The organism is Kribbella sancticallisti (assembly GCF_039530625.1).
Taxonomy (GTDB): domain Bacteria; phylum Actinomycetota; class Actinomycetes; order Propionibacteriales; family Kribbellaceae; genus Kribbella; species Kribbella sancticallisti.
The window spans coordinates 1-115,343 of record NZ_BAAAOS010000022.1; the positions used below are offsets into that span (position 1 = coordinate 1).

The 115,343-nt window shown below is 67.9% G+C and carries 99 protein-coding genes and 4 pseudogenes (1 of these 103 running past the window's edge); 60 read left to right on the forward strand and 43 right to left on the reverse strand.

Annotated features, from left to right (window positions below; genetic code table 11):
* Together ABD255_RS19465 and ABD255_RS19470 are read right to left on the reverse strand one after the other, a co-directional pair.
* Positions 1–1,458: UvrD-helicase domain-containing protein (locus ABD255_RS19465; protein WP_344215875.1), on the reverse strand; the 1,458-nt coding region annotated here is incomplete at its 3' end.
* Positions 1,458–4,640: a PD-(D/E)XK nuclease family protein gene (locus ABD255_RS19470; protein ID WP_344215877.1), complete on the reverse strand. Its 3,183-nt coding sequence runs from the start codon at positions 4,638–4,640 to the stop codon at positions 1,458–1,460. The genes ABD255_RS19465 and ABD255_RS19470, both read right to left, overlap by 1 nt.
* A 145-nt stretch (positions 4,641–4,785) precedes the next feature.
* Between ABD255_RS19470 and ABD255_RS19475 the strand changes: the two genes are divergently transcribed.
* From ABD255_RS19475 to ABD255_RS19510, 8 genes are all read left to right on the forward strand, one after another.
* Positions 4,786–5,019: a hypothetical protein gene (locus ABD255_RS19475; RefSeq protein ID WP_344215879.1), complete on the forward strand. Its 234-nt coding sequence runs from the start codon at positions 4,786–4,788 to the stop codon at positions 5,017–5,019.
* 7 nt (positions 5,020–5,026) lie between these two features.
* Positions 5,027–5,425, forward strand: coding sequence for a VOC family protein (locus tag ABD255_RS19480; RefSeq protein ID WP_344215881.1), 399 nt, complete (start codon positions 5,027–5,029; stop codon positions 5,423–5,425).
* 114 nt (positions 5,426–5,539) lie between these two features.
* A complete protein-coding gene (locus ABD255_RS19485; RefSeq protein ID WP_344215883.1) occupies positions 5,540–8,290 on the forward strand; it encodes an FtsK/SpoIIIE domain-containing protein in 2,751 nt (916 codons plus the stop codon).
* Positions 8,287–8,967, forward strand: a complete 681-nt coding sequence (locus tag ABD255_RS19490) for a hypothetical protein (RefSeq protein WP_344215885.1) — start codon at positions 8,287–8,289, stop codon at positions 8,965–8,967. Before ABD255_RS19485 ends, ABD255_RS19490 begins: the two co-directional genes overlap by 4 nt.
* 25 nt (positions 8,968–8,992) lie before the next feature.
* The gene (locus tag ABD255_RS19495) at positions 8,993–9,253 is read left to right on the forward strand and encodes a hypothetical protein (RefSeq protein ID WP_012922179.1); all 261 of its coding nucleotides are present in this window, start codon (positions 8,993–8,995) and stop codon (positions 9,251–9,253) included.
* A gap of 4 nt (positions 9,254–9,257) precedes the next feature.
* The gene (locus tag ABD255_RS19500; protein ID WP_344215887.1) at positions 9,258–10,157 is read left to right on the forward strand and encodes a hypothetical protein; all 900 of its coding nucleotides are present in this window, start codon (positions 9,258–9,260) and stop codon (positions 10,155–10,157) included.
* Between the two features lie 135 nt (positions 10,158–10,292).
* Positions 10,293–10,445 (forward strand): hypothetical protein, encoded by a 153-nt coding sequence (locus tag ABD255_RS19505; RefSeq protein ID WP_344215889.1) that lies wholly within the window; start codon positions 10,293–10,295, stop codon positions 10,443–10,445.
* Positions 10,445–10,921, forward strand: a complete 477-nt coding sequence (locus ABD255_RS19510; RefSeq protein WP_344215891.1) for a hypothetical protein — start codon at positions 10,445–10,447, stop codon at positions 10,919–10,921. The genes ABD255_RS19505 and ABD255_RS19510 overlap by 1 nt, the downstream gene beginning before the upstream one ends.
* 276 nt (positions 10,922–11,197) lie before the next feature.
* Here the strand turns inward: ABD255_RS19510 and ABD255_RS19515 are convergent, their stop codons facing one another.
* Positions 11,198–11,680, reverse strand: a complete 483-nt coding sequence (locus ABD255_RS19515) for a hypothetical protein (RefSeq protein WP_344215893.1) — start codon at positions 11,678–11,680, stop codon at positions 11,198–11,200.
* Positions 11,673–11,840, reverse strand: coding sequence for an RNA polymerase sigma factor (locus tag ABD255_RS19520; protein ID WP_344215894.1), 168 nt, complete (start codon positions 11,838–11,840; stop codon positions 11,673–11,675). The genes ABD255_RS19515 and ABD255_RS19520 overlap by 8 nt, the downstream gene beginning before the upstream one ends.
* 576 nt (positions 11,841–12,416) lie before the next feature.
* Between ABD255_RS19520 and ABD255_RS19525 the strand changes: the two genes are divergently transcribed.
* Entirely contained in the window at positions 12,417–12,644 is a 228-nt protein-coding gene (locus ABD255_RS19525; protein ID WP_344215896.1) for a hypothetical protein, read from the forward strand.
* Positions 12,641–12,994, forward strand: a complete 354-nt coding sequence (locus tag ABD255_RS19530) for a hypothetical protein (RefSeq protein WP_344215898.1) — start codon at positions 12,641–12,643, stop codon at positions 12,992–12,994. Before ABD255_RS19525 ends, ABD255_RS19530 begins: the two co-directional genes overlap by 4 nt.
* A 246-nt stretch (positions 12,995–13,240) precedes the next feature.
* Here ABD255_RS19530 and ABD255_RS19535 read toward each other — a convergent pair whose 3' ends face one another.
* On the reverse strand, positions 13,241–13,573 hold the full coding sequence (locus ABD255_RS19535) for a hypothetical protein (protein ID WP_344215900.1): 333 nt from the start codon (positions 13,571–13,573) through the stop codon (positions 13,241–13,243).
* Between the two features lie 172 nt (positions 13,574–13,745).
* Here ABD255_RS19535 and ABD255_RS19540 point away from each other — a divergent pair, with 172 nt between their 5' ends.
* Entirely contained in the window at positions 13,746–14,735 is a 990-nt protein-coding gene (locus ABD255_RS19540; protein ID WP_344215902.1) for an NAD-dependent epimerase/dehydratase family protein, read from the forward strand.
* Positions 14,736–14,754: 19 nt separating this feature from the next.
* On the forward strand, positions 14,755–15,246 hold the full coding sequence (locus tag ABD255_RS19545; RefSeq protein WP_344215903.1) for a metallophosphoesterase family protein: 492 nt from the start codon (positions 14,755–14,757) through the stop codon (positions 15,244–15,246).
* Here the strand turns inward: ABD255_RS19545 and ABD255_RS19550 are convergent.
* Positions 15,243–15,398 carry a hypothetical protein gene (locus ABD255_RS19550; protein WP_344215905.1) on the reverse strand — a complete coding sequence of 52 codons (156 nt, stop codon included), beginning with the start codon at positions 15,396–15,398 and terminating at the stop codon, positions 15,243–15,245. The genes ABD255_RS19545 and ABD255_RS19550 overlap by 4 nt on opposite strands.
* 17 nt (positions 15,399–15,415) lie before the next feature.
* Between ABD255_RS19550 and ABD255_RS19555 the strand changes: the two genes are divergently transcribed.
* The 3 genes from ABD255_RS19555 (at position 15,416) to pyrE (ending at position 18,036) form a co-directional block, all read left to right on the forward strand.
* Positions 15,416–16,075, forward strand: coding sequence for a hypothetical protein (locus ABD255_RS19555; protein WP_344215907.1), 660 nt, complete (start codon positions 15,416–15,418; stop codon positions 16,073–16,075).
* Between the two features lie 175 nt (positions 16,076–16,250).
* Positions 16,251–17,483, forward strand: coding sequence for an exonuclease domain-containing protein (locus ABD255_RS19560; protein ID WP_344215908.1), 1,233 nt, complete (start codon positions 16,251–16,253; stop codon positions 17,481–17,483).
* Between the two features lie 22 nt (positions 17,484–17,505).
* Positions 17,506–18,036 (forward strand): orotate phosphoribosyltransferase, encoded by a 531-nt coding sequence (gene pyrE / locus ABD255_RS19565; RefSeq protein WP_344215909.1) that lies wholly within the window; start codon positions 17,506–17,508, stop codon positions 18,034–18,036.
* A 74-nt stretch (positions 18,037–18,110) separates the two neighbouring features.
* Here pyrE and ABD255_RS19570 read toward each other — a convergent pair.
* The 3 genes and pseudogenes from ABD255_RS19570 to ABD255_RS19580 form a co-directional block, all read right to left on the reverse strand.
* Positions 18,111–18,857: pseudogene (locus tag ABD255_RS19570) on the reverse strand (DUF429 domain-containing protein); the annotation flags it as partial.
* A gap of 28 nt (positions 18,858–18,885) precedes the next feature.
* Positions 18,886–19,155, reverse strand: a complete 270-nt coding sequence (locus tag ABD255_RS19575; RefSeq protein WP_344215911.1) for a hypothetical protein — start codon at positions 19,153–19,155, stop codon at positions 18,886–18,888.
* Positions 19,156–19,246: 91 nt separating this feature from the next.
* Positions 19,247–19,765 (reverse strand): FBP domain-containing protein, encoded by a 519-nt coding sequence (locus ABD255_RS19580; protein ID WP_344215913.1) that lies wholly within the window; start codon positions 19,763–19,765, stop codon positions 19,247–19,249.
* Between the two features lie 196 nt (positions 19,766–19,961).
* On the opposite strand from ABD255_RS19580, the gene ABD255_RS19585 reads away from it, so the two are divergent.
* Together ABD255_RS19585 and ABD255_RS19590 are read left to right on the forward strand one after the other, a co-directional pair.
* Positions 19,962–20,513 (forward strand): YceI family protein, encoded by a 552-nt coding sequence (locus ABD255_RS19585; RefSeq protein WP_344215915.1) that lies wholly within the window; start codon positions 19,962–19,964, stop codon positions 20,511–20,513.
* Positions 20,514–20,786: 273 nt separating this feature from the next.
* Complete coding sequence (locus tag ABD255_RS19590; protein WP_344215917.1) at positions 20,787–21,290, forward strand: hypothetical protein; 504 nt, start codon at positions 20,787–20,789, stop codon at positions 21,288–21,290.
* 264 nt (positions 21,291–21,554) lie between these two features.
* Here ABD255_RS19590 and ABD255_RS19595 read toward each other — a convergent pair whose 3' ends face one another.
* Positions 21,555–22,124 (reverse strand): hypothetical protein, encoded by a 570-nt coding sequence (locus ABD255_RS19595; RefSeq protein ID WP_344215919.1) that lies wholly within the window; start codon positions 22,122–22,124, stop codon positions 21,555–21,557.
* A gap of 260 nt (positions 22,125–22,384) precedes the next feature.
* Here ABD255_RS19595 and ABD255_RS19600 point away from each other — a divergent pair, with 260 nt between their 5' ends.
* From ABD255_RS19600 to pgm, 3 genes are all read left to right on the forward strand, one after another.
* Positions 22,385–22,744: an MmcQ/YjbR family DNA-binding protein gene (locus tag ABD255_RS19600; RefSeq protein WP_344215921.1), complete on the forward strand. Its 360-nt coding sequence runs from the start codon at positions 22,385–22,387 to the stop codon at positions 22,742–22,744.
* A gap of 102 nt (positions 22,745–22,846) precedes the next feature.
* A complete protein-coding gene (locus ABD255_RS19605) occupies positions 22,847–24,376 on the forward strand; it encodes a fused MFS/spermidine synthase (protein ID WP_344215923.1) in 1,530 nt (509 codons plus the stop codon).
* Positions 24,377–24,429: 53 nt separating this feature from the next.
* Positions 24,430–26,055, forward strand: coding sequence for a phosphoglucomutase (alpha-D-glucose-1,6-bisphosphate-dependent) (gene pgm / locus ABD255_RS19610; RefSeq protein WP_344215925.1), 1,626 nt, complete (start codon positions 24,430–24,432; stop codon positions 26,053–26,055).
* On the opposite strand, the gene ABD255_RS19615 is transcribed toward pgm, so the two are convergent.
* Together ABD255_RS19615 and ABD255_RS19620 are read right to left on the reverse strand one after the other, a co-directional pair.
* The gene (locus tag ABD255_RS19615) at positions 26,052–26,432 is read right to left on the reverse strand and encodes a DUF3037 domain-containing protein (RefSeq protein WP_344215927.1); all 381 of its coding nucleotides are present in this window, start codon (positions 26,430–26,432) and stop codon (positions 26,052–26,054) included. The two genes, pgm and ABD255_RS19615, sit on opposite strands and share 4 nt — an antisense overlap.
* Entirely contained in the window at positions 26,429–27,166 is a 738-nt protein-coding gene (locus tag ABD255_RS19620) for a HipA family kinase (RefSeq protein ID WP_344215929.1), read from the reverse strand. Before ABD255_RS19620 ends, ABD255_RS19615 begins: the two co-directional genes overlap by 4 nt.
* Positions 27,167–27,249: 83 nt before the next feature.
* On the opposite strand from ABD255_RS19620, the gene ABD255_RS19625 reads away from it, so the two are divergent.
* Positions 27,250–28,305, forward strand: coding sequence for a carboxylate-amine ligase (locus ABD255_RS19625; protein ID WP_344215931.1), 1,056 nt, complete (start codon positions 27,250–27,252; stop codon positions 28,303–28,305).
* A gap of 72 nt (positions 28,306–28,377) precedes the next feature.
* On the opposite strand, the gene ABD255_RS19630 is transcribed toward ABD255_RS19625, so the two are convergent.
* The 4 genes from ABD255_RS19630 to ABD255_RS19645 form a co-directional block, all read right to left on the reverse strand.
* Positions 28,378–30,168, reverse strand: coding sequence for a glycerophosphodiester phosphodiesterase family protein (locus ABD255_RS19630; RefSeq protein WP_344215933.1), 1,791 nt, complete (start codon positions 30,166–30,168; stop codon positions 28,378–28,380).
* Between the two features lie 120 nt (positions 30,169–30,288).
* A complete protein-coding gene (locus ABD255_RS19635; RefSeq protein WP_344215935.1) occupies positions 30,289–33,069 on the reverse strand; it encodes an ABC transporter permease in 2,781 nt (926 codons plus the stop codon).
* Complete coding sequence (locus tag ABD255_RS19640) at positions 33,066–33,815, reverse strand: ABC transporter ATP-binding protein (RefSeq protein WP_344215937.1); 750 nt, start codon at positions 33,813–33,815, stop codon at positions 33,066–33,068. Before ABD255_RS19640 ends, ABD255_RS19635 begins: the two co-directional genes overlap by 4 nt.
* A 109-nt stretch (positions 33,816–33,924) precedes the next feature.
* Positions 33,925–34,902: a hypothetical protein gene (locus ABD255_RS19645; protein WP_344215939.1), complete on the reverse strand. Its 978-nt coding sequence runs from the start codon at positions 34,900–34,902 to the stop codon at positions 33,925–33,927.
* Between the two features lie 147 nt (positions 34,903–35,049).
* Between ABD255_RS19645 and ABD255_RS19650 the strand changes: the two genes are divergently transcribed.
* On the forward strand, positions 35,050–38,412 hold the full coding sequence (locus ABD255_RS19650; RefSeq protein ID WP_344215941.1) for a S8 family serine peptidase: 3,363 nt from the start codon (positions 35,050–35,052) through the stop codon (positions 38,410–38,412).
* Between the two features lie 247 nt (positions 38,413–38,659).
* Here the strand turns inward: ABD255_RS19650 and ABD255_RS19655 are convergent, their stop codons facing one another.
* The gene (locus ABD255_RS19655) at positions 38,660–39,265 is read right to left on the reverse strand and encodes a hypothetical protein (RefSeq protein WP_344215943.1); all 606 of its coding nucleotides are present in this window, start codon (positions 39,263–39,265) and stop codon (positions 38,660–38,662) included.
* A gap of 111 nt (positions 39,266–39,376) precedes the next feature.
* Between ABD255_RS19655 and ABD255_RS19660 the strand changes: the two genes are divergently transcribed.
* From ABD255_RS19660 to ABD255_RS19735, 16 genes are all read left to right on the forward strand, one after another.
* A complete protein-coding gene (locus ABD255_RS19660) occupies positions 39,377–39,769 on the forward strand; it encodes a hypothetical protein (protein ID WP_344215945.1) in 393 nt (130 codons plus the stop codon).
* 94 nt (positions 39,770–39,863) lie between these two features.
* A complete protein-coding gene (locus ABD255_RS19665; protein WP_344215947.1) occupies positions 39,864–40,982 on the forward strand; it encodes a GNAT family N-acetyltransferase in 1,119 nt (372 codons plus the stop codon).
* Positions 40,954–41,904, forward strand: coding sequence for a potassium channel family protein (locus ABD255_RS19670; protein ID WP_344216105.1), 951 nt, complete (start codon positions 40,954–40,956; stop codon positions 41,902–41,904). Before ABD255_RS19665 ends, ABD255_RS19670 begins: the two co-directional genes overlap by 29 nt.
* A gap of 165 nt (positions 41,905–42,069) precedes the next feature.
* Positions 42,070–43,077 carry a LacI family DNA-binding transcriptional regulator gene (locus ABD255_RS19675; RefSeq protein ID WP_344215949.1) on the forward strand — a complete coding sequence of 336 codons (1,008 nt, stop codon included), beginning with the start codon at positions 42,070–42,072 and terminating at the stop codon, positions 43,075–43,077.
* Entirely contained in the window at positions 43,074–44,003 is a 930-nt protein-coding gene (locus tag ABD255_RS19680) for a carbohydrate ABC transporter permease (protein ID WP_344215951.1), read from the forward strand. Before ABD255_RS19675 ends, ABD255_RS19680 begins: the two co-directional genes overlap by 4 nt.
* Positions 44,000–44,833: a carbohydrate ABC transporter permease gene (locus tag ABD255_RS19685; RefSeq protein ID WP_344215953.1), complete on the forward strand. Its 834-nt coding sequence runs from the start codon at positions 44,000–44,002 to the stop codon at positions 44,831–44,833. Before ABD255_RS19680 ends, ABD255_RS19685 begins: the two co-directional genes overlap by 4 nt.
* Before the next feature lie 23 nt (positions 44,834–44,856).
* Positions 44,857–46,140, forward strand: a complete 1,284-nt coding sequence (locus ABD255_RS19690; protein WP_344215955.1) for an ABC transporter substrate-binding protein — start codon at positions 44,857–44,859, stop codon at positions 46,138–46,140.
* Positions 46,140–47,288, forward strand: a complete 1,149-nt coding sequence (locus ABD255_RS19695) for an ADP-ribosylglycohydrolase family protein (RefSeq protein WP_344215957.1) — start codon at positions 46,140–46,142, stop codon at positions 47,286–47,288. The genes ABD255_RS19690 and ABD255_RS19695 overlap by 1 nt, the downstream gene beginning before the upstream one ends.
* Positions 47,285–48,673, forward strand: coding sequence for an ADP-ribosylglycohydrolase family protein (locus ABD255_RS19700; RefSeq protein WP_344215959.1), 1,389 nt, complete (start codon positions 47,285–47,287; stop codon positions 48,671–48,673). Before ABD255_RS19695 ends, ABD255_RS19700 begins: the two co-directional genes overlap by 4 nt.
* Positions 48,666–49,562, forward strand: coding sequence for a ribokinase (locus ABD255_RS19705; protein WP_344215961.1), 897 nt, complete (start codon positions 48,666–48,668; stop codon positions 49,560–49,562). Before ABD255_RS19700 ends, ABD255_RS19705 begins: the two co-directional genes overlap by 8 nt.
* Positions 49,559–51,550 (forward strand): SUMF1/EgtB/PvdO family nonheme iron enzyme, encoded by a 1,992-nt coding sequence (locus tag ABD255_RS19710; RefSeq protein WP_344215963.1) that lies wholly within the window; start codon positions 49,559–49,561, stop codon positions 51,548–51,550. The genes ABD255_RS19705 and ABD255_RS19710 overlap by 4 nt, the downstream gene beginning before the upstream one ends.
* 16 nt (positions 51,551–51,566) lie before the next feature.
* Positions 51,567–52,754, forward strand: a complete 1,188-nt coding sequence (locus ABD255_RS19715) for a CaiB/BaiF CoA transferase family protein (protein WP_344215965.1) — start codon at positions 51,567–51,569, stop codon at positions 52,752–52,754.
* Positions 52,755–53,576: an HpcH/HpaI aldolase/citrate lyase family protein gene (locus ABD255_RS19720; protein ID WP_344215967.1), complete on the forward strand. Its 822-nt coding sequence runs from the start codon at positions 52,755–52,757 to the stop codon at positions 53,574–53,576.
* 163 nt (positions 53,577–53,739) lie between these two features.
* Positions 53,740–54,987, forward strand: coding sequence for an RNA polymerase sigma factor (locus ABD255_RS19725; RefSeq protein WP_344215969.1), 1,248 nt, complete (start codon positions 53,740–53,742; stop codon positions 54,985–54,987).
* Positions 54,988–55,045: 58 nt separating this feature from the next.
* A complete protein-coding gene (locus tag ABD255_RS19730) occupies positions 55,046–56,374 on the forward strand; it encodes an acyl-CoA dehydrogenase family protein (protein WP_344215972.1) in 1,329 nt (442 codons plus the stop codon).
* Entirely contained in the window at positions 56,374–57,585 is a 1,212-nt protein-coding gene (locus ABD255_RS19735; protein WP_344215974.1) for an acyl-CoA dehydrogenase family protein, read from the forward strand. Before ABD255_RS19730 ends, ABD255_RS19735 begins: the two co-directional genes overlap by 1 nt.
* A 39-nt stretch (positions 57,586–57,624) precedes the next feature.
* Here the strand turns inward: ABD255_RS19735 and ABD255_RS19740 are convergent, their stop codons facing one another.
* The gene (locus ABD255_RS19740; RefSeq protein ID WP_344215976.1) at positions 57,625–58,836 is read right to left on the reverse strand and encodes a tyrosine-type recombinase/integrase; all 1,212 of its coding nucleotides are present in this window, start codon (positions 58,834–58,836) and stop codon (positions 57,625–57,627) included.
* A 258-nt stretch (positions 58,837–59,094) separates the two neighbouring features.
* Between ABD255_RS19740 and ABD255_RS19745 the strand changes: the two genes are divergently transcribed.
* The 3 genes from ABD255_RS19745 (at position 59,095) to ABD255_RS19755 (ending at position 60,980) form a co-directional block, all read left to right on the forward strand.
* Positions 59,095–59,598, forward strand: coding sequence for a hypothetical protein (locus ABD255_RS19745; protein WP_344215978.1), 504 nt, complete (start codon positions 59,095–59,097; stop codon positions 59,596–59,598).
* Positions 59,599–59,847: 249 nt separating this feature from the next.
* Entirely contained in the window at positions 59,848–60,018 is a 171-nt protein-coding gene (locus tag ABD255_RS19750; RefSeq protein WP_344215980.1) for a hypothetical protein, read from the forward strand.
* Between the two features lie 428 nt (positions 60,019–60,446).
* Positions 60,447–60,980, forward strand: a complete 534-nt coding sequence (locus tag ABD255_RS19755; RefSeq protein WP_344215982.1) for a hypothetical protein — start codon at positions 60,447–60,449, stop codon at positions 60,978–60,980.
* Between the two features lie 141 nt (positions 60,981–61,121).
* Here the strand turns inward: ABD255_RS19755 and ABD255_RS19760 are convergent, their stop codons facing one another.
* Entirely contained in the window at positions 61,122–62,096 is a 975-nt protein-coding gene (locus ABD255_RS19760) for a CPBP family intramembrane glutamic endopeptidase (RefSeq protein ID WP_344215984.1), read from the reverse strand.
* Positions 62,097–62,192: 96 nt separating this feature from the next.
* Between ABD255_RS19760 and ABD255_RS19765 the strand changes: the two genes are divergently transcribed.
* From ABD255_RS19765 to ABD255_RS19775, 3 genes are all read left to right on the forward strand, one after another.
* Positions 62,193–64,250, forward strand: a complete 2,058-nt coding sequence (locus tag ABD255_RS19765; RefSeq protein ID WP_344215986.1) for a histidine kinase — start codon at positions 62,193–62,195, stop codon at positions 64,248–64,250.
* Positions 64,250–64,906: a response regulator gene (locus tag ABD255_RS19770; RefSeq protein ID WP_344215988.1), complete on the forward strand. Its 657-nt coding sequence runs from the start codon at positions 64,250–64,252 to the stop codon at positions 64,904–64,906. Before ABD255_RS19765 ends, ABD255_RS19770 begins: the two co-directional genes overlap by 1 nt.
* 114 nt (positions 64,907–65,020) lie before the next feature.
* Positions 65,021–65,545, forward strand: a complete 525-nt coding sequence (locus ABD255_RS19775; RefSeq protein WP_344215990.1) for a glycosyltransferase — start codon at positions 65,021–65,023, stop codon at positions 65,543–65,545.
* A gap of 184 nt (positions 65,546–65,729) precedes the next feature.
* On the opposite strand, the gene ABD255_RS19780 is transcribed toward ABD255_RS19775, so the two are convergent.
* The 8 genes from ABD255_RS19780 to ABD255_RS19815 form a co-directional block, all read right to left on the reverse strand.
* Complete coding sequence (locus ABD255_RS19780) at positions 65,730–69,815, reverse strand: TIGR02680 family protein (RefSeq protein ID WP_344215993.1); 4,086 nt, start codon at positions 69,813–69,815, stop codon at positions 65,730–65,732.
* Positions 69,812–71,053: a TIGR02678 family protein gene (locus ABD255_RS19785; RefSeq protein WP_344215995.1), complete on the reverse strand. Its 1,242-nt coding sequence runs from the start codon at positions 71,051–71,053 to the stop codon at positions 69,812–69,814. Before ABD255_RS19785 ends, ABD255_RS19780 begins: the two co-directional genes overlap by 4 nt.
* Positions 71,050–72,585 (reverse strand): TIGR02677 family protein, encoded by a 1,536-nt coding sequence (locus ABD255_RS19790; RefSeq protein ID WP_344215997.1) that lies wholly within the window; start codon positions 72,583–72,585, stop codon positions 71,050–71,052. The genes ABD255_RS19785 and ABD255_RS19790 overlap by 4 nt, the downstream gene beginning before the upstream one ends.
* 41 nt (positions 72,586–72,626) lie before the next feature.
* On the reverse strand, positions 72,627–73,748 hold the full coding sequence (locus ABD255_RS19795) for a TIGR02679 family protein (RefSeq protein ID WP_344215999.1): 1,122 nt from the start codon (positions 73,746–73,748) through the stop codon (positions 72,627–72,629).
* Between the two features lie 268 nt (positions 73,749–74,016).
* Entirely contained in the window at positions 74,017–74,346 is a 330-nt protein-coding gene (locus tag ABD255_RS19800) for a hypothetical protein (protein WP_344216001.1), read from the reverse strand.
* An 812-nt stretch (positions 74,347–75,158) separates the two neighbouring features.
* Complete coding sequence (locus tag ABD255_RS19805; RefSeq protein ID WP_344216003.1) at positions 75,159–77,378, reverse strand: caspase, EACC1-associated type; 2,220 nt, start codon at positions 77,376–77,378, stop codon at positions 75,159–75,161.
* Positions 77,378–77,728: an effector-associated constant component EACC1 gene (locus ABD255_RS19810; protein WP_344216005.1), complete on the reverse strand. Its 351-nt coding sequence runs from the start codon at positions 77,726–77,728 to the stop codon at positions 77,378–77,380. The genes ABD255_RS19805 and ABD255_RS19810 overlap by 1 nt, the downstream gene beginning before the upstream one ends.
* A 350-nt stretch (positions 77,729–78,078) precedes the next feature.
* Positions 78,079–78,228, reverse strand: a complete 150-nt coding sequence (locus ABD255_RS19815) for a hypothetical protein (RefSeq protein ID WP_344216007.1) — start codon at positions 78,226–78,228, stop codon at positions 78,079–78,081.
* Positions 78,229–79,841: 1,613 nt separating this feature from the next.
* On the opposite strand from ABD255_RS19815, the pseudogene ABD255_RS43760 reads away from it, so the two are divergent.
* A pseudogene (locus ABD255_RS43760) lies at positions 79,842–80,210 on the forward strand (hypothetical protein); the annotation flags it as partial.
* 137 nt (positions 80,211–80,347) lie between these two features.
* Here the strand turns inward: ABD255_RS43760 and ABD255_RS19820 are convergent.
* Both ABD255_RS19820 and ABD255_RS19825 read right to left on the reverse strand, forming a co-directional pair.
* Positions 80,348–81,031: a class I SAM-dependent methyltransferase gene (locus ABD255_RS19820; RefSeq protein WP_344216009.1), complete on the reverse strand. Its 684-nt coding sequence runs from the start codon at positions 81,029–81,031 to the stop codon at positions 80,348–80,350.
* Between the two features lie 143 nt (positions 81,032–81,174).
* Complete coding sequence (locus ABD255_RS19825; RefSeq protein WP_344216011.1) at positions 81,175–81,552, reverse strand: VOC family protein; 378 nt, start codon at positions 81,550–81,552, stop codon at positions 81,175–81,177.
* A gap of 927 nt (positions 81,553–82,479) precedes the next feature.
* Between ABD255_RS19825 and menC the strand changes: the two genes are divergently transcribed.
* Positions 82,480–83,589 (forward strand): o-succinylbenzoate synthase, encoded by a 1,110-nt coding sequence (gene menC, locus ABD255_RS19830; protein WP_344216013.1) that lies wholly within the window; start codon positions 82,480–82,482, stop codon positions 83,587–83,589.
* A gap of 63 nt (positions 83,590–83,652) precedes the next feature.
* Positions 83,653–85,353, forward strand: coding sequence for a PucR family transcriptional regulator (locus tag ABD255_RS19835; RefSeq protein ID WP_344216015.1), 1,701 nt, complete (start codon positions 83,653–83,655; stop codon positions 85,351–85,353).
* A gap of 5 nt (positions 85,354–85,358) precedes the next feature.
* On the opposite strand, the gene ABD255_RS19840 is transcribed toward ABD255_RS19835, so the two are convergent.
* Together ABD255_RS19840 and ABD255_RS19845 are read right to left on the reverse strand one after the other, a co-directional pair.
* On the reverse strand, positions 85,359–86,267 hold the full coding sequence (locus ABD255_RS19840; RefSeq protein WP_344216017.1) for a GNAT family N-acetyltransferase: 909 nt from the start codon (positions 86,265–86,267) through the stop codon (positions 85,359–85,361).
* A gap of 114 nt (positions 86,268–86,381) precedes the next feature.
* Entirely contained in the window at positions 86,382–87,827 is a 1,446-nt protein-coding gene (locus ABD255_RS19845; protein ID WP_344216107.1) for a serine hydrolase domain-containing protein, read from the reverse strand.
* 147 nt (positions 87,828–87,974) lie between these two features.
* Here ABD255_RS19845 and ABD255_RS19850 point away from each other — a divergent pair, with 147 nt between their 5' ends.
* From ABD255_RS19850 to ABD255_RS19875, 6 genes are read left to right on the forward strand one after another with little or no spacing between them, the layout of a single operon-like run.
* Positions 87,975–89,579 (forward strand): ABC transporter substrate-binding protein, encoded by a 1,605-nt coding sequence (locus ABD255_RS19850; protein ID WP_344216019.1) that lies wholly within the window; start codon positions 87,975–87,977, stop codon positions 89,577–89,579.
* A gap of 46 nt (positions 89,580–89,625) precedes the next feature.
* Complete coding sequence (locus tag ABD255_RS19855; protein ID WP_344216021.1) at positions 89,626–90,585, forward strand: ABC transporter permease; 960 nt, start codon at positions 89,626–89,628, stop codon at positions 90,583–90,585.
* Positions 90,585–91,457, forward strand: a complete 873-nt coding sequence (locus ABD255_RS19860) for an ABC transporter permease (protein ID WP_344216023.1) — start codon at positions 90,585–90,587, stop codon at positions 91,455–91,457. Before ABD255_RS19855 ends, ABD255_RS19860 begins: the two co-directional genes overlap by 1 nt.
* The gene (locus ABD255_RS19865) at positions 91,454–93,319 is read left to right on the forward strand and encodes an ABC transporter ATP-binding protein (RefSeq protein WP_344216025.1); all 1,866 of its coding nucleotides are present in this window, start codon (positions 91,454–91,456) and stop codon (positions 93,317–93,319) included. The genes ABD255_RS19860 and ABD255_RS19865 overlap by 4 nt, the downstream gene beginning before the upstream one ends.
* On the forward strand, positions 93,225–94,583 hold the full coding sequence (locus ABD255_RS19870; RefSeq protein WP_344216027.1) for an NAD(P)/FAD-dependent oxidoreductase: 1,359 nt from the start codon (positions 93,225–93,227) through the stop codon (positions 94,581–94,583). Before ABD255_RS19865 ends, ABD255_RS19870 begins: the two co-directional genes overlap by 95 nt.
* 60 nt (positions 94,584–94,643) lie before the next feature.
* Positions 94,644–96,236, forward strand: coding sequence for an N-acyl-D-amino-acid deacylase family protein (locus ABD255_RS19875; protein WP_344216029.1), 1,593 nt, complete (start codon positions 94,644–94,646; stop codon positions 96,234–96,236).
* Between the two features lie 39 nt (positions 96,237–96,275).
* Here ABD255_RS19875 and ABD255_RS19880 read toward each other — a convergent pair whose 3' ends face one another.
* From ABD255_RS19880 to ABD255_RS19900, 5 genes are all read right to left on the reverse strand, one after another.
* Positions 96,276–97,946 carry a CocE/NonD family hydrolase gene (locus ABD255_RS19880; RefSeq protein WP_344216031.1) on the reverse strand — a complete coding sequence of 557 codons (1,671 nt, stop codon included), beginning with the start codon at positions 97,944–97,946 and terminating at the stop codon, positions 96,276–96,278.
* A 68-nt stretch (positions 97,947–98,014) separates the two neighbouring features.
* Positions 98,015–99,163, reverse strand: a complete 1,149-nt coding sequence (locus ABD255_RS19885; protein WP_344216033.1) for a M20 family metallopeptidase — start codon at positions 99,161–99,163, stop codon at positions 98,015–98,017.
* Complete coding sequence (locus tag ABD255_RS19890; RefSeq protein ID WP_344216035.1) at positions 99,160–100,110, reverse strand: alpha/beta fold hydrolase; 951 nt, start codon at positions 100,108–100,110, stop codon at positions 99,160–99,162. Before ABD255_RS19890 ends, ABD255_RS19885 begins: the two co-directional genes overlap by 4 nt.
* A 5-nt stretch (positions 100,111–100,115) precedes the next feature.
* The gene (locus ABD255_RS19895; RefSeq protein WP_344216037.1) at positions 100,116–100,655 is read right to left on the reverse strand and encodes a DUF3995 domain-containing protein; all 540 of its coding nucleotides are present in this window, start codon (positions 100,653–100,655) and stop codon (positions 100,116–100,118) included.
* 11 nt (positions 100,656–100,666) lie between these two features.
* Positions 100,667–101,794, reverse strand: a complete 1,128-nt coding sequence (locus tag ABD255_RS19900; RefSeq protein WP_344216039.1) for a dipeptidase — start codon at positions 101,792–101,794, stop codon at positions 100,667–100,669.
* A gap of 214 nt (positions 101,795–102,008) precedes the next feature.
* On the opposite strand from ABD255_RS19900, the gene ABD255_RS19905 reads away from it, so the two are divergent.
* Entirely contained in the window at positions 102,009–102,356 is a 348-nt protein-coding gene (locus ABD255_RS19905) for an NUDIX hydrolase (RefSeq protein ID WP_344216041.1), read from the forward strand.
* Positions 102,357–102,476: 120 nt separating this feature from the next.
* Here the strand turns inward: ABD255_RS19905 and ABD255_RS19910 are convergent, their stop codons facing one another.
* The 4 genes from ABD255_RS19910 to ABD255_RS19925 all read right to left on the reverse strand — a co-directional run bounded on the left by ABD255_RS19910 (position 102,477) and on the right by ABD255_RS19925 (position 106,784).
* Positions 102,477–102,992 (reverse strand): GNAT family N-acetyltransferase, encoded by a 516-nt coding sequence (locus ABD255_RS19910; RefSeq protein WP_344216043.1) that lies wholly within the window; start codon positions 102,990–102,992, stop codon positions 102,477–102,479.
* Between the two features lie 64 nt (positions 102,993–103,056).
* Positions 103,057–103,725: a Type 1 glutamine amidotransferase-like domain-containing protein gene (locus ABD255_RS19915; RefSeq protein ID WP_344216045.1), complete on the reverse strand. Its 669-nt coding sequence runs from the start codon at positions 103,723–103,725 to the stop codon at positions 103,057–103,059.
* 543 nt (positions 103,726–104,268) lie between these two features.
* A complete protein-coding gene (locus ABD255_RS19920) occupies positions 104,269–104,589 on the reverse strand; it encodes a hypothetical protein (protein ID WP_344216047.1) in 321 nt (106 codons plus the stop codon).
* A 2,042-nt stretch (positions 104,590–106,631) separates the two neighbouring features.
* On the reverse strand, positions 106,632–106,784 hold the full coding sequence (locus ABD255_RS19925; protein ID WP_344216049.1) for a hypothetical protein: 153 nt from the start codon (positions 106,782–106,784) through the stop codon (positions 106,632–106,634).
* A gap of 117 nt (positions 106,785–106,901) precedes the next feature.
* On the opposite strand from ABD255_RS19925, the gene ABD255_RS19930 reads away from it, so the two are divergent.
* On the forward strand, positions 106,902–107,147 hold the full coding sequence (locus tag ABD255_RS19930) for a hypothetical protein (RefSeq protein WP_344216051.1): 246 nt from the start codon (positions 106,902–106,904) through the stop codon (positions 107,145–107,147).
* A gap of 89 nt (positions 107,148–107,236) precedes the next feature.
* On the opposite strand, the gene ABD255_RS19935 is transcribed toward ABD255_RS19930, so the two are convergent.
* From ABD255_RS19935 to ABD255_RS19945, 3 genes are all read right to left on the reverse strand, one after another.
* On the reverse strand, positions 107,237–108,493 hold the full coding sequence (locus tag ABD255_RS19935; protein WP_344216053.1) for a hypothetical protein: 1,257 nt from the start codon (positions 108,491–108,493) through the stop codon (positions 107,237–107,239).
* Complete coding sequence (locus ABD255_RS19940; protein ID WP_344216055.1) at positions 108,483–108,995, reverse strand: SigE family RNA polymerase sigma factor; 513 nt, start codon at positions 108,993–108,995, stop codon at positions 108,483–108,485. The genes ABD255_RS19935 and ABD255_RS19940 overlap by 11 nt, the downstream gene beginning before the upstream one ends.
* A gap of 504 nt (positions 108,996–109,499) precedes the next feature.
* Entirely contained in the window at positions 109,500–109,790 is a 291-nt protein-coding gene (locus ABD255_RS19945) for a hypothetical protein (RefSeq protein WP_344216057.1), read from the reverse strand.
* A gap of 222 nt (positions 109,791–110,012) precedes the next feature.
* Here ABD255_RS19945 and ABD255_RS19950 point away from each other — a divergent pair, with 222 nt between their 5' ends.
* From ABD255_RS19950 to ABD255_RS19965, 5 genes and pseudogenes are all read left to right on the forward strand, one after another.
* Positions 110,013–111,752 carry a sialidase family protein gene (locus ABD255_RS19950; RefSeq protein ID WP_344216059.1) on the forward strand — a complete coding sequence of 580 codons (1,740 nt, stop codon included), beginning with the start codon at positions 110,013–110,015 and terminating at the stop codon, positions 111,750–111,752.
* Positions 111,753–111,783: 31 nt separating this feature from the next.
* Positions 111,784–113,184, forward strand: a complete 1,401-nt coding sequence (locus tag ABD255_RS19955) for a hypothetical protein (protein ID WP_344216060.1) — start codon at positions 111,784–111,786, stop codon at positions 113,182–113,184.
* A 320-nt stretch (positions 113,185–113,504) separates the two neighbouring features.
* Positions 113,505–113,609: pseudogene (locus tag ABD255_RS43765) on the forward strand (hypothetical protein); the annotation flags it as partial.
* Positions 113,610–114,003: 394 nt separating this feature from the next.
* Positions 114,004–114,645, forward strand: a complete 642-nt coding sequence (locus ABD255_RS43770; protein ID WP_425554471.1) for a Mu transposase C-terminal domain-containing protein — start codon at positions 114,004–114,006, stop codon at positions 114,643–114,645.
* A gap of 128 nt (positions 114,646–114,773) precedes the next feature.
* A pseudogene (locus ABD255_RS19965) lies at positions 114,774–115,343 on the forward strand (TniB family NTP-binding protein) (it continues 65 nt past the right edge of the window).

The following is a 115,343-nucleotide window of genomic DNA, read 5'->3' on the forward strand; positions in this document are numbered from 1 at the left end:
TGGGGTGCGGGTGGGCGTGGGAGAGACGATGTGGGGGGCGGTAGGGAGTTCGGGGGTGGGGAGGTTGGGGCGGTGGGGGGACTGTGGGTGGTACTCGGGTTGGGCGGATGGTTCGGGGTGGATGAGCGTGGCGAATACGGTGTTGATCCAGTCGAGGACTGGCGGGACGGTGCGGAAGTTGGTGGTGAGGGTGACTGTCTCGCCTAGGAGGTCCTGGGCGGTGAGGTAGGTGGCGATGTTGGCGCGGCGGAAGCGGTAGATGGACTGTTTCGGGTCGCCGACTACGAACAGGCGGCCGTCGGGGACCTCGACGTCGCGCCAGTCGGGGGCGTCGGCTTCGGCGCCACCGGCGATGCGGACGGCTAGTTCGATCTGGATCGGGTCGGTGTCTTGGAACTCGTCCAGGAGGAGCCGCTGGTAGCGGTCGTGGAGGGCTTCGCGGACTGAAGCGTCCCGCCGGAGGAGGTCGCGGGCTAGGACCAGAAGGTCGTGGAACTCGAGGCGGCCTTCGGCGCGGCGTAGTTCGGCGGATTCCAGGACGCGGACAGCCAGCCAGTGAGAAAGATGCCTGAGGCAAGCATCTAGGAGGAGCTCGACGAGGGAGCCCGCTACCTCGACGACCTCGGAACAGTCGCCGCGGGTCTTGGTGATGTCCGGCCAGTTCTCCTTGCGACCGATGCGGCCGACCTTCAGGTTGCGGAGGTTCTGCAGGATCGCGAGTTGGGTCTCCTGGTCGGTGGCGGCGTCGAGCATCAGGCCGATGTCGCGGATCTGGTGGACCTTGGCGAGCATCCGGTCGTCGGTGGCGAGGCAGTGCTCGGCCGTCGCGCCGATCTGCGCCGCGGCGGCGACGAGGCCGGTCAGGTCCGGCATCGCGACCAGTTCGGGTGGGTCGACGAGGACTCGGTCGCTGATCAGGTCCCAGTCGTTGCCGAACAGGCGGGCTAGGGAGCGCAGATGCTTGAGCTCGACGCCGACTGCCATTGCCAGTAGGAGAGGTTCGGCGATGGAGTCGTCATCCAGGAGTTGCTGTTGTAGCACCGACCAGCGTTCCTCGAAGGCGACGGATGAGCCGACCTCGTCCAGTACGTCGATCAGCGGTGGCAGGCCGGCCTCGATGGGGTGGGCGAGCAGGATCTGCTGGGCGAACGAGTGCAGGGTCCCGATCGAGGCCGAGTCGAGATCATCGAGGGCATCATCGGCCAGAGCTTTGGCCGGTCCCTTCCGTGCCTTCTCGAACTCCACTCGTAGGCGGTCCCGCAATTCGGCGCCGGCCTTCTCGGTGAAGGTGACTGCCGCGATCGTGCTGAGCGGTACTCCGTCGCGCAGCACCAGCGTGGTTACTCGGTCGACGAGGGCGTGTGTCTTGCCCGATCCGGCGCCGGCCTCGACGAAGAGCGTGGAGTCGGTGTCGGAGCGGATCTGCTCGCGTGCGTCCGCGTCCGGTAGTTGGTTCATCAGACGCCACCCTCCTCGGCTCCGCCGGATCCCGCGGGAGAAGGCGGAGTGGTGCGAGTGGCAGGTGAAGGCGAAGTGCTGCGGGTGGCAGGTGAAGGCGAAGTGGTTGGGGCGGCCGCAGAAGGCGGAGCGGCTGGGTCAATCAGGTGGACTAGGCGGGCCAGGGTTGGGTCGTGGCGCTTTCGTTCCCACCTGGCTCGTACTTCGCTGTGGCCGATGCTGTCTGGGTTGCAGTAGGGGCATTGGACCCAGAGGAAGTCGGGAATCTCAGGAGCTTTCGCGGGGAAGTATCCGGCGGCGATCGACGACACGATCACGTCCAAGGTGTCGACGTAGCGCGCCTCGACCTCCGGTGTCAGCGGGACCGGGATTCGGCGGCCGCCCTTGCGGACGAACCAGTACGACGCCTCCACCGGCGTCGACTCCTCACCCAGGCGAGCGCGCGCCGCATACGCATAAACAGGCAGTTGCAACTTCGTCCCCGCAGCCACCGGGTCCACTTCGATCGCCTCGTAGCGCGAGAAGCCGCCGGTTTTCACGTCGGTGACGTAGATCGTGCCGTCGTTGCCGAGGTCGACCTTGTCCGCCGAGCCGCGCAGCAACACTCGCCCGGACGGCACCGGGATCTCCACCGGCGGCTCACCGTCGAAGCCGAACCGCAGTTCGCTCGCGATCACCGAAGCGTCGTGCTCGGCGCGCCAGCGTTCGTCGTCGGCGAGCAGCACCAGCAGATCACCCAGAATCCGCAACCGCTCGCGCTGCCACAGCCGCGGATGCCCGGTCAGCCCCTCGGCCTCGAACCGGTCGGCAAGATCGGCGCCGATCGCGACCAGCAACGACCGCTGCTCATCAGACCAGGGCTCCCCGAACCCTGGCAACGACCCGGCCAACCGGTTCACGAAAGTATCGAGGCTGTTGTGGATCAGATTCCCCACCTGCAACGGCGAGATCACCAGCAGATCCTCAGGCGCCTCCAGCGGCTCCACCTGCAGCAACCGCTGGACGAAGTACGCATGCGGGCAGGACGCGTAAGACTCCAGCGACGTCGGCGACGCGATTCGGTCCTCCAACGCGTAGTCCGGCAGCCCGGACACCCCCGACAGGTTCCCGTCGAAGCGGGTGAACTCGTCGCTGGCTCGGGAACGCAACAGGGTCCGCGCCCGAGACACCACACCGTCCGTCAACGAGAGCCCGGCCGTCAGAGCGCGCACCTGCCAGTCCTGCTCGGTCGCCGGCATGCTTGCCGTGGTCAACGACCCGGCGTACGAAGCCGACGTGAGCAGGCGGTCGCCGTACTCCGCCTGGTCCCATTCGGTCGCGGCCAGAGCGTGGTCGCCGGTGAGTGAGCGGAGAGTGCCGAGGAGCCAGCGCGTCGGCAGTCGACGGCTCGATCGGCGCAGGTCGCCGCGCGGGAACGACGCGACCACTCGCGACGATCCGGCAGAGAACGCCACCAAGAGATGCCGCTGCTTCGCGTCGAGCCGATCCCGGAACGACGCCAGCTCCGGGGCGGCCGCCTCGCGCACGCGGTGGGGGAGCAGCGCATCCTCGTGCACCCTGCCCGGGTAGAGATCCTCCGACAGCCCCACCACGAAGACGATGTCGACGGCGAGCCCGACGCTCGCGGACAACGGCGCCACCAGTACTCCGGTGCCGAACGTCCCGACGCGAGGAAGCGACTGCTGCAACTCCAGGTCGAGGACATCACGCAGTACGGACAAGGAGGCGGGCGTGCCGAGCTGGTCGAGTGTGGAGAGCCCGCGCAGCGACCCCTCGACCGCGACCGCCGCGTACTGCTCCTCGATCGGCAGCGTCGACGCGTCGCCAAGCAACGCGTGGAAGAGTCCGAGCACCGACTCCGCGAGCTCAGACCACGACTCGAGCAGCGCCGCGCGACCCAACCGTCGCCGCAGCTCCACAGCAAAGGAGTGCAACTGCTGCGCAGTGCCCGCGTTGTACTGCGCTCGCCGGATCACCGCCGCGACCGGGTCCTCCGAGGCCTGCTCCTGCTCCGCCGTACGGCGCTCCGATTCCACATAGCGCCCGAGTCGCACATCCCAGTCGTCACCACGAACCACGCCGGCGGCGCGCGACAACCGCTCCCACTGCGGCACGGGAATCCGCTCACCGGTGAAGTCGCGCGTCGGCGCGTTCGCCAGCGCACGGAACAGATCGGCACGGGGCAGATCCCGATCCACCAGCGCGAGCACCTCGAGCAAGGTGCGCGCGATCGCTCGCTCGTGGACCGGTCGGGTGCCCGGCCCGTTGACCTCGATCTTGGCCGCGGCCAAGTGCTCGTGGAGCAGGCGCGCATAGGGCGTCGCGGCGGAGTACAGCACCGCGATGCGATGAGCCGGCGTGTGCCGCAACGAGGCGACCACGTCCCGCACGACGCAGCGCACCTCGTCGTCGGCGTCTGAGGCGTTGAGCACCTCGGTCGCGACCGGGTAATTCTTCGAGATGGAGGTCGGCAGGTCGATCCCGATGCGCTCCAGCGATCGCCGCACGGCCCGATCGGCTCGCCTCACGTCCGTCAGCCCAACGATCACCGTCAGATCCGCGGCAGCATCCCCTAGCGCCTCGACGAACTGAGCCTCGGCCTGAGTCAGCTCCTGCGGCAGATAGAGCACCAGAGCGCCAAGCTCGGCCACGACACCGGGCTCGCACCGCGCCGCCGCCTCGCGGAGCAGCTCGGTCTCGTCATACCAATCAGGCAGCAGTTCGTCGGTGACATGGCTGTGCAGCCGGACCAGGTCAGGACCCAGGCTGGACGCGGCCGCGATCTTGTCGAGCGCGGAAGGTGTGAGGTCGCGCAGCTCCCGATGAGCCGCAGCAAGCGCTTGGATGGTCGAGGGGTGGTCCGCCACGTCTTCGAACACCCCCGGCGCCTTCGACAGCGCAGTACGCCAGGTCGCGGCGACGATCGGGCGGGTAGCCGGTCGCCGTGGCGCCAAGGCGCTGGCGGCGAGCTGCTCGGCCAGACGTGGCAACGTCGCCAGGTACAGCGCGGCGATGGTGGAGGCGGCCAGGAAACGGCGGGCCGTGACCCCGGCCAGATTGTTCGGCAGGAGCAGGGTGACCGGCTTCATCGGGTCGCCGTCCTTGAGCTGCAGGACGACGTCACGGAGCTTGTCCAGCGCGGCAGCGCCGTACGCCGTGGTCTCGATCCGGGTCGCGGTCACGGTGCTCCCCTCCTGAGATCGAGCACAGCCTGACTGTCCCCACAGACGCTAGACCACCCCGCGGACAAAACGGCGAAACCCCCGGCGACCGGGGAGAAACGCCAGTGTCGCTGCGGTGGCGGCCCTCGACTCGGACAATGAAGGAATGACCAAGGAGACCGTCGTCGCCCGCACGCTGCTGGTGCTGGTCTTCGCCCCGGCGGGCGGCATGTTCGGCCAGGCCGTGGCGGTCGCCGCGGCGGGCCGGGAGTGGTGGCCGTGGCTGGTCGCCGCCCTGGTCTGGCTGGTGCTGTCCGGGTTGGTCTCCATGGCGGTGTCATCGCTGACCTCACCACGCCACCACGGTCAGGTGTCGAGCCGTTTCGACGAGCACAGATAATGCTCCGATGGCCGCCGCTGTGCACCACCTCGAGATCTGGGTCCCGGACCTCTCCCGGGCGCTGAACGATTGGGGCTGGATCCTTCGCCGGCTGGGCTGGAAGGACGGCGACAGTTGGCCCGGCGGCTTCACCTGGCAGTCCGGTGTGGACAGCACCTACCTGGTGATCGAGCAGAGCCCGGCGCTGTCGGCGACCGCGCACGACCGGCTTCGCCCCGGGATGAACCACCTGGCCCTGAACGCGGCCAGCCGCGCCGAGGTCGACGCGATCGTTGCCGAGTCAGGCAACCGTGGCTGGACGCTGATGTTCGCCGACCGGCACCCGTACGCCGGCGGTCCGCAGCATTACGCCGCTTTCCTGCATAACCAGGACGGCTACGAACTCGAGATCGTGGCTCCCGATTAGGGGGATCGGTGGGTGAGACTTCGGGTGTCTGGAGTGACGCACGGGACTGATGGTGTGACATGGTTGGTGAAGGCAGTGGGAAGGTCGCGGGGCAAAGGTGGAAGGACGGTGCTCGTGACGGAGAAGCCTGACGGGGGGAGTGCGCCCGGACCGGTTTCTCCGGAGATCCTGGAAGCACGCATCCGTGGCCTGCAGTTCGCGCTCGGGCAGTTGCTCGAGAGCGCGCGGGCGCACACCCGGGGCGAGCATCAGCGGGCGGTCCAGTTGCACCGCCAGTTGCAGGCCGAGACCGCGACCGCCCGGCGCGAATCCCGGGGACTGGTCGAGGCCGCGACCACGCAAGCGCTCGCTTCGGCCGAGCCCGACGCGCGCCGCCTGGCCGACCGGCTGGCACCCGGACTGGCATCCATTCCACCGAACGACGCCCGCTGGCGTTCGAGGCAACTGGTCGGCGCCGGCACCCCGTCGTACGTCCGGGTCGGTGAACTGGACGCCGGTACTCCGGTCGTCGCGCCGCTGTTGCGCACCAACGGCTGGCGGGTGATGGCCGATCGCAACGAATCCGCGCGCCGACTGCTGCAGAGTGTCGCGTTGCGCCTGATCGCCGCGGCCGAGCCGTTCCGGCTGCGGATCGATGCTTTCGACCCCCGGCTGACCGGGATGATGGGGCTGCTCGGGCACCTGACCACGAAGTACCCGCAATTGGTGCCGAGAGCAACGCACACCGCGGATCAGTTGCACAGTGTGCTGTCCGGGCTGGTCGATGTGTCGTCGTTGCGTGCCAGCAGGCAAGCACAGTTGGGGCACCAGCGGTTCGAGGACCTGGTCCGCGAGAGCGGGCGCGTCACGGATCCCTACCGGCTGATCGTGCTGTTCGACTACCCGGCAGGCATCGACAGCCTCGCTCAGCGCGACCTCGTCCGGCTGGCGGCGACGGGTGCGGATCGGGGCATCTGCTTCCTCGTCCACCATGACCCGACCAGCACGGCCGAGCACGAGGTCGACGCGCGGCAACTGCTCGACCTGCTCACCCCCGTTGCCATCGCCAACGAGAAGGTGGAGCTGTCGCAGCTGCCGAACGTCCCGGCGAAGCTGGACCCGGCGTTCGACGCGAACGTTGCCGCGGGCATCTGTGACGTCGTCGCCGAACTGGCCGAGATCGCCGTCCTGCCGACGATCGAGTTCAACCGGACGCTGCCGGACCGGTCGACGTGGTGGCAGCCGGTCAGCGACGAGCTGAGCACGGTCATCGGGTACGACGATCGCACGCCGGCGCTGGTGCGGCTGCGGAGCGGCAACCCGGCGCTGCCCCACGTGCTCGTCGGTGGTGCGGTCGGTCAGGGTAAGTCGAATCTGCTGCTGGTGCTGATCCACGGGCTGGCCGCTCGCTACGACCCGGCCGATCTGGAGATGTACCTGCTCGACTTCAAGCACGGCGTCGAGTTCTCGGCGTTGGGGCCGGCGACCGAGCGGGAGCATTGGCTGCCGCACGTGCGGGTGCTCGGGATCCACAGCGATCGGGCGTTCGGACTTGCCGTGCTTCGGCATCTGTCGGACGAGCTCGCCCGGCGCAGCGAAATCTTCAAGTCGCACGGCAATGTCGCGGATATCGCCGAGCTTCCCGCCGGGCCGGAGCGGCCGCCGCGGATCCTCGCAGTACTGGATGAGTTCCAGGTGTTGCTGGAGGACGACGACGAGCTTGCTGACGAGGCCGCGCGGTTGCTCGAGCGGCTGGTGCGGCTCGGTCGCGCCTATGGTGTGCACGTCGTGCTGGCGACACAGACGATCGAGGGCGTGAAACGGCTGTCGACCCGGCGGGACTCGATCTTCGGGCAGGTGCCCTATCGCATCGCCTTGAAGACGACGCCTGCCGACTCGCAAGCGATCCTGCGGACGGGAAACACGGCGGCCGCCGAGTTGCAGTTCCGCGGTGAGGCTGTGCTGAACGCGAACTTCGGATCGCCCGACGACAACCAGCATGTCCTGGTCAGCTTCGCGGACAAGAAGGTGCTGGACGAGTTGCGCCGCGAACTGTGGACCAGGTCCGGTACTACGCATCCGCCGCGCGTGTTCCACCTGGCCGAGCCGGCACGACTGACCGACACGGCGGCCGCGGTCAAACCCGAACTCGGGCGGCCGTGGACGGGGTTGCCGATCGCGGTGACGGAGGAGCCGGTGTCCGTGGAGGTTCGGCCGGAGCCGGGCGCCGGAGTACTGGTCCTTGGTGATGGTCCGGCGGATGCGCTCGGTGCGCTGACAGGGCTCGCGGTATCGGCGGCGGCCGCGGCCGCAGTACCGCCTCGGTTCTTGTTCCTGGACGGGACGGACTCGGCGCCGTCGGTTGCTGAGGGCAAGGGAGCGTTGCTCCAGGCGCTGCGCCGGCTCGGCTGCGAGGTCGAGACTGTGGACAAGCACGCCGACGTCGTACCGCGGTTGTTCGCGCTGCGGGATGCTGTTCGGGAGGGACATATCGGCGGTACTACGTACTTGCTGGGGTTCGGCTTCCACGGCGTGCCGAAGATGCAGACTCATGCGGAGGGGTTCTTCGAGAGCCCGGCCAACGCGCTCCAGGACATCGTGCGCGACGGGCCGGCGCAGGGGCTCGTCACCTTCGGCTGGTGGAACCGCCTGCACGTCTGCACCGAGCAGCTTGGGTATGGGCGGGCCAATGTGGCTACACACCTGTTCCTGCGGCACCCGCAGGACGGGGTCCGCGCAGTAGCGGGTCCACTCGTCCGGTGGGCGTCAGAGCCGCACCGGGCGCTGCTGTGGGATGGGCTGCACCCTGAGGCGCAGGTCGTCGTACCGTTCGCTCCGCTCCGCGAGGACGAGGTCGACCGCTACCTGGAGCTGGTACGCCGATGAAGACCGAACAGCAGGAGTGGTCCGAGTACGCCCGGGCGCTGCGGCAGGTCGCGGGTGCCAGGGCTGACGCGCAGCAGGCGCAGGACAGGTTGACCGCGAACCGGTCGAAGGCGGAAGCCACAGCGATGGCAGAGGCGGACGCGATGGCCGAGCGCGGCCGCAAGCTGGAGATCCGGCTCAATGCGCTCGCCGAGACGGCTGCGGCCAGCCTGCAACGAGCGGGGCTGCCTCCCGAGGGCAAGAAGGCAGCGATCGCCCTGCCGGAAATGCGCGGCATGACGGACATGGAGGCGGCTGCGGCCAAGCTCACCAAGCAACTGGCCGATACCGTGGACAAGCTCGAGGAGGTCCGCAAGGAGGCCCGGGCCGAGCAGGAGCGCCGCAAGCGCCGTACGATCAGCGCCGCCGAGGTCCTGGTGGGGTTCCTGATCGTCTGGGTGCTCCAGAGGTCGCTCCTGGACGCAGTGGCAGCTGCGGCGATCGCGGCGGTCACGCTGCTGGCCGCGTCGCGGGTGCTGGGGTTGCCGCGTCTACCGGGCGCTCGGTGGTGGGGCTGGGGCGGCGCGGCCCTGGTCGTAGTACTGATGGCTGCTGGGCTGCCGTGGTGGTTGGCGATCCTGGTGCCGGCCGCCGTGGCAGGGACAGCGATCGTGCTGCCGAAGAAGCGCAACCCGTAGATCTTTGTAGGAAGAGGGGCAGTAAGTGTCGGACGTACAGCGGCTCAAGGAACAGCTGCATCAGGTCTCCGCTGAGGCCAAGCAGGCAGCAGGAGGCCTGGCTGGCTTCAAACTCCGGTTCACCCAGCACAGCGCTCAGGTGGAGAGCCTGATCGCCGGTACTGCGACCGGGGTCGACCGCGACATCTCCGAGATCCTCGACGCCGCCGGCAAGGCGGTAGAGCAGGCCGCGGAGGCCCTGGAGATCGCCTCCGCCGGCTGCAAGAGCTACGCCGACCAGATCTGACCTCATGCCCTCCGACCTGCAGCGGGTGGCGCGCGGCCTGGTCGAATGCCTCGACGAGGTCCCGCAGGTAGTAGCCCACCTGCAACGCACGGCCGAACGCTGCCGGGAGAACGCCGCTGTCGCCATCGCCGCCTCACACGGGCAGGCGACGGTGGCGGCACAGCAGTTGGACGCGGCCGCGCGGGCCTGCGAGGAGGCGGCGCATTACTTGTCGATGGCGCCGCCTAAGACGAAGGCGTGGGCCGAGCGTCTCGTCGGTGCGCCTCGCTCCAGCAATCGGCCAGGGGAGCAATCCGCCGACCGCAACAAGGCGACCGGCGGAGTAGGCGACGTCGCCGAACGGGATCTGCTCGGCCGGGTTGTTCGTACTTCGCTGCCGTTCAAGCCCTTGGAAGATGCCGAGGGCAAGGAACCGCCGATGATCAAGGTAGCCCGCAAGGCCTTCGAAAAGCTCCGCAAGAAGCAAGAGAAGGACGAGGTGCAGCGGGAGGACCCGGAGCCTCTCGAGGTCGAGATCGTCGCCGAATCCGGCGAAGTCGAGGTCGTATACCAGGAATCCCCGGAGGAACGAGACTACGAGATCCAGATGGATTTGAACGCCGCCGCCACAGAACTCCTCAAGGCGATGGAAGAGTCCGGCAAACAGTCGTGGACCGCGGCCACGATCACCCTCACCCCCGACCGCGTCTCGGGCGTCTTCACCTATCCGGATCTCCCCGAGGCCGCTGAACCCCCGGTCATCGACGTAGAACTCCCCGAGCCTGCTGCATCAGTCCCCGACGACGGCGCCCGGCCACCGATCGCAGTACCGGAGATCGAGGTCGCGGTGGAAGAGCCACCGGACTTCGACCCGGCGTTCCACCCACGCGCACTGGGAGACGACTTTGAACCAGGGGTCCAATGATCCGGACGACAACTTCCTACCGCGAGAACGAGCCGTGGCTGAGCGGCTTCAGGCGCAGGGATGGCGAGTCGATTCCCGGCTGGCAGATCACGATGTGAAGCACAGGAAGAACCCGGACTCCCGCTAGATGGTGAGGTGGTCATCGACGGTCGGAATGTGGGGCTCGCCGAGGAGGACGCTCTGCGAGCCTTCCGGCGAGCCTGCGGTCAACCCGGCAAGACTGTGCCGGCCATGGTGCACGTCATCCTCGGTGACGGGCGGATGGTCACCTACATGAAGGAGCATTGATGTCTGCTGTCGAAAATGTCTTTGTCGGTACCGACGCGCCGCTTCGGCAGGTGGCCGACGAGTGGCTGGATCCGCTGCTGGCGCTCGAGCCGATACCTGATGGGCTGGACAGCCAGGAGGAGATCGGCTTGCGGTGTCAGGCTCTCGACGCTGACGGCTGGCTGATGATCCTGGTACGCCGGAACGGATATGCAGAAGTGAATCCTGAGCCTGATGACGTGCAGGCGTTCGATGCGTATCCGACCGAGATCGCCATCCGGTACCGGGCGGAAGACGAGTTGGCGCAGCAACGGCAGGCGCGGCTGGTTTTCGACCGGCTCGTCGCGACGCGTCCCGACGTTCCGATGCTTCTGGTGCATGACCTGGACATTCTGGTGGCAGCCCACCTGCCGGCCGCCGGTACGCAGTACTTTCCGGACAATGTCACCGTCGATGCCCCAGACCAGGATCAGTGGCGGCCATGGGGGCACGGTTGAGGCCTGGATACGTGGTCGCGTCACTCGACCAGCCCAACTGGATGGTGACGGAACACTGATGTCCACCATTCAGAGCATTTTCCAGGGTGTGGAGGACGACCCTTCGCAGGTTGCTGAGTGGTTGACGGCTGTGGTGGGGTTCGAGCAACTGCCCGGCGCGGAGGACGGGCCGGATGAGGTGGTTCTTCGGGGTTCGGCGGCTACGGTCGATGGCTGGCTCGGCGTGGTGGTCGACCGGAACAGTTATGTCTCGGCGGATGCCGGGTCCGATGAGGTTCAGGGGGCCTTGGGGTCGGCCATCATGCGGAATGACCGGCCAACGGCCACTACCTCGCAGATTCCCGAGATGGTGGAGGAGTGCGGGCGGAGTACGTTCGGCGCATGCTTGCGGGCGGAGGACTCGGCCGCGGGCGTGGCGAAATCGACCTTTAGGTAGCTGGTGGCCTTCGCCGTGTACGGCGGGCGCTGCTGGGAGGAGATCCACCAGTCCACCTGGCTCAGGTCGGTGACGCGGTACTTGCCGGCCTGGTCGATCGCGTAGTTCGAGGAACTGCGTACTGTCACCTGGCGGAACTGGCCGGGTGGGATCGGGGCGTCGGGGTGGGCGGAGGTGAGCGTAGCGGCGACCAGGAGACGTCGTCTGGTCAGATAGCGGCTCCCTGGCGGCTCCTGGAGCTGTTGCCGCGCTCGGGCCAGTACTAGCGGGGTTGGCTCCGGTACGTCGTCACGCAGCGTCTTGAGCACGTCGATCTCATTCATGACTGGTCTCCTCGAAGTCAGAGCCGAGAGCGGAGCGCAGGACTCGACGCGCACGGTGCAGTCGGGACCGTACGGTCCCGACGGGTATGTCCAGGGCGCTAGCGATCTCCGGGTAGCTGAGGTCCTCCCAGGCGTACAGCAGTAGTACGTCGCGCTCCACAGGCCGCAGACGAGCCAGTACGTGGCGATCCCGTAGAGCCAGGGCAGCGCGCTGTACTGCGTACCGTCGTACCGGTCGCGTCTCTCGAAGGCGAGCAGGAACGCCTGCCCGAGCAGGTCGTCAGCCTCGGTGGTGCCGAGCGGTGGGCGACGTACCGGTGGATCGCGACGACGTGCCGGTCGAAGACGGTCGCGAAGGCGTCCGGGGAGTCGCAGGAGAGCTCGATCAGCTCGGCATCCGTCTGGGGGGCGCCGCCCGAGCTGGTTGACGCGACCGCGAGCGCGCCGGGAAGGGGGTGGCTCGAGCCGGCTCAGGCGGGGGAGGCCGAGGGAGGTGGGCGTGACTGGGGGCGGTGCACATCTGTCCTTGCCCGATCGGCCCGTCTCGGTTCCCACCGCATCCCTGACGGTGACACGCAGTGGGGCCGTCAGAAACTTTTCAGGATTCGCGTCATGAAGTGGTGGGTGGGCCGTCACTACCAGTGAACCCATCCCCACAGGGAAGTGGAGTGATCGACGTGAACCGCAGGTTTTCGAAGCCGCTGATGGGAACACCGACCGGGCGGCGGGTGCGCTGATGTCCGACGACGACCCCGCCGGTCCGCAACGTCGCCGCGTACGAGTGTGGTTCGGAGACCACATCGTCGCGGACTACCGGGCGGAGGCCGACCTGGCCGACCGCTATGCCGCGGCCATGTCGCGCCGGTTCGCCGGTCTGCGCGTGACCAGCGAGCCGATTTCCCCCTCCGATCCTGGCGGTCATGCGCTGCCGGGCGAACGACTCTGGGAGGTCGCGCCGAAATGACCGCTCGCCGCTTCCGGCTGATCCGCCATCATGACGTCTCCGGTGTCAGTGGCACCGGGCCCGTCGCCGAGGGCGTCCAGTTCACCGACGGGGCGGTCGCGCTCCGCTGGTACGGCGACTACCCGACCACGACCGTCTGGGACAGCATCGAGTCGGTGATCGCGATCCACGGTCACCAGGGCGCCACCGAGGTCGAGTGGTACGACCCCGATCCCGGGCCCGATCCGCAACTCCAGGTGCGTGCGGAGCTGCCACCCCAGCCGTGGCCCGAGTTGCACTCGGCCCCCGAACCAGACACCGAACCAGACCCCGATCCCGAAGCCGAGCAGCAGCCGGCCGAGGGGCGGTAGCAACCACCACCTTCCCGGCCGGAACCTCACTCGGCCGCGGACAGACCACGACCGGATCCGGCGCCGCGGACCTGGTCTGACCCGAGCGGGCCGGTACCGAACTCCCTCCGGTGCCGGCCCGCTCAAGCCCACTCAGGCCGCTCAGGTCCGCTCAAGCCCACTCAGGTCGCACAGGCCCACTCAGGTCGCACAGGCCCGCTCAGGCCGCTCAAGCCCACTCAGGCGGCTCAAACCCCGCCAGACCGCTCAAGCCCCGCTCGAGCCCGTTCCGCCGTAGTCGAGCGTGTCCTCGACGTCCAGGTTGTAGAAGGTCGCCGGACCATCGGTCAGCTCCATCATCTTGGCGGCGAACTCACTGGTGTCCTCCCGGTTCGAGTTCTCCATCGCCTCCTCGTAGGAGGCGAACTCGACGATGCTGAAGTAGCGGCCCGGGTTGTCCCGGTCGGCGCAGGCGAGCAGCCGAACCGGCCGCGGGCCGTCGTCGGACGCCACGCGGGTCTTGCGGAAGTCCTCGCCGAGGGCGCGGATCTCATCCGGCTTCGAAGTCCGGTACTCGATGATCTGAACGAAACCAGCCATTTCTTCCCCCTTGATTCGCAGGTAGCTCCTACTGCCGACAGTGCGCCTGCCTCACCCCGTCCGCAAGAGGTTGCCCCCGGCTATGACCCGGCGCGGACGGCAGGCCACGAAGCGTGTCTGCCCTGGGCAGAGTCGGGTGGGTTTCGGCCCGCCGGCCTGCTTGGCTGGGGGAATGGAGATTCTGATTCTCGGTGGGACCGCCTTCCTCGGCCGTGAGATCGCGAAGCAGGCAATCGCTCGCGGACATGCCGTCACCTGTGTCGCCCGGGGGGAGAGCGGCGCCATCGCCGATGGCGCGACCTTGATCGCAGCCGACCGGAGCCGGCCGGACGCGTACGACGCAGTACCGGAGCAGGAGTGGGACGCCGTGTTCGAGGTGTCCTGGCAGCCGGGGTTCGTGAAGGCCGCGCTGGATGCTTTCGGCGCCAAGGCGAAGCACTGGACGTACGTGTCGTCGGGCAACGCCTACGCCAAGTTCGATACGCCTGGGGCGGACGAGTCGGCGCCGCTGCGGGAGGCGACCGACCAGGACGTCGTGGACCGGGAGCTGTACGGCGAGGCCAAGGTCGCCTGTGAGTTGGCGTCGGTGGCGGCGGTCGGGGATCGTCTGGTGATCGCGCGGGCGGGCCTGATCGGTGGCCCGGGGGACAAGAGCGACCGCGCCGGTGCCTGGGTAGCTCGGGCGGCACGAGCGCCGGAGGAGCCGCTGCTCGTGCCGGACACGCCCGACCTCGCGACCTCCGTGATCGACGTACGAGACCTGGCGTCCTGGCTGCTGGACTGCGCCGAGACCGGCAAGACCGGGACGTACGACGCGGTCGGCCCGGTGGTGCCGTTCGGCGAGTGGATCGAGCTGGTGCGGTCGGTGTGCGGGCACACCGGTCCGGTCGTGCTCGCGCCGCGTGAGTGGCTGGAGGAGCAGAAGGTCGAGCAGTTCATGGGACCCGAGTCGATTGCCATGTGGCTGACCGAACCCGGCTACGAAGGCTGGTCCTCACGCAGCGGCGCAGCGGCTGCCCAGGCGGGGCTGAAGCACCGGTCGCGGGAGGAGATCGTGGTCGACACGCTGGCCTGGGAGCGCGAACTCGGTCTCGACCGCCGCGACCGTAAGGCCGGCCTGAGCCCGGAACGCGAGCGGGAGCTGATCAAGTCACTGCCCTAGCTCTGGCAGAGTGGACCACATGAGGCTGGTACTGATCTCCGACACCCACCTGCCAGTGCGTGCGAAGAGGCTTCCCGCGGTGCTCTGGGAAGAGATCGAGGCCGCCGACGTGGTGATCCACGCCGGCGACTGGGTGAACGTCGAACTGCTCGACGAGCTGACCGAGCGGTCCGCGCGGCTGATCGGCTGCTGGGGCAACAACGACGGACCGTTGCTGAGGGCAAGGTTGCCCGAGGTCGCGCGGGCGTCGCTGGACGGTCTGTCCGTCGCGGTCGTGCACGAGACCGGCGCCGCGAAAGGACGCGAGCTGAGGTGCGAGAAGGCTTACCCGGACGTCGATCTGCTCGTGTTCGGGCACAGCCATATCCCGTGGGACACGACGACGCCGCGCGGGTTGCGGCTGCTCAACCCCGGATCACCGACGGATCGGCGGCGGCAGCCGTACTGCACCTACCAGACGGCCGTGATCGAGTCCGGTCGTCTGGAAGATGTTGCTTTACACAACCTCTAGGCGTTGGCCGCTTCCTTGACCCGGGTCTTCAGCCGATCGCGAACCTCTTCCGGAGTGTAGGCGCGGCGCTTCCGCTCGCCCCGCGCGATGACGACGCCTGTGGCCGCGACTCCGACGAGTCCAGCCAGTCCTACGACCTTCCATGCCTTCATGTCACTAACCTAGCCACGTGGAGACTCGGATTTCACTGGATGACGCTACGGAACTGACACGAACAGGTGACATTTGGCTGTTCCGCGGTGGCAGCGCGGCCGATCGCGCGATCCAGCTGACCACCAACAGCCCGGTCAACCACGTCGGCATGGCGGTCGTGCTCGAGGACCTGCCGCCACTGATGTGGCATGCCGAGCTCGGCCGCTCGCTGCCGGACATGTGGACCGGGAACCACCAGCGCGGAGTACAGCTGCACGATCTGCGCGACGCGGTGCTGGTCTGGGCGCGGAAGTACGGTCAGCAGGCGTGGTTGCGGCAGTTGGAGCACCCGATCACCCGCGAGATCGAGGACGCCGTACTGCGGACCGTGGCGCGCCTGGACGGTACGCCGTTCCCGTCCACCGCCCGGCTGGCATCGCGCTGGGTGCGCGGGCGGATCCCCAAGTTCCGCCGGGGTGAGCGCGAGCTGGAACTGGAGAGCGCGTACTGCGCGGAGGTAGTCGCCCTGACGTACGAGGAGATGGGCCTGCTCCCGGCGGACCGCCGGCCGAACTGGTACGACCCGGGGCGCTTCTGGAGCGGCGACGACCTGGAGTTGTCGCTCGGTGCGGTGCTCGGTGAGGAAATCGCCGTCGACATCCCGGCTGCGGAGCTGCCAGCCGCCGACCTCGTTTGACGGCAGTAGGACCCAACCCAACGAACCCGAGCCGGTTGCCTGCGTAGGGCGCTCCGCCTGCCCGCAGCCGCGGTAGCGCACGTCGTGCGAACCATCTGATCGCGCCGCCGGAAACTGTCGGTGGGCTGTGGTTGGCTTGTCACAGGTTGGATTCGAGTGGGAGGAGGCGCCGCGGATGTATGCCGTCATCGACACCGAGACGACCGGCCTGTCACCGGATCACCGGCACCGGGTGATCGAGATCGCGGTCGTGCTGTTGGACGCGCGCGGCCGGGTCGAGGGGGAGTGGGTGACGCTGCTGAACCCTCAGCGCGACCTCGGGCCTCAACACATCCACGGGATCCTCACCGCCGACGTGCTCGCCGCGCCCGAGTTCGGTGACGTCGCGCGCCAGCTGGGGGAGTTGCTGGCCGGGCGGATGGTGGTCGGGCACAACGTGGAGTTCGACCTCGGTTTTCTGCGGGCGGAGTTCGCCCGGCTCGGCTTCGCGGTGCCGCTGATCACCGAGCGATCGATGTGCACGATGGCGCTCGCGGGCTATCTGTATCCGGGGGCCAAGCGGACGCTCGGTGCCTGCTGCTCTGCGGCGGGCATCTCGTTGGAGGGTTGGCATTCGGCGCTCGCGGACACGCGCGCGACCGCGCAACTCTTCAGCCATTACCTGGGGTCTTTCCGCGCGCCGCCTCCGTGGCAGTGGGCGTACGAGGAGGTCCGTCGACTGAGGTGGCCAGACCTGCCGGATGGGGAGTTCACGCCGACCGTGCGGCCGGTGCACGCGGGTGGGCGGCATGGGTGGATGAGCCGACTCGTGGATCAGTTGCCCCGGGTGCCAGAGCCGCCGCAGGCCGACTCGTATCTCGCCGTCCTCGACATGATCTTGGCCGACCGCGAGATCAACGCGGCGGGCGCGGATCAACTCGTCCACGTCGCCACGAAGCTCGGACTCACCCGTCCTCAGGTGGACGAGTTGCATCGGGTCTATGTGTCGGACCTCGCGGAGGCCCTATGGAGCGAGGGCGAGGTCAGCCCGGCGCAGCGGAACGACCTCGACCGGGTGGCGGTGATGCTCGGCCATCGCGCGTCCGACGTCGATGATGCCCTGCTCAGAGCCAGCAACGGCCGATACGTCGTGCCGGCTCGTCCTGGGGCGCGGGGGTTTCCGCCGGGTAGCACGCTGGTGTTCACGGGGGACATGGTCGAGCGGCGCGAGGTCTGGTGGGACCGGGCGGTCGCTGCGGGCTTTGTGCCGCAGGAGGCGGTTCGCCCGGACACCACGTTCCTTGTTGCCGCCGACGTGGACAGCCTGTCCGTGAAGGCGCGCGCGGCCCGGGAGTACGGCGTACCGATCATTGCTGTGGAGGATTTCGTCCGCCTCCTGCCGGCTCCGGACGAACGCAAGGCGGGGTGAGGCTCTGCCGTAGGGTGCGGGCGTGGAACTCGAGGAGCTGGCGCAGCGGATCTATCAGGTGGCGCATCTGACCGGGGAGTTTGTGCTGCGGTCAGGGATCACCACGCACGAGTACTTCGACAAGTACCGGTTCGAGGCTGATCCGGTGCTGCTCGACGAGATCGCACGCGCGATGGTGCCGCTGGTTCCGTCGGGAACCGAGGTGCTCGCTGGGCTGGAGATGGGTGGTATTCCGGTCGTCACGGCACTCGGTCGGCACACGGGTCTGCCGTGCGCTTTCGTCCGCAAGGAAGCCAAGGCCTACGGCACCGCCCGCCTGGCCGAAGGCGCCGAGATCGCCGGCCGACGGGTCCTGGTGGTCGAGGATGTCGTGACCAGCGGCGGTCAGATCATCCTGTCCACCAAGGAGCTGCGGTCCCTCGGCGCCACGATCACCCACGCCCTCTGCGTCATAGACCGCGAACAAACCGGCGCCGGATCCCTGGCCGCCCACGACATCACCCTTCTCTCCCTCCTCACCGCCACAAACCTCCGCCCGCGCCCTTCGGACTGAGACCTCCGGCCCAAGATTGCTGCGAGCTTGCTCGCGTGCTCAGGTGCCGCCGGGCCTGTTTGGTTGCGCCGCCCTCACCACAGGACCTCTTTGGTCTGAACCAGTTGGCTGGCGATCGTCGGGGTGATCGGGGTGAGGATGTAGCCCGTCGCCGCGTCGCCCAGGTGGTGGACGTGCGTGGGGTTGAAGGTTGCGTAGGCAGCGATGTACGCGCAGACGACGCCATCGATCGCGTCCTCCAAGCGTTTGAGACCGGCCTTGGTAGTCGCAGCCTCGACAGTCGAGCGGATCCGTTCCCACTCCTGATTGCCCTTCAGCAGCAACGGCGGCGACGCGTCGGCGAGAGACTCCAGACAGCCGACCAGTCGCAGCAGTTCCGCCTGCAGGTGGCCGAAGTCGCGACCCGGCTTGGCCTTGTACTGAAGGATTCGAGGCAGGTCGAACAGCACGACCAGAGCCGGATGCGGGTAAACCTCAGCCGCACGCCGTTCCGCCGGCACGCTGGGATCGACCTGCAGCCCGAGCGCGTCGGCGAGCCGTAGCGCGCGGGCTCCCTCGGTGAAGCTCGCATTCGCCGTGTTCGTCGGGTGGCAGTAGGCGCCGTAGCGGCCGAAGTACCGGGCGACGAGCCGCTCGCACGGACGCTGGCCCGACGGGTTCACGACGATCATCGGCGCGTCGAACGCGACCAGGCACGGCCCGTCGGTCCACGGCCGCATCCAGTCGAGAATGTCGGCGTCGGTCCGCCGGGTCGTGACGTCGAGGAGCGTGCCGGTCTCGTCGACGACCGCCAGGCCGGTGACCCCGCGAGGTCCCCAGGCGAGGTCGACGCCGACGAAGTACCGGCTGTCAGTGCTCTTCGTGGTGGAACTCGCCGTCGTCGCGCTCGATCTCGAACCGCAGCGTCTTGCCGGAGCGGATCCGCTCGACCGCGGCCAGGCAGGCGGCGTCGCTCATGTGCACGCCGATCTCGCCGAGCTTGTTTCGCAGTACGAGGGCCGCGTCTTCCGCCGACCGGGCGCTCGACTCGTTGATCGCCTCGATCGTGGTGGCGGTGAGCTTCTCGCGGATGTCCGGATGGACCTCGTGGATCTCGTGGGTGATTCTGAACTCGGACATCGCGACCTCGTCCTCCCTTGACGGCCTGTCATTCAGCCTAGTGTCCCCACCTGCTAAACAGCAGCACGAGACGCCGCGTCTTGGCAGGTGTTTAACCGAGCACTCGACCGACGAAGGTCTCGAGCCGTTCGTTCAATCGGCCGGCCCTGACCTCGGGGCCGGCCAGGTCGCTTTGCGGCACCTCGAGTTCCTTGAGTCCGCGGAGGTAGAGGGAGCATGCCAGGTCCGCGCAGATGTAGGTCCCGACGGTGTTGCCCGCCTTGCCGGCGGAGCCTGCCCGGCGTGCCACGAACAGGGAGACGTCAGTGACCTGGTGCGCCGTATGGCACAGGTCGCACAACCCGGTACCGCGCCTGGGCGCACCCGTCGCGGCCGTGGTCACCGCGATCCCGGTCACCCCTTCGTCCCGGCGTAGGACGAGGTAGCCGCGGGCGGGCGCCTTCGGATCGCGCCAGCCGAGGTAGTCCAGGTTCTCCCACGGCAGGACGTCGAAGTCCCGGGGCAGGGTCATCGCCTTGACGAGACTCCTGGACGAGTTGACGAAGGAGCGCCTGATCTCGTCGGCGCTGAGCGGCTCCACGGTGTACCTCCGGTGGTTCGTTGCGGCCACCAGGGAACCTTCCGCACCGCCCGGTCCGCAACTGATTAACCGCTTGCCTATGGCAACGACACGCCCCAGCCACTGAGCCGCCCAGGGATCTGCCGCGGAAGGTTTCTGTGACGACCGCGTAGCTAGGGGTAGACGAATCCGCCGCGGTCTGCCAAGTTGGAAGAAAGTTAAACTATTCCTCTGGGAGGCGGGCTGTATGTCCACTGGGTATTCCGAGCTCACCGGCGACTACACGATCGACACCGCGCACAGCAGGCTGGGTTTCGTCGCCCGGCACGCGATGGTGGCGAAGGTGCGCGGCGGCTTCGACGAGTTCGAGGGGTCGGCGCACCTCGACGGTGACAAGCCGGCGAACTCCTCGGCTCGGGTCACCATCCAGGCCAAGAGCATCGACACCCGCAACAAGCAGCGCGACGACCATCTGCGCAGCAACGACTTCCTCGACATGGACAACCACCCGGAGATCACCTTCGTCTCCACCGCGGTCGAGCCGACCGGCGACGACCACTTCAAGGTCTCCGGCGATCTCACCATCCGCGGCGTGACGAAGCCGGTCGACATCGACTTCGAGTACACCGGGACGGCGGTCGACCCGTTCGGCAACACCCGGGTCGGGCTCGAGGGTTCGGTCGTCCTCAACCGCAAGGACTTCGGCGTCAGCTGGAACGCGGCCATCGAGGGCGGCGGCGTACTCGTCAGCGAGAAGGTCACCCTGGAGATCGAGATCTCCGCCATCAAGAACACCTGACCGGTTCGCTCCCTCATCCGCCGCCGGGGTGATGGGGAAACGGCTTGGGAAGACCACGCCGTCGCGCTCCTCGACCCCGCGGGCCGAGGCTTGCCACCAGCGGCCGGCCGCCTGAGCCGGTCGCATCGACTGCGGTGGGTTTGTCGCGGTGAGGGTGCTGGGTTCGTCGCAATGCTGTCACGATCGCCGGTGGGCCTCTCTGGAGGCTGGTCCGTCACATTTGGTGCTGAGAGAATTTCAGTCAGTGCCGGACTAGGGCCAGGGGGTCCGCCGATGATCGACACCAGAGTGCACCGATGGCTGATGCCCCTCCTCGGGCGCCGGCGCCGCGGACGCCGCGCGCCGGAATCGTTTCGGCCGCGCGGGACGAGTTCCAAGGTCAGCCGCCTGGCCGCCCGGTACGACGGCGAGGTGGATGCCGCGCTGGAGCGGCTCTGGCCGAAGGCGCGGATCTACCACGATCGCGAGTTCACCCGGGACCGTGCGGACTTCCTGCTGGTGGTCCGCGGCCGCGGGGTGATGATCGAGACCAAGGTGAAGAGCGATCGCGGATTGTTCCGCGGGTCGACCTTGCCGCCGCTGCTCGATCGGCTGCAGCGGGACGGGCGGCGGCTGGTAGTACTACTGAACCAGGGTGATCCCACGCCGGCCCGTGAACTGGTCGCGGCCAAGCTCGGCGACAAGGCTCGGGTGATCGTGTGGTCCGGCCCGGCCGACGACGAGGCGCTGCAGGAGGCAGTCGAGTCGCTGCTGCAGCAGGCCAGCCGGCACGTCTGACCGACGAGACCGACGTGGTCGACGTGATGATCGACGGGACCGATTGCGCCCGGTACTACTAACGCCGGGCGCGGCGCGTCACTTGACCGCGTTGGCTGACGGAAGCTGACAGCGCGGGAGGGCAGGTGGCTGCTCTCCCGCGCTGCGAGTTGGCTCCGAACCGCGAGGTGTGTCCTTGACGGACAGCGGTTCGGAGTCGTTCAGGGGGTGCTGCCGGTCAGCACTTCACCGGGGGTTCTGCTCGGCACTTCACCGGGGGACTGCTCAGCACTTCACCGCGGTGGTGCGGCCGCCGTCGACGACCCAGCGGCCCTCGACCAGTTCGACCCGCATCTCGTCGAGCCAACGGGTCGGTGTCGAGGCCGGCAACACGCTCTTGCCCTTGGCGTCGACCGTGCGGGCCTTCTTGGTGTCATAACAGGCACGGACGATGACGCCGTCGGCAAGCAGAGCCCGCTTGGCCCAGAGCACGGTCGTGACGCCGGTGTTGTGCAGCCGCTTGGTGCGGTAGTACTTCGCTTGCTGGCTGATCGAGGTGAACAGATCGGACGTCATCACCGGAATGAGTTGCTTGGTCGACCTGCCGCCACTACGCATCATCACGTCGAACGCGACGCGGTAGTCGTAGTACGCGTTGACGACGGGATCATCCGACCGCACCGAACCACCCGAGCCGTCCGCACCACTGGCGACCGGGTCGATCAGTCCATGCTTGGACGCCTTCTGAGCGCCGGGCGACGACGCGGCCACGTCGGCGGACTTGTCGTTACCGCAGCCCGCGAGCATCAGGACCGGGATCAGCGTGGCGGTCACCACCAGGTTCTGAATGCGCATGTTGTCCGAACCTCCTGTCGGGCGCGGCACTGCCGCTCGCGCCCACCGGCACTGACCGTGTAACGCCCTGACACGCACGGTGGTCACTGTGAGCTAGATCACACCCGCCCTTTCTGCCGGGGTACTGCACGCGGTTTAGCTCCCTGGCCGGATGCCCTCCGCCCACCTGCTGAGCAGACCGTGAAGGCGGAGCCTGGGCACGGTGAGACTGGATGGGTCGAGGTTGAGTGGTGGGTGCGATCGGATCGGTGGAGGTTGGGATGGACGCACTGGAACGGCTTCGGGGGTTGTGTTTGGCGTTGCCGGAGACCACTGAGCGGTTGAGCCATGGGGAGCCGACCTGGTTTGTGCGGGACAAGAAGACGTTTGTGATGTTTGCCGATCAGCACCATGACGACCGGACCGGGTTTTGGTGTGCGGCTCCCGAGGGGGCGCAGGAGTCCTTGATCGCGGGCGATCCGGAGCACTTCTTTCGGCCGCCGTACGTTGGTCATCGGGGGTGGCTTGGGGTGTATCTCGATGTGGATGGGGTGGACTGGGGTCACCTTGCGGAGATCGTTGAGGATGCCTATCGGCAAGTTGCGCCGAAGAGTCTGATTGCGCGGTTGGACGAGGGGTAGTCGGTCACGGAGTTAGGGCTGGGAGTTGCTCCTGGTGGGCCGTGGGGGGAGTCGTCGGTTGGGAGTTCTTCGCTTGGTGGAGGGCGTCGGTAGGGTGGCGCGGTGAGTGAGATTGCGGAGAGGTCGGGGGCGGAGCGGGAGCCGGTGGGGGAGATGACGCCGGGCAAGGGGATCAGCGAGAAGGTGGCTATCGGGCTGGTGTTCGGTAGTTCGGCGGCGGTCCTGGTGCTCGAGTTGGTGGCGTTGCGGTTGGTGGCGCCGTATCTCGGGTTGACGTTGGAGACGAATACCGCCGTCATCGGGGTCGCGCTGGCTGCTATCGCGACCGGGGCGGCGATGGGTGGGAAGTTCGCCGACGCGGTGCCGCCGACGAAGACGCTTGGGCCGTTGGTGATGTTTGGCGGGGCGTTGGTGTTGCTGATTCTTCCCGTCGTGCGGTGGACCGGTGAGGCGGTTCGGGGGTCGGCGGGGGATGCGGTGTTCTTGGCCGTCGCGGTGGCCTTGTTCGTGCCGGCGTCGCTGTTGGCGGCGGTGACTCCGATGGTGACGAAGCTGCGGCTGTCGACGTTGAGTCAGACGGGAACAGTCGTCGGGCGGCTGTCGGCGTACGCGACGGTGGGCGCGATCGTGGGCACTGTGCTGACCGGGTTCGTGTTCGTCGCGAAGGTGCCGACCAGCACGATCGTGCTCTGTCTCGGCGGGCTGCTGGTGGTAGCCGGCGCCGTGCTGACGATCTTCTTCCGTGGTCTCCGAGCGGCTGCACGCCCGCTGGTGATCGCGTTGATCGGGACCGGCCTGACCGTTGTGGCGCCGAAGCCCTGTGAAGTGGAGACCGCGTACCACTGCGCCCGGATCGAGAAGGACCCGAACAGGGCCAGCGGGCGCACCCTGTACCTCGACCAGTACCGGCACTCCTACGTCGATCTCAACGACCCGACCTATCTCGAGTTCGAGTACATCAAGGACTACGCGGCCGCGATCGACGCACACTGGCCGGGAGCCGAGCCGCTGCGGGCGTTGCATGTCGGCGGCGGTGGGCTGACCATGCCGCACCTGTTGCTGAAGACCCGGCCGGGCACTGACAACAAGGTGTACGAGATCGACCCCGGCGTGATCGAGTTGGACAAGGCCGAGTTGGGTGCCAAGCCCGGGCCCGGGCTCGACATCCAGATCCGCGACGGGCGGCTCGGAGTACGGTCTGAGCCCACGGACAGCCGGGATCTGGTCATCATGGACGCGTTCGGTGGGGTGGCCGTGCCGTGGCACCTGACCACGCGGGAGGTCGTCTCCGACGTACGGCGGGTCCTCGCGCCGGACGGGCTCTATCTGGTGAACGTGATCGACTTCGGCCCGCAGCGATTCGCGAAGGCGGAGGCGCGGACCCTCGCGGCCGAGTTCCCGCATGTCGCGGTCGTCTCCCGGGAGGGCGCGTTCGACGGCCGGACCGGCGGCAACTTCGTCCTGGTCGGATCGGACCAGCCGATCGACGCGGCGGCGCTGCGGCAACGCCTCGCGGGCCGCTCGGAACTGCTCGGCGACACCGCGGCGGTGCGGGAGTTCGCCGGCGACGGACCGCTGCTGACGGACGACTACGCGCCGGTAGACCAGCTGCTCACCCCCTTCCAGAGCTGAGACGCGGCGCCGTTGGAGTTGTGGAAGCCGCCGAAGGCTTGTTGCATGAGCACATGCACCCACGCGCAGGTCAGCCCGCCCAGCCCGAGGACCTCGTCGACGTCGACGCGTTGCTCGCGGCCTACGACGGGATCACCCCGGACGTCGAGAACCCCGCCCAGAAGGTCGTCTTCGGTACGTCGGGCCACCGCGGCTCGAGCCTCGACGGCGCCTTCAACGAGGCGCACATCCTGGCCATCACCCAGGCCATCTGCGAGTACCGCGCGGGTGAGGGCACCACAGGACCTCTGCTGGTCGGGCGAGACAGTCACGGTCTATCCGAGCCAGCCTGGCGGACCGTGCTCGAAGTACTGGCCGGCAATGACGTGCAGACCCTCGTGGACAGCGCCGACCGGCTCACCCCGACCCCCGGCGTGTCGCACGCGATCCTCCGGCTGAACCGGGGCGCTGGCGCCGGTGCCGACGGCATCGTCATCACCCCGAGCCACAACCCGCCGCGCGACGGCGGCATCAAGTACAACCCGCCCCACGGCGGCCCCGCCGACTCCGACGCCACTGGCTGGATCGCGGCCCGGGCGAACGAACTGATCGCCGGCGGCAACCGCGACGTACGGCGCAAGCCGTTCGAGGCGGCGCGAGGCCAGGCCGGGGAGTACGACTTTCTCGGTCACTATGTCGACGACCTGCCCTCGGTGCTCAACCTCGATGTGATCCGCTCCGCGGGGGTCCGGATCGGCGCGGACCCGCTGGGCGGCGCGAGCGTGGACTATTGGGCGGCGATCGCGGAGCGGCATCGCCTCGACCTGACGGTGGTGAACCCGCGGCTCGACCCGACCTGGTCCTTCATGACGCTCGACCACGACGGCAAGATCCGGATGGACTGCTCCTCGCCGTCGGCGATGGCCTCGCTGGTCGCGCAGAAGGACAAGTACGACGTGGCGACGGGCAACGACGCGGACTCCGACCGGCACGGCATCGTCACGCCCGACGCTGGGCTGATGAACCCGAACCACTACCTGGCCGTCGCGATCTCCTACCTGTTCGCGAACCGCCAGTGGGGTCCGGACGTCGCCGTCGGCAAGACGCTGGTGTCGTCGACGCTGATCGACCGGGTGGTCGCGGATCTCGGCCGTCGGCTGTGGGAGGTGCCGGTCGGCTTCAAGTGGTTCGTGCCCGGGCTGATCGACGGATCGGTCGGGTTCGGTGGTGAGGAGTCGGCGGGCGCGAGCTTCCTGCGCTTCGACGGCACGGTCTGGACCACCGACAAGGACGGCATCCTGCTTGCGCTGCTGGCGAGCGAGATCACCGCGGTGACGGGCGAGACCCCGTCGCAGGCGCATGCCAAGCTGGTGGAGAAGTTCGGCGCCTCGGCGTACTCGCGGGTGGACGCGCCGGCGACGCGCGAGCAGAAGGCGAAGCTGTCCGCGCTGTCGGCCGAGGCGGTGACGGCGACCGAGTTGGCGGGGGAGCCGATCCTGGACCGGATGACCAGCGCGCCGGGCAACGGCGCGGCGATCGGCGGACTGAAGGTGACCACCGAGTCCGCGTGGTTCGCGGCGCGCCCGTCCGGCACCGAGGACCTCTACAAGATCTACGGCGAGTCGTTCAAGGGCGAGGACCACCTCGCCGAGGTCTTCGCCGAGGCTCGCGAGGTCGTCTCCACAGCACTCGAGGCCTAGCGGACGAAGGCGTCTACCAACCGTTCCAGATCCGCGGCCGGGTCGTTGGTGAGGCCGCTGTGGATCGGGCCGGGGTGGACGACCGTACTGCGGGGCGCCGCGAGCCAGCGGAAGCGTTCGCCGATCCGGGTGGCTGCCGCCGGGCCGCCGTCCGGGTCGCCCGCGCAGATCGCGCGGATGTGCTCCAGCGACGCGCAGACCACGTCCACGTCGACAGCCGGGTCGAGCGCCCGCAACCGCAGCGGGTCGACGTCCCACGACGCGCCGAGGAAGTCGAGCGACCGGCAGTAGAGCACCGCGCCCACGTTGACGAACTCGCCGCGGTGGATGCGGGGCGCCGCGCGGAGGATCACGTAGTCGAAGGGCACCAGGTTCACCGCGCACCACCCGGCAGCCACGCGGACCGGTCGGCGAGCCGTGCCGTCAGATGACCGAGGTACCGCTCCCGGTCTCCGTCGGCGATCCACTCGTCCGGAACCAGCGCGATCACCTCGGTCAGCAGGCCGGGGGTGATCATCGCCGCCAGTTCCGCATCCACCGCCGGTACTGCGGACGCGCTGTCGCGGAACACGTGGTCCGTCGCGTCGTACCGGAGTCCGGTGAACTTCTCGGCGGACATCCAGGAGTGGTGGAAGTACAACGCGGCTCCGTGGTCGATCAGCCAGAGTTCCTTGTGCCAGACGAGCAGGTTCGTGTTGCGCCAGGAACGGTCCACGTTGGCGACGTACGCGTCCAGCCAGAGGATCTTGGCCAGGGTGGCGTCGTCCGGTTTGCCGCTGGAGCCGTCGTAGCCGAACGAGCCCGGCAGGAAGTCGACCGCCAGGTTCAGTCCGGCGCTGCGGATCAGCAGGTCCTGGATCTCCTCGTCCGGCTCGGACTTGCCGATCGCCGGATCGAGCCGCATCAGTTTCAGTTCCGGCACCCGCAGGCCGAGCCGGCGGAACAGTTCGCCGACGATCACCTCGGCGACCAGCGCCTTCGGGCCCTGCCCGGCGCCGTGGAACTTGAGCACGTAGGTGCCGAGATCGTTGCCTTCGACAACTCCCGGCAGGGATCCACCTTCGCGGAGCGGCAACACGTACCGGGTGGCGGTGACGATCGGCAGACTCACCCGGCAGAGCCTAGTGCAGCAGTCCGGGCCGCCGACCGTTTGGGGCTCGGGTACCACGGTTGGCAGCCGAGAGAGGAGAAACCTTGAGCCACCCGTCCATGGGCGTCGAGGAAGAGTTGCTGCTGGTGTCGGCCAGCGGCCGTCCCCTGCCGCGCAGCAAGGCTGTCGCAGCGGATGCCGAAGGGATCGATGTCGAGCTCGAACTCACCAGGGCCCAGGTCGAGATCAACTCACCGGTCTGCACCAGCTCCGGTGAGCTGCGACGCGAACTGACCCGGATGCGCTCGAAGCTCGCGGAGGCCGCCGCCGAGGAGGGTGCGCGGTTGCTCGCGATCGCCGCGCCGCCGCACGGCGAGGCAGCTCAGCTGGTGACCAAGAAGGCGCGCTACCAGGAGATGGCGGCGCGCTACGGCCTGCTGGCTCGCGAGCAGGCGGTCTGCGGCTGCCACGTGCACATCGACGTACCGGACAAGGAAGGGGCCATCCGGGTCAGCAACCACCTCAGGCCGTGGTTGCCCACGCTGCTGGCGCTCACGGCCAATTCGGCCATCTACTTGGGCACTGACACCGGCTTCTCCAGTTGGCGGTCGATCATGTGGTCTCGCTGGCCCTGCTCCGGCCAACCGCCGTACTTCGAATCCGCCGAGCACTATGACGCGCTGGTCGCGATGCAGCTCGCGACCGGCAGCATCATGGACGAGCGGATGGTCTACTGGGACGTCCGGCCCTCCACCCATCTGCCGACGGTGGAGGTGCGCGTCAGTGACGTGCCGTTGACCGTCGACGAGACAGTGCTGCTGGCGACGCTCGTGCGCGCCCTGGCGATGACGGCGCTCGACGATGGCGGTCTAGGCCCGAAGCTGGAGCCGGAGGTACTGCGTGCCGCGTACTGGCTCGCCGCTCGTGACGGCTTGTCCAACGACGGCCTGGACGTCTTCAAGGCGCGGCCGATACCGATGACGGAACTGCTGGGCTCACTCGAGCGGCATGTGGCCCCTGCTCTCCAGGAGCTCGGTGAAACCGACATGGTCGCGGAGACCTTGCAGCGCGTGCTCAAGGAGGGCAACGGCGCAGTCAAGCAGCGGCAAGCCTTCCAGGCAGGGGAAGACATCGTCAGCCTGACCGAGGTCAAGCTCTAACGACTTCAGAGGCGGGCGGGCGACTCACAGGGGAGCCTCCCGCCCGCCTCTGCAAGGTCAGGATTCAAGGAATCAGGACCTGAGGAAGTCCTCGAGCCCGTGCAGATCGTCGGTGTTGACGTGGTCGACGCCGGCCGCGACCAGTTCGGACCAGAGCGCCTCTCGAGCGGCTCCAGGAGTGTCAGGAGTTGCCCAGAAGCGGACCCGGTAGCCCGCGTGATGCGCCGTGGTCACGATCTCCCGCAACTTGGCCCGCTCGTTCGCCGGGAACGCTCCGACGCCGGTCCAGGTGAAGTGGTTGGTCCAGTTGTCGCTCACCAGCGGCATCAGCGAGGCCGGGAGCTTGGAGTTCAGGTCGGCCAGCCGGCCGTCGTAGCCGGCGTACCGGACCTTCTGCGCCTTCAGTACGTCGAGCGGCCGGTTGCCGCTGATCACCGAGGTGACGGCGCCGCGGAGGGTGCGGCCGTCGGCGAAGATCGTGCTGATCCCGCGGTACTCCGTCAGCGCCTTGTCGATCGCCGCGTACGTCGTCGGGCCGTCGCTCTTGATGTCGATGAGCAACTGGAAGTCCCGGCCGTGCCGGTAGACCTGGCCGTGGTTCTTCCGGACCTGGTCGGCCAGCGGCTTCAGGTAGAGGCTCTCCAGCGTGCGGCCCGGTACTGCGTCCTCCAGGTCGTGCGCGACGCGAAGCTCGCCGTCGATGAGCCAGACGTCCGCCTCGACGCTGTTGAACCCGCGGTCGAGGGCGTCCTGCAGCGGACGCCGGTGCTCGTAGTCGTTGTGCGCGTGGGCGGCCGGGAGCGCGCGGATCGCCGGAGCGTCGTACGCGCGGGGGAGCCGGAAGCCGGTGTCGCGCGCGACCGTCCGGAGCCGATCCGGGTAGTCCGTGATGATCCCGTCGACGCCCTTGTCGATCAGCGACCGCATGGTGGCCGGGTCGTCCACGGTCCACGGCACGACCTTCATCCCGGCGCGGTGGGCCGAGCGGACCATGTCGGTGGTCACGTACGGCCGGTATGCCGGGTCGGTGACCTTGCCGTCCTGCGGGAATCCGTGCACCGGGGAGATCGCGTCGGCGTCGAAGGATTTCGTCGCCTTCACCAGGTCGCCGCCGAAGTCGTCGATGTCGAGCCCGCCGAGCCACGGGGACTTGCCCGGCTGGCCGGTCTGCAGGAAGTCGTAGTTCGTCAGTGCCACGATCGGCAGTTCCGGGGCCACCTCGCGGAACCGCATCAGGGCGCCCCAGTCGAAGCTCTGGATCGTCACCTGGCGGCTGATCCGGGCCTTGCGGATCTCCGCGGCGACCACCTGGACGAACTGCTCGCGCGGCGCGGTCTCGGACGGTGCGCCGGCTTCCACCTTGGTCTCGATGTTCAGCTTCACGCCGTTCGCGTGGTACCGGTGGACCAGCTCGAACACGTCCCGCAGTTCCGGCATCCGGGCGCCCGGGTCGGGAGTCTGGCCGGGATGCGCGGGCTGGGTCAGCGTGCCGCAGTCCAGTTGCTTGACCTGCTTCAGCGACAGCGTCTTGATGAACTTGCCGACATACGGGTACTCCGGGTCGCCGGCCGTGTAGGGCGCGGTGTCCCTGCACTTGGTGCCGCTGACCTTGCGGTCGTGGGTGACGACGGCGTACCCGTCCTCGGTGATCTGGACGTCGAGTTCGAGCGTGCTGACGCCGATCTCGAGGCCGTGCGAGAACGAGGCGATCGTGCTCTCGACCGTCAGGCCGAGGCCGCCGCGGTGGGCCTGGATGTCGAAGTCGCGGCCGCGGCCGGCGCCGGCGGGCAGCGCGATCAGGGTCTGACCGAGCAGACCGGTGGCGAGGGCGAGCGGGAGCAGCGCGCGGGGGAGGCGGCGCATGAGGGGTTCCCTTCGTCGGGGCAGGAGGGCGGTTGGCGCCGATGGTGTCCCGCTCGGGGATACCCCGGCCCTCGCGAAGGTAACCGAAAAGAGGCCGAATGGTGACCCCTCGCTGTCGATCTACTCGTATTGCAGTGCCTCCAGCGGGTTGAGCCGGGCGGCACGGCGGGCCGGCCAGATCGCCGCGAAGATCCCGACCACCACCGAGACGACGGCGAAGATGACGAGTTGTCCGGTGGGAACGGCGAAGCTGATCTCGTCCAGCCTGGCCGCCAGCAGCAGCGCCAGGCCGAGGCCGAGCAGGATCCCGATCAGCGCACCGATCAATGCCGTGATCACGCTCTCGTGCCGGATCATGCGCTTCACCTGCCGCCGGGTCAGCCCGATCGCCCGGAGCATGCCCAGTTCGCGGGTGCGCTCGAACACCGTCAGCACCAGCGTGTTGACGATGCCGAACAGGCTCACCAGCACGGACAGCGCGAGCAGCACGTAGAGCACGTTCAGCAGGCTCTTGACGCTGTCCGACTGGGCCGCCTTGAACTGCTCGCGGGTCTGCGCCTTCGCGTTCGGGAAGGTCGACAGCGCCGACTCGAGCGCGGCCGTGTTGGCGGCGGTGACGCCGCCGTCCATGGTGAGGAAGGTGTAGATGTTCAGCGGCTGCGGATTGGTCGCGTCGAACGTCGGCGTCGAGATCGTCACGTTGCCGAAGGGCGATCCGCCGGCGGGTGGTGTGAAGATTCCCCGCACGGTCAGTTGCAAGGTCCGGCCCGTGACGGTGGTCATCCCGAACTGCGAGCCGAGCCGCAGGCCGTGCTCCTCCGCGTAGGCGTCGTCCAGGATCGCGCCGTCGGTCCCCAGTTCCCTCAGGCTTTCCTGAGACCCACTCTGCCAGTCGAACCGGAGCACGGTCGGTGCCTCGGTGTCCACCGCCGTGATCGGGATCGTCTCGCCGAACGCCTGTCCCTGGCCACCGCGCACGCTGGAAGCCGCCTGTACTCCGGGCACCCGCGCCACGGCGGCCGCCACCGCCGGTGGGAGCGGGCTGAAGTTGTTCTGGGCGGCGATCGCGTAGTCCCCGCTGAAGATCCGGTCGACGGCGTCCTCGAACGGCCTGATGATGCCGGCCCCGAGCGTCGCCACCATCGTGACCAGGGCGAGCCCGATCATCAGCGCGGCCGCTGTCGACGCCGTCCGGTGCGGATCGCGCCGGCTGTTCTGCCCGCCGATGCCCACCGCCGGCCGGTCGGTCAGGACACCGGGGAACTCGGCCGGCCACTCGGGCTGCCAGGACGTGAGCCGGCGGCGTACCGCCATCGCGGCCACGATCACCAGCAGGACGGGGTTGAGGACCGCGCCGAGCACCAGCCCGCCGATCCGCTTCGGTGCGGAACCCGGACCCCAGAAGCCGCGGCGCAGCAGCCAGTACGGCAGCATGAACAGGGGCCAGGCCAGGATGGTGAGCACGAGCACCGACCAGCGGGCGACCGGATCGGAGGCGATCGCGAGCGGCCGCACCAGTCGCGCGGCGAACAGAGCCATCCCGATGAAGATCAGCAGGACACCGATCGCCAACGCGGCCAGCAGGTTGCCGGTGCTCAGGCCGTCGACGAACAGACCGGCGACCACCAGCGCGACACCGACGACGGTGAGCAGAGCGGCGCCCAGCCCGCGGTACCGGTTGAGGCGTCCCGGCGGGAGTTTCGCGCCCTCGCGCACCGCTGCGATCGGGGGCACCCGGGTGGCTCGCCACGCCGGCCGCAGGCTGGCCAGCAACGTGACCAGGACGCCGACGGCCAGCGCGACCACCACCGTTCGGGTCCGGAAGACCAACCCGTTGTTCGGCAACGCCAGCCCGGCGGCGTCGAAGATCTTGAACAGGCCGGTGGCGATCGCGAGCCCGAGGAACAGTCCGGCGACAGCGGCCACCAGGCCGGTCACCAGCGCTTCGAGGACGACCGAGTTCAGCACCTGCCGACGGGACGCGCCGAGGGTTCGCAGGGTGGCGAACTCGCGGGTCCGCTGGGCGATCGTGATCGACAGCGAGTTGGCGATCACGAACGATCCGACGAACAACGCGATCCCACCGAAGACGAGCAGGAAGGTCCGGAAAAAGGACAGGAAGCTGCTTGTGCCCTCGGCGTCCTGGGCCGCCTGGTCGTCGGCCGAGCGCACCTCGGCGGTCGGGGGCAGGATCTTCCGGACGGCGTCGATGAGTTGCTGGGGCGAGGTGCCGTCCTTGGCCTTCAGCAGGATCTGGTCCAGCTTGCCGGGCTTGTCGAACAACTCCTGGGCGGTCGGGAGCAGGAAGCCCGCCAGGGTCGCGCCGCCGATCGACGACACCGAACCGAACTCGACCAGCCCGGAGATCCGCATCCGGCGGACCTCGCCCCGGGCCTGGACGCCGATCGTGTCGCCGGGGGAGAACCCCTTCTTCTGCGCCGTCTGGGTGTCGATGACGACCTCGTCGGCCGCCGGCCAGTCGCCGCGCACCAGCGCGAGCGTGTTGAACTCGGGCAGGTCCGGACTGACGCTGAAGCCGAGGTTGGGCGAACCGCCGAACACGACTGCCTTGCCGTCCCGCCCGATCAGTTGGACCTCACCCGAGACCGCCGCGTCCGCGGTCCCCACCTCGGGCAGGGCGGTCACCTCGGCCAGCAGCGAGTCGTCGAAGGACGGTGCGAGCGCGGTACCGTCCTCCGGTACGTCGAACGCCGTCTTGCCGGTGATCGCGGCGTCGGTGTTCTTGTAGCTCTCGGAGAAGATCGAGTCGAAGGCGGACGTGATCGAGTCGGTCAGCACGTACGTGCCGGACACCAGTGACACCCCGAGGACGACGCCGATCGCGGTCAGTGCCGTGCGCAGCTTGCGGCCGAGCAGGCCGCGCAGCGCGAACCGGATCATTGCAGGTCCAGCGAGTCGATGATCTGCAGGATCTCGTGCTGGTCGGTCCGGCCGGTCTCCTTCACGATCTCGCCGTCGGCCAGGTAGAGGACCCGGTCGGCCATCGCGGCCGCCTTGGCGTCGTGGGTCACCATCACGGTGGTCTGGCCGTACTCGTCGACCGACCCGCGCATCAGCTGGAGGATCTCGCCGCTGGTCCGGGAGTCGAGGTTGCCCGTCGGCTCGTCGGCGAAGATCACCGTCGGCCGGGACACCAGCGCCCTGGCGATCGCGACCCGCTGCTGCTGGCCACCGGACAGTTCTGCCGGCCGGTGGGTCAGCCGGTCGGCCAGGCCGACCCGCGCGACGAGCTCGTCGAAGTACGCCGGCTCGACCTTCTCGCCGGCGATCGTCAGCGGCAGCAGCACGTTGTCCCGGGCGGTCAGCATCGGCAGCAGGTTGAAGAACTGGAAGATGAAGCCGATGTGCCGGCGGCGCAGCTTGGTCAGGTCGTCGTCGCCGAGGCTGGTGATCTCGGTGCCGCCCACCTGCACCGACCCCGACGTCGGCTTGTCCAGCCCGGCCAGGATGTGCATCAGCGTCGACTTGCCCGAACCCGACGGACCCATCACCGCGGTGAGCCGGCCGGCCGCGATCCGCACGCTCACGCCGCGCAGCGCGTTGACCGCCGTGTCCCCCTCGCCGTACACCCGTTTGACGTCGTCCGCGACGACCACCGTCGCCTGACCATTCTCTTGCCCCTCCATGCCGATCGCCCCTCCCGGCTGATCAGCGGCCCCCCAGCAGCCGACCCAATGCCATCGAGTCTGCGCGCGTCCGGCTGATCCCGATAGAGGGTTTTCCCCCGCTACACCCTTAGATCCAGCCGCGGCGGGCAGCGTGGAAGCCGAGTTGGAGGCGGGTGTCGGCCGCGACCAGGTCCATCAGGGCGCGGACCCGGCGCTGGACCGTGCGCATGGACAAGCCGAGCTGGTTGGCCACGGCCTGGTCGGTGAGGCCGGCCAGCAGGAGGCCGAGGATGCGGGCATCCAGCTCCGGCAGACCCTCGGCGGTCGGGTTCTCGATGGCGCCGTCGGTGCCGAGGACCAGCGGCAGGCCGTCACGCCAGACCCGGTCGAACAGTGCGATCAAGGCGTCGAGCATGCCGCTGCGATGCACGATCAAGGCGCCGATACTGCGCTCGGACCCCGACAGCAGGGGGACCAGCGCGATCCGGCGATCCACGATCAGCATCCGGATCGGCAGCTCCTGGACCACCCGGACCTGCTCGCCGGCCTTCAGCGAGTCCGATGCCGCGGCGAAGAACCCGGGGCGCTCGAAGGAGCTGCGCTCGATCATCACCCGGTATTGAACCCCACGAGTGACAGCGGCGTCCTCCTCGGTGTTCTCCTCGGCCGCGACGACCGCGATCTCGGCCTTGACGAAGCCCAGCACCTCCTCCCGCGCTGCCATCTGGAGCTGCGCGAACCGCTGCCCGACTGCCTTCGCGCCCCGGACGACGTCCACCACGTCACTGACGGACCGATCGGTGTCGGTACCGCGGTAGACCTCGGTGAGCGACTCGATCTCCTGCTGGGCGCGGCGCAGTTCCTCCTCCCGCTGGACCGCCAGCGCCGCGAGCGCAACGGACGGCGGCGACGCGACGTACCGGTCGGTGCCGCCGCTGGAGCGAGCCGCGAGGCCGAGCGTCTCCAGTGCCGCCAGCGAGCGGGCCGCCTCGATCGGGTGGCAGTCCAGACGCGCGGCCAGCCCGGCGGCGTCGTACGACGGCACCTCGACCAGGGCGCGATAGGCGAGTTCTTGGGAGTCGTCCAGTCCGAGCACGTCGAGCACATTGCCTCCCTGACGACCCCTGCGGTCTTCCAGACAGCTGGCGGATATCGGAATTGTCGCAATCTTGCCAGCAGCCCGGCCACTTTCGCTGGCGGTTTTGCGATGGACTACGGCGCAGTCCGTCCCCATTCCCCGAAGGTGGTCCCGATGGTTCACCGGTTCCTGGTCGGCGCTGCGGCGACCGCGCTACTGACCTCAGTTCTTGTCCCGGCGACGGCCGCGCCAAACCCGGTCGCCGCCGGCCAGCCGAAACCCACGCTCCCCGTCCAGGTGGACAGCGCGAAGGTCGTCACGCTGCTCACCGGCGACAAGGTCCAGTTGACCCCGGCCGGTGAGGACCGCAGCAGCGTTCGCTTCCTCCCGGCCGACCCGGCCGCCGCCGGGTACGCGACCCGCACGGTCGGCAAGGACCTGTACGTCGTACCGGACAGCGCGGCCAAGCTCGTCCACCGCGGCCAGGTCGACGAGGCGCTGTTCAACGTCAGCGCCCTGGTTCGCCAAGGCTTCGACGACGCGTCCACCGATCGCATCCCCGTGATCGCCACTTACAAGCCGACTGCGCGGTCCGCGACCCAGCAGGTCGTGCCCTCCGGGTCGACTCGGACGCGAGCGCTTCCGTCCGTCGGCGCCGCGGCTCTGCGCACCGAGAAGAACCGTGCCCGGGATACCTGGAAAGCACTCACTTCACCGAGCGACCCGGCCGGACGGGAGGTGGACAAGATCTGGCTCGACGCCAAGGTGCGCAAGACCCTCGACCAGAGCGTCCCGTACGTCGGCGCGCCGCGCGCCTGGCAGGCCGGGTTCGACGGCGCGGGCACCACGGTCGCAGTACTGGACTCCGGGGTGGATGCGGATCACCCGGATCTGGCCGGAGCGGTCAAGGCGCAGAAGAACTTCACCGACAGCCCGGACGTCTCCGACCACGACGGCCACGGCACCCACACGTCGTCGACGGTCGCCGGCCGAGGTGTCGCCTCGAACGGCCGCAACAAGGGTGTCGCGCCGGGAGCCCAGTTGCTGTCGGGCAAGGTGCTGAACGACTACGGCAGCGGTGACCTGTCCTGGATCATCGCCGGGATGGAGTGGGCCGTCGCCGAGGGCGCCGATGTGATCAGCATGAGCATCGGCACCTCCGAACCGGTCGACTGCACCGACCCGATGGCGGCCGCGGTGGACCGGATCAGCGCGGCGTCGGGCGTGCTCTTCGTCGTGGCCGCAGGCAACCTCTACGGACCGGCCGAGACGATCAGCAGCCCGGGCTGCGCCGCCTCCGCCCTGACGGTGGCCGCGACCGATCTGACCGGCTCCACGGCCGACTTCTCCAGCCGCGGTCCGGTGATGGGCAACCACGCGGTCAAACCGGACATCGCCGCGCCGGGCGTCGACATCACCGCCGCACGAGCAGGCGGTCGCGGCGACGCGGCGTACACGGACATGAACGGCACCTCGATGGCGACGCCCCACGTCGCCGGAGCGGCCGCGATCCTCAAGCAGCAGCACCCGGACTGGACCGGTCAGCAGTTGAAGTCCGCGTTGCAGAGCACAGTTCGCTCGGCGTCGACGGCCGGTGTTTACGACCAGGGTGCGGGTGAACTCGATGTCGCCAATGCGATCAGGCAGCAGATTACCGGGCCGGGCACTGTGGATCTCGGCACCTTCGCCTGGCCACACCTGCCGTCGGAGCAGGTCACCAAGCAGTTGAGCTACACGAACTCCGGCACGACCGCGGTGACGCTGCGCTTCACCGGCGACATCCGCGGCAACAACGGCAAACCGTTGCCCAAGGCAGCCGTCCGGTTCGGCGCGACGTCGCTGACGGTCCCGGCCGGCAAGTCCGCGAGCCTCCCGCTGATCGTCAACCCGGCCGCCAAGCTCGACTACGGCCTGTACGGCGCGGTCAGCGCCCGCGTGGTTGCCACTGGCAACGACGGACGCACGATCGTCACGCCGGTCGGCTTCTACCTCGAGCCGCAGCATGTCGACGTCACCTTCAAGGTGATCGACCGCAACGGCAAGCCGGCCTCCTCGATCACCGCACTGGACGTGTTCGACCTGGACAGCATCGCCGCCCAGCGGATCGGCTTCGACGGAGCCGACCAGACCCTGCACCTGCGCGCCGGAACCTACTCACTGGCGGCCGTGGTCGCCACGGACGGTGCCGACGGGTTCGTCGAGTCCTTCGCGTTCCTCGGCGATCCCGAGATCACGCTGAAGGGCAACACCACCATCACCTACGACGCCCGCAAGGCCGCCCAGGCGAAGGTGACCACCGACCGCCCGAGCGTCAAGCAAGGCGGCAGCCTGACCTACGGCAGGGTGATCGACGGCTGGGTGCTGACCGGAACGAACAGCTTCACCGACCGGGTGAAGGCGGTGTACCTCGCCGACACGACGACGAAGGCTCGGCGCGGCACGTTCGAGGTAGTGGAGGGATGGCAGTACAGGTCACCCGGCGGGGAGCCCTCGCCGTACCTCTACAGCCTGGCGTTCACGCACGCCAAGGAGATCAAGGGCGGCGTCGACCACCGGGTGCGCGATCGTCAACTCGCCTCCATCGACGCCACCTACTACACGCCCGGCAAGGCGGCCACCTACTCGGAGTACGTCGATGTGTGGCGGCCGTGGAGTCTCAACCTGATCCCGACGGGCAGTCGGGGTTCGGTGGCCGCGCCGACGCGCGTGGAGCACCTGGTGACGGCGGAACGAGACACCAAGGTCAGCCAGATGGTCGGTCACAGCGACGCGATGTCCTGGCCGTTCGCGACCCTGATGACGTCGAGCGCGAAGGTTTACAAGCCGGGTAGCCGGCACACCGAGACCTGGTGGAAGGCGGGTCTGCGCCCGGGCATGCTCCGCGACCAGATGACCGGTCTGGCCAAGGTCCCGGCGGCTCGCACCGGCAACAGTGTCTGGAGCAACTTCCCGGCGTGGTCCGACACGCAGCCCGGCCACTTCGCGATGCAGGGCTTCCTGGACCTCGGCGGGACGGAGTTGCTGGCCGACGGCGTCTCACTCGGCCAGTACGGGTTCTACGGCCAGGGGTTCTGGGACGTGCCGGCGGAGGCCACCGACTTCGAGTTGATCTACCACCTGAACCACTGGCAGCGCACCGGCTACACCTGGGAGTCGCCCACCGACGCCGAGACCCGGTGGCGGTGGCGTGGGTCCGCGGCGGACTCGGGCAAGCCGTTGCCGCTGCTCTTCCCGGACTACGACCTCGCCGTCGACGCGAACGACCGGGCGCCGAAGGTGAAGGACTACCCGATCTCGATCACGGTCGGCGCGGGGGAGTGGTACCAGCCCGGCCAGATCACCTCGGCCCGGGTCCAGGCGTCGTACGACGACGGCGCGAACTGGGTCGACGTACCGGTCACGAACAGCGGCGGCAAGGTGGTCGCGTCGGTCGACAACACGCTGGCGACCGACTTCGTGACGCTGAAGGTCGAGGTTGCCGACGCGAACGGCAAGGCGGTCACGCAGACCCTCAAGCGTTTCTACGGAATTCGCTAGAAAGCGAACAGCCGGGTCCTCGCACGAGGACCCGGCTGTCCGGAAGAGTGGTGGTGCCGGACCGGGAAGCGCCTCACGGCGCGTGGCCGCTCGTAGCGGCTAATTTTGGGACCCGGGGCTACCGCGGCCCGACACCTCCATCAGTGTAACGGGTGCCCAAACCCCTTGTCCTGTTGAGATGTCACGCATCGGACGCCGATAACACCTCGCTTGTCAGGATGCAAGTACCGCACGGAAACCGGCAGAACTACCAGAGTTGACCGGCGCGCTCGCTGCGCGCGGCGACCTGCAACTGGTCCGCCAGCTCGATCAGCCGGGAGGCGGACCGGACCTGCTCGTGCCCGTCGTCGGCCAGATGCGCCCGGCCGGTCGCCACGATCCGCGCGAACGCCGCGGCCCGGTCCAGCGTGGTGGCGAAATCACCCGTCGCCACGCCCCGCAGTACGGCGTCGACCATGTCCTTCACCTCGGTCGGCCCGGGTGGCTCGGCGACCCCCGCGACGACGGCGTGCACCTCGGCGTACTTGCGGCCGGTGTCGTACTCCCGGGAAACGTCCTCGGGGGCCGTGTGCACCCACGAGCGCAGCAGGTAGAGCCGCCAGAGCGTGCCCGGCAGCGAGTCGGCGGGAGCGTCGGACCACAGGTCGGCCAGCTCGTCGAGGCCGTAGTCGTCGGCCAGTTTGACCACCCGCGCGATCACGTCGGCGTCCTCGCTCGACCGCGCGCCGCGGACGAGCAGCTCGGCTGTCCGGTGCGCGACCTCGGCCACCGCCGCCGGGTCATGGGCGCCCGGCAGCGACTCGAACAGCTTGGCACCCGGCAGAATCGGCCGGCGCGGCGTAGGTGCGGTCACCTGCCCAATGGTGCCTGACCGCCCCCAACCCCGCATGTTGACCCGGCGCTGTTGCCCCGCCCCGGCTGCGAGTCGACTTCTGAAGACCTGGGGGTCGGTAGAGTCACTGGTATGGCTGCGAAGGGGCGATTGGCGAAGAACGTCGTCAAGTACGGCGTCCGGTACGGGCCGATGGCGTTCGAAGCGGTCAAGCACGGGCGGGAACCGGCGCAGCAGGCGGTGCAGGCGGCACTGGCGAAGCGGGCTGCTCGGAAGAAGGCGATCGAGCACGCGCTGACGGTGCGGGACGGGTCGCTGCTCAAGGTGATCAAGGACGGCCAGGCCGTGTTCTTCGTGTTCAGCGGGGACGCGATCGTGACGACCTATCCGCCGGTGCCCCAGTCCAGCTACCCCGAGCTGCTCCGGCACGCGGATCTGGACCGCCGGGAGAACGCTCTCGCCCTCGCCGCGAGCAAGCAGAAGCTGACCGAGCGGCTGCCGAGGATCCACCTCCGCCGCCGCTGAACCAGGGTTGACGTCGACGTAACACGCCGGACCCGGTGTGGCAACACCCTCCCCGCATGGTGGGAGGAAGGTTTCCACGAGGGAGGGCGTCCGCATGCTCTGGAAGATCAGGACCGAACTCGCCGACCGGCCCGGTGCTCTGGCCGAACTCGCCGCACGCTGTGGTGCGGACGAGATCAACATCCTGAGCCTGGAGGTCTTCACCGCCGAGTCCGGCGCTGTGGACGAGTTGGTCGTCTCGACCGGGGTCGGCTGGACCGCGGAGGACCTCACCGCGCTGGTCGCCGAGGCCGGCTGCTCCCGTACTACGGTCCGCCCGTGTCAGGCCGACGTCCTCAACGACGCCCCGACCAGGTACCTGCGCGCCGTACTTCGGCTGATCGAGGACCCGGTCTCCGTGGACGAGGAACTGGAGAACTTGCAGGGCTTCGACGAGTACACGCCGGCCGAGTGGGCCCGAGCCGACGTACTGGTGGAGATCGCGGGCCGGTTGGCCGAGCGGCACCTGGAGGTCGTCGAGGAGGCTCCCCGGCCCGGCAGTGGCGCAGTACCGGAGTTGCGCAAGGCCACTGTCGATGACGCCAAGGCCGTCGTGGCCATGCACGACCGGTGCTCGTACGAGAGCCGCACCCGTCGGTACCACGTGCCGATGCCGAAGCTGACCGCCCGTACTGCGCGCCACCTCTCCGCGCCCGCAGGTGGCGTCTCGATCGTGGCGGTCGTCGGTGACGCCGTGGTCGGCATGGCGACGGCGGCCCCCTGGGACGAGCTCAGCGGTTCCGCCATGGAGATCGCCGTCCTGGTGGAGGACGGCTGGCAGCGGCACGGTCTCGGCTCGCAGTTGCTCCACCGGGTGATCCAGGAAGCCAGGCAACTCGGGGCCGACCGGGTGGTCTGCATGGTGCAGCCGGAGAACGACGCCATGCTCCGCACCGTCGAGGGCCTGCGGATGCGAACCAGGGTGGTGCAGGACGGCGGACACCTGATGGTGACTGTCGCACTGTCGGACCAGAGCCTGTCGCATTCTGTGGATCGGGCATCGGTGGCCTATCGTCAGTCCCGTGCCATCCCTGCCCTCCGGTCGCAATCCGCATGGTCTTCTGGTCAGCCTGCCAACGAGCTCTCGCTCGCCGGTCCTGGAGCTGTTCCGGCGGTTCCTGATCGCACTGGGACTGCTGACCGTGATGGTCTTGATCGTGGTGGTCGACCGTGACGGGTACAACGACACCTCGGACGGCACCGTCGGACTGATCGACAGCATCTACTACGCCACCGTCACGCTGACCACCACGGGCTACGGCGACATCACTCCGGTGACGCCGACCGCCCGGCTGGTGAACGCGTTCCTGGTGACGCCGTTGCGGATCGCCTTCCTGGTGGTGCTGGTCGGTACGACCCTGGAAGTTCTGGCGAACGAAGGTCGTCGCATCATGCGCGACACGCGATGGAGGAAGCGCATGAAGGATCACGTCGTGGTGATCGGGTACGGAACCAAGGGCCGCGCGGCCGTGCAGACGCTGCTGAGCAACGGGGTGGATCGCGAGCGCATCGTGGTGATCGACCCCCGCGCCCAGGCGGTCGGGGACGCGGGCAACGATCAGATGGCCGCCTTCCACGGCGACGCGACGAACCGGACCGTCCTGCGCCGCGCCGAGGTGATGACGGCGCGCGAGGTGATCGTGACGACGGACCGGGACGACTCGGCCGTCCTGGTCACGCTCGCCGTCCGGCAACTCAACCCGACCGCGCACATCGTCGTCGCCGTCCGCGAGGAGGACAACGTCCCCCTGCTGCGGCAGAGCGGCGCCGACGCGGTGGTCACCTCGTCCGAAGCCGTCGGCCGGCTGCTCGGCCTGTCCGCGGTCAGCCCGAACCTGGGCGAGGTGATGGAGGACCTGCTGACCTACGGCGAAGGCCTCGAGGTCGCCGAGCGCCCGGTGCTGGGCCGCGAGGTCGGCAAGGCGCCCTCGTCGGTGCCGGACCGGGTCGTCTCCATCGTCCGCGACGGCAAGGTCCACCGGTACTACGACTCGTCCGTCTCGGTGCTGGCCGCCGGCGACAAGCTGATCGTCGTCCGCCCGGCCAAGGAAACCCCTTGGGCCGAGCGCCCGGGCGCCGACGAGCAGGACGAGTAAACGTCGGTTTGCCCCCACCGCTCGGCCCCTGAAAGGCCCATAGTCCTGCGGTGGGGTGCTGCGCGTGTGGACCAGGTGACTGGGTGGTCCGGTCTTGACGGCGGCTTGAAAGCGGTCTTAGAGTCGAGCCTGTAAACGATTACAAGAACGATTACAGGAGGCTGCGTGAGCCGGCCGACGATCGCGGGAGTGGCACGGACCGCCGGAGTTTCGGTGGCCTCGGTGTCGCGTGTGCTGAACGGGCTGCCCGCGACCGAGGAGATGGTCGAGCGGGTGCAGCGCGCCGTCGAGCAACTCGGGTACGTGCCCGATTCGCGGGCGCGGTCGCTCAAGGTCGGGCGGACCTTCCAGCTCACTCTGGCGGTGGCCGATGTCGGTAACCCGGTCTACGTGACGATGATGCGGGCGGTCGAGGAGGTCGTGTCGGCTGCCGGGTATCGGCTGGTCGTCACCACCACCGGGCCGGACGTGGTCGACGAGGTCGCGCTGGTTCGTGGCATGGCACGGGGGTATGCGGACGGGCTGGTGATCAGCCCGCTGCGGGTGGACGACGACCTGATCAAGTCGATCCAGGAGTGCGAGGTCCCGGTGGTCGTCGCCGGTAACGTGCCGGCCAGGGCCGGGGTGGACACCGTGCGGGCGAACTCGCCGAAGGGCATGCTGCTGGCGGTCGAGCACCTGCTGGCGAAGGGCCGCCGGCGGATCGCGTTCGTGAACGGTCCGGTCGACACCGTTCCCGGTGCGGCACGGGCGAAAGGTTTCGCCGAGGCGATGAAGGCGAACGGCCTGCAGCCGGTGGCCGAGGTCGAGGCGGTCGACTTCACCTTCCCCGCCGGCCGCGAGGCAGGCGACGAACTGTTCAGCAAACTCGACAACAGAGCACCCCTTGGGCTTGATGCGGTGATTGCCGCCAACGATCTCCTCGCGGTGGGGCTCATGCATGAGCTCGCCGCGCGGGGACTCGTAGTACCGGATGACGTGGCAGTGGTCGGGATGGACGACAGCGAGTTGGCCGAGCAGTCGTTCCCGCCGCTGACCAGCGTGAACCTCGGCTCCGCAGAGCGTGGTCGCCGGGCCGCCGAGTTGCTGCTGGCAAGGATCGAGGACGACACCCGCGCGCCGCGGCGCATCGTCGTACAGCCGACGCTGAGCGTGCGGAAGTCCACCCCATGAGCGCCGCGACGCTGACCGCCACGCCCGAGCAGCAGACGCCCCAGCACAAGGGGCGGCCGAAGCAGAACCGGGAAGCGATCTTCCTGTTCCTGCCCGCCCTGCTGCCGGTGCTGCTGCTGAGCGTGTACCCGCTGGTCCGCGGCATCGCGCTCGGGTTCACCGACGCGCGCGCCGGGCTCAATGTCGACACGAACTTCATCGGCTTCGGCAACTTCGAGAAGCTGCTGCACAACGACCTGTTCTGGGAGTCGTTCAAGATCGGTCTGATCTGGACGCTGTCGGTCACGATCCTGCAGTTCGTCGCCGCGCTCGGCCTGGCCCTGCTGCTGAACACCAACATCCGGTTCCGCGGCGTCGCCCGGACGCTGGCGCTGATCCCGTGGGCGATGCCGCCGGTGGTCGTCGCGATCATGTGGCGGCTGCTGCTGCACCCGACCAACGGCCCGGTCAACGAGATCCTGCTGCGCCTGAACCTGACCGACCAGCCGATCAACTTCCTCGGCGACTTCAGTACCGCGCTGCCGGCGGTGATCGTGGTCGGTATCTGGGTCGGTATGCCGATGACCACTGTCACCCTGCTGGCCGGGCTGCAAGGCATCGACCGGTCCCTGTACGAGGCGGCCGCGGTGGACGGGGCCGGCGCGTGGAGCCAGTTCTGGTACATCACGCTGCCCCAGTTGAAGACGGTGATCGTGGCGATCACCAGCCTGGACATGATCTGGAACTTCAACTCGTTCGGCCTGGTCTACGTGCTGACCGCGGGTGGTCCGGGCGGCAAGACGATGCTGCCGATGCTGTTCGCCTACAACGAGGCGTTCCGGTACGGGAACTTCGGGATGGCCGCCGCGATGGGCGACGTGATGGTCGTGATCATCATCGTCTTCCTCGGCTTCTACCTGCGGAACCGGCTGAGGAGCGAGGCATGAGAACGAAGCCGACCACCAGAGCCCTGCAGTACCTCGCGGTCTGCTGCTACCTGGTCTTCCTCGCGTTCCCGCTGCTGTGGCTGGTCTCCAGTTCGCTGAAGTCGCCGCAGGAGTTCGCGAGCATGACCCCGTCGATGCTGCCCAAGCACCCCAACCTGTCGAACTTCACCGACGCGCTGGAGGAGCAGGGCCTGGTCCGCTCGATGTGGAACAGCCTGCAGATCTCCGTCGCGTCGACCGTCCTGGTGCTGATCGTGTCGCTGCCGGTCGCGTACGCGCTGGCGCGGTTCCGCAGCCGGCTGCGCCCGATCACGAACGGCTGGATCCTGGTCAGCCAGGTGTTCCCGGTGATCCTGATCGTGATCCCGCTGTTCCTGATCCTGCGGCCGCTGCACCTGACGAACACGATCCCCGGCGTGGTGATCGTCTACATGGTCTGGTCGATGCCGTTCGCCCTGTGGATGCTGCAGGGCTACGTCGCCGCCGTACCGCGGGAGCTGGAGGAGGCCGCGTCGGTGGACGGCGCCAGCCGGCTCCGCACCATCGTGTCGATCGTGATGCCGCTGCTGCGGCCGGGTCTGATCGCGACGGCGATGTTCACCTTCATCTCGGCGTGGAACGAGTTCTTCTTCGCCCTGGTCCTGCTGCAGGACCCGCAACTGAAGACGCTGCCGCTGGTGCTCGCCCGCTTCGTCGGGGCCGAGGGCCAGGTCCAGTTCGGACCACTCGCGGCAGCATCCGTCCTGGCCACCGTGCCGAGTCTCGTGTTCTTCGCCTTCCTGCAACGCCGGCTGACGTCCGGCCTGCTGTCCGGCGCAGTCAAGGGCTAGTCCCTTCCCCTGAGGAGAGAAACATGTTGAGGAAACCACTCATCACCTTACTGGCGGCAAGCGCCCTGGTGACGCTTGCGGCCTGTGGCGGTAGCGACGACAGCGGTTCCGGTGACACCGGATCGACCGAGAAGGTGACGCTGAAGTTCCAGAGCCTCGCCTTCCAGAAGACCACCGTCGCCGCGACCAAGAAGATCGTGGCGGACTGGAACGCGGCGAACCCGAACATCCAGGTCGAGTACGTGCAGGGCAGCTGGGACTCGGTGCACGACCAGTTGGTCACCCAGTTCCAGGGCAGTACGGCGCCGGACATCATCCATGACGAGTCCGCCGACATCACCGGGTTCGCGAACCAGGGCTACCTCGCCGACCTGTCGCAGTACCTGAGCCAGGAGACGAAGGACGCCGTACCGCAGGGCGTCTGGGACACGGTCACCACCGACGGCAAGGTGTTCGCCGCGCCGACCCTGCTGCAGTCGTACGTCGTGTTCGGCAACTCCGCGCTGCTCAAGGGCGCGGGTGTCCCCACCACGGGCGACTCGCTCAGCTGGGACGACCTGCAGGCGAACGCCAAGAAGCTCACCGCGGGTGGCAAGTACGGGCTCGGCTGGGGTCTGAAGAGCCCGACCGCGACCGTGCTGAACCTGGGGATGAACTTCGACGCCGCCTTCTTCGAGGGCACCGGCCGGGACGCGAAGGCGAAGATCGGCGACGCCGAACTCGAGGTGCCGAAGCGGATCCACGCGATGGCACACACCGACAAGTCAATCGACCCGACCTCGCTGACGCAGAGCGGCTCCGACGTCCTGCCGGGCTTCTTCGGCGGCAAGTACGCGATGATCGTCGGCGGCAACTACGCCGCGCAGCAGATCGTCGAGCAGGCGCCGAAGGGCTTCCAGTGGGAGGTGCTGCCGCCGCTGAAGGGCATCTCGGAGAAGCAGGCCGCGAACCCGCAGACGCTGTCGGTGCCGGCCGAGGGCAAGCACATCAAGCAGTCCGCGCAGTTCATCGACTACTTCATGAAGGCCGAGAACCTGGCCGCGGTCGGCCAGGGCGACTGGCTGATCCCGACCACGAAGGCGGCTCGGGACGCGATCGAGAAGGCGACCGGTGGCAAGAACGGCTGGACCCAGACGCTGGCCAGCGGTGAAGAGCTGACCAAGGCGCCGTTCCAGAGTGTGGAGAACTACCCGAAGTGGAAGGATCAGATCGCCACTCCGGCGCTGCAGGAGTTCCTGGCGAACAAGATCGACCTGACCGCGCTGGGCAAGAAGCTGAACGATGGTTGGGGGCAGGTCAACAGCTGATGCCGGACAACAGCGCAGCTCTGGAAGACAGGTCGGTAGGAGTCCTGGTCGGCTCCGCGGTCGGTGACGCGATCGGCGGTGCCGTCGAGGGCTGGACCCCGGAGGCGATCCGGGAACGGCACGGCGGCTGGGTGACCGGCATCGTCGGCCCGTGGTACGACGACTGGCGCAACGCCCGGCCGATCGCGCCGTACCACAAGGGCGACGGGCACATCACCGACGACACCTTGATGACGCACGCCCTGGTCGAGGTGTACGACGAACGCCGCGCGCACCTGGACGCGTACGCGATCGCCGAGTCGCTGGTGCCGAAGCTGCTGACCGAGAAGCGCTGGATCCCCGAGTTGGAGACCGAGGCGTTGCTGCTGCAGCGGGTTTTCCTCGCCGAGAAGTGGCTGGTCGCCCGGTTGCACTACGGGCACAACGACCCGCGCGAGGCGGGGGTCGGGAACATCGTGAACTGTGGTGCGGCGATGTACGTGGCGCCGGTCGGGATCGCCAACGCAGGCGATCCCGCCGGGGCCTACGCCGAGGCGATCGACCTGGCCGGTGCGCATCAGTCGAGCTACGGTCGGGAGGCCGCCGGGGTGTTCGCCGCGGCGGTCGCCGCCGCGATGGTGCCGGGGGCAACCGCAGCTTCCGCTGTCGCCGAAGCGCTCGCCCTGGCCAAGGACGGGACACGGTCCGCGGTCGAGGCGGTCGCTCAGGCGGCGGACGGCCTGTCCGACTGGGAGGAGGCGATTCCTGTACTCCGCAAGGCGATCGAGCCGTTCGACACGGTCGGGCCGGACTACCGGAACCAGTCGCTGGACGCTCGCCGGCCGAGCCGGACGAAGGCGATCGAGGAACTGCCGGTGGCGCTCGGCTTCGTGCTCGTGTCGGGTGGAGACGTGCGCTCGGCGGTGCTGGGCGGGACGAACTACGGGCGTGACGCGGACTCGATCGCGTCGATGGCCGGGGCGATCACCGGCGCGCTGAGCGGTGCGGCCGGAGTACCGGCGGACTGGGCGACGACGATCGCCGAGGCGAGCAAGACGGACCTGGAGCAGCCCGGGCGGGTGATGGCGTCGGTCGCCAAGGACCTGCACGAGGCCGACGCGCGCCGCTGGCTGCGCCGAAGTGAAACGTTGGAGAGACTAGCTCGATGAGACTGACCTGGGTGCAGCCGGAAGACCTGCTCCCACACCAACTGGTTCAATCCCTGGCCGAGGGCGTAGAGGTCGCCGACATCACCACCCGCTGGCAGGAAGCCGGCGGTACCACGGACGCCCCGGTCTCCGGCGCCTCGGACAAGCCGGCGACCCCGGAACTCCGGAAGCTGGCCAGAGACCTGCTGGACGAACTGGACCGGCGCGCGGGGGAGTGGACCACCCCAGCGATCCCGCAGTTGCCGCTGTTGCGCCAGCAAGCTGAGCCGGCCGGCGCAGCCGGCTCGACGGGTGGAGAGGCTGGGGCCGAGGTCGGCTCCGCCTTCCCCTCTGTCGAGCCGCCGAAGGCGGCGAGTGGGCTCGAGCGTCGCGTGTTGAACGCTTGGCTTGGACGGGCTGCGGGGAATTTGCTGGGGAAGCCGGTGGAGAAGATTCCTCGGGAGGGGATCCGGGAGATCCTGGAGACCTCGGGGCAATGGCCGTTGCGGGAGTACATCACCGCGGTGGGGGTCTCGGAGGAGATTCAGGCGCGCTGGCCGTGGAATCGGCGGTCCAAGCCGACGAGTCTTCGGGAGGTCATCGATGGGATGCCTGAGGACGACGACCTGAACTTCGCGATTCTGGCGTTGCAGTTGGTGGAGAAGCACGGGGACGAGCTGACCACCGAGGACGTGGCGCAGGCCTGGCTGAGCGATCTGCCGGCCGGGCGGGTGTTCACGGCGGAGCGGGTGGCTTACCGCAACCTGCTCGACGGCGTGGACCCGACGCGGGCGGCGCTGGTGCGGAATCCGTTCCGGGAGTGGATCGGAGCCCAGATCCGCACCGACGTGTACGGCTGGGTGAACCCGGGCGACCGGACCGCCGCGGCTCGGCTCGCGTTGACGGATGCGCGGCTGAGCCACACCGGCGCAGGCGTGGACGGCGCGATCTGGGTGGCTGCGATGTCGGCCGCCGCGATGGTGCTCGATGACCCGGTCGCAGTGGCCGAGGCGGGTCTGGAGGCGATTTCCCCGGATGGTGAAATCGCCCGCGCTGTGAGGTTCGGGCTGAACCTGGCGGCCACTCCGTTGGACGACGCGCTGGACGCGTTGCATGCGGAGTACGGGCACTTGCACTGGGTGCACTCGGTCAACAACAGCGCGCTGACGGCGTACGCGCTGACGGCGCCGGACTTCGCGACCGGGGTCGGGCGCGCGGTGATGGGCGGCTGGGACACCGACTCGGTCGGCGCGACGGTGGGAGCGGTGCTTGGCGCGGTGCTCGGCGTTCCGGCAGAGTGGGCCGGACCATTGGACAACCGGATCGCGACCAGCCTGCCGGGGATGAACCAGGTCGCGATCGATCAGTTGGCCGCACGGACTGTTGAGGGGGCTCGGCGTGGCTGAGGTCGTAGTCGTGGGAAGCGCGAACGTGGACCTGGTGCTCCCGGTCCAGCGGATCCCACGGCCCGGCGAGACCGTCCTGGCCAGCGGGCTGACCCGCGGCCCCGGCGGCAAGGGCGCGAACCAGGCAGTGGCTGCGGCGAGAGCCGGCGCGTCCACCGCCTTCGTCGCGTCCCTCGGCGACGACGACGGCGGCGCCCTGCTGCGGGCGGCGCTCGACGAGTCGGGCGTGGACCTGTCGCTGGTCTCGTCGTCGGCCAAGCCGACGGGTACGGCGATCATCACGGTGGACGCCGAGGGGGAGAACTCGATTACCGTCGCCCCGTCGGCCAACGCGGAGTTGAAGTTGTCGGCCGAGGCGCTGCAGGCCGTGAGCGAGGCGAAAATAGTCCTTTCCCAACTGGAGATCCCGTTCGATACGGTTCAGGCGGCAGCCGAGGCGAGTTCGTACTTCATCCTCAACGCGGCGCCCGCGGCCGAACTCTCCGACGAGTTGCTCGGCCACGTCGACCTGCTGGTGGTGAACGAGACGGAGGCCGAGGCTGTGGGGGGTCCGGAGATGGCATCGCTCTTGCGGCGGGTGCCGGCCGCGGTGGTCACGCTGGGGGCCGACGGCGCGGTGATTCTTTCCCGCGATGCCGCGGAAATCCGTATCCCGGGCGTGTCGGTGGAGGTGGTCGACACGACCGCCGCCGGGGACACGTTCTGCGGCGTCCTCGCCGCCAGTCTGGCTGCCTCGTCAACTACCTCGCCGGTCACAGGCGGCGACCTGACGAATGCGGTCCGACGCGCTAACGTTGCTGCTTCATTGAGCGTTCAAACCGCGGGGGCGATCCCTTCGGTGCCTCACGGGGATGTCATCGACGCGCGCCTTGCGGAGGTATACCTGTGAACCCCCTCGAGCCCAGGCCGATCGACCAGCCCGCCAAGGTCGATCTCGGCCTGCGCGCTGATCTGGCCTTCCTCGACGACGCCAAGATCCTCGGCGCGCCCGACGACCCGACCGATCTGCCCCGCTGGCGCGGCAAGCTCGCCGAGTGGTTGATGGGCGCGTACGACCGGACGGCGTACGACGGCGGCCTGCACTACGAGGTGCCCGGGCGGGAGTGGACCCAGACGGCGTACTCGGTGGCGCTGGTCTGGTTGTGGGACGACCAGTTGTACGACGTCGACACCGGCAAGTTCACCCCGGAGAAGTTCGTCCAGCGCGCGGTCGAGGACTTCGGCGGGTACGACGCGGTGGTGCTGTGGCACGCGTACCCCGTGATCGGGATCGACTCGCGCAACCAGTTCGACTTCTACCGGGACGCGCCCGGGCTGAAGGAACTGATCGACAAGCTGCACGAACTCGGCCTCAAGGTCTTCTTCGACTACAACCCGTGGGACGTCGGCACCCGCCGCGCGGCCCGGCCGGACGGCGACGAGTTCGCCGCCCTGGTCGCCGACTTCGGTGCCGACGGCGCCTTTCTCGACACGCTGAAGGAGGCCGACCCGGCCTTCACCCGGCCGCTGCGCCGGGCCAACCCGGCGATCGCGCTGGAGGGCGAGTCCCGGTTGCCGTTGGCAAGGATCGGTGACCACGCGCTGTCCTGGGCCCAGTGGTTCGCCGACACCCGGGCGCCCGGCGTACTGCGGGCGCACCTGTTCGAGCGCCGGCACATGATGCACCACACCCGCCGGTGGAACCGCGATCACAGCGACGAGTTGCAGTCGGCCTGGGTGAACGGCGTCGGCATCCTGGTCTGGGAGTCGGTCTTCTCCGCCTGGGTCGGCTGGAACGCTCGCGACCGGGCGACGCTGCGCCGGATGGTCGCGGCGCAGAGAGCGTTCTCCGAGGTACTGATCGGCGGCGACTGGATCCCGCTGACGCCGGAGATCCCGGACAAGGCCCGCGAGCACGGCGTCTTCGGCTCCCGCTTCGAGTTGGCCGACATCACCTTCTGGACGCTGATCAACCGCGACGAGGACGACTTCGAGGGCGTCGTACTGCGCTCCGAGGACCAGGTCGGCGACTGGTACGACGTGACGTCGGGCGTGCCGATCACCGCCGACGACGACGGCGTGCACCTGGTCGTGCCGGGACGTGGCGTCGCCGGGATCGTCCGGGTCGGCGCGACCGCCGGGCAGTCCTGCCGGGCCACCGCGCGTCGGCTCGGGACGTTCTCCCGGCCGCACATCAAGGACTCCGCGTTCCCGGTCGCGCCGACCGAGCGCCTCGCAGTACCAGAGGTCAGCGGGGAGGCCTCGATCGGCGAGACGGTGGCGGTGCCGGCGGGGGAGCGCTCTCTGACCGTCCGGCACCGGCGACGCGAGACGGGCCTGTACGACCAGGCGCCGTACGTGGAGGAGTGGAAGCCGTTGCCTCCTCGCCTGCACGACATCCAGACCGTGGTCCGCGAGGTAGCGCTCTCTAACATCTCCGTGTCGATCCGCGAGGTCACCAACGCGGAGTACGCGGAGTTCCTCGAGGCGACCAACTACCGGCCGCTGGTGGCCAACCGGTTCCTCGCGCACTGGGTGAAAGGGGCTCCCGCGCCTGGCACCGAGGACCATCCGGTGACGTATGTCGACCTGCCGGACGCCCGGGCCTACGCGGCCTGGCGTGGCGGTCGGCTCCCCACCGAAGACGAGTGGCAGGTCGCGGCCGGACTGGACCGGTTCACCCGCGGCGAGCCGCTGGTCTGGAACCTGACCGAGAGCGAGCACCGCGACGGCCGCAGCCGTTTCTGCATCCTCAAGGGCGGCTCGTACTACGTCGCCGAGGGCTCCGACTGGTACTCCGACGGCGGCCCGCAGGACCCCGAGGTCAGCTTCAAGTTGGTCCTCATGGGTGGCGGGCTGGACCGCTCGGAGACCATCGGCTTCCGGTGCGCGGGATGACACCTGGAGAACTGAGATGAGGCCCGCACCTCTCGAGGGCGTGAAGGTTCTGGAGGCGGCGACGCTCTTCGCGGGACCGCTGGCGGCGACGTTCCTGGGCGACTTCGGCGCGGACGTGACGAAGATCGAGCACCCCTCGCGCCCTGACGCGGCGCGCGGGCACGGGACCAGCAAGGACGGCGTCGGTCTCTGGTTCAAGACGCTCGGCCGGAACAAGCGGCTCGCGACGCTCGACCTGTCCCAGGGTCGTGAGGTCTTCCTCGACCTGGTCCGCGCGAACGACGTGCTGGTGGAGAACTTCCGCCCCGGCACGCTGGAGCGGTGGGGGCTCGGCCCGGAGGTCCTGCTGGAAGCCAACCCGCGGCTGGTGATCGCCCGGGTGACCGCTTTCGGTCAGGTCGGCCCGTGGTCGAACCGCCCGGGCTTCGGCTCACTGGCCGAGGCGATGAGCGGATTCGCCGCGGTGACCGGTGAACCCGACGGCCCACCGACGCTGCCGCCCTTCGGCCTGGCCGACGGGATCACCGCGCTCGCCACCGCGTACGCCGTGCTGGTGGCGCTGCGCGAGCGGGATCAGTCGGGGTCGGGTCAGGTGATCGACCTGGCGATCATCGAGCCGATCCTGATGATGCTCGGCGGCCAGATCACGGCCTATCAGCAGACCGGCTACGTCCAGCCCCGGCTGGGCAACCGCTCCTCGAACAACGCGCCGCGCAACGTCTACCGGACCGCCGATGGGCGCTGGGTCGCCGTCTCGACGAGTTCGCAGAGCATCGCCGAGCGTGTCGTCGCGCTGGTCGGCCGGCCGGATCTGGTCGAGCAGCCGTGGTTCGGCACTGGGCGGGAGCGCGCCGAGCACGCGGACGAGTTGGATGAGGCCGTCGGTTCGTGGATCGGGGAGCGCTCTCTGGACGAGGTGATGCTCGCCTTCGAGAAGGCGGAGGCGGCCGTCGGCCCGGTGCACGACATCCGCGGCATCATGACGGACCCGCAGTACGCCGCGCTGAACACGATCGTCGAGGTGGACGACGAGGAACTCGGTGGTCCGGTGAAGATGCAGAACGTGCTGTTCCGGTTGTCCGAGTCGCCTGGCGGGATCCGCTGGGCGGGCCGGTCGCACGGCGCGGACACGGACGCCGTACTGGCTGAAGTCGGCGTCTCGCCGGAGCAGTTGGCGGCCCTGCGTGCGGCTGGTGTGGTTTAGGTGCTGACCGCTCTCTACGTCCCGGCGAACCGGCCCGAGCGGTTCGCGAAAGCCGTTGCCTCTGGCCCGGATCTGGTGGTGTTCGACCTCGAGGACGCGGTACCGGTCGACGACAAGGCACAGGCGCGGGGGTGGGCGATCGCGTGGATCGCGGCGTTCACCGGCAGCACCGCGATCGAAGTACGGGTGAACGCCCCTGGTACGCCGTGGATCGAGGACGACCTGGCCGCGCTGGGCGCGGTACCGGGGGTTCGGGTGCGGTTGCCGAAGGTGGAGAGCGCGGATGACATCCGGGCCGTGCTCGAGCAGGTGCCGACGGCAAGGATCACCGCGCTGATCGAGTCGCCGCTGGGGTTGGAGCGGGCGTTCGAGATCGCCACTGCCGACAAGCGGGTGGTCGCGATCTCGCTGGGTGAGGCGGATCTGTCGAGTTCGCTCGGCGTGGACGGTGCTGAAGGGCTCGGTTGGGCGCGGGGGCGGCTGGTGTCGGCGTCGCGAGCGGCTGGACTCGGGGCGCCGATGATGTCGGTCCATCCGACCGTGAACGACGAGGAGGGGCTGCGGCGCAGTTGCCTCGAGGGGCGGGCGCTGGGCTTCGTCGGACGGACGGCTATTCATCCGCGCCAACTGCCGGTCATCGTCGAGTGCTTCACGCCGTCGGCGATCGAGGTCGCGGAGGCCGCCGCGCTGCTGGCGGCGGTCGAGAAGGCTGGGTACGCCGAGGGCGGCGTGCTCGTGCTCCCCGACGGCCGGATGGTCGACCCCGCGATGCTCGGCCGGGCCCGCGAGATCGTCGATTTGATGCACCAGATCGAGGACTAGTGTCCGACGCAGGACACTAGCCCGCCGCCCGGCTGTTGAGATCGAGGTGCTCCCACCCACCTCATCGGTCAGGTCCATGCCTCACCGGCAGCGCGGCGGACTGATGCGCGGGCCTGCCGCCCGCTGAGTTCTCTCCGCGCCGGAGAAATGCGAGGGTGGGGGAATGGACGGGAACGAGGGGCACCGGGTGGAGGATCTGCTGCGCGAGTTGGCGCCGCAGGTGCTCGGTTTTCTGGCGCGCAGGCACGGGCAGTTCGACTTGTGCGAGGACGCGGTCCAGGAGGCGCTGCTGGCGGCTGCCACCCAGTGGCCGACCGATGGGGTGCCGGCCAACCCGCGCGGCTGGCTGATCACCGTCGCGACCCGCAGGCTGACCGACCAGTTCCGCAGCGAGAGCGCCCGGCGCCGCCGCGAGGACACCGTCGCCGCGCTGGCCGGCGTTGACGAACTGGTTGCCCCCGGCGCCGATCACGACCAGCCGCCGGAGTCCGACGACACCCTCACCCTGCTCTTCCTGTGTTGCCATCCCGCGATCACCCCGGCCTCGCAGGTCGCGCTGACGCTCCGAGCGGTCGGCGGTCTCACCACGGCCGAGATCGCGAAGGCGTTCATGGTGCCGGAGGCGACGATGGCGCCACGGATCAGCCGGGCGAAGAAGAGCATCAAAGCCGCGGGCAGTCGCTTCGTGCTGCCGCCGGAGGAGGAGCGAGCCGACCGGCTCCGGGTGGTTCTCCAAGTGCTCTACCTGATCTTCAACGAGGGCTACACCGCCAGTTCCGGCCCAGACCTGCAACGCGTCGAACTGACGGCCGAGGCGATCCGGCTGGGCCGGTTGCTCTACCAGTTGCTGCCGGGCGAGGGGGAGGTGGCAGGCCTGCTGGCGCTGATGCTGCTCACCGACGCGCGCCGGGCGGCCCGCAGTACGGAGGATGGGGGTCTGATCCCGATCGACGAGCAGGACCGCAGCCTGTGGTTGCGCGAGCCGATCGCGGAGGGCGCCGCGCTCATCCTGCGCACGCTCTCGCACGGCAAGGTCGGCCCGTACCAACTGCAGGCCGCCATCGCCGCTGTCCATGCGGAGTCGCCGAGCGCCGACGAGACCGACTGGCCACAGATCCTCGCGCTCTACCTGCTCCTGGAGAAGGTCGCGCCGAACCCGATGGTCACGCTGAACCGGGCCATCGCTCTGGCCCAGGTCGAAGGACCCCAGGCGGGTCTAAATCTGCTCGCCACGCTCGACGACGACAGCCGGATGACCGACAACCACCGCCTGGACGCCGTTCGTGCTCATCTTTTGGAACGCCTGGGCAAACTTCCCGAGGCTCGGACTCACTACCTCGCGGCAGCCCGCCGTACGACGTCGCTTCCCGAGCAGCGCTATCTGACCGCCAAGGCCAGCCGGATCAGCTAGCGCTTGCCGTGACCTGGGTCACGTGACTTGAGTTGTAACTTCGGTTTACAGTTGCCGCATGGTGATCGAACCGCAGAGCGTCCGGACGAAGGTGCGGCGTGATCCGATCGGGCTCGGCGTCGCGCTGCTGAACCGGCTGGCGAAGTCCCGGGCGATCGATCGGCTGGGATTGCGCAGGCGGACCGAGCGGGTCGTCTTCGAGGCGACCAAGACCGGGTTCCGGACCGCGGGGGCGTTGACCCGGACCTTCACCGCCGCGACCAAGTTGGCGAAGCCGGCCCGGTTGCCCGCGGCCAAGGGCAGCGGCCGGTTCGACCTCACGCCGACCGAGGACCAGCAGATGGTGGTCGGTGTCGTCACGGAGTTCGCGGCCGAAGTACTGCGCCCGGCTGCCGCCGACGCCGACGTCGCCAGTACTACGGACGCCAAGGTGCTGGCGCAATCCGCCGAGCTCGGGCTGAGCCTGATCGAAGTACCGGAGGAGCTTGGCGGGATCGTCACCGAGCGGTCGGCGATGACCGGAGTACTGGTGGCCGAGGCGATGGCGCACGGGGACATGGGCCAGGCGGTGGCGTGCCTCGCGCCTGCCGCTGTGAGCACGGCGATCTCGTTGTGGGGCGACGAGAACCAGCAGGCGACGTACCTTCCGGCGTTCACGGGGGAGTCCGTGCCGGCTGCCGCGCTGGCGATCGTCGAGCCGCGGCCCCTCTTCGATCCGTTCGATGTGAAGACTCGCGCGACTCGGCAACGAAAGGGGCATCTGCTCAACGGCGTGAAGTCGTTGGTGCCGCGAGGTGCCGAGGCCGAGGTGTTCGTCATCGCCGCGCAGTTGGAGGACCAGGGGCCGGCGTTGTTCCTGATCGAGTCCGACCATCCGGGCGTCACGATCGAGGCCGAGCCGTCGATGGGACTCCGCGCCGCCTCGCTGACCCGGGTGCTGCTCGACGACGTACCGGCCATGCAACTCGGCACGCTGGAGGACTACGCGGAATGCGTCCGGCTCTCGCGGCTCGGCTGGTGCGCGTTGTCGCTCGGTACTGCGAAGGCGGTGCTCGACTACGTCACGCCGTACGTGAACGAGCGGACGGCGTTCGGTGAACCGATCAGCCACCGACAGTCCGTGGCGTTCATGATCGCCAACATCGCGATCGAGTTGGAGGGGATGCGCCTGGTCACCTACCGCGCTGGATCGCGAGCGGAGCAAGGGCTGCCGTTCGCTCGAGAGGTGGCGCTGGCGCGGCGGTTGTGCACGGACAAGGGGATGCAGATCGGCACCGACGGCGTGCAACTGCTCGGCGGGCACGGCTTCGTCAAGGAACACCCGGTGGAGCGGTGGTACCGCGATCTGCGGGCCATCGGCGTGATGGAAGGTGCGGTGCTGGTCTGATGATCAACCTCGAGACGCCGCGGAAGTTCCGCGCCTTCGTCAACCAGGCCCACCAGGTCGCGGCCGAGATGCTCCGGCCGAACTCGCGCGCGTACGACCTGGCCGAGCATGCCTATCCGAAGGAACTCGACATGCTCGCCGCGATGGTGGACGGGCTGGGGGCGTCGGGTACAGGTTCAGGCGCGGGAGCCGGCGGCGTACGGCGTACTGGGGCTGAGGACGATGGCAAGGTCAAGAACGGGTCGAACCTCTCGTCAGTGCTCTCCATCATGGAGATGTGCTGGGGTGACGTCGGCCTGCTGCTGTCGATGCCGCGGCAAGGGCTCGGGAACTCCGCGATCGCGTCGGTGGCGTCGGACGAACAACTGAAGCGGTTCGAGGGTGTCTGGGCGGGGATGGCGATCACCGAGCCCGGGTGTGGTTCGGACTCGGCGAGCATCCAGACGACGGCGCGGCTGGACGGCGACCACTACGTCCTCAACGGCGAGAAGATCTTCGTCACCGCCGGCGACCGCTGCGACGCGGTCGTCGTCTGGGCGACCCTGGACAAGTCCCTCGGCCGGGCCGCGATCAAGTCGTTCGTGGTCTCCAAGGACACGCCTGGGATGACGGTCGAACGCCTCGAGCACAAACTCGGCATCCGCTCGTCCGACACCGCCACGATCCGCTTCGAGAACTGCCGGGTCCCCGCCGCCAACCTCTTGGGCTCGCCGGAAGTCGATGCGGACAAGGGTTTCGCGGGCGTCATGCAGACCTTCGACAACACCCGCCCGCTGGTCGCGTCCATGGCCGTCGGCTGCGCGCGAGCCGCCTTGGAGCTGACGCGGGACCTGCTGGCCGAGGCCGGGGTCGAGCTCGACTACGACCGCTCGATCCACCTCCAGCCGGCCGCCGCGGCGTCGTACCTCCAGATGGAAGCGGACTGGGAAGCCGCCTACCTCCTCACCCTCCAGGCCGCCTGGATGGCCGACAACTCCCAGCCCAACTCCCTCCAGGCCTCCATGGCCAAAGCCAAAGCCGGCCGCTCCGCCAACGACATCACCCTCCGCTGCGTAGAACTAGCCGGCACCCTCGGCTACAGCGAACACGAACTCCTGGAGAAGTGGGCCCGAGACTCCAAAATCCTCGACATCTTCGAAGGCACCCAACAAATCCAGCAACTCATCGTCGCCCGCCGGCTGTTGGGGAAGACGTCAGCCGAGCTGAAATAGCCTTGTTTTGCGTGGATTTCGCGACTGCTGCGTCTCCGGTCAGAGCAGTCCGGCGCCCTGCTCGGGGTCCTCTGGAGCAGGGCCGATTTGTGCCCTGCTCCGTGACTGCTCCGTCAGCCGCCGCGCAAGTCTCTCGAGACGCCGGTCTACTGCCTGCCGCGCGCGGTCGTAGGACGACGGGAGCATATGCGTGTACATCTGCAGCGTGAACCCAGGGTCGTAGTGACCGAGGTACTCGGAGAGTTCCTTGATATTGACCCCGTCGGCCAAGGTGATGCTGGCGAAGTAGTGACGCAACGCGTGTAGGCCGGTGGTGCGGTCGGTCTTGAACCGTTTGCGTCCGCGGTTGTCTTTGTACGGTGGCGGGATGACGCCGGCTGCGGCGAGTGCGGGCTTCCATACGAGTTCGTCGTACAGACGAGCCTGGAGGTGTTTGCCATCGTGCCAGCTGAAGATCAGGTCGTGCTCTTGGACGTCTCCGTCCAGCCGCTCCCACGGCAGCGAGACGGTGGTCGTTCCGAAGCGCTCGAGATGGCTCTTGACTGTCTTCGCGAGCACCGGCGACATCGGCACGAAGCGTTCCTTGTCGTTCTTGGGGAGCGCGTAGACGAACTTCGTCCCGAGCCGCTTCACCTGACGCTGAACTCTGATCAGCATTAGGGTGAAGTCGAAGTCGTCGACCGACAGCCCGAACAGCTCGCCTTGACGTAGGCCGGCCGCCGATCCGATCGTCGGAAGCAGCCGGAACTGCTCAGGATGGGCCGCGACGATGCGCTCCACCGTCTCGTCCGACCAGGCAACGACCTTGGAGAACCGCCTGCTCGGCTTCTTGACCATCTTCGACTGACCCGGGTTGCGCTTGATGAGCTCGTCAGCGACGGCGAGTTCAAGACATCCGTTGAGCACCAGGAACGCGCTCCTTGCCGTCGACGGCCCGTAGGCGCACATGAGATCGGTCAACCAGACTCCGACCTCCGACGGCAGGATGCTCTTGACCATCCGCCGCCCGAAGGTCGGTTCCACATGCAGCCGCCACTTCGACTCGTACTGGATCTCACTGGCAGGATCGATCGTCCGGGACTTCAGCCACCGGGGCCAGATCTCCTCGAGCCGCACCTTGCCGGCGTTCGGATCCAGATAGTCACCCCGATCCCGATCCGTCTCCTTCCCCGTGGCGTACCGAAGCGCCTCGGTTTTCGTGTCGAACGCCTTCGACCGCTCGTCCCCGTTCGGATCAGTCCAAACCCCCAACCACCGCTTCCCCCGCCCCCACCGCTTCTCGTTCCGCTCCCGAGTCACCTTTCCATTGGGCTGGGTGACAGCCCTTGTCCACTGATCCTTCGCAAATGCCACCAGAACCTCCGAGCCCGCCGAACACCGACGGTGCTCAACGCCCGAGGCCCTGACAGTTTCGAACCGGCGGCGCAGCGGAGGCCGCTCAGACGAACAAGACGGGCGAGAATCAGGGCCCCAGCCGGCGGGGCGTCGATCCGGGCGATCGCCGAAGCGGTGGGATCCAGCCGGGCAACGATCCACCGTGCCCTCACCGTCGCCCCAACGGCCGTCACCGAAGACTTCGTCGTCGTCTCGGACGCCACAGTCACGTCGTACCAGGCCGCCGGACCGCAGCACGCGGCCTGCCTGGGCTGCGGCGCCGTCCCCAACGGCAAGATCGCCGCGGCCCGGCTGCGCGAAGAACTGCAGACCGACTGGTGGTCGACCACCGCCGCGAACCCGGACCGGATCGAAGTCACCCGGCACTGCGGACGCTGCCAGCCTCACACCGTCCACGCGATCGCTTGCCTGACCTGCGGAGACGGCCTGCTCCTGACCGGCGAACTCGCCGAACTCGCCCGCGACACCGACCCGCAGCAACTGCCCGGCGTCGTAACCGATCGGCTCGCCACCTCCGGGTGGCAGTGGGCGACCACGTCGTACGGCACCGGCTGGATCTGCAACCGACACACCACCGCCCAGCCGCCGAACCCAGCCCCAGCCGGAGCGTCGCGATGACCGAAGAACAGCCCGCGACGTCCACCCGGCTGACCTGGGCCGACATCACCCAAGGCCTGCACGAACTCGTGCTGGGACCTTTACCGCAGCCGGTCACCTACCGGCGCTGCTCGCTGTGCGGTGAGGTCCGGCTGCTCGGCTACCCCCGAACCGTCGGACGCCAGTGGAAGACCCGAGGTCTCCCGCTGATCGCGGAATACCGCTGCGGCAGCTGCGACGAGGTCAGCGTCGGCCACCAAGACCGTCCAGATGGTCTGCCACGCGCCGTACCCCGGGCCGATCCAGCGCCACTTCAAGTCCTGCAACTACCTCTACCGCGCCCCCGCCGGCACCATGACCATGACCCAATGCCCCCGCTGCCGGATCCTGTACGTCGGCCAGACCTACCCCGACAATCGGCGCACTCAGCGGGATCAGTGATCGGTGTGTCGCCGCCGATCGGCGCCTGGCTGCGGACACTGATGGTCGTGAACCGACTTCTTCCCACGAACGCGTAGGCCGCAGCTCGTGCTCTACGCAACCACCGCGGCCGGTCCCGACTCCGAACCCTCGCCCGGGGCGACCGGGGCGTGTCCGCTGTGCGGGAGGCCGGTACTGGCCAAGTGCGGCCAGATCAACGACTGGCGCTGGGCCCACCAAGCAGGGCCAGGACTGCGACCCCTGGAATGAACCACTCACCGACTGGCACCGCGCCTATCAGCGGCTCGTCCCGTCGGAGCGCTGCGAGGTGGCGATCGGCCCGCACCGCGGCGACATCCTGGCTCCCAAAGGCAATGTGATCGAGCTGCAGCACAGCACGATCTCTGCCGAGGACATCGCCGCCCGCGAGGCCCCACTACGGCCCTGGCATGGTGTGGCTGTTCGACGCCCGCGAAGCCTACGAGCGGCAACGGCTGACCCTGCGGCGCAAAGACTCCAACGACTACGTCACGTTCCAGTGGAAACAAGCCCGCCGGTCGATCCTGGCCTGCAAGCGCACGCTGCTGCTCGACCTCGGTCAAGGCCTCGTCCTCAGCGTGAAGAAGTACGACGGCCCGCCGATCCGAGGCTGGGGACAGGTGTTCCGTACCACCGACGTCTGGAGCTGGCTACGTGACGGCGCAAAGCCGACCCCGATCGAGTGGACCGGCGATCAGCACGAAGACCTCGTCAACCGGATCGTGCAGGCCGCCATCTACCTGCGCCACCACCCACCCAGCTCGGCACCCACATCACCCGGCGGCGAAACCAGAAGGTGGCTATCGGCGACTGGTGTCGCAGGTGTACTTCTTCTGTGGCGATCTCGCCGAGGCCAAGGCCGAGGACGCGGTCCAGCAGGCGTTCGTGCGGGCCGGACTCTTCCTACTGGTTCCCGTTCGGTGTGCTGGCCGGTCTGGTGCTGACGGCCCGGTGGCAGCGAGGCAGAGAAGCCCGCGCTCGCGGCTGAGGCCGAGGGGTGATCGTTGGAGTCAAGTGGAGCTGATCGAGCAGTCGGTGGTTGTCCGCGGTCACTCATGTTCGACCGGGGTGAGCGGATTAATGTCCTAGGGAGCTCGGCGGGCCAGGCGCAGGATGATCACGGAGAAGATGGCGACAATCGTCATGTCGACGACGGCCATGGACCAGGGCATGTCGGCGGCGGTCTCGTCGGAGGCCAGCCCACCGACGAAGGCGGAGGCCATGCCCATGCCAACCACGTTGGTCATCACGTGGAGCGCGATCGCAGCCTCGATGCCACCGGTCCGAATCGTGAGCCAACCCGCCAGCAGGCCGAAGACGGTGAGGTCGGCGAAGCCCCAAGGCGTTCCCCAGCCGTGAACCGCGGCGAACAGGACCGCTTGCGGCAGCAACACCAGGATGGGTGAACGGAAGAAAGCCCCTGCCGCCTGCAGCAGCCAGCCGCGGAAGACGTACTCCTCGGCAGCGGCTTGCAGCGGAACAAGACACAGCACCACGGCCAGGCCGGCCGCGAAGGTCCCCCACCCGACGAACATCTCCTCGGGCGCGCCGGGCTCTTCGACAGAGGACGACAGGGCCGCAAACCCTGCGAAGGTCACCACGACAGTAGCGGCAGCGACGGCGAGGCAGCGGCCCAGCCAGCGCAGCCGGAGGCGCCCGGTGACCGACGTGAGCGTTCCCCACGGGCGTTTCTGCACCCAGCGGGCGGTCAGGGCGACGGCCGGCAGCACGATCGCGATGCCGAGCAGATCGATCGCCAAGGTGGTGACGTCGTCGAAGCGCGGCCAGCCGTCCGCGTCGTCGGGGAAACCGAGGATCTCCGCGGCGATGTCGCTCAGGCCGTAGACGAGCAGCATCCCGGCCATCGACAAGCCGAGCAGGACGAAGGTCCCGACCACGGGCCGCCACCAGTTGTGCCGCCCGGCCCGCGCCAGCCGCTCGTACGTCAACTGCTCGGACGGTACCGGCGGCGGAGTTCCGTGCGGCCAAGGTGCCTGCGGCCGCAGGTACGGCGGTGGGCCGCCGCCCGGGCGATAGGTGGTCGCGTGCTCGATCGTCATGCCGCCAGCATGTCGCCGCCCCGGGCGTCGGCGCGTCAGCCTGCGGCCGGACAGGTCCCTCTACCGCTAGATAGAGGCGCTTATGCTGCGGCTCTGATGGAACACGTCCGCAATTGGCTGCTGCCCGTCCTCCTGGGGGCCGCGTGGGTCGCTTCGACGGCCGGGAGCCACACCCTGCTCGGTACGCCGCCGCCGGGCGGCGCGGAGACGATCGCCGGAGCAGTCGCGAGCGTGATCGCCGCGGCGGCGTTGGGTTTCCGTCGGCGCGCGCCCTTGCCGACCCTCGGCGTGGTGACCGTCGCCGTGGTGATCGGCCAGTTCGCAACCGCTCCGGACGGGCTCGGAGTGCCGTTCGCGGAAACCATCGCCCTGTACTCCGTCGCGGTGCACAGCGGGGCCGCGGTCGCCTGGCGCGCGACCGCTGTCCTAGTCGTCGTGAGGACCGCGGCCTCCTTCGGGGTCTACGGCCTCGCCGAGGATTTCGCCTACGATGCTGTAGGCAACCTTGTCATCTACCTAGTCATCCTCGTCGTCGGACAGAACCGCCGTCGTCGACTGGCGGTCCGTGCGGAGGTGGCCCGGCAGTTGTGGGCCGCTGAGGAGCGGCAGCGGGACGCGGCGGCGGCCGAGCGACGCCGGCTCGCCCGCGAGCTGCACGACGTCAGCGCTCACCACCTCACCTCGATCGTCGTCAGCAGCGGCGCCGCGGAGCGGCTGATCGACCGGCAACCCGACCTGGCCGAGCAGGCCTTGGAGTACGCCGCGAGTACCGGCCGAGCGACCCTGGTGGCTTTGCGCCGACTCGTCGACGTACTGGAGACGGGCGACGGACCGCAGCGCGAACCAGCCGGCGCGCGGATCTCCGAACTGGCCGAGGCGTTCACCCGGTTGGGCCAGCAGGTGCGGGTGGATGTCGCGCCCGAGCTGACCGGCCCGTCGGCCGAGGCCGTCTTCGGGATTGTCCGGGAGTCCTTGACCAACACCGTCCGCTACGCGCCGGGTGCCGCCGTACGGATACTTGTCCGGCGCGCCGCCGACCACTTGCTGGTCCTGGTGGACAACGGCGAAGGCACGGCTCCGGCCTCGGTCGGCCAGGGAAGCGGACGCGGGATCACCGGCATGAAGGACCGCGCCGAGGCCGTAGGCGGCACACTCACCGCCGGCCCTGGCCCGGACGGCGGTTGGCAGGTCCGTGCCACGCTGCCTGCTTGCGGCGTCGACCAGCCAAACACCATGCCGTCGGCCGAAATGCCCAACTCCGCCTGGGCACAAGGGCGGTTCCCGGTTGCGCCACTGCCGGAAGCGGCGCGGCGGGACCAGGCGGGACCGGACCGCGCGGTGCCGGTGTCGCGGGTGGAGCGGTGGACGATGGGGGCCGGGCTGGCTCTGCTCGTCGCGCTGGTGGCGACCGGAGGGACGGCGATGATGATCGCGGGCGAGCCCGGGGCCGGCCCGGCGACGACGAGTCTCGCTGTGTTGCTGGCGTTGATTCCCGCGCTGGCTTTGCTCAGGCGCCATGACCGGCCGAGGAGCGTCGTGACCGTGGTCGCGGTCTTCGTCTGGCTCTGGCCGCTCGCGATCGGATTCGGGCTGATGCCCACCGGATTCGCACCGGCAATGGTGATGAGCTTGGGCGCCCCTATGGCCGCGGCATCTGCAGCTTCCGCGTACGGCGGAAGGGCGACCTGGTGGTGGTCGGTTCCTGCCGCGGCCGGAGGATTCGGCGCCACGGTGGCGGTGCTCGAGGTCGTCGCACCGAGCGAGCCACCGGATCCTGGGTTCGCCGTCTTCTTCAGCCTGATGATCGCCTTGCTCACGGCGATTCCGCTGCTGGGCAGCTGGGCGATCGGCGCGCTGGTGCGACGGCGACGGCTACGCCGAGTGGACAATCGTGGGCAGGCCCTTGCCGACGTCGTACGGGCGGCCGAGATCGCGGTACACACCGAACGCCGTCGGATCGCCAGAGGGCTGCACCACAATGTCCTGACCCGGACGAGCCGGATGATCGCCCATGCGGAAGCCGGTCGGCTCGAGGGCGTCACCGCCGAGGCCCGGTCGGCGTTGGCCGCGATGCGCGACCTGCTCGACACCCTGCACGATGACGGCGCCCCTGCTCCTCGTAGTCCGCGACCTACCGAGATGGAGGTGTCCTGATGCCTGTCCGAGTACTGGTGGTCGACGACCAGGCGGTGGTCCGCGCCGGATTCGCCGCGATCGTCGACGCGGAGCCGGATCTGACTGTCGTCGGTCAGGCAGGCGACGGCGCGGCGGCGGTGGCCGTGGCGGCCGAACGCGATCCCGACGTCGTCTTGATGGACATCCGGATGCCCGGGCTGGACGGCCTCTCGGCGACCCGGCTGCTCACCGGCCTCGGCGACCGGCCGCGTGTGCTGGTGCTGACCACCTTCGACCTCGACGAGTACGTGTACGAGGCACTGCGCTCGGGGGCGTCCGGGTTCCTCCTCAAGGACGCCCGGGCGGAGGACCTGCTGACCGCGATCCGGGTCGTCGCGGCCGGCGACGGCATGCTCGCACCGACCGTGACCCGCCGGCTGATCCAGGCTTTCGCGGCCGGAGCGCCTGCGCCGGGGACGAGCGTGGTACTGGACAAACTCACGCCCCGCGAGCGCGAGGTCCTGACCCTGATCGCCGCCGGGCTCAGCAACGCCGAGATCGCCGAACGCCTCGGTGTCGCCACCGGCACGGTGAAGACGCACGTGAACGCCCTGCTGACCAAACTCGACGCGCGCGACCGGGTGCAGGCGACGATCATCGCGTACGACCTCGGACTGGTCCGTGCGCGCAACTAGAGGCTATCTCCCCACTTCCGAGCCTTGCGGCGGCGGGGGCTACGAGGCCAGGCGGAATCCGCAGAGGCTTTACGCCTGGCCGCGGTCAGGCCAGCAGCCGGGCCAACCCCTGATATGGGCAAGGTCGTTTCCGATCTTCGCGCCGCACTGCCCACAGCGAGCATCTCTGTGTACGACAGCAACTCGACCGATGACACGGCGGTGGTTGCCCGGGCGGCCGGTGCGATCGTGCGGCACGAGTCCAGGTCGGGCAAGGGCAATGTCGTAAGGCGCGCGTTCGCCGACATCGACGCGGACGTGTATCTGCTGATCGATGGTGATGACAGGTACGATGCCTCGCGCGCGGCTGACTTGGTCCGGCTGTTGCTCAGGGGTCCCTACGACCAAGTCGTTGGAATCCGTAAGCATTCGAACGTTGCTGCGTATCGACGCGGCCACACGTTCGGCAACCGGGTACTCACCGGCGCGGCCGGCCCGCTGTTCGGCCGGGAGATCACAGATATGCTCAGCGGCTATCGGGCGTTCTCTCGGCGCTACGTGAAGTCGTTCCCGGCGCTGGCGCGGGAGTTCGAGATCGAGGGCCCGTATCCTCGGATATCGCAAGCGACAATGGCTGGGTGTCTCGCAATCACTTGGTGAGCCGAAATCCTAGGGCACGAACTGCTGTCGGCGACAAGTTCTGGATGAATACGTCTGCGGACGTGAGCAGTCTCGAGCAGTGGTGCCCCTCGTCGGTTTGAGGACTGTTGTGACGCCCTCAGCGTGGAGTTGCAGTTCATCTGGGATGACGGACGGGAAGAGCCGTTCGATCGAGGCCAGGCACCTATGGCAGATCGGCAGTGTCGGTCAGTAGCCGGTGACCGTCCCAGGTGAATCTGGCGGTGGTGACTGCGTCGTCGCCGTCGGCGGCGGTGACGAGTTGGTGGATTCCGATGCCGGGCAGTTCGGCGTACGTGCACCATTCGTGGTCGGAGGTCAGCATGAGGTCCAGGTCGAGGGCTGCAAGGAGCGCGAAGACCTGGCCGCGGTTGGCAGTGTCGACACCGACGAAGACCTCGTCGAGGAGGATGACCCGTGGCGCGGTGGGAACGGTCTGGTAGTGCGCCGCGACCACGGCGAACAGCGGAAGGTGCAAGGCGATCGCCTTCTCGCCGCCTGACAGAGCACCGTGCAGCTTCCTCGTCAGGGGCTGCCAGCCGTCGCCCGATCCGCGGTCGACCTTGACGACGAAGTGGTGCCACGCGGTGTAGTCGAAGACCTGAGCCAACTGCTCGGCCCACGTGGTCGCCGTGTCGTCGGCTCTGGCTTGCTCGACGCGGTCGCGGAGGAATCGGTGCAGGGACTCGCGGTCGTTGTCTGACAGGCTTGCTGGGTCTTTCAGCAGCAGGTCGCGCGCCGCCTTCGTGCCGGCGGACAGCTCGGGCGCGATCTGCCAGACCAGTTGTACGGCGACCTTCGACGCGGTCCGGACCTGCTGGAGCCGGGTGTTCATCTGGTCCACCAGGTCGTTGGCTTGCCGGATCCGGTTCGCGAGGTGGCGACGGGTGTCGCCGGTGAGGGTCCGGTCGAATAGTTCTCGTTCCTGGTCGGTGATCTCCTGGCGGCTCTGGTCGGCATCGCGGCGCAGAATCTGGAGGAGTTCGGCCGCGCCGACCCGCAGCCCATCGACGATCGCGGTGAAGACCTGGACGTCATCGTCCGTCTCGAGATCGAGGTCTGCTCGGGATCGCAACGATTCGCGGCACTCGTGCACGCTCTCCGAGAGCCGTCGGACCGCGTCGGCCAGATGGCTCGGTGCGTGCGGGATGTTCTGCCAGGCGGCAGCCACCAGGCGGGCTGCGTCCAGGCTCGCGCGGACGCCGTCCGACGCTGCGAGACCTTCGACGAAGGCGGCGAGGTTCGGGAGCTTGCTGTCTGCCGGGAACGTGCCGGTGGCGAGCTTTCGGAAGTCGGCGGCGGCCGCGTCTCTGGCGGCCGCGGCCTGTTCGTGGGCGGCCGTCGCCGTCTCGACACGGGTGCCCAGTTCGCCGATCGTCCGCGCGAGCTGGGTCCGGAGATCGCGCGTCTCGTCCTGCGCCTGGCCGAGCTCTTCGAGCGTCGTGCGCAACCGGCCGATCTCGTCGAGGAGCTCTCGGTAGTCCTGCCCGACGCTCGATTCGATGGTTTCCAGCCGTACGGCGAGCGCCTCGTGAGCTGCCGCGTCCTCGGCGGCCTCACCGGCGCGTTCGCCGGCCTCGACAGCCGACCGTTCAGCCCGCGTGCGCAGTTCGTCGGCTTGTCGGCACGTCGAGTTCAGCTCGGCCTGTCCGTCCAGCCAGCTCTCGGCCAGATCGGAGAAGGATCGCAACGCAATCCTGACCTCGTCCAACGCCGATCGCTGCGTCGGCAACCGGGCCTCTGCGGCCAGCTGGGTCAGTGAACGTAGAGCGGCAGCCACCTGGGACTCGCGCTGCTCGACGGTCTTCATCCGGCTGTGAACGACGCCGTCGGCGGCATTCACCTCGGCCTGCCGCTGGGCCAACAGCCGGGTCGTTTCGTCGAGCGCGTCACGGGACGGGACGGACGCGAGCTCGGCGCCAAGCAGGTCCAGACGACGCTGCAGAGCGTGCAGCTCGGCTGTGCGGGCCTCGCTGTCCGCTGCGATGTCTGCCAGTTCCGCACGGATCTCGGTCGCGCGCCGCTCACGTGCCTGTTGCCGCGCCGCTCCGCCGATGTGCGCCGCCGCCTCCTTCTCCCAGCTTCCGGTGAGAGCTCCCATCCGCCAGGTGCCGTCGAGGCCGATCGCCACGAGCGCGTCGGCGGGCAGTTCGTCGGCAATGGCAACGACAGCGAGCAGGCGTCGTACGGCGTCCTCGTCCACAATGCCGTCGTGCTCCGGCGTGAGTACGTCGGCCAGCGACGGACCGGCCACCGGCGCCAGCCCGGTCGGATCGGCGTACGTGTCGTGATCGCCGGCGGGCCGAAGCCAGGACCCGTGACCGTCAGCCGCGTGGTGAATCCAAGCGTCGCCGGTCGGAGTGATCCAGGCGTCGAGGAGACCCGAAGCCTGCAGCGCGGCCTCTAGACGGGGACGCGTGTCTGCAGGAACGGATGGGGCGAAGTCGACGAGCTGCCACAGCGGAGCGCCTTGCGCCGTCGTGCGATCCACCGTTCGGTACGGCGGGGCCGATGGCGGGAGCTCGCCGACGTCGAGTTCCACCAGCTCTTCCTGCAGCACGGTTCGAGAGCTGACGAGTGCATCGAGCGCGGCCTGGGCTGTGGTCCGCTTCGCTGCGACGTCCGAGGTGACGACGGTCGCCGCAGCCGCGATCACGTTGTGTAGCTCCGACTCCGACTCGGCCTGTTCCTCGAGCATCTCCGGACTCGTGAAGACCAGTTCCCGGCAGTCCTGTGCCCAGGTGGCCAGCCTGGACATCAGGTCGGCAAGTGCCAGGTCGCGTTCGTTGTCTGCTGCGGCCAAGTCCTGCTGAGCCTGGTCCAGTTCGCCGCGCGCGTGGTCGAGTTCCTCTTCCGCCTCCCGGCGCCGTACGACCGCACTCTCGTGCGCGTCGACAGCGGCGCCGAGCTGCTGGATCTGGCTCTCTCGACTGCGGACACTGGCCCGCAACAGACTTTTGGCCTGTGGGATATCCGCGATCGGCTCCCGCAGGAGCTCGTCGGTCAGCACGAGCAGGTCGACTCTCGTGGCGGCTTGCCGGACTTCGTCTCCCTGCCGCCGTACGACGGACTCCGCGCGCTGCACGCTCTGCATCGCGGTTTCAAGAGTTTGTTCGTCGGCCGCTGCCTGCTCTACGGCACGGGCTGCCAGACCCGCTGTCCGTTGAGCGTCGTTGCGGGCGCGCTCGGTCTGTTGCCGCAGGTCGTCCAGCTGCCGACCGGCCCGGTACGTGTCAGAATCGGTCAACCCGTCCCGGCGAGCCGTCGTACGACGAATTTCGCCCTGCAGCTCCTCCTGTCGCCTCTCGAGCTCGGCATCCCGGGCGATCGCCTTCTCGTACTCGTCCGCGGTCGCCTTGGCCTGTTCGCTCAGTCTGTCCAACTCGGTGGTCGCGCTGATCAGCTTCCCGGCGCTCGCTCGAAGGACGCGCTGGGCATAGGTACCTTGTCGACGGGCGAGCTCGCCGGCCGCGTCAACCTCGGCGTCGAGGGAGCGCAGCCGTTCTCGCTGTGCGTCGAGCCGCTCGAACCCTTCGGCGAGGTCGGCGATCTCCTGCTGGTCGAGCGGCGGCAGCGCCCGGGACAGCAGAGTTGACAGCAGCGCCGGGTCGAGTCGCTGCGAGAGTTTCGGCGTGCGGAGCTGGAGCAGCGCCATGATGAGGGCGTCGTACCGCTGCTCGCTCAGGCCGGGGAACAAGGTCGTACGGATCGTCGAACGGTACGCGGTGGCGCTGTCATGCACAGTGCCGCGCTCGCCGAGCCGTTCGGCCAAGGCTTTGCTCGTCAGCGGCATCCCGAGATCGTTGACCAGGGAGAGACCGCCGGGCTCGATCCGCAGATCCGTGGTGAAGTAGTCGGGATTGACAGTCGTCGTGTGCGACCCGGCCTGCAGCCGCGCGCCACAGGTGAACCAGCCGGACGGACGGGCGAACTCGAGCCACACATAGCCGACCCGCGTCGTGCCCGAGGCGCCTTCGCCCATGAGGTTCCAGTGCATGGTGCGCTCGCCGGTGCCGAAGGTCGACAGCCGACTGGCCCGGAGGTTGGCGTCGAAGAGGAACGGCAGTAGCAGTTCGAGCGCCTTGGACTTGCCGCTCCCGTTCGGTCCGCGGAGCAGCAGCCGTCCGTCGTGGAAGGTGAAGACCTCGTCGTAGTACCGCCACACGTTGAGGATGCCCGCCCGGCTGGGCATCCACCGGTCCTCCGGAGCTGCCGGCGCGTGCGGTGGGTGTTCGAGTCGTGTAACTGTCATGGTTTCGTCTCCTGCCCGGACGTGCGTAGTGCTTGTACGGCGTACCGCCCGGCGGCAGGCAGCGGCCTGACGACACCCCCGAAGACCCGCGCGAGGCCGAACATGGTCAGCTCCGCGAGCGCGTCGTCGACCAACCTTGCCGGTCCGTCCGCGTCGCGGTAAGCCTTCGCCCAGGACGGGTGATCGCTCAGCAAGCGGCTCGTGGTCAGCTGAAGCTGCTCGATGGTGGTCGGCTCGGTAAGTGTGTCGAGTAGCAGGAGCGCGGTGATCTTCGCTGTATTGACGTCATCAGGAAAGCGGATGTCCGTCGCGAGGCCGTCGGGATCGACGAACAGCACGCCTTCGGCCCGTTCCTCCAAGACAAAGCCGCCCTGCTCGGCGGCGCGCCGGAGCAGCTGCCGCCCGGTAGGTGAGGTCACGTAGGCGTGTTCGCCGGGGGACAGGTCCGCGAAGTACACCACGGGATCGTCCACCAGCCGCCGGAAGATCGAGTGGCGTAGCCAGAGGTTCTGCTGAGTGGGCGAGACCTCCGACTCGCCGGCCGGGGGATCGGCAGCGAGCCCGTAGCGGCGCTCACGCGTGATGGTCACGAGGAGCTCCTCGAAGCGATGCGGCACTTCCTCGATCGGTACGGCGAGGGTGGACGGCCCGACTGGTGTGGCGAGCAGGCGGATCAGCAGCGTGGTGTTGACCTGGTAGAGGACCTTCGCGTCCTCGCTTTCGATGTAGGCGTCGGTGCTGCCGTCGACGACGGCGATGGCGCTGTAGCTCTCGAGCAGCCGCAGTACGTCGACGAAGGCTCGCCGTTCGGTCTTGCTGGCGGTGTCCAGGGTCGGGATGACCTCGTCGACGGCGGTTGCCTGGCGGACGTGTTCGGCGAGCTGACCGATGGTCGTCACCGGGACGGTCAGCAGCTCGGCGATGACGACGCACAGCACGGCGTACCGGCGGCGGTCGAACGGTGCCCGGCCGGATCGGCGGCGGCGCACCGGCCGACTGGGGTCCGTCGACGGCTGAACTTTGACCAGACGGGCGTAACCCAGGCGGGGCTCGAGTCTGAGGACCCATCCGCAGTAGTAGTCGAACCACTGGCGGATCGGCTCCTGCCGATGGCGGATGAGGTCGAAGAGCTCGGGTGCGGCCTGCTGGGTGACCAGCGGGACGCCGAGTACGCCGCGGATGCCGCGGGAGATCTCGTCGCGTTCGGCCAGTGCGAGCTGATTGGCGAGTTGGCTCATCCGGAGTCTCCCGACTCCCGGACCGCCCGACTCCGAACGGCCCGGATCTCGATGACGTAGTCGGGGCCGCTGAAGTCGCCCCGGGGGGTACGGATGGTGGCGATGGCGTCGTCCGACGGAAGCCACAGCAGGATCTCGGCCCGACCGTCCGAGGTCGTCGCCCGTCGATGCCCAGAGGGTCCTGGAACGCTGTCCAATGCCTGCCCGAGCAGCTCGCGGAGTCGCTCGAAGAGCCGGTCGTCGAGCTTGGCCATCCCCGACAACCGAATCGGGCCGCCGGTGTCGAGGAACTCCCAGGCCGCCTCCAGTTCCGCCCGCTCCGCCGCGGCCCGCTCGGCGCGGGCGGCCTTCAACGCCGCGACGTCGCGGACGCGCCCGGTCCGGCTGAACTTCTGGACCTGGCCGGACGACCGCAACAGCGGTGAGACCGGCACCGGCGGCGCGTCCCACCAGGACACCGACGACGCGATGAGCTCCGGATCGTCGACGGCCAGATGTGCATGTCGCGCCGGGGCGAGGCCGAACGCCGTCGCCCAGAGCCGGTGCAGATCCTCTTGCGCCGGGACAACGGTGAACCAGCGCGCAAGCTCGCGGAAGTCGGCCACGGCGCTGCTGGCCCGGCGTCTCGTCTCGGTGATCCGGTCCAGCACCTGCAGCAGCGTGACGATCGCCTTGCGTCCGACTGCGTGCAGTTGCTCGACTCGTGGCGGCGCCGTCTCCGACCCCACGAACCAGGCCAGTAGGCCCTCCCATCGGGCCTGTCGGCGCTCCAGCCAGGCCGGACCGGGATCGACACCGGTGAACCGCGGCAGCTCAGCGCCGTTCAGTGCCCGCCGCTGCATCCACGCGACCCCTCGGTCGAGCACCGCATCGATCCGGGTCCGGATGACGTGAGCGCGGTGATCGAGGTTGGTCAGGAACTCCTCCAGGTAGGCAACCGTCGAGACCTTGACGTCGTGGAACGTCGCGATGTCCACGCCCTCCACCCGCAGCAACCGCTGCAGCTCGCCGTTGAACTGCTTGGTGTTCGCGCGCAGAGCCTCCAGATGCGATTCGAGCTCCATCAAGGCGGTGAAGACCCGCCGATCGGAGACTCCGTCGAGCTCCACCACGAGGTCGGCCAGCCTGTCGCCGATGGCGTCGAGGACCGCGGTCTGCAAGGCGCCGGTTGAAACCAGCACGCTCATCGCGTGTGTGACGCCGGCGAACGCGGCCTCGCCACGCCTGCTGAGCGAGTAGCGGACGTTGTTGCGCTCGTACTCGAGAGCGGTCCGGTAGTTCTCCGTGTGGTCCTGGATGAAGTCGACCAGCTGCCAGGCACGCAGCTGCTCGAGAGCGCTGCGCAGCATGTCGTCAGACGCGGCCGGAACCCAGCCGAACGTTCGCAACCAGGCGGTCAGATCGTCGATGCCGAGGGTCGTGTCGAGCCGTTCGTTGGCCTCGGTGAAGGCGTGCAGGATGGCGACGTACAGCTCCGCGCGATCTCCCCAGGTGAACCGGAACAGCTCGGGCGGTATCCGGATCGAGTCCACACCGCCTCCCCTCTGGACCTGCCGAACACGCGCGAATCAGGCTAGGGCAGACCGCCGACAGTTTGTACTGCGAGCGTGTCGAGGAGCGCTTCGGCCACTCGTTCCTCCGGCACAGAACACCCACGCCGGGCCAGTTCGGCACCGAGGTCCTCGTCCCACGGGACCGGTGTCACACGTCCGACCGGAGGACCGTGGGCGTCTGCTGCCCGGATGTAGTCGGGGGTGGTCAGGAGCCAGGGGATCGCGCCGATTCGTGCCACCACGGAAGCCGCGATGCGCAGGCCCTCGCCGTCGAAGTCACCGTGGTAGTAGACCACCGTTCCAGCGTCGCGCAGTTGTTCCAGGAACAGGATCCCGGCAGAGCTGGGCCAGCCGGACGTACAGATCAGTGGCGGGCAGGTGCGTCCGAAACGCCCGAGCGCCAGGGCCAGGATGCTCGGGTTCTCGAAGACCCAGACCGCCGGCGGTACTCCGGTGCGCAGCGGGCTGCGCCGCAGTTGTCGCAGCGTCAGTGAGGCCGCGTCGCCGGCGTCCGCGCACGTCCGCAGTACTGTCGCCACCAGGCTGGCGCCTGGTGGCCGGAAGCCGGCGACCAGCACAGTGGACGACAGCTCGTCGTCAGACACGCCGGCTCGTGTCCACAGCGTTCTACGCGCGATCGCGTCGGTCGGCAATGGTACGTCGAAGATCGAAGCCAGGGCCTTGAGGACCAGAGTGGCGCGTCGCGTGCCTTCGTCCAAGGCATGCGGATCGCCCAGCACCGCGTCGGCGAAGACGGGCAGTGGAGCGCCGGTCGCGGGGAGTTCGCGAATGACCTTGAGCACCTTCTGCAGTTCAGCGCGCGTCTTGTCGACCGAACTGAAGAAGACGCCGGCATTTTCCACCGCGGTGACCCAGGGCTGCAGCGCCGGCTGTGCCTGGACCACGGGATGGGCGCGAAGCCAGCTCCAGAGTTGGGCCTTCACGGCCTTGTCATGACGTCTCTCCTCGGCTCGATTTCCCAGCGGTCCGAGCAGATCCGTGACAACGCTCCGGACGCTCCCGCCAACCGCTTTCTCCAGTGCGGCCAGCGAGATGGTCGCATACGAGTCCGGGAGACGGTCGAGTCCCAGCAGATCAGCGAGCGCCTCCCGCTCCGCATCACTGAGCGGCCCGACCCGCACACGGCTCACCCTCAACCCGCTCGACAGCCGCCTATGCACCTCCTGCCACACCGGCAACAGCCTCGACGAGTACGAGCCACGAGTACTCACACGCCCAACATACCGCCGCCCCCACCTCCTCTCGCCTCCATGCGTCGTGTCCTCAGCGACCAGGTCAGCGACGGTCGCCTCTCCCTGGGGAGCTCGACCATCTGCTCGTACGCCTGGAGGGAATCGCGCAAATCCCTTTGCCCTAACGCGCCGTTTCCGAGATAGAGCAGCGTCAGGGTCAGGCCGGTCGTGTCGTCGGCTGGTCGTGTGTGTCTCGGGCCTGTGACAGGTGCTCGATCGCGCTGGTCGGGTCGCCGCCGCGCGACTGGACGAGACCCGTGATGAACGGCGCGAAGCCGGCGACATTCGCCACACCGAAGTCCTTGCCAATGGCAACCATCTCGTCACCTGCTGCTCGCGCAGTGTCGACCACGACATCGAGCAGTGCCAGTGCGTCGCTTGTGTAGCCCGTGACGGTCCATGTCCACGACCACGCCAACGGCGAGGCCAGCACCAGTGCGCAGGTTCCTCGGTCGCAGCGGTCCGGATCGCTGCGGATCCGCTGCATCGGGCGTCCTCGAGCGAGCGGGGGGAGCGGCCGCCGGTGTGATGGCCGAGAGGGTATCGAAGCGCCGCGCGTACCCGCCGCCCAGAATGCGCAACCAGGCGAACCCGCGGTACGGCGGGCAGCACCGTCGGCATCCGCGGCCGGTCAGAGGCTGACGCGTTGTCGAGAACCCAATGGACCTCCATCGGCAAGCGCACCAGAGGTTTGCTCTTCACGAACGCACGCGCGGCCCCAGTTCATGCCACTCGCCGTGTCCAGCATTTCCGGTGCCGGTAAGGCTCCTTCGCCGAATGGCCGCGCGACCTCCACGATGTCCTCCACCGGGCCGGCGATGCGGCGGTGATCCGCAACCCTCTGATCGAGGAGCGCGGGGTCGAAGGGGCTCGGCGCCGGATCGCCGGCCGGGCGTGCTCGTCCTCGCCGCAGTGGTGTCGATGGAGGGGGTGCGCATCAACCAGGCCAGGTGCACGCCGACCGCGTGCGGGCGGGTGACGGTAGGCCGGTCGACGTACGAAGCCCCAGCCCGACCTCCGGGTCATGCCCACGCCGCACGTGTAGTCGAGGGTGCCCGGAGTTGGAGTCCCGAGGTCGAATGTGGCTTCGCCCCGTGGCTTCGACGACGAATTCCTTGTCGAGGAGGGGATCACGAACGAGCGGATGCAGCCGCCAGTGTTCTTGGTGGCGATCACCAGGGTGGTCGGGACACCGGCTCGGGCGGCTGTCATCGGCTGCCATTGGTCCTCGGCCGCGCCGCGTATCTCGCGCCTATGGTTCGGAAGGCACGGCATACCTCAGCAACGCCGTCGTCATCGCTACCGAGGAGAGGCCTCGGGGGTGATCGCGGCGCGGAACGAGTCTGCCCATTGAATGCTGTCGTGGGTCAGGACCTGGCGGCGCAGTGCTCGCATTCGGTGGCGCTTTTCTGCCGGATCCACGGTGATCGCGTCGAGGATGGCGGTCTTCACATTCTCGATGCTGTAGGGATTCGCGAGGAATGCCGAGGTCAGTTCCGGTGCGGCGCCGGAGAATTCGGACAGTACGACGGCGCCGTCCAGGTCGCGGCGGCTCGCGATGTACTCCTTGGCCACCGAATTCATTCCGTCGCGGGTGGGCGTGGCGATGAGGACGTCGGCGGCGAGGTAGATCGCTGTCAGTTCCTCCGGACTCATCGAGCGTTGCAGGTAGTGCGCGACCGGGCGGCCCAGCGGCGCGAACAGCGAGTTGATCTGAGCGATCGAGTCCTCGATGCCTCCGCCCAGATTCAGGTAAGTCGGCGCGCCGTCCTTGGCGACGAAGTCGACGAGCGAGACGGCGACGAGATTCGCGGCGTTCACCTGTCCGTCGGCGAGCAGCTCGTACAGCGCTTGCAATTGTCGGTTGACACCCAAGGTCGAGTCGAGGTCACGCATTCCGTCGACGTGGCCGAGGCGTTGCACGCTGAGCAGAACCGTACGCGGGTTTCCGAGATCCGCACGGATCTGACGGGCCCGTTGGATCGCTTCCGGTGTTCTGGCGAGCGCCTCGATGCCGACCGCGTCGACGGCCCCGGGGAACGCGCCCACCGTGACCTGCCGATCCTCGACCTGGAGTGCTCTCGCCTCCGGCCGGAGGCCGACCAGACTCGTTGCCGCCGACAGGAAATTCGTCGCGCTTCTCGCGTTGTGGAACCCGATGGCGTCCGCGCCGAGCAGTCCCCGCACGATCTCCGTCCTGGACGGTAACTGCATGAACGGCTCGAGCGGTGGAAACGGGATGTCCAGGAAGAACCCGATCCGGAGATCGGGCCTCAGCCTCCGGAGCATGGCCGGCACCAGTTGCAGCTGGTAATCGTGTACCCAGACCGACGCGTTCTCGGCTGTCACCTCCGCCGTTGCCTCGGCGAAACGGCGGTTGACCACGACGTACGCCTCCCACCCTGCGCGGTCTTCCGCAGGACGCTGCGTCGCATCGTGGTAGAGCGGCCAAACGACGGCGTTCGCGAACCCCGCAAGGCTGTCACGGATCTCGTCCTTCGCGAGCGGCACAGACACGACGGTCAGTCCGGCGTCGTCGAACGCCTCCGGCCTCTCGTCCGCCAGACCAGGCCAGCCGACCCAGGCATGCTTTTCGGCTCGCAGGGATCCCGGGGGTTGCAAGCGGAGCGCGGTACGGAGACCGCTCGGCCGTGGGATCCACTGCGGAGGCACGTCAGTGGGCTTGTCGAGATCGAACGGCAACTGTGCGGTGACGACGACGAACTCCGCGGCGAAGGGGACGAAATCCGTGCCGGCGCGTGGGAGGCCGCGCGTGTGGGTCGCTACGGCGCGGTGCTGGTTGCGTGAAAGCGCCAACTGGCCCGCAGTGCCCGTACCGCGACGTTGCGGGCGGGGGAGGCCGCGTGCGGTCAACCTGCGGGCGAGGTGGGTGTAGATCTCGTCGAGCGTGATGAAGGCAGTGTCGTTCGGGAGACCGCTCCCGAGCAGGTTCAGTAGTTCACCGGTGAAGGCGGTGTGGCGGGCGTCATTGGGAGCGTGCGACGTCTGGGTCGCCGCCGACGACGTCAGCGTGTAGGTGCCCTCGATGTCGACCTGCCCGGACACCAGTGAGTGCGGGTCGCTCATGGCTTCGATGGCGCGGCCGGAGAAGCAGCAGTCGAGAATCAGGACTCGGTTGGTCGCGGGGCTGTCGAGGAACGCGTGACGAACGAACTCGAAGGGCATCGCCGTGTAGTTGACGTGCCCTGGCTTGGTCGTGGAGAGGCCGAGGTGCAGTGCGCCATGCCGGTCGACCAGCCCGTGTCCGGCGTAGTACACGAGGAATGTGTCCGTGGCAACACGCGCCTCGTCGTCCAGGAGTACGCCGACGGCGCTGGAGCGGTCCGGGTTGTAGACGGTCTGGAGTTGCTGGAACGACCCGTTGTGCTCGTCGCCCAATCGCAGTTCGAGGTCGGTGATGTTCGCATGAACGCCGGGTAGGTCGTCCAGTCCGGAGTCCTCGTACTGCCCGGTTCCGATCAGCACGGCGCGCGAGGCCGCCGGGTCAGGAAGTCGCATCAGCTCTCACTTGCACCCAGGACCCCACGGATCATCGCCTCGGCGTCCTTGACCCGGAGGGCGGTCACCTTGACCGTGCGGTGGTGAGCGGATTCGACGATCTCTACCGTCACGTCCGATCGGCGTGTCCGCAACCAGGTGGCGATCGCGCCGGCCAGGACCGTTGCGGCGCCACCGCTGCCTACGGCGACGACGAGGAGGTCGATCACCGCTCCCATGTCCTCTGTGCCTCGGTGCGACGTCTCCAGGGTGACGCGTCCGCGGAATGTGTCGTCCGCGGACAGCCAGTCCCGGAGCGAACGCAACTCGTCCTCGGCGGCCTGTCCGGACACCCGAACCGTCACGTCCATCGCGGAACCTCCCCAGTTCTGATCTCAGCGCCGACCAATCGTAGGGCCTACCGGTGACCGGAGCCACCGAAGCTGTAGCGGAGCGTCGTGAAGGAAGTTTCTGCCGATAAGGTGAGGAGGATGTATGCAGGCGTGCACTGCTCGACTTCAGGTGAGATGCGGCGAGTTCGTGAGTGTTTCCGGAAATGCAACCGCAATCCGCTCCCGTGCAGCCCCTCAACAGGTCGCCCACGACAGTGCCAGCGATGAGCCCAGGGCTGTGGAGTCAGCCTCACCGTCGGCGGGTGCCCCGAGCCGACGAGCGGCTCGGGGGGATGATGGTACTTCGCCGACACCGGGCGAGGAATCTCCTATCGCCGGCCCACGACCTCGGGCGTGGTCCCGGTGATCGTTGGGTCGATGCCGCTCGGTACGACGACCGCTCCGACGGTGGTGCCGGCGTCGGCGACCACTGTTGTCCCCACGCCGGCACCGCCCGCAACCACTCCGCCGGTGACCATGGCACCTCCTACGACGACTGCGTCGACCACACCTCCGCCGACGACCACTGGTCCACTACTGCGACCACATCCCGAGCGCTGAGGGGGTGACGTCGCCGACGAATGACTTGAGCCAGGCGGCATGGCCGAGGAAGACTTCCACAGCTCGTACCACATGCTCTAGTCCTGTAGTGAACGCTTCGAGTACCTTCGATGTGAGCAGCCGCGCCCTCCAGTCCTGACAGAGTGTCGTCCATGACTACAGCAAGTGGCGTTTTGAGGCGCGCAAGAACGAGAGCACGACGGGCCGTCGGAATCGCGCTCGCCGCGACCGCGCTGACAGGAGCAACGGCATTTGTCACAGCCACCCAGGCGCAAGCTAACCCGGCGGGCTGCACGTCGGGCTTCCTCTGGCGGAGCAACGGCACCCTCGGCGGCGGATACGCACGATGCAATTCATCGAGTGGAACCGCGTACCAAGTACTGATCCGGTGCCAGGACTACCACTCCGGTTACGCCACGTACCACGCCGGTCCGTGGAGGAACCCGGGTGGCGGAGACTCGACGGCCTGGTGTCCGTACAACGCGGGCGCCACCAACGTGTGGATCAACCTCCCCGACTGAGCGCATCGGGGTGGGCGGTCACCGGCCGGCCACCCCTCTATGCGCGATCAGTTCAGTGCCCAGCGGAGTACTGATTCGTCATACATTCGAGGCCCAGGCGGCGGGCCATCCAGCGCATCAGGCGCAAGTCGACGCTCCCCACGGTAAAGAAGGTCGACGCGACGAACGATGCAGGTTTGGCCAGCGCGGGGCGCCGCCGCACGCCGGCCGGGACCTGATTACCCACTGGTGCAGCGCGTCGAAGTCGAGTCGGTCCCCGGATCGCACGTCCCAGTTCACTGTCCAGCACGCAGACCACGACAGCCTGGACGTCGGGGAACACGGTGGTGGGGTCCTCGCCATCAGGGGACCACCACCGCACCTCGCTACACCCGCACACGTCGCCGGCCCCGAAGCCGTCCTATTCAACTCGAACCGTGACCCGCCCGGCATGCCGACTGGCCGGGCAGCTGCTCAGCGGCCAGGGCCAACTCCAATCCAAATGGCCTGGGGGTTGACCACCATCGACCCCTTATTAGCTCGGCATCCGGGTCAACCCGCTAGGTGAACCGTCCCGGGTTTGATGCACACCTCCTTCGTCGGGAAGGTGGCATCCGAACGGACACCGGCATTAGTGGCGACACGGTGCTGGTTTGGCGGGTGGTAAATTGCTCGCGGTGGCACACGACAACGTAACGACCGGCAGCTCTAATCGGCTGAGCACTCTGCCGAGACGCCGAGGGGCAGGTCGTCGGGGTCGAGACGGCCGAAGGGCGCCTGTCTGGCACGACTGTGGTGCTCGCGGCCGGAGTGGCGACGGCCGCGCTGGCGGCGCCGCTGGGCATACGTGTCCCGGTCGAGCCATCGCCGGCGACGGTTTTCCGGTTCCGCGCCCCGGCCGGTCTGGCCCGTACGGTAGTCAACACTCAGGATTTTGATCTTCGGCAGGTCGCCACGGACGGGATCATCGCCGCTGCAGATTCGCGGGAACAGACTCTGGCTGCCACCTTCCGGTCCACCTTCCGCGGCGCCGGCGAGCTTCGAGCGCCCGGGTCGGCGCACGCCCCATGCCGGCCGATGGCGAGCCCATCATCGGCCCGGTCGCGGGGTCTCCCGGCCTGTACCTGGCAGTGATGCACGCGGCAGTCACGCTCGCCCCAGGCGTGGGCCGACGGTCACGAGGGAGCTCGTTGACGGCACCGTCGCGCCGGCGGTGGCGGGCTGTCGCCTCGACCGCTATAGCGTCCCGGCCTTCTCTTCCAGTTGGTGCAGAGCAGGTCCAAGACGTTGTTCAGCGTGATTGGCTGTGGGTGAGCCGGCAGGGTTCGGTGCCGGTTTCGATGATGTTGCAGCCAAGGTCAGCCTGTCGACGATCGCGACGCATAGCCTCGGGTCGGTGAAGGATTCCGATGTCGAGTTCGGCGACGCTGATTATGGCCGCCTCCACCAGGCGCTCGAGATTGCGCCGCCCGTCGGTCCGCGGGCGATCCCCGGACTCGTCGATGAGCAGGCGGTACCACTGTGTTGGGCGGCTGTCTCATGCGCTGATACCGGACCGCGGTGCTCCTCTGGCCTCGCGGGACGACGCCAGCACGCCCGTCATGGGGAGCCCCGGCGCTGCTCGGGCCGGGGTGCTGTTCGCCGAAGAGGCGGTCAATGCCGCCCGAACCGCCTGACATCCCGCCAGCGATACCCAGGTCTGACAACTCGCTGGTGCAACTGAACTTGTCGGTTCTGCTCGGACAGCAGGACAGGCGCCGTCGATGGTGATCTCGATGAAGCGGATGATCCGGGCGACTGCGGTCAGGACGGCGGCCAGCCAGCGATGGACGTGCACGTACATCGGGTGGTCGCTGTAGCCTGAGGTCTTCCCGGAGGAGCAGGATCCCGCCGGGCGCGAGCACGCGATGGAGTTCCGCGAGGGCCTGCGGTACGACGTCGTGCGGCAGGTGGATGATCGACCACTAGGAGACGATGCCGCCAAGCTCACGTCCGGTAGTTCCGGCGCGGTCATCGAGCCGACCCGGAAGGCGAGGCCGGGACGATCGCGCCGGGCGATCTCGATCATGCCGGGTGAGCGGTCGATCCCGAAGGCCGGCAAACCGCGACCGTGCAACACCCGACCGACCGCCTCGCAGCCCACGTCGAGAACCCCGCGGCCGCTTAAGCCTGGCTCGGACAGCAGCTTCGCGAACAGGTCGAGGTTCGTGACCTCCTCCACGCGTCGCCGCACTGCACGAGCTCGGCGTACGACGCGGCGACCACGTCGTAGGAGGCCCGTATGTCGTCCAGGTGATCTGTCATCCCGGCGACCCTGGATCCCAGCGCCGACAGAAAGCCCGGGAGGCGCTCAGCAGCGGACCGTCAACTCGTGGCGGCGCGTTCCGCGGCGCTGCGGAGTACACAGAACTCGTTGCCCTCCGGGTCCTGCAGCACGACGAAGCCGGCACCGTCCGGTTTGCGGTGGTCGTAGGCGATAGTGGCGCCGAGGGCAACGATCCGGTCGACCTCGGCGTCGCGCGGCTGAGTGGGCTCCAGATCGAGGTGAACCCGATTCTTGGTCACCTTGTGATCACTGTTTTGCGCGAACAGCAGTTTCACTGTGTCGGTCACCACGGCCGCGTATGGGTCACCGGGCTCGTCGTCGTCGGGCCGTTCGACCTCGAACACCTGCAACCAAAAACCGGCCAGATGGTAGGGATCGCGGGTATCGAACGTCACCGTCCGCACAGAAGATGCCATTCCCGGAGTATGCCGCATCGCCCCGCAATCCGCTAACCGGTTTAGGCCCTGCCGAGGGTTTGCTTCTGCCGGGCCGACGTGCTGGCTCTCGCATTCGACGATGCCGCCCTGCGAGAGGGATGGGAACCGCCCGGACGATGCGACGCCCTGCGGCTTGCCGGTGTTGACGCCCGTCGTCGGGATCCAGGGTCAGCCACTGCGACAGGTCCGGATTAGACCCGCGACCGCTTAACGCCGGCCGAGCAGGTTGAAGGTCTCGCGGCAGCTTGCCCCTCGTCCACTGGCCCCGAAGACGTTCGCCGGCGCTTGCAGGTCGGGTCCGGGCGCACGATCGCCAGACATAGGCATTCAGTGCGGCCTGCTCGTTCGGGAAGTGGACGCGGGATTCACCGCGCCTCGGGGTGGGCGTCGATGCTCTCGATGGCGTGCGTGGTCTCGCCGAACTCGGCGAACCGGTCAGGGCCGCATACGCGCCCGGTGCGAAGCGGCAGATATCGATGACGGTGTCGTCAACGTCCAGCCCGGCCAAGAAATCGCGATGGCCGGGCCTGCGGCGGGTGCGACGACAGGCAGTGCTCCCGCGATCGTTTCCTTCGGGTTCCAGAGCCCGAGGCCCAGCTCACCTCGGGGATACATGTCACGTGCTCCGCGGCAAAAGATTTCTGGGATCTTCGTCCGCCTCGACCATGCGGATTGAGCCAGCACCCGGCATGCTCGGCTCCAGTCCACCGGCGCGGTGTCGTGGGTGAGTCGTCTGCTGACGTGTGCACCACCTCACGAAACCCAGGTTGCAAGACGAGAGGACAGGCAGCGACCCGGAAGGACAGTCAAGGACCGGAGATGGCGCTAACTGGTAGTCGACGACGACCTGCAGGACGGCGCGGAACTGCCTGGTCGACTCCGACGCGCGAAGGGAGCCATCGGGCCATGCGCCTCACCGAAGTTGAGCTGCGACGACTGAGTCTGCCGCTCGTCCGCCCGTTCCGCACGTCGTTCGGAACGGAGGTCAAACGAGATGTGCTGCTCATCCGGGTGGTGAACGATCGCGGAGCGCACGGCTGGGGCGAGTGTGTCGCGGACAGCGCGCCCTTGTACTCCAGCGAGCATGTCTCAGGCGCTCAATTGCTGATCAGAGAGTTCCTCCTGCCCCGCCTGGCAGCGGTGCCGGAGTTGACGTCACATCTGGTGGCTCCCACGCTGGCGGCCGTCAAAGGCCATCCCATGGCGAAGGCGGCCCTGGAAATGGCTGTTCTGGACGCGGAACTGCGTGAATTGGGTGTCTCGCTCGGGCAGCATCTCGGCGCTGTGCGCGATGCCGTCCCCGTGGGCGTCTCCGTGGGGATCGCCGACTCGCTGCCTGAACTGGTGGATGAGGTCGAGGGATACGTCGAAGCCGGCTATCGGCGCGTGAAGCTCAAGATCGAGCCGGGATGGGATGTTGCGCCCGTGGCGGCAATCCGATCCAGGTTCCCCGACATTGCGTTGCAGGTGGACGCCAACACGGCCTACACAATCGCGGATGCGACTCACTTGGCGAAGCTGGATGCTTTCGACCTCCTGCTGGTCGAGCAACCACTCCCGGAGGATGATCTTCGAGGTCATGCAGAGTTGGCGCGGAGGTTGACCACTCCAATCTGTCTCGACGAGTCGATCGTCTCCGCTCGTACGGCTGCGGACGCCATAGCACTGGGCGCTTGCTCTGTCGTGAACATCAAACCCGGTCGGGTGGGTGGCTATCTCGAGGCGCGGCGTATCCACGACGTCTGCGCCGCTCACGGCGTACCGGTTTGGTGCGGTGGCATGTTGGAAACGGGGTTTGGCAGGGCGGCTAACACGGCACTCGCAGCGCTCCCCAATTTCACCTTGCCCGGGGATATCTCCGGGTCTGACCGCTATTGGCATCGTGACCTGGTTACGACGCCGGCACTCGCCCACGATGGTTACATGACCGTGCCTGTGGGGCCAGGCCTTGGGGTGGAGCCGGACGTGCCATGGCTCGAGGAGATGACCGCTTCTACGGAAACTGTCGTCTTCTAGCAGCCGCAGGGAGCAGTTTCCGCTCGAATGGGGGCCAGTTGCACAACATCTGGGAAGAGTTTCGTGCTTGAGCACATCCTGGCAGTGCTCTACGGTGAGGGCGTGCCGCATACCGGGACACGACCTCGTGCCAGCCTGGGCCGCGTGCTGGACGACGTGGGTTCGACCCTCTTGGACTTGGTTCTCGGTAGTCCTGACTCGGTAACAGAGATCGGCGGGGTCGCCATCCATGACCCACACGACGATGCACCCCTTCCTACAAGTGCGATGGTGCTCGCCGTGGACGTGCAGGAAGCATCTGCGATCGCGGATCTGGTCACTCACATCGCGGACCGAGGCGCCGCCGTGCTTGTGGTACGTGCCCCCGCGTCGATCGACGAACGGGTTCGAGACGCAGTCAGTCGGACCGGGGTTGTCCTGCTCGGTCTGACTCGCGGCGCCTCATGGACCCAGCTGACCACCCTCTTGCGGTCGACGCTGGCTGGCGAGGAGGTTGGCGTCACCGGCTCGGAGTCGTTGGGCGGCATCCCAGCGGGCGACCTGTTCGCCGTCGCCAATGCGGTTAGTGCGCTGTTGGACTCCCCCGTGACTATCGAGGACCGCAACCTGCGTGTGCTGGCCTTCTCCGGGCGGCAGGACGAGGTTGACCAGAGCCGGGTAGAGACGGTGCTCGGCCGACAGGTTCCGGAGCGTCTCATCCGCGCCCTCGACGATATCGGGATGCTGAAGCAGCTCTACCGAAGCAGTCGACCGGTCTTCTTGGACCCTGCGTGCCTGGACTTCGCCGACGTGGTCTACCCGCGGGTCGCAATCGCTGTCCGGGCGGGCGACGAAATCCTCGGGTCCATGTGGGCAGCTGTTCGACAACCGTTGACCGCCGAGCGGGAGCAAGGTTTCGTCGACTGCGCCAAGCTGGTCGCCCTGCACATGTTGCGACACCGCGCCGGCGCGGATGTCGAGCGTAGGCTGCGGACCGACCTGGTCGCCACCGTGCTCGAGGGGGGTCCTGGTGCCCGGGACGCCGCCAGCCGGTTGCGACTGACCCAACGCGCCGTCGTCCTCGCCTTAGCGCAAACCACGAAACCTGGATTGTCCGCTGCCGGACTCGAAGCGGAGCGTGAGCGACTGGCCAGCGCCTTCGCGATGAATCTGTCGGCCGCCCATCCGGGCTCGGCTGCCGCTCTGGTGAGCGGCGTGGTCTACGGCATATTGCCGATCGAGCCCGGCCCATCCGATGAGTACCAACGCCCGCTACGGATTGCCGAGGACTTCCTCCGTCGTACCGGCTCGGGAGGCACCGGACTGATAGGAATCGGAAGGATCGCTGCAAACGTTGCGGCGCTCGCACAATCGCGCCGGGACGCGGACCGTGTCGTCCGGGTGCTGCGCTCTCAGCTATCGGGCAAGCACGTCGCCACTATCAGCGACATATGGTGCGACTCTCTCCTGTTGCAACTTGGCGACCTGATGGCTGCCGAGGAACAGCCGCTGAGGGAGCCGATTGCGGGGTTGCTTGCCTACGATTCGACGCACGGCACCGTCTTGGTGGCGACTCTGCATGCCTGGCTCGAGGCGTTCGGCGATGTCAAAGCGGCGGCGACCGTGCTCAACGTCCATCCGAACACGTTCAGATATCGGCTGAAGCGGGTAGTTGAGATCGGAGAGCTCGACCTGTCGGATCCCCAGGTTCGCTTCGCCGCCATGTTCCAGCTCCGTCTGATTGACGCGCAGGGACGGCCTAGCGCTTCCGGCGTGTATGAGTGACAGACCTACCCTGTAGCCCGTCGCTGTCGGTCGACGACATACCAGCCCTCACGCACGAATCCGCGGACCTCGCCGCCGGCCCGCAAAAGCGGCTCGAGCGTCTGCTTCACTGCACGGCGCCAAGCTTGCGCGCACCTCGGATCCTCGCCGCGTAGTCGTTCGACGTCCGCGGGGACTGCGAGTAGTACTGTTCGCCCATCCGCCGTTCCCTTGACCGGCCAGCCTGCTCGGTCGCGGTCCAGGCCGATGACTGCCCCAGCATCGAGCAATGCCGCCAGGTTCGGCTCGTGTGGATCGCCGGAACAGGCTCTGGCAACGCTCGTCGCTCGAAGAGGCCACGTGATCAGCAGCCGGTCGCTGTCATCGCCCACGTTGATCTGGTCACCCATGCGACCGTAGAAGTTCGGGAGGTACTGGGTCGACACCGCGGCCAGCTTGGTCAAGTTGAAGAACGCGTTTCGGCGGATAAGTGGGTCGAAGGTCCATTCGATGGCTGTGGCGGAGTGCTCCAAGGCCCACGCCCGTTGGTGCAGCTTCAGGGCGAAGCCGACGCCTCGTGCCTGTGCCTGGCCGGATACGCCCGCGATGTGGCTGTGCAGGCTCGCGGCCAGAGGCGGAGCGAAGAACCCGATGCAGGCGCCAACGAGGGCGCCCTCAGACAGGGCACCCGCCACATAGTTACCAGCCTGGACCATCGCCCGCAGAAGCTCGGTCGTGACCGGCGGGTTCCGCGGCTCCGGACGCCAGATCTCGTTGTAGAGCGCACAGACCTCGTCGAGCTCTGACAGCAAAGAGAGGTTGCGCACTGTGACCCGTGCCGCCTCGGCCGCGACTAGTGCGGCGGCGGTTGCCTCGCCGATCGAGTATTCACCCTCCTTCGCTGCCTCGCTCGGGGGAACACGCTGTTGCTTCATGCACACATTGTCGAGGGTCGTCGGATTGGCGTCTTGGTCCCTGAGACACAGATGCCAGCACCCCCTTATGTGCCGCTGTACAGAGCCAGCCGCACGATCCGCCGCCAGGTGCGTTCAAGTAGGAGAGTGGCCGGTGGGTAACTCAACACGTGGTGTCGCCCGGCCTGCGAAGTGAACGTACGGTTGACCGCTCTCGAGCTCGAAGAAGACGGCCGGCACCCAATGGTGCTGACTCGACAGCCGGGTGACCCACAACCCCGGCCGCACCGGAAGCAGATCCAGTCGCCGGGAGGGATCCGAGAGAAGGCCGGCCAATGAGGAGGTGTCCGTCATCTCGAGATGCAGTGCACCGCTCTCACCGGAAGTGAACTCCAGTCGAGTGCTGGGGCTCTGGTAGATGCCTACGCGAGCCAGCGCATCTCCCGGGTCAACATCACCCGCCGGTCGGGGACGAGCGGGCATCGCAAATCCTGCCAGATCCTCGAGCAGCTCCGACGCAAGTGAGTCGAACATCTCCGTCGCGCGTCCGCCGGTGGTCAAGAGCACGATGACCACACGAGCATCGGGTGCGATCCGGAGGAAGGCCCGTTGCCCGAAGGTCGAGCCATCGTGACCGTAAAGTCGCCCACTCTCGGTCTCCGACAACGCCCAGCCCAGCCCCCATGCGTTGCCGCCCAGGGTCCAAGCATCCGGCACGGTGGCTTGGACCGACTGCATGGCATGAGCCGACTCAGGCGTGAGGAGACGGGAGCCGCCAGGGGCACGTCCGTGGTCGAGGTGCATGCGCGCAAACGTCACGACCTCGCCTGCAGTCGAGCAGAGCAGTCCTGCCGGCCCCGCTGACCGCGGCGGTCCCCAGCGTGGCGACGTCCTCGGTCGCGCCAAGTCGCCAACATGGCCGATCGCCGCCCGGAATCGGAGCACCTCCTCAGGCAGCGTGGTGGTCTTCGACAAGCCGAGCGGCTCGATCACTCCCTCCACCAGAACTTCGTCCCAGGTCTTGCGGCGCAGCCTTTCGATGAGATGTCCTGCAATGGAGTATCCGGAATTGCAGTATGACATGGTTGCGCCGAGCGGATGCGTCTGCGCAAGAGCGGCGCAGGATTCGACGTACTTTCCCAGGCAGTCGTCACCTCGACCGGTATCAACGAAGTGATCGCCCTCCAGACCACTGGTGTGTGTCAGTAGATGCCGCAACGTGACGCCGTCGCGAACTTCGGTATCGGCCACCCGGAACTCAGGAAGGTAGCTAGCAATCGGCTCGTCGAGGCGCACGAGTCCGTCGTCGACCAACTGGAGGGCGAGTGTTGCTGTCCAAGCCTTGGTGATCGAGCCGACCTGGAAGACCGAATCGGTCGTCGCTTCGACACCGGTGTCGACATTGAGGACGCCGGAGGCTGCTTGCAGAGTCTGGTCGTCAGCGTGGACAGCGAGGCTGGCACCGACGACCTGGTACTCGCGACACATCTCGTCCAAGCTGTCTTGCAGGGCGATGTTGTCCAACGTGATGGAGCCTTTCGCGGGGAACTGGGTGAAGCCGTGCGATGTCACCGACATCATCACCAGCGAGAGGAACCCCAGAGGTTGGGCCGCAGCACCAAATTCGGACGCGACTTTGTCATGTCTTCCCAAGACAGCGCAGCGGGCTACAGGTAAGTCTAGGGACACCCTGACCGCGCCCGTGGCCAGTATGCCAAGGAGGGTCTAATGACTCGTTCACGTGCCACTCTGCGCAGGGCGCCGTCCCGTGCAGCGATCGCGATGATCGCGCTTCTCGCGACCGCCGGCTGCAGCGAGAGCAGCAGTAGCAGTGGTTCCCCTCGCGATACCGAGATCACCGTGGCGGCCATCGCGCCCATTAAGACTCTCGATGTTGCCCAGATCGAGGTGGAGCGCTCGATCGCCAGCCTGGTGACCGAGCCACTGGAGAGAACCAAGTCCGACGGCAGCTTCACCCCTCGGCTCGCAACCTCGGTCAGGGTGGCCCCCAAGAAGCTCGTCTATGACCTCGAGCCATCTGCCAAGTTCAGCGATGGCAAGCCGGTCACCCCCGAAGACGTGGCGTTCTCGATCAAGCGCCTGACCGATCCGAAAACCGCGCCTGTGGCGGCCTCCCTGCTGGTGGCCGTCAAGGAGGTCGCCGCGACCGGCCCGCACCAGATCACGGTCACGAGTGATGGAAGCGACCCCTCTCTTCGCAACAACATCGCCTTCGCGGTGCGGGTCGTCGAGAAGGCGAACGTCGGAGCCAACCCGAAGGATTTCGGATCCGCGTCTGCGCCGCCCATCGGGAGCGGGCCCTACGTGGTGAGCAAGTTCAGCACCGACGAGGTCGTGCTGGACAAGAACTCCAGCTACTGGGGCGAGGAGCCCGCGTTCAAGACGATCAAGTCCAAGTTCCTCCCTGACGACAACACTGCTCGACTCGCCATGCGATCGGGAGACCTGGACGTCAAGTTCCTTCGTGACGTGGGCACGGCCAGGCAATGGGAGAGTGTGCCGGGCGCGAGCTTGGCCGCTCTGCCGACCACGTCGATCGACTACCTCAGCTTCGACGTAGCTGCGCCGCCATTCGACGACGTGCACGTGCGCCGAGCGTTCGCCCACGCTGTCGATCGCAAGGGCCTGATCGACATCGTCTACGGCGGACGCGCGCGCCCGCTGATCGGCATGCTGACACCCGAGGAGCTCTCCAGCATCTCCTCCCCGAAGGAGGCCGAGGAGATCCTCAGCGGCCTGCCGACGTACAAGTACGATCTGGCCGCCGCTAAGGCTGAGTTCGCAAAGTCGAAGTATCCCAACGGGTTCTCGATCAAGGTCAATGTCGGGTCGAACATCGCTTACGGTGAGAAGACGATGCTCATCCTGCAGGAGAACCTGAAGCCGCTCGGTATCGAGATCAAGATCAACCCGGTATCGGAGGACGAGTGGACCGCACCGTTGATCGCGCACAAGGACCTCGGGATGCAGACCTTTAGCTACGGGCCTCTCATCGCGGACCCGGCGCGCATCCTCAGCCTGATGGTCAGCAGTTCGGAGGCGGTCCCGAGCGGGCAGAACATCGCCAACTTCACCTCCAAGAAGCTCGATTCCGACGTCGCCACACTGACGGGGAGCCCGGACAAGGCGCAGCGACTGGCGGCCGCCAAGAGCATCCTTGAAGCCGTTGCTGAAGAGGTGCCTTACATCCCGCTGTTCAACAAGGAGTCGATCACAGTCACCAGCGAAGGCTTCAGGTACAACACCGACGGGGCCGATTACGGCGACTACTCCACGGGCGCTTGGATCGACCACATCGAGCCGGTTTCGTAGGCAGATCGAGAGCCGGTTCGACGCGGTTCACCGACATGGAGCGCAGATGAAGTTCACTGTCGTATTCATCCAGCGACGTCTCGTCGCGCTGACGTTGTTGCTCCTCATCGTGTCCTTCGCCGTTTTCAGCCTGCTCGACCTCAGCCCAGGCAGCCCCGAGGAGGCGCTGCTCGGGCCTGAGGCACGGACCAACCCGGCGTCGGTCGAGGCCATCCGGGAGGAGTACCACCTCGACCAGCCCCTTCTGCAGCGGTATTGGAACTGGCTCGCCGACGTGGCGCACCTCGACCTCGGGCGTTCCACCGAGTCGGGGGAGGCGGTCACGCACGTCATCGCTCAGCGGTTCATGCTGACCACGGAGCTGGGCCTGTTCGCGGCCGTGATCGTCTTGCTCATCGGCGTGCCGGTCGGAATGCTGGCGGGTCTCCGGCGTGGGAGCAGCTTCGACCGCGTCGTGACTTCAGCGGCCGTCTTCCTGGCGAGTGCGCCTCCATTCGCGGTGGGGATCTTGTTGATCCTGATGTTCGGTGTGTGGCTCGACTGGCTCCCGCCGTTCGGGGTGGGCGACGGCGTCGTGGATCGGCTCAGGCATCTCGTGCTGCCCGCATTGGCTCTAGCGAGCGCGGCGCTCGCCATCGTGGTCAGACAGACGCGTGCAGCGGCGCTAGGTGTCATCGACCAGGACTACGTACTCTTCGCGAGAGCACGAGGGCTCTCGCGAAGAACCATCTTCCTCAACTACGCTTTCCACAACGCGGCCCTGCCCGTCGTGACGACCGCTGGACTCCTCCTTGTGTTCAGCCTCTCGGGTGCCGTTTTCATCGAAACGGTGTTCGGGCTTCCGGGCGTCGGGTCGCTGCTGATCGAGTCGATCAACAGCAGGAACATCCCGGTCGTCCAAGGGCTCACCCTCCTGACCGCCGCGATCGTCGTACTCGGGAACCTCGTCACGGACCTGCTGGCGCTCGCCCTCGACCCACGCACTCGCTACGCCGGGACGGCCTGATGTCAGACACGCCGACGATCGATCCGACCTTCATCACGATCCCGACGCGCAGTAGGCGCAGGCGGATCTCCCCTCTCCTGCTCGCTTGCTCGGGGGTCCTGCTGTTCGTCGCCGTGTGTGCGGTTGCCGGCAGCGCAGTCGCGCCTCACGATCCTGGCGCACAGGACCTCGCGTTGGGGCCGGCTCCGGCGAGTGCCGACCACTGGCTCGGCACCGATGGGCTGGGGCGTGACGTCCTCTCCCGGCTCATCGCCGGTACGCGCAACGCGGTCGTCGGGCCGCTGCTGGTGGCCATTAGTACTGTGCTCATCGGGACGACGCTGGGCATGGTGGCCGGCCTGCGCGGCGGCCGGGTTGACTCGCTCATCTGTCGTTTCGCCGACCTCGTCTACGCCCTGCCCGCCCTGCTGATGGTCATCGTCATCGTCGGTATGGTCGGCGGCGGCACGCTCATCGCCTGGGCGGTCTTCATCTTCTTCTCCATCCCGACCGAGATCCGACTGACCCGCAGCGCAACCTTGCGACAGTCGAAGCTCGCGTATCTCGATGCCGCCCGCACATTGGGACTCTCCACACCTCGAATCTTGTTCCGGCACGTGCTGCCGAACATCCTGCCCACTGTCGTTGCGACCGGCATGCTCGACTTCGTCGGCGCGCTGGTCGGCCTGTCGTCCCTGGCATTCCTTGGGCTCGGCGTGGCGCCTGGGACAGCCGACTGGGGCCTGATGCTTGCTGAGGAGCGGTCGATCATGGATCTGAACGTCTGGGCCGCGCTGGGCCCGGCCCTGATGATCATTCTCACGGCGGTGTCAGGCACGGTTCTTGGGGACTGGCTCTACGACCGGCTTTCACAGGACCGAGGCCGCGCATGAAGGCGGTGAAGCCCGGGACCGGTACCGATCAGGTCCCTCAGGTCACCCGCGGTGAGGCCCATCTCGAGGTCAGCGACCTGACCGTGTATGCGACGGCTGGTGGTGCGTCGCGCACGCTTGTGCAGGATGTGTCCTTCCGGCTGAGGCAGGGGGAGACCTTGGGCATCGTCGGGGAGTCGGGCAGTGGCAAGTCGATGACCGCGAAGGCCCTGGTCGGGCTGCTTCCGCCCGGGGTCCGTGCCGGAGGCAACGTTACTTTCGGGGGCGACCAGCTCGTGGGACGTCCCGAGCGGGAACTGAGGCGCCTGCGGGGCAGCCAGATATCACTGCTTCTGCAGGACCCCTTCACGATGCTCAATCCGCTGCAGACAGCAGCGAGGCACATCTACGAGTCTCTTGCTTCGGATCGGCGACTGGCGCGATCCGAACGTGCCGAAGAGGTCCGTCGGCGCCTTGCCGAGGTCGGCATAGAGGACGCCGATGCCGCGCGCCGGTACCCTTTCCAGCTCTCCGGCGGCATGCAACAACGCGTCGCCCTAGCTGCCGCCCTGGCCAAGAACCCGAGCCTGCTGATCGCGGACGAGCCGACAACTGCACTGGACGCGTCCATCCAGCACGACGTGCTCATGCTGCTGAGGCAGATCCAACGCGATCGCAACATGGGCCTCATCCTGATCACCCACGACCTGCGCGTGGCGCTGTCCGTCTGCGACCGCATCATGGTCATGTACGCCGGTACCGTCATCGAGGATGGTCCCTCGCCCGCCGTCAATGCGACTCCGCAGCACCCCTACTCGCTCGGACTGCTGCGCGCTGAACCGCCATTGACCCATGCCAGGGCCCACCTATCCAGCATCCCCGGCAACGTTCCGTCCGCAGACACCGTCAAGGACATCTGCGGATTCAGTCCACGGTGTGAATGGGCGACGCCCGAATGCCGCGCCGGGAAACCACCTCTTGCCGTGGTCGAGTCGGACCATCGCAGCGCGTGCCGACGCATCGACGACATCCGGTCCGACCTTCGGGAACGACAGGCCAGCGACGATGCCGCTATGCCGGACCCGCCCCCTGCTTCACTTGACAGCCCCATCCTGAGCGTCCACCAGTTGAGGAAGGTGTACCGCGTCGAGGCGATGTTCGGACCGGCACGGACCCACGAAGCACTTGCCGGGGTGTCGTTCGAGATCGGCGTCGGAGAGAGTGTGGGACTGGTCGGGGAGTCGGGGTCGGGAAAGACGACTGTCGCGCGCTGCCTGCTGGGCTTGAACCGTCCCACCGAAGGCGAGATCCGACTCGACGGCATAGACATCACCGACTATCGCAGGCTCAAACCGAGTGACCTCCGCAAGGTGCGGCATCTGGTGCAGTGCGTCTTCCAGAACCCGTACGCCTCGCTCAATCCCTCTCGCACGATCGGCGCCACCCTGAGGGAGGCGGTCGATGTTCGCGGCGACGCTGTCGACCTTTCCGTCGAGGTCGACCGGATGCTCGAGCTGGTCGGGTTGCCCCGTGCCTACAGCAGTCGGCGACCGGCGTTGCTATCCGGTGGCGAGCGACAGCGGGTGGCGATCGCGCGTGCTCTTGCGGTTCGACCTCGCCTCCTCATCTGTGATGAACCGGTGGCCGGCCTTGACGTGTCGGTGCAAGCACAAGTGCTCGAACTCCTCCGAGACCTGCGACGCGAGCTGTCGATGAACATGCTCTTCATCTCCCATGATCTTGCGGTGGTACGACAGATCACCGACCGGGTCGTCGTGCTGCACCGAGGTGAGATCGTCGAGCAAGGCGCCACTGGAAAGGTCTTTGCGGATCCCCAGCACCCGTACACCGCGCGGCTCGTACGGGCAGTTCCACGAGCATGAACCGTCGTCCAGGAGGAAGCGCGTGAGAGTCGTTGTCGTCGGCGGTGGAGTGATCGGTCTTGCCTGTGCCTACGAGCTGCTGCGGCGGGGGCAGGAGGTGACGATCCTCGAAGCACGCACTGCCGGATCGGGTGCCTCCTTCGGGAACCTGGGGTGGATAGTGCCGGCCCAGATGCGCCCCGTGCCGGCCCCGGGCATGGTCGCCCAGGCCCTGCGCTGGATGCTGCGCCCCGACAGTCCGCTCTATATCCGGCCGTCGTTGAGTCCGGGCTTCATCCGATTCATGTACGGGATGTGGCGTCACTGCAACGAGACGAGCTTCCGGGCAGGCCTGTTGGCCCACTTGCGCCTCGCGGAGGGCAGCATGCAGCTCCTCGACGACTATGAGCAGGACGGTGTCGATTTCGAGATGCACGCCCAGGGCCTGCTCCAGGTGTTCGCGTCCGCGAAGCAGTTTGACAATCACGTGAGGGGGCTGGATCTCCTGCGCGGCCACGGCTTCCGGCCGCAGGTGCTCGACGGCACCGAAGTGACCCGCGTCGAACCGGCACTTCTGTCCGGGCTTCATGGCGGCATCTTCTTCCCCGACGAGCGGCACGTCCGGCCGGACAGCCTGGCTGACGGCCTGGCCAGGCGCTGCCTCGCGCTAGGGGGTAAGCTCATCGAGGATGCGGCCGTACAGCGCGTCCACGGTCGGGCCGGGCGGGTGGTTGAGGTCGAAACCGATGACGGGCGGTACTCCGCTGACGTGTTTCTCCTGGCGGCCGGAGTCTGGTCGGGCACGCTTGCCCGCAAGTTCGGTGCCGGGCTGCCCATCCGACCGGGCAAGGGCTACAGCCTGGACTACATCGATTCGCCGTTCGCGTTGCACAGCCTGGTCAAGCTGATGGAACCCCAGGTTGCCTTGAGCCCGTTCGACGGCTGGATGCGGCTCGCCGGCACCATGGAGTTCTCCGGCTTCGATCTGAAGGTCAACGAACGACGTGTCCGAGCGATCGCGAAGGCGCCGGTCGAGTACTTGAACGACTGGGACCCCTCCGCGCGGGCCCAGCGCGTCTGGGCGGGTGCCCGACCCATGACTCCCGATGGGCTGCCCGTCATGGGACGTTTCGCCGCCCTGCAAAACTGCTATGTTGCTGCCGGCCACGGCATGTTGGGCCTCACGTTGGGACCGGCGACAGGGTCGGTGATGGCCGAGGCCATCACCGAGGGCCACGTGCCGGCGGTCCTCGAGCCCTTCAGCCCCCGCCGCTTCGGTGCCTGAGATCCGCCTGTGCCAGCGACATCCTGGTCCGGGCAGGGGCGCCCCGAGATGATGAGGCCCATGGGAAACGACAGCCTGCTGCTCAGCTCCGGAACCGTCTACGACGGCCTCGGCTCGCCGGGGAGGACGGCGGACGTGCTCGTCCGTGACGGTCGCATCGCATCGATCTCCGACGTACCCCTCAGAGTCCCTTCGGCGAGACGGATCGACTGCACGGGCCGGGTGGTCGCACCGGGTTTCGTCGACACCCACGCACACAGTGACCTGGTCCCGCTGTTGCCGGACCCTCAGCCTTTCAAGCTGCTGCAGGGCGTAACGACCGAGATAGTGGGCAACTGCGGCATCAGCTTCGCACCCCTCGACCATGCGGCCGCGGAGAGTGCCGCGGACCTGGTCGGCAACCTGGCCAAAGGAGTAGCCGTCGAGCCGGGCGGATTCGCCGCGCTGCTCGACCGGCTGGCGGAAGCCGGCCCGACAAACAATATGGCGATGTTGGTGGGGCACAACGCTCTGAGGCTGAGTGCCAACGGCACCGAACCGGAGCTGGCGCCATCGGCGCTGGCGCGGATGGAACGACTCGCCGCGGAGGCCTTCGAGGCCGGCGCTGTCGGGTTCTCCACTGGCTTGATCTATTCGCCCGGAAGCTTCGCCGGCATCGAGGAGCTCACCGCCCTGGCGCGAGTCGCTGCCCGGTTCGGCGGGCTGTACGCCACCCACATGCGTGACGAGGGTCGCCGACTCGAAGCAGCGATGGGCGAAGCGGTGACGGTCGCTCGGCAGGCGGGGATCCGGCTCCAGATCTCGCACTGCAAAGTCGCCGGACGTGGGAACCACGGCAAGGCTGCCACTCTGGTCAGGACCCTCGAGGCTGCCCGACTCGACGGCGTCGACGTGTACGGCGACCAGTACCCCTACGCCGCGGGGTCGACGGTGCTGCTGGCGCTCCTGCCGACCAGAGCGACAGCCGGAGGCGCCACGGCCCTGGCAGAGCGGCTCAGCGATCCCTCCGTCAGGGCGTTGTTGCGGTCCGATGCCGATCGGGGCGAGCCAGGCGACGGGCTGTGGGCCGCGTGCACGCCCGACGACGTCCTCATCATCGACCACACCGACGCTGGCGTCGTGGGGCTGACGCTCGCCGAGGTCTGCCGGTCACGTGACGAGCATCCCTTCGAGGCTCTGTGTCGATTGGTCGGCGAGGACCCACGCGCAGAAGCGGCGCTGACCTTGATGGCAGAGAGCGACGTGCGGACCATCATGGCGAGCCCGCTCGTCGGGATCGGGTCGGACAGTGGTGTGCCGATCGGTCTTCAGCATCCGCGCACCTGGGGGTCCTTCCCGACTGTGCTGGGTCGCTACGTCCGCGAGCTCGCCGTCCTCGACCTGCCTGAGGCGCTACGGAAGGCGACTTCCTTCGGGGCACGGCAGTTCCGCCTAACGGGACGCGGTGCCTTGCTGCCCGGCTACATCGCTGACGTCACCGTCTTCGACGCGCAGACGATCGGACACGAAGCCGACTATCTGGATCCGGCGGGCCCCGTGACCGGCGTGCACACCGTCCTCCTCGCCGGCGAGGTCGTCGTCGACGACGGAGCCTTCAACGGCTCACGTTCCGGCCGGATACTCCGGCGCGGGGTCTCCACCATCGCTTCCTGAACCGACCTCACGCCGACCCCATCTCGGTCCACCATCGAATCACGCGCCCCACTGGCGCGCTCCAAGCTCGGATGGGAGAGAGGAGCCGATCGGAACCTCGATCCTCGATGGGGATGCCGGCGAATGGTGCACGGCGTTGACGGCGACCCGCAGCTCACTGCTCTGCCCGAGTGAGTGACCAGTGTTCGGGTTGCGATCCCAGGTGGGGAAGTCGCTGCTGGTGATCGACAACCGCAGCCGGTGCCCGGACTTCACGACGTGGCCGACTCCACCCAGGGTGATGACGAACTCGTAGACCTCACCCGCATCGAGGAGTGTCTCCTCGGTCAGTGAAGTATGGAACCGCGCCCTCAGCCGACCCTCGGCCAGAAGCATCGAGCCGCCATCGGGCGAGACGTCGTGCAGGGCCGTGAACCAGTCTGTGTCCGGTGAGTCAGAGCTGGCGAAGAGGTGCAGGCGTGGCTGCCCCAGGAGAACCAGGTCCTCGGGCTGGGCGTCACCGGTGAAGACGAGCACGTCGCTCCGGCTCTGTTGGAAGCGCCGGTCGAGCGGGGCCTCCGACCAGGTCGGGGAGAAGAAGTCCTCGTCCAGCACGCTGGGCACCGGGTCAGCGGGGTCGTAGCGGTACGAGTCGGCCTGCTCCGGAACCACGGGCGATTGGGTGGTGAGCCGCCCGTCGCCGGTCAAAGTGTTCGCATGACCGTCGCTGCGCAGGTACATCGTGGCCCAGTCGGCCACCGCCGGCCAACTGTCGGTCACCACCCAGGTGTCCGCACCTGTGAGGAAGAGCCGGATCTTCTCATTGTCCGGTTGTGCTGCCGGAACGTCTCGGAGCCAGCGGTCGAACCAGGCCCTGTGCACAGCATCCATGTCCATCAATGCACCAGGTCCGAAGTCGACGCCCCCGAAGTCCTGACGAGGCTTGCGGGTGCCACCGTGATCCCACGGACCGATGATGAGGTGCTGGTCGGCGGCTCGAGGAGACTCATTGCTCATGGCGTCGTAGAAGTAGAGCGAGCCGGGCTGATCGTCGTCGTACCAACCGGTGATATGCAGCACCGGGATGTCGATGCGGCGGAAGTCGTCGTCGAGTCGCAGCGACTGCCAATAGTCGTCGAGCCGTGAGTGCGTCAACCACTCCCGCCAGGTCTCCAGCCTGCGCCCAAGACGCTCGTCCATGGTGACAAGCGGCAGATGCCTGAACACCTCTGGCCAATTGTCCACCAGCCCGGGATCCTGCACCACGCGCCTTCCGGCGACATTCAGCCAGGCGAGCATGACAAGCATGAGACAGCCGTTGTGGTAAGGATTTTCCTGGAACCAGTTGCCGCTAGTGGCGGTGCTGACCATCGTCGTCAGGTGCTCCGGGCGCTCCCGGGCAAGGGCCCACTGGCACCACCCACTGTAGGACCCGCCCATCGTCGCGACTTTGCCATTGCTCCAAGGCTGTGCCGCGGCCCACTCGACAGTGTCGTGGCCGTCGATACCCTCGAACCGGAACGGGATCCAGTGCCCCTCGGAGTCGTGGCGACCGCGGACGTCTTGTGTGATGAAGACGTAACCGTGATCAGACAAGTACCTTCCGGTCGCGACATAGCTAGGACGCTGGTTGTTGTAGGGGGTGCGGTGCAGGACCACCGGATACGGGCCCCCGCGGGGACCGCCTTCTGGGAAGTAGATGTCAGCAGACAGACGGGTGCCGTCCTTCATCGGAACCGCCACGTCTCGAAGCCGCCGTAGCGGCGGACCTTCATCGTGAGCTGGCACACGGTCGCTCGTCACGTTCTTTCCTTGCTGGCAGCAGCGTCTGCTAGATCGGCGCACGTCCACGCCATGGCGGTCGCTCCGTCGAGAGCCGCCCAATCCGCGGGTGGGGCAGCGCAAGCCGCCGCGAACTCCGGCTGGTGGTTTACGGCGTCACCGCTTGAGATGTTGAGAGTTGGGTGGATGGCGGGGCATACCAGGCTCACATTGGCCATGTCCGTCGACCCGGCCATCCGCTCCAACGTGGCAGCGGAGAAGTCGGCGAAGCCACGACCGAGCGCCTCAGCGTTCGAGCGATACCAGTAGGCCAGCTCCTCGGAATGGGTGAAATGACTGTAGGTCCGCCCGCTTTCCACTGAGACGCCGCACCCCGTTGCCTCGGCGCCGGCACGGAAACAACTGTTGACCCGGTCGACCAGTACCTCGAGACGATCGAGGTCAGGTGCCCGCACGTACCACTGCCCACTCGTCCGGTCAGGAACGACGTTCGGGGCGTCACCACCGTGCCGGACGATCCCGTGGACCCGGTCACCAGGGTGGAGATGCTGCCGCAGAAGACCGATTCCCACCTGAGCCACAGTGAGTGCGTCTGCTGCGTTCAGGCCCGCCTCTGGGAAGGCAGAAGCGTGCGCTGCCTTCCCACGGTAGGTGACGTCCATCGGCACGTAAGCGCGACAAGGCATCTGATCGAGCTCGTAAGGCGCGGGGTGCACCATCATCGCTGCGTCGACTCCGTCGAAGGCGCCCCTCTCGAGCATGATGATCTTGCCACCTCCGTTCTCCTCGGCGGGGGTGCCGAGCACAGTCAGGGTGAGCCCTAGATCATCGACGAGCGGTGCCAACGCCAAACCGGCACCCGCGCCAGCCGCGGCGATCACGTTGTGGCCGCAGGCATGCCCTACACCTGGGAGTGCGTCGTACTCCAGGCAGATCACCACGTGGACCGGACCGCTGCCCACTGTGGCCCGGACGGCGGTCGGAAGCTCGTAGACGCCCTGCTCGACCGGCAAGCCATGGGCCTCGAGCAGGTCACCGACCCAGCCGCAGGCACGTATCTCCTCGAAGGCGGTCTCCGGATGGGCGTGGATCCGGTGGCTCAGAGCAATCAGGTCATCGGAGGCCGCGTGAACGCGTTCCGCCAGCGCAGCCTTGATCGAAGTCATGCTGCACGCAGGAAGTCGGTGATCTGCGCGGCGAGGAGCTCAGGGATCTCGACGATCATCCCGTGCGTCGCCTCCACCTGTCGGAACTGCACGGCGGGGCAGTCCTCGGCCACTGCGGTGAGACCTTGTCGCAGCCCGACTCGATAGGCGGCCATCAGCTCTTGTAGTGATGGCGGCCCTTCCGACCCTCCTCGCTCTCCTACTGGCTCACGTCCCAGTGACAAATAGACGAGCAGCGGGCAACGTACGCGACGGTAGAGCGCCATCAAGTCCAGCTCGCTGATCCGAGCGCTCAGTTCCTCGGTCGCCTCGATTCCGGGGCGCAGGCGATGGCGGCCGTCGGCATCGACCGTCACCGTACGATCGAAGGTGGCCAGGCCGAACTCCCGCGGCATCCCGTGCTCCGCGGCTTCCTCGAGGAACTCGTCCTTGATCGCCGCGAGCTCCGATTTCGTCAACGCGTGACCGCGGTGGGCGAGCGCAGCCGCACGCCGGCCCTTCATCTTGGCCAGATGTTCGATCACAGTCTGACGGTCGATGCCCACGTACTGCTCGGGACGACCCATCCCGTGACCATCCAGGTTCACCGCTCCAGCGCAGTCCACCTCGTCGGCGCCGTACATGGCGGCGACCATGCCGCCGAGGGAGTGACCGACGACGGCCGGCCGATCGAGTCCAAGGGCGGTGACGACGGACCGAACGTCAGCCAGGACGCCTTCCCAGGTCCATGGACCGTCACCCGACCTGCCGTGGTTGCGGAGATCCATCGCGACGACACGATGACCCCGGATCAGGTGCTCGGCCATCGGCGACCAGTCGGTCAGCGTACGGCCGGCTCCGTGCAGGAGGAGGATCGGCTTGCCGGTGCCGCCATAGTCACGCACCGCGATGCGCATGCCGTTGCTGCCGTCGACGCTGCGGTCATCCACTGTGTCACTGCCGGACATGGTCCTCATCTCCTCGCATTGTGAGTGTCGGGTCGATCCGTCGGCTGCGGGGCGCGGTGGCCAGAGCGGCGAAGGCCACGAGCCAGCAGCCCGTAGCCCAGACCGCCGACGACGAATCCCGGCTCGACGAGAACGAGCAGCGGCGAGGTCGGTCTTGCCGGAGGCTTGCGCCGCTCGATGGCGAGCATCGTCAGGCCGAGTGCCCCACGAGACAACAGGGCACCGCTAGCTGTCGTGGCGGAGAGGCGCATCAATCGGGGGAGAACGCGTCCTCGCGACGGTCGAAGGGAAGCGATCGCCAGGACTGCGCCGAGGGTCGCCAGAATCGAGACCACGTAGTTGTACACGACGAACCATGTCTTCGCGAACGCCTGGTCGGCTGCGTCGGACGTGTCGCCGAGCCCTTTTCGCCCGCCGGCGGCCCAGTACACGTGAAGGGCGGCGAAGGCTGCGGACCACACGGCCGCCAGGCCTGCGGCGGCGGGTCGACTCGCGGGAATGGTGATCTGCGCCGCCGGGTCACGGGGACCGAGCGGTGCTCTCATCGACCTCTTCGTCACCGCTGATCCCTTCTGTGTGTCGCCGGCATGTTGTCGGTCGGTCTCAGCCAGCATGCTTCGGCGGGCATGCTGGACCGCTCCTGCTGCGCGTCGCCGGGGATCCCGAGCTGAGCACGAAACAAGCGGACCCAGTTCTCGCCGAGGATGAGCCGCACCTGGTCTGCACTGAAGCCGTGGTTCAACAGGGCCACGGTGACCTTCGGCAACCCCTCGGGCCCTCCGAGGCCGGGGACGAACCTGCGGCGGTCGAAGCCCACGTCGTCGCTGGCTCCGTAAGAGCGCAGCGTTTCCTCATGAACCTCCTTGACGAAGTCAGGGCCCAGGCCGACGTGCTCGATGCCTGCAACCGACACCACGTGCGCGATGTGATCAACGACCCGGCTCATCGTCGGCCGATCGGGGTCGATCAAGCCGGCAACGAAAGCGACTCCGACGATCCCGCCGCTCTGGGCCAGCGCCCTGAGTCTCTCGTCGGTGAGGTTGCGGTGATGGGGGCGTTGGACCCACGCTGAGGAGTGCGTGGCGACGACCGGACGCCGGGCGTGCCGGACGAGGTGGTCCACACCCGAACCGGCGAGATGGGAGACATCGACCAGCATTCCGATGCGCTCCATCACTGTGACGGCATCGAGGCCGGCGCGCGTCAATCGGCTGTGCGTCTCCTCCTCCGCGCTTCCGTCGGCGAGTGGGTTACGGCCGAAGTGGGTGAGCGATGCCATGCGGACTCCCAGCCTGAACATCGTCTGGAGAAGCTCGACGTCGACGCCGATCGCGTCACAGCCCTCCAGTGCCAGGACCAAGGCGATGCGCCCTGCGGCCACGGCCGAGTCGACGTCCGCGCCGGTCAGGCACAACGTCACCTGGTCGCCGTTCTGCTCCGCGATGCGGTGGGCGCACTCGATCATCCGAAGTGTTCGCCGGAGCATGCTCTCAGGAGCGATGTCTTCGCCGACGAAGACCGACAAGCACTGCACGTCGATCCCACCGGCCCGCAGTTGAGGAATCCAGTGCGCGCGGAAGTATCGCGACTGCTGGGTCTCCGGCCGGAGACTGACGAGCATCAGCAGGTCACTGTGGGCGTCAACGACCAAGGAGTCGTGGTGCAGCCGCTCCGCCTCATTCACGTGCGCACTTCTCCCTTCTCTCTCACAGAAGTCGGAATAACAGCATGTCCACCGGAGGTCCGCCCGTCATGGTTCTCTGCCACATTCGCACTACGACAATTTCGTCCGTCAGCACTAACGTCAGCGGCTTGGGATCAGCAGATCCTTCCCAACCTCCGGTCAGGCCCGATGTGCGAAGGATCGCAACAGTTGTCGAAGGGTGGCGAGGTGCGGAGTGGACGGCGATGTGCCGGCGGGTGGCGCGGCGCGGGAGTTGCGGGTTGAGTCGGGGCTGCGGGCTGCGGCCGGGGAGCTCGAGCTCGTGTGGACGACGCGGACGATCGCCGACGGTCGCGCGACGTCGCGGCCGTGGAACTACCTCGTGGACGTGGCCGATCCGGCGTTCGCGGTCGACGATCCGGACGGTTCGGTGATGGAGGTCCGGTGGTTCCCGGTGCCGGACGCCGTACGGCTGCTGGGTGAGATGCCGTACCCACCGATCGCCGTACCAGCGGTCGACTATCTGACGTCCGGCACCGCCGCGCTCGACTGGTTCGCGGAGGCGCGTCCCGGCGCCCCGTAGTACTCACCACCCAAACCGCCAACACGCGCTCAGTGCGCCTGGCCACCAAACTCGGCTTCGCCGAAGCGGCCCGCTACGAAGCCTGGGGCGCCGAACAATGGCTCGGCCTGTGGACCCCTCCTACTGGCGACTGACCAACTGATACGGCACGACGTCCTTCCACTCCCCGTCCACGCTGAGGTACTCCGGCGCAACACCGATCCGGGTGAACCCGGCCCGCTCGAGCACGCGCTGAGATCCGACGTTGGCGAGTTGCGTCGATGCTTCGATCCGATGCAGCCCCAGGTCCACGAAGGCCGCCCGGATGATCTCGCGCACCGCGGCCGTGGCAAACCCACGACCGTTGTCGGCGGCACCCACCCAGTAGCCGAGGCTGCAGGACTGGAGCGGACCACGCACGATCCCGGTCAGCGAGACCCGGCCGACCACCCGATCATCATCACCAGTGATCACCCAGGGCAGGCACCACCCTTGCTCGTACTGCTCAAGAGCCGCCCCAACCACGGCCCGCTGTCCCGCAACCGTGAAGAACTCGTCGTCCCGCACGGGATCCCACGGCGCCAGAAACTCCCGATTCACCCGCAGCAACTCAGCCAGCCCACGCGCACCCTCGATCGTGACCAGCCGAGTCCCCACCCGCGCATCCTCCGCCACCCGAGCCACGCCTGTCGACAGGCCCGGGGGCATACAGCGTTCCGGGCTATGCGGGGAACGCCTTCCAGTGGCCTTCTGAGATGACCTCGGTGGTGCCGTCGGTGACCTTGATGGCGGTCTGGTCGTCGATGGCGTACGACGGACCTCCGATGCCGGCGGCCCATCTCTCCGCGTCGGCCAGGGTGTTCTCGGGCATCTGCTCGTGGTCCAGGTGCGGAAAGATCGAGAAGTCGACGACCCTGAGCGTGCGGTCGTCCGGCGCAGACGGCCACGAGACGAAGTCGTCACCGATCCGCGGTGTCATCACCATGCTGCCAGCGCTCATCCCTACCCAGACCGTCTCGGGCAGCGACGGCATGACCCGCGACAGCCCTGACTCCCGCATCCAGTGGCACAGGTACGTCGCGTCGCCGCCGTCCACCAGCAGCACGTCGGCCTCTCGCACCCACGGCACCCACCGATCCTCGCCGATACTGGGCAGCGCGGTGAGCTCCAGGACGCCCAAAGACGCCCAGCCCAGGCTGGTCATCAGGTGGAACGGCGGCTCGCCGGCGACGGCGCTTCGCACCGAGGCGGGCCCGAGCATCGGGTGGCCCCACTGGGCCGTGGGGATGTAGAGCGCACGGGATTCCGAGATCGGCTTACCCAGCAGACCAACCAGAGCATCGCGGATGCTCTGGTTGGCAACGCCCCCGGACGTGAGAAGAAGCTTCACACCGCCTCCCCGGACGTGTACGACGTGTGGCAAACAGACCGCTGACGCATCATCGCCTGACTCCTTGTCATGCCCTGTCCGACGCCCTCGCCTAGGCCCCGTTCAACCGTTCCACGAACGCCGCATCCCGAATCCGACATCCTCCCAGAACGTGGCAATGATCATGATCAGTAGCCGGGCGTCGTTCACGGCTGTTCGGGGCCGTACCTCACCCGCTGGAAGGCCCGCGTCGCGGCATCGTGTGCGGTCACCGAAGATTCCGTCGATCTCGCTCTTCGCGAGGAACCGTTGGCCCAGAGGATCGCTGCCACAAGCAGGTGGCGTTCGACGATCGATGAACGGCGACTCTCACCACACGCTCGTCGTACCAGTCGGTGTACATCGTGCCGTCACCGGCCAGGTAGGCCCGGCCATGTAGCTGCCACTGGCCTGCGCCGGGCCCGCCACTAACGCCCCCGTCCGAAGGCGATCGAGGCGGGAGACGAAGAACCCCCGGCCTCAGAGAGTGGCGCATCTTGCCACCGCCGCCGGCATCAAGCAATGCTAGTTGACTTGGGGGTTGAGGAAGAGCCTGATGCCGGTGGATGCGCTGACAACTGCGCGGTCTCCGAGTGGGGCGGTCAGGGCGACGACCGCGACTGTCCGGCGCAGCGCCAACGTACAGGCGGTGCCGGCCGGCGGCTCGTCGTGGCTTCCTCCGATGACCACCAGGTCGTCGAATTCGAGAACGTGAGCTCGAAGGTCGCGATCACAGTCTCCGTGGCTGAGGGAGAAGGTGAGCGTGCTGCCTTCGATCCGGGTGAGACTCGCGGCATGGAGCAGGCCGGGGGCGGGGTCGGCGAGCCCGGGCGGTGGGACCGGCATGGCCGGCGTTTTGAGTACGTTCTTGGAGACTGCAACGACGACGACTTTTCTCGACAGGCCCTTCGCAGTGAAGGACCACGCGGGTACGGTCGCGGGACCCCGGCTCGTGACGACCTCGGCTGTTCCCAACGAAGCGGCGGTGATCGTGAGGGTGCACGACGACGCCGGTATGCCCCGGCAGTTGCTTTGTGTGCTCCCGATCTCCCCGGTGAGGGCAGGGCGAGCATTGACCACGCTCACCGGAAGGCTCGATCCGTCCGCGAAATCGATGCGGGAACTGCCGCCTGATCCGAGTCGAACGCCCGGGGCCACGACGACCTTCCCGGCCGACCACGCAAGCTTCTGCTCGGTCGAGTCGAACGCGAGCTCCGGCGTCCGCGACGAGTGCAGGAAGATCCCTGCCGGAGGCTTCGGGATCCCCGCGGCCCGGACAGCCTCCGCGACGGCGCGCGCCCGGTCTTCGAACGCCGCAGTCGCTGGAGCCGGCGGAACGGCACCACGGGGCACCGTTGGAGCAACGCTGGGCGTTGCGTCGCTTGCACCAGAGGGTGGTGTGACCTCGGTTCCACACGCCGTGAGGGCGAACCCGATGAGCACGACGGCAGAACCGACGTACACACGACCCCTCGCGCCACGGTTGATCGGCCTCATACTTGGTGGACGCTTCGGGCATGGCCAATCGTTGCACTGGCCGCCGTACGGCGTGTCCTGCGAGCCCAGGGCGGGAACGACAGACCCCCAGCCGAAAACTGCCCTCTGACGTGGGGGTTCGTGTGGAGCCGCCAGTCGGAATCGAACCGACGACCTTCTCATTACGAGGAGGAACGACAGCGTCGCATCCGCTCTCTACCAGCGGTTTTAGTCACACGGCTGCCCTCAGCGAGCACGAAATTCCCCATCAGTGTCCCCCACTTCGTGCCACGGACGATGCCACGCGAGCTCACGATCGGTGGAAATGTCGGTGGGGTCTGGGACCGTGTTGTGGCATGGAGATCACTGAGCAGGTGTTGGCCGGTATGCCGGCCGGGCTGGTCCGTGTGCCGCTGGGCTGAATTCGGCTCAGGGTGGCGGTTGGCTGAGGCTGAATGCGTGAGACTGGTGATGGCTAGTCCGCTGGGGGAGACATCGTGGGCGGCCTCGTACGCGTCAGCGGTGATGAAGACTTGTCGGTGGCTGGCCGGCGCGGAGGTTCCCCTGGCGAACCCGGCCGATCCGTTGTGGACACCGGCGAAAGGCACCAGTTCTGCGTCCGTCGGGTGTCGCGATCGGCCCGGCGTTGCACGAGACGTTCGGGAGGCTGTACGACGAGACGCAGATCGCGCTGATGACGTCTCCGGACGGTTACAAGACACCGGGGATGCCGCCGCGGCCGGGGTACCTGGAGGGTGTGATGGAGACGCTGAAGCGGGCGCGTCTGCATGGCCCCCACCCACGGCCGGCGGGACTGGCGGCAACTGCCTGAGCCTGGTTGACCTACACTCCACACTGGGCCTTCACCAATGGACGGTGAAGGCCCGTTGCCGTTGTGTGGGGTCACCGGTGGGGTCGGGCGCGGGCGGTGAGTCGGAGCTGATCTCGTGTCCGCGGCCGCATCGGACTGCCGTACCGAAGCCGAACGCACTGGCCGTGGCCGGTGGTGTCACGGTGGGGCGTGTGGGGTGAGCGCGGTGGCGATCCAGGCCGGCAATGGCTTGGGCACGACTCAACTCTCATCCCCGGCTAGGCGGCTTCGTGCACCACGTCGGCTCGGTGCCTGTCAGCGCCAGCCGCCCACAGCCACCGGCTGCTCCCCGGCGATTCCTGCCGGTACGCCAGGGGCCAGCCGCAGAACTCGTCAGCCGTTCGCCCCACGCACTGAGCAGCTCGACGCTTGTCTTCCCAGTCGGACATATAGAAGAGCTGCCGGTCAGCAAGCCTCCGACCAGCGTGATCACGAGCCCCCGCAGCGGGCCGGGCATCAGCCGGCACCTCCACCACGCCGGTCTTCGGAGCTGCCAGCGTCCGCGGTGGGTCGAAGTTCTTTGTGCCCGATCCACCTAATCTCACCGTCTGGCAGCCTTCACACGGCCGATCCACTCGCCGCCCTCGCGGATCCAGGCATCGAGCTCACCGACCTGCCGCGACCAGGCGTCGAACGGCACCGGCTCGTCGAGCCGCGGGATCGCGCGGGCCGTGCGCGTCGAACTGCACGTCACGCACCCGCCGTCTGAGATAGCAGCTCGGTCATTCACACCGCGTGGGGCCATTTCGCGGTGCGAGGCAGCCTCTACTGGGTCTACCTGGAGTAGCCGCCACCCGACTGCTGGCCGCGGGTGAGCCAGATCTGGGTGATGCAGGCCCGGCCCGTACATGTCCGCCAGCGTCACCGGCCGATCATCGGATTGGTCGGGCTGCTCATGTTCGGGCTGGTGTTGCCGGTCACCTCGACCACGTGGGCCAGGCCGCCGGAGATCGACTTCGCTCTCGCGATCGCCGACGTCCGCGCCGCCGCGGAAGCCCGCGGCGGCGCGATCGGTTCTCTGAAATCCGAGTCCGCGGCGCCGACACCTATCCCCTGATCGTGCGCCCCAAGAGGCCAGGGCGTCCGTGGCGTTGCTTATCCTTCACCCACGGTCTCGATGCTAAAATCTGCCCCTGCTTGTAGCGGTCAGCGGGGCGCGGGGATCGCAACCGCGGCGTCGAACCAGGTGGACTTGTCGGTCGGGCTCGGGGCGAAGTGAAGTCCCTCGGCGATCTTGCGGACTTCGGCGACGGTGGCGCTGCCGTTGTGGAAGCCTACGACGGTGACAGCGAAATCGTAGTGCTTGCCGACGATCGTCAGCCCGGTCCTGGGGTCGTTCCCCTTGGATTTCCCGATGAGGCCCTGGTCCGCGACGCCGTACCAGGCCGGCAGTCCGTTGATGGTCAGGTCCGGCTTGCGTTGACGGTACGACTGGAGGAACTCCTTGGTGCTCTGGTAAGCGATCGCGAGATCGTCGCCGGGCTCAGGTTGGCCGTCGCGTGCGATGGACGGCAAGGAGTCCTTCTTCACGCCGGTCGCAAGGTTGCCGTCGCTGAAGTGGATGTCGAAGCCGTTGCCCGCTTCGGGTACCGCGGCTTTGGGGCCGAATTTCTCGGCGTCGGAGGTGTACGTCCTCGCCGGGGCGAGCCCCTCCGGGAGGTAGCTGACCTGGACCGGAGAGCTCAGCCGTGCTGATTGACCCGTGATCGTCTTCGCGAGTGCCATGGCGTTGGCGACGTCGGGGTTGTAAGGCGCATCAAGCCATCCGTTGTCAACCTGCCGTTCGCACGTGACCAGAGCCCAGAGTCCAGCCGCGGGTTGCCAGGCCACGGTTGTCATCTTCTTGCCCACGAGCTTGATCGGCCCGGCTGTGCCGCTAGCTGCCTTGCTGACGATTTTGTTGCCGGCGTAGTACTCCGGAGGCAGCTTGAGCACAGGCTTGGCGGTCGGCGCCGTGACGACGCTCGCCTTGATCCCATTGATCGTGACTGTGGGGCTCCCGGCCGGGATGCTGCTGGCGTCGAAGGAGCCGTTGCGGTGAACAGACCACAGGCAACTAGCGCCTACCGGGCCCGTGGCCTTCAGCAGGTACTGCACCTGGTAGTCCTGCTGGTAGGTGTGGCCGCGGTCGACCATGCCGGCCGGGATGGGAACGGTCACCCAGTTCTGCAACATGGGAAGGCCTTCCTGGCCCGCAGCCTGGCTGTCGCTCCTGAGGTGGGCAATGGCCAGCGGGCCTCCCACAGCGACGGCAACCGTCGCCACAGCGGACACCAAGATGATGGGTGTACGGCGGCGCGGTGTCGAGCGCTCGGGCCGCAGGTCTGCCAGAACGGAATCGGGGTGGGGGGCGGAGTCGGCCAGTTGGTCGAAGGCGGTGCGGAGGTCGTCCTCAGTGCGCATGGGTCACTCCGGTCCGTGAGGTCTGAAAGGTTTTGGGGGCCGCCATCTCGATGCGGAGTGCGGCCAGGGCCCGGGACGCGTGGGCGCGCACCGTGCTGGCGGTGCAGCCGAGGGTTTCGGCGATCTCGGGGTCCGACAGGCCGCCGTAGTACCGCAGGGTCAGGACGGCGCGTTGGCGGCGGGGAAGTTTCGCCAGCTCGGTGAGCAGCTGGTCGCGGTCGGCCTGCTGGTTCGCGTGGTCGGCGAGCTGCTCGGTCGGGAAAATTTCCGCGCGCGGCACGATCCGGGACCACTTGCGGCGCCAGGACAGGTACTCGTTGACCAGCATCTTGCGCAGGTAGGCGTCGGGAACGTCGGCCTCCCTGACCCGGTCCCAGTGCCGGTGCGCTTTCAGGGCGACGTCCTGAACCATGTCACCGGCCAGGTCGCCGGATCCGCACAGGGCGGTCGCGAATCTGAGCAGCTTTGGCAGCCCCACCCGGGCCCACTGTTCGAACGTCACGCCGCCTCCTAATCCGGGCCGGTTGGTCCGACCTGCACCACTAAAGACTGCGCCCGGGGCCGATCTGCTGAGTCCGACTTTTGACCACGGAGTGAGACATCCGATTTCTGACCTCTCCTGACAGCGTTTCCGGACCGCTCCATCAGCGCGGAGAGAAGCCTCACCGGCGACCCCCGGTCAGGGTGGCCGCCGCACCCGAGGGAACCGGTGCCAACGCGGCCCGAAACCTCGGCCTCGGCTGGAAGGATGTCACCCTCGATCGAGAATCGCCGCGGCGGGACGGTGGCCTTTGCGACCTTTGTCCGCCGACAGCACGGCCGCCCAGCATAGGGCGAAGAGCGGCGTGATACCTCGGATTACCCAGTGCCGATCGAGTCGACTGTCGACCGCGAGAGCCGCGACTTTCCGTTACCTCGCTGTGTGTCAGGTTGCTGACGGCGCACTTGATGCACGTCACGGGGTAGGGCGGCGAGGCGGCAGCGGTGGTGTCGTTAGTGGTGTCCATCATGGGTCAGCTCTTGGTGTCGCTGGTGGTGGTGGTGAGGTGGCTGCGCGGTGGGTGGCCTCGATGAGGTGGGGGCGTACGGCGTCGATCCAGGCGAGGGAACTCGTCGGCCGGCCAGCGCCCCCGGCGCGGTCGAGTTCGACCTCGATCGAGTCGGTCACCCACGCGGACGGGAAGTCCACCGCGAACACCCGCGACGTGTCGGTGTGTCTGCGGACCTCGACGACCAGGCCGCGCTTGCCGGGCCAGTCTCCGCCGCGCTGGTGGTCGAAGCGCCGGGCCGTCACCACGATCGGCGCAGCTCGACCAGGCAGGGGTCGCGGGATTCGTTGGAGTTGTCGGAGATGATTCGGTATATCGAAATTTCAGTCCGATATGAAGAATAACATCCCGCCCAACGCGCCCGGGGTTGTCGCGGCACAACCGCAGGCTTAGTGTTTCTGAATACGGAATCCTATTTCGGCATTTAGGAACTATGCATTCCTTCGGTAACTCGGGAGTAGTGAGGCGCGATGAGAAGATCTCCGACCCGGCGGGTGGCTGCGCTGGCCCTGGCTTTCGCCTGTACGTCGGCGCTGTTGGTGGCAGGTGTCGCGGCGTCGCCACCCGCTGCCGCGAACGGCGATGGCAAGGCCATCCACGACTTCGCCGACCCGGACGCGAAGGGGCTGGCGATCCGGACCATCCGGCTCCAGCACGCGGGCCGGGAGAACGGCACCCTGATCAGCACCTTCGAACACTGGAAACCGAACTCGGCCGAGTCCGTGCCCTACCTGATCAAGCGCAGCGCCGACGACGGACGCACGTGGACCACGCTGGCGGAGGTGGAGGACGGGGAGACCGGACCCGGACGTCCCTGGCCGACGAAGTGGACACCGTCATTGCTGGAGCTGCCGCGCCGGGTCGGGAAGTACCCGGCGGGCGCGATCTTCCTGGTCGGTGCTGTGACCGGCCCTCGCGTCGAAGTTCAGCTATGGCGGAGCCTGGACCACGGCAGGAGTTGGACCTACGGGGGAGTGGTGCAGGAAAGCAGCTCCGACGGGCGGCCGATCTGGGAACCCTTCTTGTATCTCGGGGCCAAGGGGGAACTGGTCATGCAGTTCTCCGACGAACGCGACGTGAGCCACTCGCAGAAGCTCAGTCAGGTGGTGTCCGTCGACGGCGGGGAGACCTGGGGAGCCTCCACCGAGGTCGTCGCGGCGCCCGAGTCACACCTGCGTCCGGGAATGCCGATCGTGACCAGGCTGGCCAACGGCCGATACATCCTGAGCTACGAGCTCGTGGGCGCGCCGATCGCTGCTGACGCCATGGTGAAGGAATCCGCGGACGGGGTGAACTGGGGCGACCCAGCCGACCTGGGTCGGCGACCGCAGACCGCTGATCACCGCTACCTGGCCAGCTATCCCTACCTCGTCTGGGCGCCCGGCGGCGGCCCGCAAGGGCAGTTGATCCTGACAGCCGGGTACAGCATCGATGCTCGCGCGCCTCGGCAGACTCCTGAGCAGCGGCAGTCGGCACTGGTCAGCTACGACCAGGGCAAGACCTGGTTCCGGATGCACCTGCCGTTCAAGCCCGCGGAGTGTGATGGAACGCTGTGGGGCGCCGCCCTCCTGCCGTCCAAGGACGGCCGGGAGCTACGGCTGGACTCGCCGGCCGGTCGGCCCGGCAGTACCCATTGCGGGGTCTATGCGGAGCAGGCGAATGTCGGCACGTTGCCCTACCGTGCAGATTTCGCCACCGGTGACGACCCGGGCTGGGTCCGGTACGCAGGCGACTGGTCCGTGGACGAGGCGCGGGTCTACCGGCAGAGTGCGGCCGAAGGCGGCAAGGCGCTCGCAGGATCCACGGCCTGGCGCGACTACCGTGTCTCCGCCGAGGTTCGGCTGGAGTCTGCCGGCAGTTCCGCCGCACTGCTGTTCCGGGTCACCGATCCCGCGCCGGCCCTTGCCGCGCATGACGGCTACCACGCCACGGTCACCGCCGGAGGAGACCTGCTGGTCGGCCGCAACAGCCACGACGGGCCTGCTGCAACGCTGGCCGCCGCCAAGGTGCCCGGTGGTGTGCAGCTCGGTACCTCGTACCGGCTGACTGTCAACGCACAGGGCCATCGGTTGACCGCGGAGCTGTGGACGATGGACTCCCACCGCCGCCTGGCTGTGGCGACCGTACGGGACTCGAGCTACCACAACGGCAACCTGGGCGTCAGCACAGTCGGTGCGGCCTCGTTCGACAACCTTTCCGCGCAGCACTGACGGTGCGCACTCACGAGGGAGCAACACAACGATGACAACGAACTCCGGCTATCCGGTCCCAGCCGGCGGTATCAAGGCGACGCTCGTCGGTGGCAACACCGTCGGCGCGGCACTCCGAGAACGGGAACCGAGGGCAGACGGCCATCGGCACGTGGACACCCCGGCTCTGGTCCGGCAATTGCGGGAGATGTCCGCGAATACGTATCTCTTCGGCATATGGGATGCGCCGACCGACTGGGACGACCTGCGGGAGGAGTTTCTGCCGGCCGCCGCGGCGTACGGCATCTCGGTCATCCCATACCTCGTACCGCCGTCGGAGACGGCCGAGCACGGGCGGGCCTCCCGGCCGTACCGGCTGGACTTCGTCGGGTGGGCGCGGGCGATGGCCGAACTGTCGCTCAAGTACCCGAACCTGACCGCCTGGGCGATCGACGACTTCGAGTTCCCGGTCAACGCGGAGCTGTTCACGCCCGAATACATGACCGAGATCGCCGGGACGGCGCGCGCGATCAATCCCGAGCTGTGCTTCTATACCTGCGCCTACTTCGGGACCGCGACCAGTGAACGGTTCCTGGACAGGTACGGCCCGTACATCGACGGCATCATCTACCCGTTCCTGGACGGCGACCACGAGAATACGACAGTGGCGGCGTCACTCGCCGGCTGTCTGGACCGGATCCTCGAGCTGACCGAGCCCCGGCAGCTCGACCTCATCCCGCTGATCTACACCGGACGTTTCCTGGACGCGCCGCTTCCGCCCACGGAGGGCTATGTCACCGAGACGCTGACCGTGGCTGACGAGTACGCCCGGGCCGGCCGGACCCCAGGGGTCATTGCCTACGGCACCCAGCTGGACGGCGCACCGACCCCTGCCACCGACCACCGATCCATGTACGGCGCGGGCAGGCTCGCGCTGGTGGCCCCGCGCGCCGCCGTACCGGCCGGAGCCGTCGCCGCGGCTGATCAGGTCGTCGTCGTCGATCCGGCCTCGCCTCGCTACGAGGTCTCCTTCTGGTATCACCGCTCCTTCCTTGCCAACGGCATCGACCGCGGGACGTACGTGCTCGAGTTGCTGATCGACGACACGACGGTTTGGAGCAAGGACGTCAACGAGCAGCGATGGGACCTATGGGTCCAGGGCGACGCCTTGCACGGCCCAGTCGACGTCACCGAATGGGTCGCGGGACGTGACCAGGTCACGCTGACGTTTCGGCTGCGGTGCCTGCGGGACGTGTCGCTGGGCTACATCGACGTCGGTATCGACAACCTGGAAACCGTCGGTCTGCACGTGCGTAACCCCGGTTTCGAAGAACCGGCGGACTGGTCGCTGTCCGCCGGCGGGGGACCGCTGCTGGCGGTTGTCGACCTCCATGTACCAGACCGGCCGGCGCGCATCGTTTCCGCGGTGTCCCGATCTTTCGGGGCACGATGACCGAACCCGGGAGCAGCTGCCGTGACTGGGACGACTACGACACCGCGTTCCCCGAGTACTTCACCCCGCCCTATCCGCCCGGCTGACCGCCGGTGCGGATCTCGGCGGCATCTTCGTCGAGACCGAGGTGGTCGCACTGCTGCCCGGCGCGATCGCCGCCGACGGACCTGATCGAGAGAACCGACCACGGTGGACGCGGACCTCGCAGGGCACCTGGAGTTCGCTCGGCGGCAGGTCGAAGGCCTCGCACGCGCGCAGCGGGCGACCTTTGACCGATCTGGAGGTCGAGACGCTGCCAGGGGGTCCTCGGCCACCGGCACCTGCCGGTCGGCCGGGTCGGTTCCTACTCGCCCGGAGGCAGGCACCCACTGATCGCGTCGTCGATCATGACGGTGACCGTGCCCAATGTCCCGGGGGGCGACTGCGTGGTGGCTGTCGCGCCGCCGCGGGAGGGAAGGGCCACGTCGGTCGGGTTGTGTCTGGCGCGGGCTGGGATGGACAAGCGGCCGTGGTTGGAGCGGTTGGGCGTGGATGCGGTGTCGCCGATGAGCGGGAAGCCGTGGGAGCTGTACGTGGACAACGGCGCGGAGTTTCACAGCGAGGCGCTGCGCCGCGGCTGTGACCAGCACGGGATGGTGTTGCGGTACCGGCCGCCGGGTCAGCCGCATTACGGCGGGATCGTGGAGCGAGTGATCGGCACGATGATGCGCCTGGTGCACGAGTTGCCGGGTACGACGTTCTCGAACGTGGCCGAGCGGGGCGGCTACGACAGCGACGGCCGGGCAGTGATGACGCTGACCGAGCTGACTGCTGTTGGCGGTGGCCTGCTATCACGGACAGGTCCACGACTTCCTCGGCCGGACTCCGGCGGCGGCTTGGGCCGAGCTGGCCGGTGCGGCGGACCAGGGACCGGTGACGGTATCGAACGAAACCGCCTTCTTGGTCGACTTCCTGCCCGTCGGACGCCGCTCGCTGACCCGGACCGGATTCCTGGTCGACCACGTGTACTACTACTGTCATGCGCTCCGCCCGTGGATCGCCCGGCGGGAGCAGCTGGACAAGTTCGTGCTACGCCGCGACCCGCGCGACATCTCCCGGATCTGGGCACTCGAACCGGACGGTACGGCGTGTGTACAGGTGCCCTATCGGGCGCAGTCGCGTCCGGCGATCAGCATGTCGGAGCGGTGCGCGGCTGTTGCACGGCTGCGCGAGCAGGACCGTGACGACGTGGACGAGCAGGCGGTGTTCGCGATGGTCGACCAGATGCGCCGCATCACCGACACCGCGGCGGCTACGACTCGCAAGGCCCGTCGCGACCAGGGCCGCCGCGACGAGGCAGGCCACCAGACGCGGAGCACCGGTACGCCGGCCCCAGTGGTCGAGCCGCCGACTGGCCCGGACGATGTGGACGCCGAAGCGCCGCTTTCGGCGCCTGCGTTCGAGGTGATCGAGCAGTGGTGACCCCGGATACACAGCCGGCCGCCTCCGTCGACCCCGAGGGCAGCCAGGACGACGGCCAGCAGCTGGGGCATCTGCATGAGTCGGCGCGGTCGATCGCCCTGCTGGGCGACGAGGAACGGCTGCGGTACATGCGGGCCGATCGGTGGATCGGGTACCCGGCCGCGGTCGCGGCGCTGTCCCGGCTGGAGACGATGCTGGCGTGGCCGGCCAAGCAGCGGATGCCGAACCTGCTGCTGATCGGGCCGACGAACAACGGTAAGTCGATGATCATCGAAAGGTTCCGCCGTACTCACCCCCCGGTCTCGCACGAGGACCGGGAAGAGATCCCGGTGCTGGTGGTTCAGGTGCCGTCGGAGCCGGACGTCGGCCGGTTCTACACCGCCGTACTGGCCGCGCACGGGGCACCACGCCGCAACTACCGGGCGGCCGAGTTGGAGCAGGTCGTGCTCGGGTTGATGCGGCCACCGGGGTGCGGACGCTGGTGATCGACGAGCTGCACAACATCATGGGCGGCCGCGGTGACCGCCGCCGCGAGTTCCTGAACCTGCTGCGGTTCCTCGGCAACGAGCTGCGGATCCCGTTGGTCGGTGTCGGCACTCGCGACGCCTACCTGGCGATTCGGGGGACGACCAGCTGGAGAACCGGTTCGCCCCATTCACGTTGCCGACCTGGGAACCCGGTGCCGATGCCTGCTCGCT

Bases quoted from the DNA above. Each gene is read 5' to 3' on its own strand.
- ABD255_RS19920 (WP_344216047.1), bottom strand. From the start codon at position 104,589: ATGCCGGTCCCACCGCCCGGGCTCGCCGACCCCGCCCCCGGCCTGCTC.
- ABD255_RS19725 (WP_344215969.1), top strand. From the start codon at position 53,740: ATGGACGGGAACGAGGGGCACCGGGTGGAGGATCTGCTGCGCGAGTTG.
- ABD255_RS19545 (WP_344215903.1), top strand. From the start codon at position 14,755: ATGAGGCTGGTACTGATCTCCGACACCCACCTGCCAGTGCGTGCGAAG.
- ABD255_RS19735 (WP_344215974.1), top strand. From the start codon at position 56,374: ATGATCAACCTCGAGACGCCGCGGAAGTTCCGCGCCTTCGTCAACCAG.
- ABD255_RS19595 (WP_344215919.1), bottom strand. From the start codon at position 22,124: ATGCGCATTCAGAACCTGGTGGTGACCGCCACGCTGATCCCGGTCCTG.
- ABD255_RS19860 (WP_344216023.1), top strand. From the start codon at position 90,585: ATGTCAGACACGCCGACGATCGATCCGACCTTCATCACGATCCCGACG.
- ABD255_RS19575 (WP_344215911.1), bottom strand. From the start codon at position 19,155: ATGTCCGAGTTCAGAATCACCCACGAGATCCACGAGGTCCATCCGGAC.
- ABD255_RS19785 (WP_344215995.1), bottom strand. From the start codon at position 71,053: ATGAGCCAACTCGCCAATCAGCTCGCACTGGCCGAACGCGACGAGATC.
- ABD255_RS19730 (WP_344215972.1), top strand. From the start codon at position 55,046: ATGGTGATCGAACCGCAGAGCGTCCGGACGAAGGTGCGGCGTGATCCG.
- ABD255_RS19700 (WP_344215959.1), top strand. From the start codon at position 47,285: ATGAGACTGACCTGGGTGCAGCCGGAAGACCTGCTCCCACACCAACTG.
- ABD255_RS19500 (WP_344215887.1), top strand. From the start codon at position 9,258: ATGCCCTCCGACCTGCAGCGGGTGGCGCGCGGCCTGGTCGAATGCCTC.
- ABD255_RS19950 (WP_344216059.1), top strand. From the start codon at position 110,013: ATGAGAAGATCTCCGACCCGGCGGGTGGCTGCGCTGGCCCTGGCTTTC.
- ABD255_RS19670 (WP_344216105.1), top strand. From the start codon at position 40,954: ATGGTCTTGATCGTGGTGGTCGACCGTGACGGGTACAACGACACCTCG.
- ABD255_RS19685 (WP_344215953.1), top strand. From the start codon at position 44,000: ATGAGAACGAAGCCGACCACCAGAGCCCTGCAGTACCTCGCGGTCTGC.
- ABD255_RS19890 (WP_344216035.1), bottom strand. From the start codon at position 100,110: ATGTCCGGCAGTGACACAGTGGATGACCGCAGCGTCGACGGCAGCAAC.
- ABD255_RS19805 (WP_344216003.1), bottom strand. From the start codon at position 77,378: ATGCGACTTCCTGACCCGGCGGCCTCGCGCGCCGTGCTGATCGGAACC.
- ABD255_RS19765 (WP_344215986.1), top strand. From the start codon at position 62,193: ATGGAACACGTCCGCAATTGGCTGCTGCCCGTCCTCCTGGGGGCCGCG.
- ABD255_RS19800 (WP_344216001.1), bottom strand. From the start codon at position 74,346: ATGCAGCGGATCCGCAGCGATCCGGACCGCTGCGACCGAGGAACCTGC.
- ABD255_RS19600 (WP_344215921.1), top strand. From the start codon at position 22,385: ATGGACGCACTGGAACGGCTTCGGGGGTTGTGTTTGGCGTTGCCGGAG.
- ABD255_RS19880 (WP_344216031.1), bottom strand. From the start codon at position 97,946: ATGAAGGACGGCACCCGTCTGTCTGCTGACATCTACTTCCCAGAAGGC.
- ABD255_RS19885 (WP_344216033.1), bottom strand. From the start codon at position 99,163: ATGACTTCGATCAAGGCTGCGCTGGCGGAACGCGTTCACGCGGCCTCC.
- ABD255_RS19510 (WP_344215891.1), top strand. From the start codon at position 10,445: ATGTCTGCTGTCGAAAATGTCTTTGTCGGTACCGACGCGCCGCTTCGG.
- ABD255_RS19585 (WP_344215915.1), top strand. From the start codon at position 19,962: ATGTCCACTGGGTATTCCGAGCTCACCGGCGACTACACGATCGACACC.
- ABD255_RS19480 (WP_344215881.1), top strand. From the start codon at position 5,027: ATGGCCGCCGCTGTGCACCACCTCGAGATCTGGGTCCCGGACCTCTCC.
- ABD255_RS19780 (WP_344215993.1), bottom strand. From the start codon at position 69,815: ATGACAGTTACACGACTCGAACACCCACCGCACGCGCCGGCAGCTCCG.
- ABD255_RS19775 (WP_344215990.1), top strand. From the start codon at position 65,021: ATGGGCAAGGTCGTTTCCGATCTTCGCGCCGCACTGCCCACAGCGAGC.
- ABD255_RS19755 (WP_344215982.1), top strand. From the start codon at position 60,447: ATGGTGTGGCTGTTCGACGCCCGCGAAGCCTACGAGCGGCAACGGCTG.
- ABD255_RS19690 (WP_344215955.1), top strand. From the start codon at position 44,857: ATGTTGAGGAAACCACTCATCACCTTACTGGCGGCAAGCGCCCTGGTG.
- ABD255_RS19475 (WP_344215879.1), top strand. From the start codon at position 4,786: ATGACCAAGGAGACCGTCGTCGCCCGCACGCTGCTGGTGCTGGTCTTC.
- ABD255_RS19540 (WP_344215902.1), top strand. From the start codon at position 13,746: ATGGAGATTCTGATTCTCGGTGGGACCGCCTTCCTCGGCCGTGAGATC.
- ABD255_RS19665 (WP_344215947.1), top strand. From the start codon at position 39,864: ATGCTCTGGAAGATCAGGACCGAACTCGCCGACCGGCCCGGTGCTCTG.
- ABD255_RS19550 (WP_344215905.1), bottom strand. From the start codon at position 15,398: ATGAAGGCATGGAAGGTCGTAGGACTGGCTGGACTCGTCGGAGTCGCG.
- ABD255_RS19895 (WP_344216037.1), bottom strand. From the start codon at position 100,655: ATGAGAGCACCGCTCGGTCCCCGTGACCCGGCGGCGCAGATCACCATT.
- ABD255_RS19845 (WP_344216107.1), bottom strand. From the start codon at position 87,827: ATGATGTCGGTGACATCGCACGGCTTCACCCAGTTCCCCGCGAAAGGC.
- ABD255_RS19935 (WP_344216053.1), bottom strand. From the start codon at position 108,493: ATGCGCACTGAGGACGACCTCCGCACCGCCTTCGACCAACTGGCCGAC.
- ABD255_RS19750 (WP_344215980.1), top strand. From the start codon at position 59,848: ATGGTCTGCCACGCGCCGTACCCCGGGCCGATCCAGCGCCACTTCAAG.
- ABD255_RS19955 (WP_344216060.1), top strand. From the start codon at position 111,784: ATGACAACGAACTCCGGCTATCCGGTCCCAGCCGGCGGTATCAAGGCG.
- ABD255_RS19660 (WP_344215945.1), top strand. From the start codon at position 39,377: ATGGCTGCGAAGGGGCGATTGGCGAAGAACGTCGTCAAGTACGGCGTC.
- ABD255_RS19590 (WP_344215917.1), top strand. From the start codon at position 20,787: ATGATCGACACCAGAGTGCACCGATGGCTGATGCCCCTCCTCGGGCGC.
- ABD255_RS19525 (WP_344215896.1), top strand. From the start codon at position 12,417: ATGTCCGACGACGACCCCGCCGGTCCGCAACGTCGCCGCGTACGAGTG.
- pgm (WP_344215925.1), top strand. From the start codon at position 24,430: ATGCACCCACGCGCAGGTCAGCCCGCCCAGCCCGAGGACCTCGTCGAC.
- ABD255_RS19715 (WP_344215965.1), top strand. From the start codon at position 51,567: ATGAGGCCCGCACCTCTCGAGGGCGTGAAGGTTCTGGAGGCGGCGACG.
- ABD255_RS19760 (WP_344215984.1), bottom strand. From the start codon at position 62,096: ATGACGATCGAGCACGCGACCACCTATCGCCCGGGCGGCGGCCCACCG.
- menC (WP_344216013.1), top strand. From the start codon at position 82,480: ATGCGCCTCACCGAAGTTGAGCTGCGACGACTGAGTCTGCCGCTCGTC.
- ABD255_RS19680 (WP_344215951.1), top strand. From the start codon at position 43,074: ATGAGCGCCGCGACGCTGACCGCCACGCCCGAGCAGCAGACGCCCCAG.
- ABD255_RS19850 (WP_344216019.1), top strand. From the start codon at position 87,975: ATGACTCGTTCACGTGCCACTCTGCGCAGGGCGCCGTCCCGTGCAGCG.
- ABD255_RS19840 (WP_344216017.1), bottom strand. From the start codon at position 86,267: ATGAAGCAACAGCGTGTTCCCCCGAGCGAGGCAGCGAAGGAGGGTGAA.
- ABD255_RS19535 (WP_344215900.1), bottom strand. From the start codon at position 13,573: ATGGCTGGTTTCGTTCAGATCATCGAGTACCGGACTTCGAAGCCGGAT.
- ABD255_RS19515 (WP_344215893.1), bottom strand. From the start codon at position 11,680: ATGAATGAGATCGACGTGCTCAAGACGCTGCGTGACGACGTACCGGAG.
- ABD255_RS19855 (WP_344216021.1), top strand. From the start codon at position 89,626: ATGAAGTTCACTGTCGTATTCATCCAGCGACGTCTCGTCGCGCTGACG.
- ABD255_RS19635 (WP_344215935.1), bottom strand. From the start codon at position 33,069: ATGATCCGGTTCGCGCTGCGCGGCCTGCTCGGCCGCAAGCTGCGCACG.
- ABD255_RS19490 (WP_344215885.1), top strand. From the start codon at position 8,287: ATGAAGACCGAACAGCAGGAGTGGTCCGAGTACGCCCGGGCGCTGCGG.
- ABD255_RS19560 (WP_344215908.1), top strand. From the start codon at position 16,251: ATGTATGCCGTCATCGACACCGAGACGACCGGCCTGTCACCGGATCAC.
- ABD255_RS19630 (WP_344215933.1), bottom strand. From the start codon at position 30,168: ATGCGCCGCCTCCCCCGCGCGCTGCTCCCGCTCGCCCTCGCCACCGGT.
- ABD255_RS19530 (WP_344215898.1), top strand. From the start codon at position 12,641: ATGACCGCTCGCCGCTTCCGGCTGATCCGCCATCATGACGTCTCCGGT.
- ABD255_RS19865 (WP_344216025.1), top strand. From the start codon at position 91,454: ATGAAGGCGGTGAAGCCCGGGACCGGTACCGATCAGGTCCCTCAGGTC.
- ABD255_RS19695 (WP_344215957.1), top strand. From the start codon at position 46,140: ATGCCGGACAACAGCGCAGCTCTGGAAGACAGGTCGGTAGGAGTCCTG.
- ABD255_RS19875 (WP_344216029.1), top strand. From the start codon at position 94,644: ATGGGAAACGACAGCCTGCTGCTCAGCTCCGGAACCGTCTACGACGGC.
- ABD255_RS19815 (WP_344216007.1), bottom strand. From the start codon at position 78,228: ATGGTCACCGGCGGAGTGGTTGCGGGCGGTGCCGGCGTGGGGACAACA.
- ABD255_RS19640 (WP_344215937.1), bottom strand. From the start codon at position 33,815: ATGGAGGGGCAAGAGAATGGTCAGGCGACGGTGGTCGTCGCGGACGAC.
- ABD255_RS19825 (WP_344216011.1), bottom strand. From the start codon at position 81,552: ATGGCATCTTCTGTGCGGACGGTGACGTTCGATACCCGCGATCCCTAC.
- ABD255_RS19810 (WP_344216005.1), bottom strand. From the start codon at position 77,728: ATGGACGTGACGGTTCGGGTGTCCGGACAGGCCGCCGAGGACGAGTTG.
- ABD255_RS19770 (WP_344215988.1), top strand. From the start codon at position 64,250: ATGCCTGTCCGAGTACTGGTGGTCGACGACCAGGCGGTGGTCCGCGCC.
- ABD255_RS19650 (WP_344215941.1), top strand. From the start codon at position 35,050: ATGGTTCACCGGTTCCTGGTCGGCGCTGCGGCGACCGCGCTACTGACC.